General features: G+C 56.0%; 116 protein-coding genes, 1 tRNA gene and 2 pseudogenes (2 of these 119 only partly in view). 79 read left to right on the forward strand and 40 right to left on the reverse strand.

All coding sequences use genetic code 11. From position 1 onward, the window contains the following. Positions 1-493: the start of an ATP-dependent DNA helicase gene (locus KORM41_RS11985; protein ID WP_082719894.1), read on the reverse strand. 2,282 nt of this gene lie to the left of the window's left edge; only the first 493 of its 2,775 coding nucleotides appear in the window; the start codon lies at positions 491-493; the stop codon falls past the left edge of the window. Positions 494-631: 138 nt separating this feature from the next. Between KORM41_RS11985 and KORM41_RS11990 the strand changes: the two genes are divergently transcribed. Further along, on the forward strand, positions 632-2,215 hold the full coding sequence (locus KORM41_RS11990; protein WP_068148124.1) for a lysine--tRNA ligase: 1,584 nt from the start codon (positions 632-634) through the stop codon (positions 2,213-2,215). A 150-nt stretch (positions 2,216-2,365) separates the two neighbouring features. Here KORM41_RS11990 and grpE read toward each other — a convergent pair whose 3' ends face one another. Beyond that, positions 2,366-2,956: a nucleotide exchange factor GrpE gene (gene grpE / locus KORM41_RS11995; protein WP_068148127.1), complete on the reverse strand. Its 591-nt coding sequence runs from the start codon at positions 2,954-2,956 to the stop codon at positions 2,366-2,368. A gap of 49 nt (positions 2,957-3,005) precedes the next feature. Continuing rightward, the gene (gene hrcA / locus KORM41_RS12000) at positions 3,006-4,040 is read right to left on the reverse strand and encodes a heat-inducible transcriptional repressor HrcA (protein WP_068148130.1); all 1,035 of its coding nucleotides are present in this window, start codon (positions 4,038-4,040) and stop codon (positions 3,006-3,008) included. 173 nt (positions 4,041-4,213) lie between these two features. Here hrcA and rph point away from each other — a divergent pair, with 173 nt between their 5' ends. The 3 genes and pseudogenes from rph to hemW all read left to right on the forward strand — a co-directional run bounded on the left by rph (position 4,214) and on the right by hemW (position 6,712). Next, positions 4,214-4,927: a ribonuclease PH gene (gene rph, locus KORM41_RS12005; protein WP_068148132.1), complete on the forward strand. Its 714-nt coding sequence runs from the start codon at positions 4,214-4,216 to the stop codon at positions 4,925-4,927. A 77-nt stretch (positions 4,928-5,004) separates the two neighbouring features. Then, positions 5,005-5,532, forward strand: a pseudogene (rdgB, locus tag KORM41_RS12010) (RdgB/HAM1 family non-canonical purine NTP pyrophosphatase); the annotation flags it as partial. Then, positions 5,510-6,712, forward strand: a complete 1,203-nt coding sequence (hemW, locus tag KORM41_RS12015) for a radical SAM family heme chaperone HemW (protein ID WP_082719895.1) — start codon at positions 5,510-5,512, stop codon at positions 6,710-6,712. The pseudogene rdgB and the gene hemW, both read left to right, overlap by 23 nt. Here the strand turns inward: hemW and KORM41_RS12020 are convergent. Beyond that, positions 6,681-8,054 (reverse strand): penicillin-binding protein activator, encoded by a 1,374-nt coding sequence (locus tag KORM41_RS12020; protein WP_068148141.1) that lies wholly within the window; start codon positions 8,052-8,054, stop codon positions 6,681-6,683. The genes hemW and KORM41_RS12020 overlap by 32 nt on opposite strands. Positions 8,055-8,213: 159 nt before the next feature. On the opposite strand from KORM41_RS12020, the gene rsmI reads away from it, so the two are divergent. The 3 genes from rsmI to gshB are packed head-to-tail and all read left to right on the forward strand — an operon-like array spanning position 8,214 to position 10,450. Continuing rightward, positions 8,214-9,080 carry a 16S rRNA (cytidine(1402)-2'-O)-methyltransferase gene (gene rsmI, locus KORM41_RS12025; protein WP_068148144.1) on the forward strand — a complete coding sequence of 289 codons (867 nt, stop codon included), beginning with the start codon at positions 8,214-8,216 and terminating at the stop codon, positions 9,078-9,080. Position 9,081: 1 nt separating this feature from the next. Next, positions 9,082-9,444 carry a YraN family protein gene (locus KORM41_RS12030; protein WP_068148149.1) on the forward strand — a complete coding sequence of 121 codons (363 nt, stop codon included), beginning with the start codon at positions 9,082-9,084 and terminating at the stop codon, positions 9,442-9,444. A 52-nt stretch (positions 9,445-9,496) separates the two neighbouring features. After that, positions 9,497-10,450 carry a glutathione synthase gene (gshB, locus tag KORM41_RS12035; protein ID WP_156431968.1) on the forward strand — a complete coding sequence of 318 codons (954 nt, stop codon included), beginning with the start codon at positions 9,497-9,499 and terminating at the stop codon, positions 10,448-10,450. Positions 10,451-10,518: 68 nt separating this feature from the next. Here the strand turns inward: gshB and KORM41_RS12040 are convergent, their stop codons facing one another. The 5 genes from KORM41_RS12040 to mnmE all read right to left on the reverse strand — a co-directional run bounded on the left by KORM41_RS12040 (position 10,519) and on the right by mnmE (position 16,409). After that, positions 10,519-11,433 (reverse strand): ParB/RepB/Spo0J family partition protein, encoded by a 915-nt coding sequence (locus KORM41_RS12040; protein WP_068148155.1) that lies wholly within the window; start codon positions 11,431-11,433, stop codon positions 10,519-10,521. 34 nt (positions 11,434-11,467) lie between these two features. Further along, a complete protein-coding gene (locus KORM41_RS12045; RefSeq protein ID WP_068148158.1) occupies positions 11,468-12,277 on the reverse strand; it encodes a ParA family protein in 810 nt (269 codons plus the stop codon). Positions 12,278-12,322: 45 nt separating this feature from the next. Then, positions 12,323-12,943, reverse strand: a complete 621-nt coding sequence (gene rsmG / locus KORM41_RS12050; protein WP_068148161.1) for a 16S rRNA (guanine(527)-N(7))-methyltransferase RsmG — start codon at positions 12,941-12,943, stop codon at positions 12,323-12,325. A gap of 16 nt (positions 12,944-12,959) precedes the next feature. Continuing rightward, positions 12,960-14,831, reverse strand: a complete 1,872-nt coding sequence (gene mnmG, locus KORM41_RS12055) for a tRNA uridine-5-carboxymethylaminomethyl(34) synthesis enzyme MnmG (RefSeq protein WP_068148165.1) — start codon at positions 14,829-14,831, stop codon at positions 12,960-12,962. A 183-nt stretch (positions 14,832-15,014) separates the two neighbouring features. Then, on the reverse strand, positions 15,015-16,409 hold the full coding sequence (gene mnmE, locus KORM41_RS12060; protein ID WP_068148169.1) for a tRNA uridine-5-carboxymethylaminomethyl(34) synthesis GTPase MnmE: 1,395 nt from the start codon (positions 16,407-16,409) through the stop codon (positions 15,015-15,017). A gap of 77 nt (positions 16,410-16,486) precedes the next feature. Between mnmE and KORM41_RS12065 the strand changes: the two genes are divergently transcribed. The 5 genes from KORM41_RS12065 to KORM41_RS12085 are packed head-to-tail and all read left to right on the forward strand — an operon-like array spanning position 16,487 to position 19,960. Further along, the gene (locus KORM41_RS12065; RefSeq protein ID WP_068148172.1) at positions 16,487-16,978 is read left to right on the forward strand and encodes a methylated-DNA--[protein]-cysteine S-methyltransferase; all 492 of its coding nucleotides are present in this window, start codon (positions 16,487-16,489) and stop codon (positions 16,976-16,978) included. A 45-nt stretch (positions 16,979-17,023) separates the two neighbouring features. After that, on the forward strand, positions 17,024-17,731 hold the full coding sequence (locus KORM41_RS12070; protein WP_068148174.1) for a dienelactone hydrolase family protein: 708 nt from the start codon (positions 17,024-17,026) through the stop codon (positions 17,729-17,731). Positions 17,732-17,742: 11 nt separating this feature from the next. Beyond that, a complete protein-coding gene (locus tag KORM41_RS12075; RefSeq protein ID WP_068148178.1) occupies positions 17,743-18,297 on the forward strand; it encodes a DUF416 family protein in 555 nt (184 codons plus the stop codon). Further along, positions 18,294-19,268, forward strand: a complete 975-nt coding sequence (locus KORM41_RS12080) for a quinone oxidoreductase family protein (RefSeq protein WP_068148181.1) — start codon at positions 18,294-18,296, stop codon at positions 19,266-19,268. Before KORM41_RS12075 ends, KORM41_RS12080 begins: the two co-directional genes overlap by 4 nt. Further along, positions 19,265-19,960, forward strand: coding sequence for an alpha/beta fold hydrolase (locus tag KORM41_RS12085; RefSeq protein WP_082719896.1), 696 nt, complete (start codon positions 19,265-19,267; stop codon positions 19,958-19,960). The genes KORM41_RS12080 and KORM41_RS12085 overlap by 4 nt, the downstream gene beginning before the upstream one ends. 19 nt (positions 19,961-19,979) lie before the next feature. Here KORM41_RS12085 and KORM41_RS12090 read toward each other — a convergent pair whose 3' ends face one another. The 5 genes from KORM41_RS12090 to hemE form a co-directional block, all read right to left on the reverse strand. After that, positions 19,980-20,201: a hypothetical protein gene (locus KORM41_RS12090; protein ID WP_068148184.1), complete on the reverse strand. Its 222-nt coding sequence runs from the start codon at positions 20,199-20,201 to the stop codon at positions 19,980-19,982. A gap of 448 nt (positions 20,202-20,649) precedes the next feature. Beyond that, complete coding sequence (locus KORM41_RS12095) at positions 20,650-21,426, reverse strand: isochorismatase family protein (protein ID WP_068148187.1); 777 nt, start codon at positions 21,424-21,426, stop codon at positions 20,650-20,652. A gap of 76 nt (positions 21,427-21,502) precedes the next feature. Next, entirely contained in the window at positions 21,503-22,759 is a 1,257-nt protein-coding gene (gene rho / locus KORM41_RS12100; protein WP_068148190.1) for a transcription termination factor Rho, read from the reverse strand. Positions 22,760-22,976: 217 nt separating this feature from the next. After that, entirely contained in the window at positions 22,977-23,420 is a 444-nt protein-coding gene (locus tag KORM41_RS12105; RefSeq protein WP_197421128.1) for a CopD family protein, read from the reverse strand. 30 nt (positions 23,421-23,450) lie between these two features. Continuing rightward, the gene (gene hemE / locus KORM41_RS12110) at positions 23,451-24,482 is read right to left on the reverse strand and encodes a uroporphyrinogen decarboxylase (RefSeq protein ID WP_068148609.1); all 1,032 of its coding nucleotides are present in this window, start codon (positions 24,480-24,482) and stop codon (positions 23,451-23,453) included. Between the two features lie 420 nt (positions 24,483-24,902). On the opposite strand from hemE, the gene KORM41_RS12115 reads away from it, so the two are divergent. The 7 genes from KORM41_RS12115 to KORM41_RS12145 all read left to right on the forward strand — a co-directional run bounded on the left by KORM41_RS12115 (position 24,903) and on the right by KORM41_RS12145 (position 29,739). Continuing rightward, a complete protein-coding gene (locus KORM41_RS12115; RefSeq protein ID WP_082719897.1) occupies positions 24,903-25,811 on the forward strand; it encodes a pyruvate, water dikinase regulatory protein in 909 nt (302 codons plus the stop codon). A gap of 23 nt (positions 25,812-25,834) precedes the next feature. After that, on the forward strand, positions 25,835-26,428 hold the full coding sequence (locus tag KORM41_RS12120) for a Maf family protein (protein WP_082719898.1): 594 nt from the start codon (positions 25,835-25,837) through the stop codon (positions 26,426-26,428). Continuing rightward, positions 26,425-27,264, forward strand: coding sequence for a shikimate dehydrogenase (locus tag KORM41_RS12125; protein WP_068148193.1), 840 nt, complete (start codon positions 26,425-26,427; stop codon positions 27,262-27,264). The genes KORM41_RS12120 and KORM41_RS12125 overlap by 4 nt, the downstream gene beginning before the upstream one ends. Next, positions 27,261-27,854, forward strand: a complete 594-nt coding sequence (gene coaE, locus KORM41_RS12130; RefSeq protein WP_068148198.1) for a dephospho-CoA kinase — start codon at positions 27,261-27,263, stop codon at positions 27,852-27,854. Before KORM41_RS12125 ends, coaE begins: the two co-directional genes overlap by 4 nt. Continuing rightward, positions 27,851-28,522 (forward strand): DNA polymerase III subunit epsilon, encoded by a 672-nt coding sequence (gene dnaQ / locus KORM41_RS12135; protein WP_068148200.1) that lies wholly within the window; start codon positions 27,851-27,853, stop codon positions 28,520-28,522. Before coaE ends, dnaQ begins: the two co-directional genes overlap by 4 nt. After that, positions 28,522-29,259, forward strand: a complete 738-nt coding sequence (locus KORM41_RS12140) for an SDR family NAD(P)-dependent oxidoreductase (protein ID WP_197421096.1) — start codon at positions 28,522-28,524, stop codon at positions 29,257-29,259. Before dnaQ ends, KORM41_RS12140 begins: the two co-directional genes overlap by 1 nt. A gap of 102 nt (positions 29,260-29,361) precedes the next feature. Next, entirely contained in the window at positions 29,362-29,739 is a 378-nt protein-coding gene (locus KORM41_RS12145) for a VOC family protein (RefSeq protein WP_068148206.1), read from the forward strand. Between the two features lie 51 nt (positions 29,740-29,790). On the opposite strand, the gene lepB is transcribed toward KORM41_RS12145, so the two are convergent. Next, positions 29,791-30,561 carry a signal peptidase I gene (lepB, locus tag KORM41_RS12150; RefSeq protein ID WP_068148208.1) on the reverse strand — a complete coding sequence of 257 codons (771 nt, stop codon included), beginning with the start codon at positions 30,559-30,561 and terminating at the stop codon, positions 29,791-29,793. Between the two features lie 383 nt (positions 30,562-30,944). Here lepB and dnaK point away from each other — a divergent pair, with 383 nt between their 5' ends. Together dnaK and dnaJ are read left to right on the forward strand one after the other, a co-directional pair. Beyond that, complete coding sequence (gene dnaK, locus KORM41_RS12155) at positions 30,945-32,873, forward strand: molecular chaperone DnaK (RefSeq protein ID WP_068148213.1); 1,929 nt, start codon at positions 30,945-30,947, stop codon at positions 32,871-32,873. A gap of 99 nt (positions 32,874-32,972) precedes the next feature. Beyond that, positions 32,973-34,115, forward strand: coding sequence for a molecular chaperone DnaJ (gene dnaJ, locus KORM41_RS12160; RefSeq protein ID WP_068148218.1), 1,143 nt, complete (start codon positions 32,973-32,975; stop codon positions 34,113-34,115). Between the two features lie 59 nt (positions 34,116-34,174). Here the strand turns inward: dnaJ and KORM41_RS12165 are convergent, their stop codons facing one another. Then, positions 34,175-34,786, reverse strand: a complete 612-nt coding sequence (locus KORM41_RS12165) for a TetR/AcrR family transcriptional regulator (RefSeq protein WP_156431969.1) — start codon at positions 34,784-34,786, stop codon at positions 34,175-34,177. 173 nt (positions 34,787-34,959) lie between these two features. On the opposite strand from KORM41_RS12165, the gene KORM41_RS12170 reads away from it, so the two are divergent. The 6 genes from KORM41_RS12170 to KORM41_RS12195 all read left to right on the forward strand — a co-directional run bounded on the left by KORM41_RS12170 (position 34,960) and on the right by KORM41_RS12195 (position 42,479). Next, entirely contained in the window at positions 34,960-36,213 is a 1,254-nt protein-coding gene (locus KORM41_RS12170) for a parallel beta-helix domain-containing protein (protein WP_068148618.1), read from the forward strand. 12 nt (positions 36,214-36,225) lie between these two features. Further along, a complete protein-coding gene (locus KORM41_RS12175; RefSeq protein WP_231727254.1) occupies positions 36,226-37,320 on the forward strand; it encodes an SO2930 family diheme c-type cytochrome in 1,095 nt (364 codons plus the stop codon). Between the two features lie 191 nt (positions 37,321-37,511). Next, complete coding sequence (locus tag KORM41_RS12180) at positions 37,512-40,274, forward strand: TonB-dependent receptor (protein WP_068148226.1); 2,763 nt, start codon at positions 37,512-37,514, stop codon at positions 40,272-40,274. 130 nt (positions 40,275-40,404) lie between these two features. Beyond that, a complete protein-coding gene (gene dapB, locus KORM41_RS12185) occupies positions 40,405-41,199 on the forward strand; it encodes a 4-hydroxy-tetrahydrodipicolinate reductase (RefSeq protein WP_068148229.1) in 795 nt (264 codons plus the stop codon). Positions 41,200-41,224: 25 nt separating this feature from the next. Beyond that, entirely contained in the window at positions 41,225-41,638 is a 414-nt protein-coding gene (locus tag KORM41_RS12190; RefSeq protein WP_068148233.1) for a DUF350 domain-containing protein, read from the forward strand. A gap of 13 nt (positions 41,639-41,651) precedes the next feature. Beyond that, positions 41,652-42,479, forward strand: coding sequence for a S1 family peptidase (locus KORM41_RS12195; protein ID WP_068148236.1), 828 nt, complete (start codon positions 41,652-41,654; stop codon positions 42,477-42,479). Here the strand turns inward: KORM41_RS12195 and KORM41_RS12200 are convergent, their stop codons facing one another. Continuing rightward, entirely contained in the window at positions 42,480-43,010 is a 531-nt protein-coding gene (locus KORM41_RS12200) for a DUF2244 domain-containing protein (RefSeq protein WP_068148239.1), read from the reverse strand. 18 nt (positions 43,011-43,028) lie between these two features. Further along, on the reverse strand, positions 43,029-44,249 hold the full coding sequence (locus KORM41_RS12205) for a UbiH/UbiF/VisC/COQ6 family ubiquinone biosynthesis hydroxylase (RefSeq protein WP_068148621.1): 1,221 nt from the start codon (positions 44,247-44,249) through the stop codon (positions 43,029-43,031). Between the two features lie 328 nt (positions 44,250-44,577). Between KORM41_RS12205 and KORM41_RS12210 the strand changes: the two genes are divergently transcribed. The 6 genes from KORM41_RS12210 to KORM41_RS12235 all read left to right on the forward strand — a co-directional run bounded on the left by KORM41_RS12210 (position 44,578) and on the right by KORM41_RS12235 (position 50,448). Further along, positions 44,578-46,917, forward strand: a complete 2,340-nt coding sequence (locus tag KORM41_RS12210) for an FtsK/SpoIIIE family DNA translocase (RefSeq protein WP_380084284.1) — start codon at positions 44,578-44,580, stop codon at positions 46,915-46,917. Positions 46,918-46,945: 28 nt separating this feature from the next. Next, positions 46,946-47,635: a LolA family protein gene (locus KORM41_RS12215; protein ID WP_068148242.1), complete on the forward strand. Its 690-nt coding sequence runs from the start codon at positions 46,946-46,948 to the stop codon at positions 47,633-47,635. A 229-nt stretch (positions 47,636-47,864) separates the two neighbouring features. After that, positions 47,865-48,449 (forward strand): hypothetical protein, encoded by a 585-nt coding sequence (locus tag KORM41_RS12220; protein ID WP_068148245.1) that lies wholly within the window; start codon positions 47,865-47,867, stop codon positions 48,447-48,449. 28 nt (positions 48,450-48,477) lie between these two features. After that, complete coding sequence (xth, locus tag KORM41_RS12225) at positions 48,478-49,260, forward strand: exodeoxyribonuclease III (protein ID WP_068148248.1); 783 nt, start codon at positions 48,478-48,480, stop codon at positions 49,258-49,260. 13 nt (positions 49,261-49,273) lie between these two features. Further along, on the forward strand, positions 49,274-49,606 hold the full coding sequence (locus KORM41_RS12230) for a hypothetical protein (protein ID WP_068148249.1): 333 nt from the start codon (positions 49,274-49,276) through the stop codon (positions 49,604-49,606). Further along, complete coding sequence (locus KORM41_RS12235) at positions 49,603-50,448, forward strand: GNAT family N-acetyltransferase (protein ID WP_068148252.1); 846 nt, start codon at positions 49,603-49,605, stop codon at positions 50,446-50,448. Before KORM41_RS12230 ends, KORM41_RS12235 begins: the two co-directional genes overlap by 4 nt. A 31-nt stretch (positions 50,449-50,479) precedes the next feature. On the opposite strand, the gene KORM41_RS12240 is transcribed toward KORM41_RS12235, so the two are convergent. After that, entirely contained in the window at positions 50,480-50,944 is a 465-nt protein-coding gene (locus KORM41_RS12240; protein WP_068148255.1) for a hypothetical protein, read from the reverse strand. A gap of 113 nt (positions 50,945-51,057) precedes the next feature. Next, a complete protein-coding gene (locus tag KORM41_RS12245) occupies positions 51,058-51,753 on the reverse strand; it encodes a response regulator transcription factor (RefSeq protein ID WP_068148258.1) in 696 nt (231 codons plus the stop codon). A 165-nt stretch (positions 51,754-51,918) separates the two neighbouring features. On the opposite strand from KORM41_RS12245, the gene ribA reads away from it, so the two are divergent. Further along, entirely contained in the window at positions 51,919-53,013 is a 1,095-nt protein-coding gene (ribA, locus tag KORM41_RS22255) for a GTP cyclohydrolase II (RefSeq protein WP_082719900.1), read from the forward strand. Then, positions 53,013-53,540, forward strand: a complete 528-nt coding sequence (locus tag KORM41_RS12255; protein ID WP_231727256.1) for a L,D-transpeptidase family protein — start codon at positions 53,013-53,015, stop codon at positions 53,538-53,540. The genes ribA and KORM41_RS12255 overlap by 1 nt, the downstream gene beginning before the upstream one ends. On the opposite strand, the gene KORM41_RS12260 is transcribed toward KORM41_RS12255, so the two are convergent. Further along, positions 53,537-54,208, reverse strand: a complete 672-nt coding sequence (locus KORM41_RS12260; RefSeq protein ID WP_068148261.1) for a YggS family pyridoxal phosphate-dependent enzyme — start codon at positions 54,206-54,208, stop codon at positions 53,537-53,539. The genes KORM41_RS12255 and KORM41_RS12260 overlap by 4 nt on opposite strands. A gap of 56 nt (positions 54,209-54,264) precedes the next feature. Here KORM41_RS12260 and KORM41_RS12265 point away from each other — a divergent pair, with 56 nt between their 5' ends. After that, on the forward strand, positions 54,265-54,864 hold the full coding sequence (locus KORM41_RS12265) for a thiamine phosphate synthase (RefSeq protein WP_068148264.1): 600 nt from the start codon (positions 54,265-54,267) through the stop codon (positions 54,862-54,864). Here KORM41_RS12265 and KORM41_RS12270 read toward each other — a convergent pair whose 3' ends face one another. After that, positions 54,865-55,746 (reverse strand): LPS-assembly protein LptD, encoded by an 882-nt coding sequence (locus KORM41_RS12270; protein ID WP_068148266.1) that lies wholly within the window; start codon positions 55,744-55,746, stop codon positions 54,865-54,867. Positions 55,747-55,988: 242 nt separating this feature from the next. Between KORM41_RS12270 and KORM41_RS12280 the strand changes: the two genes are divergently transcribed. The 5 genes from KORM41_RS12280 to KORM41_RS12300 all read left to right on the forward strand — a co-directional run bounded on the left by KORM41_RS12280 (position 55,989) and on the right by KORM41_RS12300 (position 61,197). Next, a complete protein-coding gene (locus KORM41_RS12280) occupies positions 55,989-56,420 on the forward strand; it encodes a DUF3576 domain-containing protein (protein WP_068148273.1) in 432 nt (143 codons plus the stop codon). A 127-nt stretch (positions 56,421-56,547) separates the two neighbouring features. After that, entirely contained in the window at positions 56,548-59,112 is a 2,565-nt protein-coding gene (leuS, locus tag KORM41_RS12285) for a leucine--tRNA ligase (protein ID WP_197421098.1), read from the forward strand. After that, the gene (gene lptE / locus KORM41_RS12290) at positions 59,112-59,609 is read left to right on the forward strand and encodes an LPS assembly lipoprotein LptE (protein WP_068148281.1); all 498 of its coding nucleotides are present in this window, start codon (positions 59,112-59,114) and stop codon (positions 59,607-59,609) included. Before leuS ends, lptE begins: the two co-directional genes overlap by 1 nt. Then, the gene (gene holA / locus KORM41_RS12295) at positions 59,606-60,625 is read left to right on the forward strand and encodes a DNA polymerase III subunit delta (RefSeq protein WP_068148285.1); all 1,020 of its coding nucleotides are present in this window, start codon (positions 59,606-59,608) and stop codon (positions 60,623-60,625) included. The genes lptE and holA overlap by 4 nt, the downstream gene beginning before the upstream one ends. 2 nt (positions 60,626-60,627) lie before the next feature. Beyond that, positions 60,628-61,197: a GDSL-type esterase/lipase family protein gene (locus tag KORM41_RS12300; RefSeq protein WP_068148288.1), complete on the forward strand. Its 570-nt coding sequence runs from the start codon at positions 60,628-60,630 to the stop codon at positions 61,195-61,197. A 3-nt stretch (positions 61,198-61,200) separates the two neighbouring features. Here the strand turns inward: KORM41_RS12300 and KORM41_RS12305 are convergent, their stop codons facing one another. Then, a complete protein-coding gene (locus KORM41_RS12305) occupies positions 61,201-62,175 on the reverse strand; it encodes a GlxA family transcriptional regulator (protein WP_068148292.1) in 975 nt (324 codons plus the stop codon). Between the two features lie 106 nt (positions 62,176-62,281). On the opposite strand from KORM41_RS12305, the gene KORM41_RS12310 reads away from it, so the two are divergent. After that, entirely contained in the window at positions 62,282-62,959 is a 678-nt protein-coding gene (locus tag KORM41_RS12310; protein ID WP_068148294.1) for a DJ-1/PfpI family protein, read from the forward strand. A gap of 83 nt (positions 62,960-63,042) precedes the next feature. Here KORM41_RS12310 and secB read toward each other — a convergent pair whose 3' ends face one another. Beyond that, positions 63,043-63,609, reverse strand: coding sequence for a protein-export chaperone SecB (gene secB, locus KORM41_RS12315; protein ID WP_068148298.1), 567 nt, complete (start codon positions 63,607-63,609; stop codon positions 63,043-63,045). Between the two features lie 128 nt (positions 63,610-63,737). Further along, a complete protein-coding gene (locus KORM41_RS12320; protein WP_231727257.1) occupies positions 63,738-64,196 on the reverse strand; it encodes an FxsA family protein in 459 nt (152 codons plus the stop codon). Positions 64,197-64,322: 126 nt separating this feature from the next. Between KORM41_RS12320 and KORM41_RS12325 the strand changes: the two genes are divergently transcribed. The 4 genes from KORM41_RS12325 to KORM41_RS12340 are packed head-to-tail and all read left to right on the forward strand — an operon-like array spanning position 64,323 to position 67,154. Then, positions 64,323-64,988, forward strand: a complete 666-nt coding sequence (locus tag KORM41_RS12325) for a Tim44/TimA family putative adaptor protein (RefSeq protein ID WP_068148303.1) — start codon at positions 64,323-64,325, stop codon at positions 64,986-64,988. Positions 64,989-64,991: 3 nt separating this feature from the next. Further along, entirely contained in the window at positions 64,992-66,194 is a 1,203-nt protein-coding gene (mltA, locus tag KORM41_RS12330; protein WP_068148307.1) for a murein transglycosylase A, read from the forward strand. A 4-nt stretch (positions 66,195-66,198) separates the two neighbouring features. Further along, entirely contained in the window at positions 66,199-66,792 is a 594-nt protein-coding gene (locus KORM41_RS12335; RefSeq protein ID WP_068148310.1) for a Smr/MutS family protein, read from the forward strand. Further along, a complete protein-coding gene (locus KORM41_RS12340) occupies positions 66,789-67,154 on the forward strand; it encodes a helix-turn-helix domain-containing protein (protein WP_068148313.1) in 366 nt (121 codons plus the stop codon). The genes KORM41_RS12335 and KORM41_RS12340 overlap by 4 nt, the downstream gene beginning before the upstream one ends. A gap of 200 nt (positions 67,155-67,354) precedes the next feature. On the opposite strand, the gene KORM41_RS12345 is transcribed toward KORM41_RS12340, so the two are convergent. The 3 genes from KORM41_RS12345 to KORM41_RS12355 all read right to left on the reverse strand — a co-directional run bounded on the left by KORM41_RS12345 (position 67,355) and on the right by KORM41_RS12355 (position 68,578). Further along, positions 67,355-67,744 carry a hypothetical protein gene (locus KORM41_RS12345; RefSeq protein ID WP_068148316.1) on the reverse strand — a complete coding sequence of 130 codons (390 nt, stop codon included), beginning with the start codon at positions 67,742-67,744 and terminating at the stop codon, positions 67,355-67,357. A 59-nt stretch (positions 67,745-67,803) separates the two neighbouring features. After that, positions 67,804-68,154, reverse strand: coding sequence for a hypothetical protein (locus KORM41_RS12350; RefSeq protein WP_068148319.1), 351 nt, complete (start codon positions 68,152-68,154; stop codon positions 67,804-67,806). A 73-nt stretch (positions 68,155-68,227) separates the two neighbouring features. Next, positions 68,228-68,578, reverse strand: coding sequence for a hypothetical protein (locus tag KORM41_RS12355; RefSeq protein ID WP_068148321.1), 351 nt, complete (start codon positions 68,576-68,578; stop codon positions 68,228-68,230). A gap of 158 nt (positions 68,579-68,736) precedes the next feature. On the opposite strand from KORM41_RS12355, the gene KORM41_RS12360 reads away from it, so the two are divergent. The 4 genes from KORM41_RS12360 to KORM41_RS12375 all read left to right on the forward strand — a co-directional run bounded on the left by KORM41_RS12360 (position 68,737) and on the right by KORM41_RS12375 (position 70,589). Further along, positions 68,737-68,949, forward strand: coding sequence for a hypothetical protein (locus KORM41_RS12360; protein WP_068148324.1), 213 nt, complete (start codon positions 68,737-68,739; stop codon positions 68,947-68,949). Positions 68,950-69,014: 65 nt separating this feature from the next. Beyond that, positions 69,015-69,515, forward strand: coding sequence for a hypothetical protein (locus KORM41_RS12365; protein WP_068148329.1), 501 nt, complete (start codon positions 69,015-69,017; stop codon positions 69,513-69,515). Between the two features lie 385 nt (positions 69,516-69,900). After that, positions 69,901-70,230 (forward strand): VOC family protein, encoded by a 330-nt coding sequence (locus KORM41_RS12370; protein WP_068148332.1) that lies wholly within the window; start codon positions 69,901-69,903, stop codon positions 70,228-70,230. Then, on the forward strand, positions 70,230-70,589 hold the full coding sequence (locus KORM41_RS12375; RefSeq protein ID WP_068148334.1) for a hypothetical protein: 360 nt from the start codon (positions 70,230-70,232) through the stop codon (positions 70,587-70,589). Before KORM41_RS12370 ends, KORM41_RS12375 begins: the two co-directional genes overlap by 1 nt. Here KORM41_RS12375 and KORM41_RS12380 read toward each other — a convergent pair. After that, positions 70,586-71,689, reverse strand: coding sequence for a M23 family metallopeptidase (locus KORM41_RS12380; protein ID WP_068148338.1), 1,104 nt, complete (start codon positions 71,687-71,689; stop codon positions 70,586-70,588). The genes KORM41_RS12375 and KORM41_RS12380 overlap by 4 nt on opposite strands. Before the next feature lie 136 nt (positions 71,690-71,825). Between KORM41_RS12380 and KORM41_RS12385 the strand changes: the two genes are divergently transcribed. Then, positions 71,826-72,587: a sulfite exporter TauE/SafE family protein gene (locus KORM41_RS12385; protein ID WP_068148341.1), complete on the forward strand. Its 762-nt coding sequence runs from the start codon at positions 71,826-71,828 to the stop codon at positions 72,585-72,587. Positions 72,588-72,732: 145 nt separating this feature from the next. Here KORM41_RS12385 and KORM41_RS12390 read toward each other — a convergent pair whose 3' ends face one another. Beyond that, entirely contained in the window at positions 72,733-72,969 is a 237-nt protein-coding gene (locus KORM41_RS12390; protein ID WP_068148346.1) for a helix-turn-helix domain-containing protein, read from the reverse strand. A gap of 107 nt (positions 72,970-73,076) precedes the next feature. On the opposite strand from KORM41_RS12390, the gene KORM41_RS12395 reads away from it, so the two are divergent. From KORM41_RS12395 to KORM41_RS12415, 4 genes and pseudogenes are all read left to right on the forward strand, one after another. Then, positions 73,077-74,129 (forward strand): hypothetical protein, encoded by a 1,053-nt coding sequence (locus KORM41_RS12395; protein WP_068148348.1) that lies wholly within the window; start codon positions 73,077-73,079, stop codon positions 74,127-74,129. 427 nt (positions 74,130-74,556) lie between these two features. Continuing rightward, positions 74,557-75,906 (forward strand): AAA family ATPase, encoded by a 1,350-nt coding sequence (locus KORM41_RS12405; RefSeq protein WP_068148353.1) that lies wholly within the window; start codon positions 74,557-74,559, stop codon positions 75,904-75,906. 390 nt (positions 75,907-76,296) lie between these two features. Continuing rightward, entirely contained in the window at positions 76,297-76,578 is a 282-nt protein-coding gene (locus KORM41_RS12410) for a helix-turn-helix transcriptional regulator (RefSeq protein WP_068148356.1), read from the forward strand. Then, a pseudogene (locus tag KORM41_RS12415) lies at positions 76,565-77,710 on the forward strand (type II toxin-antitoxin system HipA family toxin). Before KORM41_RS12410 ends, KORM41_RS12415 begins: the two are co-directional and overlap by 14 nt. 189 nt (positions 77,711-77,899) lie before the next feature. Here KORM41_RS12415 and KORM41_RS12420 read toward each other — a convergent pair. The 6 genes from KORM41_RS12420 to hisB form a co-directional block, all read right to left on the reverse strand. Then, positions 77,900-79,306: a site-specific integrase gene (locus KORM41_RS12420; protein WP_068148359.1), complete on the reverse strand. Its 1,407-nt coding sequence runs from the start codon at positions 79,304-79,306 to the stop codon at positions 77,900-77,902. Between the two features lie 591 nt (positions 79,307-79,897). After that, positions 79,898-80,224 carry a phosphoribosyl-ATP diphosphatase gene (locus KORM41_RS12425; protein WP_068148362.1) on the reverse strand — a complete coding sequence of 109 codons (327 nt, stop codon included), beginning with the start codon at positions 80,222-80,224 and terminating at the stop codon, positions 79,898-79,900. Continuing rightward, entirely contained in the window at positions 80,221-80,988 is a 768-nt protein-coding gene (gene hisF / locus KORM41_RS12430; protein WP_068148365.1) for an imidazole glycerol phosphate synthase subunit HisF, read from the reverse strand. Before hisF ends, KORM41_RS12425 begins: the two co-directional genes overlap by 4 nt. Continuing rightward, positions 80,988-81,713 (reverse strand): 1-(5-phosphoribosyl)-5-[(5-phosphoribosylamino)methylideneamino]imidazole-4-carboxamide isomerase, encoded by a 726-nt coding sequence (gene hisA, locus KORM41_RS12435; protein ID WP_068148631.1) that lies wholly within the window; start codon positions 81,711-81,713, stop codon positions 80,988-80,990. Before hisA ends, hisF begins: the two co-directional genes overlap by 1 nt. After that, positions 81,713-82,369, reverse strand: coding sequence for an imidazole glycerol phosphate synthase subunit HisH (gene hisH / locus KORM41_RS12440; protein WP_068148368.1), 657 nt, complete (start codon positions 82,367-82,369; stop codon positions 81,713-81,715). Before hisH (KORM41_RS12440) ends, hisA begins: the two co-directional genes overlap by 1 nt. Positions 82,370-82,388: 19 nt before the next feature. Continuing rightward, a complete protein-coding gene (gene hisB / locus KORM41_RS12445; RefSeq protein ID WP_068148371.1) occupies positions 82,389-82,988 on the reverse strand; it encodes an imidazoleglycerol-phosphate dehydratase HisB in 600 nt (199 codons plus the stop codon). Between the two features lie 238 nt (positions 82,989-83,226). On the opposite strand from hisB, the gene hslV reads away from it, so the two are divergent. The 6 genes from hslV to KORM41_RS12475 all read left to right on the forward strand — a co-directional run bounded on the left by hslV (position 83,227) and on the right by KORM41_RS12475 (position 89,362). Next, complete coding sequence (gene hslV, locus KORM41_RS12450; RefSeq protein ID WP_068148634.1) at positions 83,227-83,805, forward strand: ATP-dependent protease subunit HslV; 579 nt, start codon at positions 83,227-83,229, stop codon at positions 83,803-83,805. Between the two features lie 15 nt (positions 83,806-83,820). Continuing rightward, positions 83,821-85,131, forward strand: coding sequence for an ATP-dependent protease ATPase subunit HslU (hslU, locus tag KORM41_RS12455; RefSeq protein WP_068148373.1), 1,311 nt, complete (start codon positions 83,821-83,823; stop codon positions 85,129-85,131). 125 nt (positions 85,132-85,256) lie between these two features. Further along, complete coding sequence (locus KORM41_RS12460; RefSeq protein ID WP_068148376.1) at positions 85,257-85,628, forward strand: histidine triad nucleotide-binding protein; 372 nt, start codon at positions 85,257-85,259, stop codon at positions 85,626-85,628. 3 nt (positions 85,629-85,631) lie between these two features. Next, the gene (locus tag KORM41_RS12465; protein WP_068148378.1) at positions 85,632-87,119 is read left to right on the forward strand and encodes an acyl-CoA synthetase; all 1,488 of its coding nucleotides are present in this window, start codon (positions 85,632-85,634) and stop codon (positions 87,117-87,119) included. Positions 87,120-87,222: 103 nt separating this feature from the next. Next, positions 87,223-88,599, forward strand: coding sequence for an NfeD family protein (locus KORM41_RS12470; protein ID WP_082719912.1), 1,377 nt, complete (start codon positions 87,223-87,225; stop codon positions 88,597-88,599). Beyond that, entirely contained in the window at positions 88,592-89,362 is a 771-nt protein-coding gene (locus KORM41_RS12475) for a slipin family protein (RefSeq protein WP_068148381.1), read from the forward strand. Before KORM41_RS12470 ends, KORM41_RS12475 begins: the two co-directional genes overlap by 8 nt. An 18-nt stretch (positions 89,363-89,380) precedes the next feature. Here the strand turns inward: KORM41_RS12475 and KORM41_RS12480 are convergent, their stop codons facing one another. The 4 genes from KORM41_RS12480 to KORM41_RS12495 form a co-directional block, all read right to left on the reverse strand. Further along, positions 89,381-89,572 (reverse strand): Trm112 family protein, encoded by a 192-nt coding sequence (locus KORM41_RS12480; RefSeq protein WP_068148383.1) that lies wholly within the window; start codon positions 89,570-89,572, stop codon positions 89,381-89,383. A 20-nt stretch (positions 89,573-89,592) separates the two neighbouring features. Then, the gene (locus KORM41_RS12485) at positions 89,593-90,267 is read right to left on the reverse strand and encodes an LON peptidase substrate-binding domain-containing protein (protein WP_068148385.1); all 675 of its coding nucleotides are present in this window, start codon (positions 90,265-90,267) and stop codon (positions 89,593-89,595) included. Between the two features lie 9 nt (positions 90,268-90,276). After that, entirely contained in the window at positions 90,277-91,215 is a 939-nt protein-coding gene (locus KORM41_RS12490) for a tetratricopeptide repeat protein (RefSeq protein WP_082719914.1), read from the reverse strand. A 100-nt stretch (positions 91,216-91,315) separates the two neighbouring features. Beyond that, entirely contained in the window at positions 91,316-91,876 is a 561-nt protein-coding gene (locus tag KORM41_RS12495; protein WP_068148387.1) for a prolyl-tRNA synthetase associated domain-containing protein, read from the reverse strand. Between the two features lie 195 nt (positions 91,877-92,071). Here KORM41_RS12495 and KORM41_RS12500 point away from each other — a divergent pair. The 18 genes from KORM41_RS12500 to KORM41_RS12585 form a co-directional block, all read left to right on the forward strand. Then, a tRNA-Gly gene (locus KORM41_RS12500) sits at positions 92,072-92,146 on the forward strand. 102 nt (positions 92,147-92,248) lie between these two features. Then, positions 92,249-92,539: a DUF2188 domain-containing protein gene (locus KORM41_RS12505; RefSeq protein WP_068148390.1), complete on the forward strand. Its 291-nt coding sequence runs from the start codon at positions 92,249-92,251 to the stop codon at positions 92,537-92,539. Positions 92,540-92,914: 375 nt separating this feature from the next. Beyond that, positions 92,915-93,943: a glycosyltransferase family 4 protein gene (locus tag KORM41_RS12510; protein WP_068148392.1), complete on the forward strand. Its 1,029-nt coding sequence runs from the start codon at positions 92,915-92,917 to the stop codon at positions 93,941-93,943. Between the two features lie 946 nt (positions 93,944-94,889). Then, positions 94,890-95,249 (forward strand): MarR family EPS-associated transcriptional regulator, encoded by a 360-nt coding sequence (locus KORM41_RS12515; protein WP_068148395.1) that lies wholly within the window; start codon positions 94,890-94,892, stop codon positions 95,247-95,249. Positions 95,250-95,383: 134 nt separating this feature from the next. After that, positions 95,384-96,523, forward strand: a complete 1,140-nt coding sequence (wecB, locus tag KORM41_RS12520; RefSeq protein WP_068148398.1) for a non-hydrolyzing UDP-N-acetylglucosamine 2-epimerase — start codon at positions 95,384-95,386, stop codon at positions 96,521-96,523. Next, a complete protein-coding gene (gene wecC, locus KORM41_RS12525) occupies positions 96,523-97,797 on the forward strand; it encodes a UDP-N-acetyl-D-mannosamine dehydrogenase (RefSeq protein WP_068148401.1) in 1,275 nt (424 codons plus the stop codon). Before wecB ends, wecC begins: the two co-directional genes overlap by 1 nt. 17 nt (positions 97,798-97,814) lie before the next feature. After that, the gene (locus KORM41_RS12530) at positions 97,815-99,128 is read left to right on the forward strand and encodes a nucleotide sugar dehydrogenase (RefSeq protein ID WP_068148404.1); all 1,314 of its coding nucleotides are present in this window, start codon (positions 97,815-97,817) and stop codon (positions 99,126-99,128) included. Positions 99,129-99,232: 104 nt separating this feature from the next. Beyond that, positions 99,233-100,936: a carbamoyltransferase C-terminal domain-containing protein gene (locus KORM41_RS12535; RefSeq protein ID WP_068148409.1), complete on the forward strand. Its 1,704-nt coding sequence runs from the start codon at positions 99,233-99,235 to the stop codon at positions 100,934-100,936. A gap of 432 nt (positions 100,937-101,368) precedes the next feature. After that, on the forward strand, positions 101,369-102,685 hold the full coding sequence (locus KORM41_RS22030) for a hypothetical protein (protein WP_197421104.1): 1,317 nt from the start codon (positions 101,369-101,371) through the stop codon (positions 102,683-102,685). Next, a complete protein-coding gene (locus tag KORM41_RS12545) occupies positions 102,678-103,940 on the forward strand; it encodes an oligosaccharide flippase family protein (protein ID WP_068148413.1) in 1,263 nt (420 codons plus the stop codon). Before KORM41_RS22030 ends, KORM41_RS12545 begins: the two co-directional genes overlap by 8 nt. 47 nt (positions 103,941-103,987) lie before the next feature. Further along, complete coding sequence (locus tag KORM41_RS22390) at positions 103,988-104,653, forward strand: CatB-related O-acetyltransferase (RefSeq protein ID WP_156431970.1); 666 nt, start codon at positions 103,988-103,990, stop codon at positions 104,651-104,653. Beyond that, entirely contained in the window at positions 104,650-105,792 is a 1,143-nt protein-coding gene (locus tag KORM41_RS12555; RefSeq protein ID WP_068148421.1) for a glycosyltransferase family 4 protein, read from the forward strand. The genes KORM41_RS22390 and KORM41_RS12555 overlap by 4 nt, the downstream gene beginning before the upstream one ends. 33 nt (positions 105,793-105,825) lie before the next feature. Then, a complete protein-coding gene (locus KORM41_RS12560; protein ID WP_269448978.1) occupies positions 105,826-106,971 on the forward strand; it encodes an N-acetyl sugar amidotransferase in 1,146 nt (381 codons plus the stop codon). Further along, a complete protein-coding gene (hisH, locus tag KORM41_RS12565; RefSeq protein WP_068148424.1) occupies positions 106,971-107,594 on the forward strand; it encodes an imidazole glycerol phosphate synthase subunit HisH in 624 nt (207 codons plus the stop codon). Before KORM41_RS12560 ends, hisH (KORM41_RS12565) begins: the two co-directional genes overlap by 1 nt. Beyond that, positions 107,594-108,337: an AglZ/HisF2 family acetamidino modification protein gene (locus KORM41_RS12570; RefSeq protein ID WP_068148642.1), complete on the forward strand. Its 744-nt coding sequence runs from the start codon at positions 107,594-107,596 to the stop codon at positions 108,335-108,337. The genes hisH (KORM41_RS12565) and KORM41_RS12570 overlap by 1 nt, the downstream gene beginning before the upstream one ends. Positions 108,338-108,576: 239 nt before the next feature. Further along, positions 108,577-110,706, forward strand: coding sequence for a bi-domain-containing oxidoreductase (locus tag KORM41_RS12575; RefSeq protein WP_068148427.1), 2,130 nt, complete (start codon positions 108,577-108,579; stop codon positions 110,704-110,706). Positions 110,707-110,708: 2 nt separating this feature from the next. Further along, positions 110,709-111,416, forward strand: coding sequence for a class I SAM-dependent methyltransferase (locus tag KORM41_RS12580; RefSeq protein WP_197421108.1), 708 nt, complete (start codon positions 110,709-110,711; stop codon positions 111,414-111,416). A 173-nt stretch (positions 111,417-111,589) separates the two neighbouring features. Next, positions 111,590-112,925 carry the 5' portion of a heparinase II/III family protein gene (locus tag KORM41_RS12585; RefSeq protein ID WP_197421109.1) on the forward strand. Its footprint extends 140 nt past the window's final position, so the window shows 1,336 of its 1,476 coding nt (coding positions 1-1,336); it begins with the start codon at positions 111,590-111,592; its stop codon lies off the right edge, out of view.

Consider the following 112,925-nt stretch of genomic DNA (forward strand, 5'->3'; position numbering starts at 1 on the left):
CAGGGTAGGTCTCTATCGCCTTCAGGGCGTAAGGCCCCCATGTCCAGCCTGCGCGCGCCATCATCATGGCCACCTTCGCGCCCCCGGCCCGGTAGGCATAGGTCTGGGCTTCCATGTCGACAAGCAACCGCTCGGCAATCGCCTTGACGGCCAGGCATTTATCCTCGTCCGAGTCGATATCGAGGCTGAGATGCAGGGCTTCCATCAGTCCCTGAATGGTGGGCAGGCAGTAACGCGCAGGCCTGACAAATGCGTATAGCTCCAATGCGTCAAACGCGCGGATCGGCGGCAGCCCAAGCCTGCGGGCCGCCATCACCCGGTTGACCATCAGGTGAGGTTCACGGGAAATTCGCTCTGCCGCATCCTCAAGCGAGAGGCGCTCAAACTCGCCATGACCTGAGAGAAACTGCGCACTTCGGGCCCCCACCACTGCCACAGGCAGCCTAGAGAGGTCCGCGCCTTTCATCTCCGCACTAACAACAAGGTCTTCCATGGCCCCGGAGCATAGCGAGGCAATGATCCAAAAAACAGTGAATAAGTTGCGTGATGGGAAATAAGCTATATCTTGACGGAACGCCGCAGAGAGCCTAGCTTCCGCGGCTGATTTCAACTACCAGAGAAGGTAACGATTATGACCGGTAACATTGACCTCGCCCTCGCGTCCAAAGCCTGGCCTTTCCAGGAAGCCGAGAAGCTGGTCAAACGGTACAAATCGGGCAAACCCGAGAAGGGCTATGTGCTCTTTGAAACGGGATACGGCCCATCCGGCCTGCCGCACATCGGTACCTTCGGTGAAGTTGCGCGTACGACCATGGTGATGCGCGCCTTCCAGGAAATTTCCGATATCCCGACGAAGCTGATCTGCTTTTCGGACGATATGGACGGCCTGCGCAAAGTGCCGACCAACGTGCCGAACCAGGAGCTTCTTCAGGGCGCGCTTGGCAAACCATTGACGCAGGTGCCTGACCCTTTCGGCACGCACCCAAGCTTTGGCGCGCACAATAACGCCCGCCTGCAGGCCTTCCTTGACCAGTTCGGCTTCAAGTATGACTTCTATTCGGCGACCGAATGCTACAAGTCTGGCCAATTTGATGAGACGCTTCTCAAGATCTGTCGCATGTACGACAAGGTCATCAATGTGGTGCTGCCAACCCTTGGTGAAGAGCGCCGCCAAACCTATAGCCCGTTCCTGCCGCTCTGCCCGGATACCGGTGTGGTACTGCAGGTGCCTGTGCGCGTTGAAGACCCGGAAGCAGGCATCATTTCGTTCGAGAATGAAGCCGGCAAACGATTTGAGACCGAAGTCACCGGCGGCAAGGTGAAATGCCAGTGGAAAGTGGACTGGGCCATGCGCTGGGACGCGCTGGATGTCGACTATGAAATGGCGGGCGCAGACCTGATCGAAAGCGTGAAGCTTTCATCCATCATTCGCCGCATCCTGGGTGGCCAACCGCCAGAGGGCTTTAACTATGAGCTGTTCCTGGATCAGGAAGGCAAGAAAATCTCCAAATCCAAGGGCAACGGCCTGACGATTGAAGACTGGCTGGCCTACGCAAGCCCGGAGAGCCTGTCCCTCTATATGTTCCAGGCGCCGAAGAAGGCCAAGCGGCTGTATTTTGACGTGATCCCGAAGGCGGTCGACGAATATTATACCTTTGTAAGCAAGTTCCACGAGCAGGACGAAGGCGCGCGCTACAAGAGCCCGGCATGGCACATCCATGGCGGCAACGTGCCTGAGTATGACCTGCCGGTTAGCTTCGCGCTTCTGCTGAACCTTGTGTCGGCTGCAAACGCGCACAATAAAGACACGCTTTGGGGCTTCGTCAGCCGCTACGCAGAAGGCACCAACGCCGAGAACCACCCGGAACTTGACCGCCTGATGGCCTATGCGATCCGCTACTATGACGACTTCGTCAAACCAACAAAGACCTACCGTCTGGCGGAGCCGCAGGAAAAAGCAGCCTTTGAAAGCCTGAAGCTGCGCCTTGAAGCGCTGGACCCGAACGAGCATGACGCCGAGCTGATCATGACCGAGGTTTACTCAGCGGGCAAAGACGCCCAGTTCGAGAACCTGCGCGACTGGTTTGGGGCATGTTACGAAGTGCTGCTGGGTCAAAGCCAGGGCCCGCGCATGGGCGGCTTCATCGCGCTTTACGGCATCAAAGAAACCCTGGCGCTTGTTGATAAAGCCATCGCTGGCGAGCTGATCGGCTAAAATACTGTCGCCCCGGCGCAGGCCGGGGCCTGTTCACCCAACCGGGTTCCAATTGACAGAGATACCGGCTTACGCCGGTATGACGGCTCAGACAAAAAGAAAGCCCCGCGAGAGTTGCGGGGCTTTTTCGTTCCTGGTTTCAGAGAAGGCTTAGACTTCCTGGTCCACCTTCTGCGGCTCGCCTTTTGCCACGCCCACCATGGCGGGGCGAAGCAGGCGGTCCTTGATCACATAGCCTGCGGCCACAACCTGCATCACGCTGCCGGGCGTATGCTCGCTTGTTGGCACTTCAAACATGGCCTGGTGGAACTGATGGTCGAATTTCTCGCCCACTTCAGGCTCCACCTTGCGGATACCGTGGCGCTCCAGAATGTTCAGAAGCTCGCGCTCTGTCATCTCCACACCGTCCACGAAGCCTTTGAGGTCTTCGGAAACTTCCGCAGGTGCAGCTTCAAGTGCGCGCTTCAGGTTGTCAGACACATTCAATATATCGCGGGCGAAGGCGGTCACGCCGTAGGCGCTGGCGTCCGCCTTGTCCTTCTCGGCCCGGCGGCGGACGTTTTCCGTTTCCGCCAGCGCGCGCACAAGGCGGTCTTTCAGTTCAGCGTTCTCGGACTTCAGCTGGGCGACAACATCTTCTTCTGCGCCCGTCTCTTCCCCGGCCTGCGCTTCGGCTGCAGCTTCAGCGGCTGCGGCTTCTTCCATCTGCTCTTCCGGCTTGTTGGTCTCTTGTTCGCTCATGGACTGCTCTCTTTACTCTTCATTCCGTTAAAATGCGGGGGCTGATGCATCAGAGCATCCGGCCAATCACCCGCGCGGTATAATCCACCATCGGCACAATCCGGGAATAATTCAGCCGCGTTGGGCCGATTACCCCGATCACTCCTACAATATTGTTCGCCCCGTTCATATAGGGAGAGACAACGAGAGATGAACCCGAAAGCGAAAATAAATTATTCTCGGCCCCGATAAACAGGCGCACGCCTCGCCCGTCTTTGGCGAGTTCCATCAAGCGGATCAAGTCTTTTTTGCGCTCAAGCTCGTTAAAGAGCTGGCGGATACGCTCCAGGTCCTCGGCCGCCTGCACGTTATCCAGAAGGTTGGCCTGCCCTGAGATCAGAAGCGACGCCTTGTCGTCGCCCCCGCCCCAAACGGCCAACCCTTCGGATACCACCTTGCCTGTCAGCTCATCCAGTTCCGCCTGCCGGGTCTTCAGTTCTTGCTCCACACCCCCGCGCACCTGGTCGAACGTGCGGCCCACAAGCCGGGTGCTCAGGTAATTGCCCGCCTGAATAAGCGCGGACGGCGGCAAGCCGGGCGGGATTGTGATAATGCGGTTTTCCACACTGCCGTCTTCGGCCACCATGACCACAAGCGCGCGGTCGGGGGCTATGGGTACAAACTCGATATGCTTGACCGTCAGGTCCTGCTTCGGGACCATCACGACAGACGCGCAGCGCGACAGGCCCGACAGCGCCTTGGTGGCATCTGAGAGCACATCTTCAAGCGCGCGACCCGTGGCGGAACACTGGCCTTTGATGGACGCCCGCTCCTCACGGGTCAGGTTGCCCACCTCCATCAGGCCATCGACAAAAAAGCGAAGGCCAAGGTCTGTGGGGATGCGGCCCGCGGACGTATGCGGGGAAACAAGGAGGCCTGCATCTTCCAGGTCCGCCATCACGTTCCGAACGGTGGCGGCAGACACGTCAATCCCGTCCGCCCGGCTGATGGTGCGCGAGCCGACGGGATCGCCCGAGTCCAGATATGTCTCTACAATCTGGCGGAAGATGGATTTCGATCGTTCGTTCAAAACTGCAAGTGACATGCTTTTGCCTTCTGTCCCTGCCTTCTATCCTTGGCTACAATAAAAAAGCCGGTGACACGCTTCAATCGAATAATCGGCCGAAAGGCGGCGCAGAAGCGCTTTCACCTTTGACCTAAATGGGGTGAGTGGGTAGAAGAAGCAACAGAAGAACTGCCAAAAACAAAGGATTTTCCATGCGACCCAGTGGACGCGCGGGTGACGAGCTTCGCACCCTTGAGATGACCCCCGGCTTTTCCAAGCATGCTGAAGGCAGCTGCCTGGTGAAATTTGGCCACACCCATGTGCTGGTAACCGCCACCGTTGAGGACAGCTGCCCACCGTGGCTGAGGAACACCGGCAAGGGCTGGGTGACGGCGGAATATGGCATGCTGCCGCGGTCCACCCATGGCCGGATGCCGCGGGAAGCCGCCAAAGGCAAGCAGTCGGGTCGCACGCAGGAAATCCAGCGCCTGATCGGTCGCGCGCTCAGGGCCGTTGTGGACCTCCGCAAAGTCGGCGAGCGTCAGGTGCGCGTGGACTGCGATGTGATCCAGGCTGACGGCGGCACCCGCACGGCGTCCATTTCCGGCGCCTATGTGGCCCTTCATCTGGCGTTTGAATGGATGATGCGCGAAGGGTTGATCAGTGAGATGCCGTTCACCGACAGCGTTTCCGCCATCAGCTGCGGCATCTACAAGGGCACCCCGGTGCTGGATCTGGATTATGACGAAGACAGCGCGGCGGAAACCGACGCCAATTTCGTCCTAACCGGCAAGGGCGGGATTGTAGAAATCCAGAGCACAGCAGAAGAAGAGCCGTTTTCGGAGGAAGAGTTCCTGCGCATGCTTCGCCTCGCCCGCATCGGCTGTGATCAGATCACGGCCGCACAGAAGAAGGCTCTGGGCTAACCATGGCGCGGCATTTCGAAGGCAACAAGCTGGTAATCGCCAGCCACAACAAGGGCAAGGTGCGCGAGATTGGCGAACTTCTGGCGCCTTTTGGTGTCGAGACAATCTCCGCCGGGGAGCTGGACCTCCCGGAACCCGTTGAAGACGGCCTGAGCTTCATCGCCAATGCCGAAATCAAGGCGCTGGCGGCGGCGAAAGCCTCCGGCCTGCCCGCGCTGTCGGACGACAGCGGCCTTGAAGTTCACGGCCTTGGCGGCGAACCCGGCATCTACAGCGCCCGCTGGGCCGGACCATCCAAGGATTTCAACATTGGCATGAAAGCCGTGATGGATAAGTTGGGCGACAACCCGGACCGCGGCGCCAACTTCACCTGCGCGCTGACGCTGGCGTGGCCCGACGGCCATATGGAAAGCTTTGAAGGCAAGGTCTTTGGCTCGCTCACATGGCCCATGCGCGGCGAAAAGGGCTTTGGCTATGACCCGATTTTCATCCCCGAAGGCCACGACATAACCTTCGCCGAGATGGAACCAGCGGAAAAGCATGCCATGAGCCACCGGGCTGACGCATTCAAGCAGTTGATTGATGCCTGCTTCAAGCCCGCATAAACCGCCAGCCATTGAGGCTTCAGCATACAAAGGGCCAGCCGCCATTTATGTGCACTGGCCCTTTTGCCTGAAAAAATGCCCTTACTGCGACTTCAATAGCCATGTACGCGATGAGGTGTCCCACGACCGTTGGCGCGCGGCCCTTGTGCGCGAGATCGACAGTTTTGCTGAAAAGTTCCCGGGCCTTTCTGCCAGTTCCATCTTTTTCGGGGGCGGCACCCCCAGCCTGATGGAGCCCGAGACTGTCGCCGCAGTCATTGACCGCGTAAGCCATCATTGGGGCAAAAGCGATATTGAGATCACGCTGGAGGCCAACCCATCAAGCGTGGAGGCTGGCCGCTTCCGCGCCTACCGCCAAGCAGGCGTGAACCGTTTGTCCGTGGGTATCCAGTCCCTGCGTGATGACGCGCTCCAGTTCCTCGGGCGGCTGCATAATGCGGGGGAAGCCCTCAAGGCCCTTGAAGTTGCGCGAGCCAACTTTGATCGCGTTAGCTTTGACCTGATTTATGCCCGGCCTGAACAATCACTTGAAGATTGGCGCACAGAGTTAACCGAAGCGCTCGCTTTTTCGCCCACGCACCTGTCGCTCTACCAACTGACGATTGAGGAAGGCACGGCCTTTTACCACCAGTATAAGCGCGGGCGGTTCACCCTGCCGAATGAGGACGAAGCCGCCGCGCTATATGACCTGACGCAGGAAATCACCAAAGCAGCGGGACTGCCCGCTTATGAGACCTCAAATCACGCAGCACCTGGCCAGGAAAGCCGCCATAACCTGAGTTATTGGCAAGGCGACTATTATGTGGGCATCGGCCCCGGCGCGCATGGCCGCGTGCCCGCCACCTTCAGGGGTACAGCCACAGCCCACGCCCAGATCAAACGGCCAGAAGACTGGCTCAGGTCAGTTGAAACCTTTGGGTTGGGGACAGACACGACTGAGCCGGTAAGTGCGGAAGACCGTTTCATTGAAGCCGTCATGATGGGGCTTAGGCTGCGGGCCGGCATCAATATCAAGGCCCTCGAGGCCCGGCTTGGGGTCAGCGCCAAGAGTGTGATCGATTTTGGTGTCGCAGGGGATCTGGTCGCAAGCGGCCACCTTTTCTATGACGGCGAGACATTGCGGCTAAGCGAGCAGGGCCGACCGCTCCTTAATTTCCTTCTCGGGAAACTGATTGCCTGATCGGATAGCCGAAGCTTGGGAAGGCTTTTGGCGCCGGGTCAATCACCTTGAATTCGCGTCGCGACACTTCAAGGATCGCCAGGGCGCGTTCGTTCAAGCCGTCAATATTCAGGCGGAAAAGCCCATCGACACCGACAAAACCGGTCGGACTCGTGAGCCGCGTGCCAGAAAACCGTTCTTCGCCTTCCTCCAGAGTATCACGCGACAACGCGGCCACAAGGCTCATGGCGTCATAGGCAATGGTGGCAATGCGCGGCGGCCGGGTGCCGAACATGTCCTCATAGCGGGTCATGAAAGCTTGTGGCTGCATGGGCTCGGGGGCCGCGAACCAGCCGCCATGAAGGGGAGGTTCGTCCATCAACGTCGGGTCATTCCAAAGGCCGGTGCCCAGAAGCTGCACATCATCAAGGTCAATCTCATAAAACGGCAGAAGAGGCCCAACCGTGCGCAAAAGTGCCCCGCCCTCAGGCACAAGCACCGCATCAAACCCCACGGGTTCAAGCTCTTCAGCTTTCGCCAGCCTGTTGGCGATTTCATCCGTCACATCATCGCCCAAGGCCCTGAGGGCATTGATTTCGTCGCGCAGGTTTTTTTGCCGCTGGTCATAGTTGGCAAGCGCCTTGACGGGCTCAAACACATTGTCCGGGTCGGGCGGATAGCTTTCAAGCGCCACCACCTTGCCACCGTCATAGCTGACAGCATCGCCGAAGGCTGCCCGAACGCGTTCGCCGTACCGGCCTTCCGGGATCAGCGCGCTGAAGTTCACATGCCCCTGGGTCACGGCATAATCCACAACCCGCTGCACTTCCCCTTCCGGCATGAAGCCAAGGATATAGCGCCCGGGTGCCGCCACACGGCTATCATTTGAAAAGCCAAGAACCGGAATGCCCGCTTGGCTGAAAACCTCGCCCGCAATTTGCACATTGCCCGCCAGAAGCGGCCCCAGCACAATGTCTACGCCAGCGTCAAGCACGGCGCGCGCTGCTTCTTCCGCGGCCATGCCTTCCGCCTTCGTGTCAAACGGCAACAGCGTCAGGCGTGGGTCATAGGCATCAAAGAGCGCCATAGTAGACGCGTTCAAAAGCGCCTGCCCCGTTTCCGCGAGAGGTCCCGTCAGCGGCAGGAGGATGGCGATGCGCACAGGGCGATCATCCGGTTCGGTAACGGGCAGTGCCTGTTGGTCTGCCTCGCCTTTTTGTTGGTCGGTGGACGCTTCTGAAGCAATGGGTACCGGTGCGCGTTTCACCGGCGCTTCGCCCGATGGGCCGCAGGCAGCCAGAAGACCGCAGAGCGCGACGGCCGCTGCCACTTTGAAGTCTTTCAGAAACTTACTTGCAACCATGACCAACCTTGGTGTTATCTGGGGCCGAACCTTGCCTTGTTTGCGCTGACCCTACTGATAAACAGGGCGCCTGTAAATCAGTGGCTTAGAAGGATATCAGCGACCCACCGGGAAACCGGCCGTTGGTGATGCCCTCACAACACATACTGGATCATAAAAATGGCTGAAATCGGGTCACAGAAAAAGCTGCCGGCAGGGCTTTATGTTGTCGCGACGCCGATCGGCAACCTTTCAGACATCAGCGAACGAGCGCTTGAGGTACTTTCGGGCGTGGACCATATCGCCTGCGAAGACACGCGTGTGACCGCCAAACTTTTAACCGCCAAGCTGATCAAGAAACCCCTGAGCCCCTATCACGAGCATAACGGCGCGCGCGAACGGCCGAAACTGCTGGCTCGGATCGAAGCCGGGGAGCGCATCGCGCTCGTCTCTGACGCGGGCACGCCCTTGATTTCCGATCCCGGCTACAAGCTGGTGGCCGAAGCTCAGGATGCCGGGCTTTATGTTACATCCATTCCCGGTGCCTGCGCGGCCATCACGGCGCTCACGCTCACAGGCTTGCCAACCGACCGCTTCCTTTTCATGGGGTTTCCGCCAAACAAATCGGGCGCGCGCCAAAGCTGGTTTGAGGCTGAGGCCAAAACCCAAGCCAGCCTGGTGTTCTATGAAAGCACGCGCCGGTTGCCCGATTGCCTGGCAGATGCGGCAGCCGTGCTGAGGGAACGCGAGGTCGCCGTTTGCCGGGAGCTGACCAAGAAATTTGAGGAAGTGAAGCGCGGCACGCTTGCGGATGTCGCCAAATGGTATGCCGATGAAGGTGCGCCCAAGGGGGAATGCGTGGTGGTGATCGGCCCGCCCGCCCATGTAGCGGACGCCGGAAGCGGATCTGACATGGATACCGAACATCTCCTTGAGGCTGCCCTTAAGCATATGAGCGTCAAGTCCGCCGCCGCTTTTGTGGCCGAGATCACGGGCGAAAAGAAAAAAGCCATTTACGCCCGCGCGCTTGAGCTTTCAGGCCGGTAGGATGACCAAGGCGCGGCAACAGGCAGAAGCAAGGGGCCGCAAGGCCGAAGAGTTCGCCGCCTGGTTTCTGCGCCTTAAGGGCTATAGCATTCTTGAGGAACGCTACCGGTCTTCCTATGGTGAAATTGATTTGATCGCCAGGCGAGGAAAACTTATCGCCTTCATTGAGGTAAAAAGCCGAAAAACTGACCGGGATGCCAGGGAATCTGTCACTTTCCGCCAGCGCGGTCGCATCGAGAAAGCGGCCGTTGATTGGCTGGCCCGTCACAAAGAAATGAACGCATCCGTTCGCTTTGATGTGATAGCCATTGTACGCGGCAGTTTACCGTCCCATATCAAGGATGCCTGGCGGCCTGAAGCATAAAGCCCAGCTAAAGTAACACTTTAAGTTTGAGAATTTTCTAGAGGAAATGTTAATGGCAGAGCGCGCTCTTAAAGTAGCGGTTCAAATGGACCCCATCGAAGATATCAATTTTGACGGCGACAGCAGCTTTGTCATGGCGCTTGAAGCGCAGGACCGCGGCTATAGCCTTTGGCACTATCAGCCGGAAGATCTGTTTTTCGATGAAGGCAAGGTTCAGGCGCATGCCCGCCCGATGATGCTGCGGCGCGAGCGCGACAATCACTATAGTCTTGGCGACAGGGAAATCATCGACCTTCGGGACATGGATGTGGTGCTGATGCGCCAGGACCCGCCGTTTGACATGGCCTATATCACCGCGACCCACCTTCTGGACCTGGTGCATCCCGATACGCTGGTGGTCAACAACCCGGCGGAAGTCAGGAACGCGCCCGAAAAGCTGTTTGTCACCGAATTCCCGGACCTGATGCCCCCCACCATGATCACCAGGAATGAGGCAGACGTGAAAGCCTTCCGCAAGCGCCACGGCGATATCATCGTCAAGCCCTTGTACGGCAATGGTGGTGCTGGTGTGTTCCACGTGAAACCCGATGATCCAAATCTTTCAAGTCTGATGGAACTTTTCCTGATTGGCAGCCGGGAACCGGTGATGGTTCAAAAGTTTTTGCCAGAAGTCGTGCGGGGCGACAAACGCATCATCCTGGTAGACGGTGAGCCCGTGGGCGCCATCAACCGGGTACCTGCAGAAGGCGAGATCCGCTCCAACATGGTGGTGGGCGGTCGCGCCGAGAAATCCGACCTGACACCGCGAGAGCAGGAAATCTGCGACCGCATCGGCCCGGCGCTTCGTGAAAAAGGCCTGATTTTTGTGGGTATCGATGTGATTGGGGACTGGCTGACAGAAATCAACGTCACCTCACCCACAGGTCTGCAGGCTGTGAACCGGTTTGACGGTGTCAAGCTTGAAGCCGACATCTGGGACGCGATTGAAAAGCGCCTGAAATCATAAGGCAGGCATAAAAAATCCGGCCCCAACAGTTGGTTAGGGCCGGTTTCTCAATTCATGCAGATGCTGGTCTAAAAGCCGCAAACACCAAGTTTGCTGCAGAGCTCGTCAAGGTCCTCCAGCGTTTCATATGAAATGGTGACCTTGCCGCCCTCGCCTTCATGGTCGATGGCTACTTTCATCCCCACAGCGGCCGTAAGGTCCTTTTCAAGCGCCACGGTATCCGCATCTTTCTTTTTGCCGGAACCTGTGCCGCCCGGACGCGGGCTACGCTTTTGCTTGCCTTTGGCCTCATTGGCCAGCGCCTCCGTCTGGCGTACGCTAAGCCCTTCCGCCACAATGCGTTTCGCCAGCGCCAGCGGATCATCCGCACCAATCAGCGCGCGGGCATGCCCCATGGAAAGCTTTCCTTCGCCCACCATCGTCTGCACTTTTTCAGGCAGAGACAGAAGGCGCAGCAGGTTGGTTACGTGGCTGCGGCTCTTGCCCACCACTTCCGCAACAGCTTCCTGCGTGTGCTTGAAGTCTTCCATCAGGCGCTTATAGGCCATGGCTTCTTCGATCGCCGACAGGTCCTGCCGCTGGATATTCTCGATGATCGCGATCTCAAGCACTTCCGTGTCGTTGAGTTCCTTCACAACCACCGGAACCTCATGAACGCCAGCCTTCTGCGCCGCGCGCCAGCGACGCTCGCCCGCAACGATCTGGTATTTCTCAGGCTGAAGCTCGCGCACCAGGATCGGCTGCAACAGGCCTTTTTCCTTGATTGAGGATGCCAGCTCCGCCAGTGCATCTTCATCAAAATGAACCCGTGGCTGATTTGCATTCCGTTCCAGGAACTCTATCGGCAACCAGCGGCGGCCTGCCTGAGGGCGGCCTACATTCGGGGCCGCAACCACATCGCCCTTGTCGTCAAAAACCGGCCGGTCGTCGCCGAGTAGCGCCGAAAGCCCCTTCCCCAATCCTTTACGTGCAGTCTTTGTCATAAGAAAAACTTCTAACCTATTGTTTTTTATTAATTTATGCCGCCAATTTACGGTCACGACCCAAAAGCTCGCGCGCCAGCTTGATATAGGCCTGGCTGCCGACACAGCGGTGATCATAGAGAAGCGCGGGCTTGCCATGGCTCGGAGCCTCGGAAACCCTTACATTGCGCGGGATAACTGTCTGGTAAACCTTGTCGCCAAGGAAATCGCGCACATCGCCCGCTACCTGTTCGGACAGGTTGTTCCGCTTGTCAAACATGGTCAGCACCACGCCATTTATGGTGAGGTTCGGATTCAGGCTGCCGCGCACTTGTTCGATGGTTTTAAGAAGCAGGCTAAGACCTTCGAGCGCGAAAAATTCGCACTGCAGCGGCACCAATACGCTGTCCGCAGCCACCAGCGCGTTGATCGTCAACAGCGACAGGGATGGTGGGCAGTCAATCAGGATATAGTCATATTCCTCGCGCGCCTGGGCCTTTTCCATGGCATAGCGCAGGCGGAAATTCCGGTGCGGCAGTTCCGCCAGCTCCAGGTCCGCGCCGGAAAGGTCAATGGTGCTTGGGATAATCGACAGGCCAGGCACGCCGCTCTCGATGATCGCATCCCCAAAGGGTGCAGCACCCAGCACCACATCATAGGATGTGATCTCGCGCGCGTGGCGGTCGATACCGAACCCGGTGGACGCATTGCCTTGTGGGTCCAGGTCCAGAATCAGGACCTTCTTCTTCACCGCCGCCATGGCTGTGGCCAGATTGATGGCTGTGGTGGTCTTGCCGACGCCGCCTTTCTGGTTGGCGACAGCGATAATTTTCGCCTTCTTTCCCGTCTGCGCAGCAGAACTCATGCAAACCCCTCCCCGGAACAGGCAAAAGCCTTTAAATTCAAAAACTTACAACCGTTTTATTGATGATAGCCTCAAGATGACCCCTGTGGGGTCGGACAGGCTTTTGAAACGATTGACGTCCATCTTCCAACAAGCTTTTGCTTCGGTCAATTCCTCATCCGCGATCTCACCCTTCAAAAGCCACATCTCTGTATCGTCTGATATGAAAGGTGCTGCCCAATCAAGCAGTTGACTGATGCGGGCGCAGGCGCGGCTGGTAATAATATCTACCGGGAAAATGTCCATTTCCTCAATCCGGCGCGCGTGAATCGTGGCATCAGCGCCTGTTTCACGTGAAACCTGATTCATGAAAGTGCATTTCCGGCCATTCGATTCGACCATATGGGCCGTCGCCACCCCCATAGCTGCGAGCACCAGACCCGGGAAGCCAGCGCCGGACCCGATATCAAGAAGGGTGATTTTTCTGTCGCCGAAGTGCTCCTTCAACAGGGGAGCCAATTGCGCACTGTCGAGAAAATGCCTGCGCCACATGTCATCAAGCGTGGAATTGGCAACCAGATTTTTGGCTTTCTGCCACTTCCGGAGCAGGCCCGCATAGACCTTCAGCTTATCCAGCGTTTCACGTGAAACATCCAGATCACGCGCTAGATCGTCAGCACCATACATAAGCGATTCCAAAAGGTTATGCCGCGCGGCGTTTCTTGATATGGCCCAGAAGAAGCGTCAGGGCCGCTGGTGTGACGCCGGCGATACGCGCCGCAGCGCCCAGAGTTGCCGGGCGTGCTTCCTTGAACTTCTCGCGCATTTCATTCGAGAGGCCAGTGATCATACCGAAGTCCAGGTCTTCCGGAATCTCAAGCGCTTCGTCCTTGCGGAAGGCATCCACATCCTGTTGTTGCCGCTCAAGATACCCACGGTACATCGCATCGATCGACAGTTGCTCGGCAATGGCAGGGTCAATCTGCCCAAGCACATCCGGCCATATCGCCTTGAGAATATCAAAATCAATGGTGCTGAAAGCCAACAGGGTTTCCCCGTCCCGGCGCACACCGTCCTTGTTGATGTTGAGGCCATGCTTCTCTGCCTCATTGGGCGTCAGGGACACAGACTTCAAAATCGCACGCCCTGCCGCCAGAGCCGCTTTCTTGTCCGCGAACGCTTGTTTGCGCGCGTCGCCCACAAGGCCGATAGCCGCGCCCTTCTCGGTCAAACGCTGATCGGCATTATCGGCACGCAGCAACAGGCGGTATTCCGCCCGGCTCGTGAACATTCGGTAAGGCTCGCGCGTGCCCTGGGTGACAAGGTCATCCAGCATCACACCGATATAGCCGTCGGCGCGGTCGAGCACAAAACGCTCGTCCGACCCGCGGGATTTGATCGCCGCATTCGCGCCCGCCATCAGGCCCTGCGCCGCCGCTTCTTCATATCCGGTCGTGCCGTTGATCTGGCCTGCCAGATAGAGGCCGTCTGCGCGGCGAGTCTCAAGTGTTACCTTCAACTCACGCGGATCAACGAAATCATACTCGATCGCATAGCCCGGCTTGATGATCCGGACATTCTCCAGCCCCGAGATTGAACGGATCATCTCATCCTGCACTTCTTCGGGCAGGCTTGTGGAAATCCCGTTCGGATAAACCGTGTCATCATCAAGCCCCTCGGGCTCCAGGAAAACCTGGTGACTGTTTTTGTCTGCAAAGCGGACAACCTTGTCCTCGATCGACGGGCAATAGCGTGGGCCTTTGCTGTCGATCTGGCCAGAATACATCGGTGCCCTGTGAAGATTTTCGCGAATGATCTCGTGCGTGCGTTCCGTGGTGCGCGTCATGTAGCAGCTGATCTGCGGCACGGTGATCTCGTCCGTCAGGAACGAGAAAGCCACAGGCGGACTGTCGCCCGGTTGCTCTTCACACACGGACCAATCGATGGTCTTGCCGTCAAGGCGCGCGGGCGTTCCGGTCTTAAGACGCCCAAGCTCAAACCCCAAAGACATCAGCGTGTCCGAAAGACCGAGCGCTGGTGCTTCGTCCACCCGCCCTGCCGGGATTTTCTTTTCCCCAATATGGATCAGGCCGCGCAGGAAAGTGCCTGTCGTCAGGATCACCGCGCCAGCCGTGACGGTCTTGCCGTCTGCGGTCACAATGCCCGTCACCTTCGGCTTGTCGCCAGACCGGTCAATGATCATGTCTTCGACCGCACCAGCTTCAATCGTCAGGTTCGGGTAATCGCCCAGGATTTCCTGCATTGCCTCGCGGTAAAGCTTCCGGTCTGATTGGCAGCGTGGTCCCTGAACGGCTGGGCCTTTACGGCGATTGAGCAAGCGGAACTGGATGCCGGAGCGGTCAGCCACCAAACCCATGATGCCGTCAAGCGCATCAATTTCACGCACCAGATGGCCCTTGCCCAATCCGCCAATTGCCGGGTTACAGGACATCTCGCCAATGGTTTCAACCTTGTGGGTGATCAGAAGCGTGTTTGCGCCCATGCGCGCAGAAGCCGCCGCGGCCTCACAGCCGGCGTGCCCGCCCCCGATAACAATGACGTCAAAATCAGTCATTCAACAATTCCATTCTGCCTAGTGCCTATATCAAAGACACCAACAAAAAGAGGCCCCTGCATCAGATGCGGGCCCCACTTGGAGCGTTCTATACTAGCGAATGATTTTTAAGTCAAAGTTAAGTGGCGGAGGCAGCGACCACCTTACCCATGTTTCACGTGAAACATGGTCTAAAGCGCGCCCCTACTTGCCGATACAAAAATCGGAGAAGATCACATCAAGGATATCCTCTACGCCGACTCGGCCTGTGATTTTCCCAAGAGAGCGCGCCGCCATACGCACATCCTCCGCGGCCAACACTGCGTCCAGCCCCGCATTCTGATCAAACCGATCAAGATGGTCGACCGCTTCCTCAAGCGCCCGGCGGTGACGCACGCGCGTGAGCGACGGTACTTCGCGGGGCGCCATCGCCTCGCGCACATGCTCTTCCAGATGACTAAACAGGTCGCTCAAGCCCACATCGGTTTTCGCAGAAACATAGGCCACGTCGGCAACCTTCACATCCGGCATGCCCGGCAATTTATCATGTTTCACGTGAAACATGTCTGTGCGATCGGTCTGGGTGATCACCAGCATCGCCTTCTCATCGAGCCAGCGTTCCATCGATTTTGGGATCACCGGCCAATCGTCAGCACGGATCAGCACAAGGCGAAGGTCAGCCTCCTCGGCGCGGGCAAGCGCCCGGCGGATACCTTCCTGCTCGATAGCCCCCTGGCTTTCGCGGACACCCGCAGTATCGATCAGCCGAACGGGATATCCACCCAGGTCGAGCTGGATTTCGATCACATCGCGGGTGGTGCCTTCCTCATCTGAGACAATCGCAACATCGGATTTTGCCAGCGCATTGAGAAGCGTGGACTTGCCAGCATTGGGTTCCCCCATAATGACAATGCGAAATCCTTCCCTGAGGGCCTCACCACGCCGCCCATCCACAAGATGTTGTGTTATTTCGAACTTTAATGACAAGATATTTGGTCTAACAGCCCCAGCTACACCTTCGGGCAGGTCTTCGTCCGGAAAATCGATATCGGCCTCAAGATGCGCCAGGTGAGCGACCAGGCGTCCGCGCCAATCCTCATACAGATCCCTGAGCGCGCCATCCATTTGTCTGAGCGCCTGCTCGCGCTGCGCAGCTGTCTGGGCATGGATCAAATCGTTGAGGCCCTCAGCTTCGGTAAGGTCCAGCTTCTGGTTATCAAACGCCCGGCGGGAAAACTCGCCCGGCTCTGCGGGGCGCAATCCATCGATCCGGTCTAGTGCTTCAAGCACACCTGCGACCACCGCGCGGCCACCATGCAGATGCAGCTCCACCACATCCTCGCCTGTGAAACTCGCGGAGCCTTTGAAGGCAATCACAAGGGCCTGGTCAAGCCGCGCACCATCTTCATTCGTCAGCAGGCGAAGCGCCGCATAGCGGGCTTCCGGTACCGGCTTGCCGGACAGGGCTTCAAGGGCCGCGAATGCGTGTGGGCCAGACAATCGCACCACAGCGACACCAGCGGTGCCAGCACCACTTGAAAGTGCGAAGATTGTGTCTGCAAACGTCTGGGAGCTTTGGGCCACTGATTGGTCTTTCATAACGGTTTGGCGTAATTCGCTTGCGCCCAGGGCGCGCACACAATAGCAATGACCTAATCAATATAGAGAGGCAATCCATGTCGCAACTCTCAATGCACACGCCGGTGATCGATATCACCATTACGGAATTCGACGGCGCTATTGTCTCGCTCGATTGGGGCTGGAGTCCGTTCCAGGAACCGACGCCGCTCCTGATTGAAGCGAAGCGTCAGCTGGACGCCTATTTCGACGGCGACCTCCAGGCATTCGACTTGCCCCTATGCCCCATGGGCACCAAGCACCAGGAAAAGGTTTGGAAGGCCATGCGGGAAATCCCCTATGGCGAAACCCGGACATATGGCGATCTGGCGACCGAGATCGGCTCCGCCGCGCAGGCTGTGGGCACGGCCTGTGGCAGGAATCCGATCCCGATATTGATCCCCTGTCACAGAATTGTCGCATCTGCAGGTAAGCTTGGGGGCTATTCGGGCGATGGTGGGCTTTATACCAAACGCGCCCTCCTCGTGCTCGAGGGCGCATTGAGCGTTGAAGAAGGCAAGGCCCTTGAAGAAGCCGGGGCGCTGGACTAACTCAAGGAAAGAAACAACAGGATACCGGACATGAGGGGACAGACGATGGCAGACATGATCGACATTCAGGCGACAGATGGCAGCGGCACATTTGAGGCCTATGTGGTGCGCCCAGCCAAAACCGGCAACGGCCCGGTGATTGTGGTTCTGCAGGAAATCTTCGGCGTCAATGAAGGCATGCGCCAGATTTGCGACGACTTGGCGCGCGAAGGCTATATCGCCATCTGTCCCGATCTGTTCTGGCGCATGAAGCCGGGCGTGGATATCACGGACAAGACAGAAGAAGAATGGAAAGAGGCTTTCCATTATTTCCAGACATTCGACCACGACAAAGGCATGGAAGACATCGCCGCCACGGTGGCTGTTGCCAAGAAACTTGAAGGCGGCACAGGCAAGGTCGGCGCTGTCGGCTACTGCCTTGGTGGCCTCCTTGCATACAAGACATCCGCCCTGACAGACGTGGACGCAAGTGTCGCCTATTATGGTGTCGGGCTTGATACCCTATTGGACTTGTCGGCCAAGATCACAACACCGCTTCTGATGCATATCGCGGAAGAAGACGGCTTTGTTGACAAGGACGCACAGAAACGCATCAAAGAAGGCCTGAAGGACAATGCAAATGTCACCATCCATAGCTACCCAGGGGTGGACCATGCCTTCGCCCGCCCGGACGGTGTCAACTGGAACACGGCTGCCGCCAACCTCGCGAACGCCCGCACGCGGGACTTTTTCCAGACCAACCTGAAGGGCTGAGGTTGGGGACAATGACTTACCAAGCCTACCTCGACGGAATCTCTGCTGGGGTAATAAAGCTGTCCCATACGCAAAAGCTGCAACTCGCCTGGGAACTTTGCTGCCGCCTCTCTCCTCTCTATCAAACTTTTCAGGACAAAGAGAACTGGGGTAACTCCAGTCTTCTTGCGCATGTACGCAATGCGGCAGAAAATTTTCTTGCAGGACAAACCAATCAGAGTCTCCCTGCAGAAGCTGAAATCGAAAAAATTACTCCAGATACTGAGGACTTTGGCTCAACACTCGGTTCCCACGCATTGGATACAGCGATCAGTCATATTTATCTTTCTCGCTTATGTACTTACGACAGTCCGGAAGCCCTTATCTCCATACTGTCCATATGTTTTGATGTGCTAGATCGATTTGAGCAGCAATTTACCGGAATTTCTGATGCTAAATTCACAAATGCAGAGATGGAGTGGCAGTTCACTGTTCTTTCAAAACGAACGGAAGATAAAGATTTCACATTAAGTTATGTGGTCGAATCTGATGAAATTATTCATGCCGCGCTAAAGGAATATGAATGACTAAAGCGATCCGGATGGAGGCCTTCGGCGGGACGGACGTCCTGAAGTGGCAGGAAATTGACCTTGGCGCCCCAGCTGTGGGCGAGGTACAAATACGCCATACGGCCATTGGGCTGAATTTCATCGATACCTATCACCGCACAGGGCTTTACCCCTTGCCGCTGCCGGCCACCCCGGGGCTTGAAGCCGTCGGTGTTGTGGAAGCCATGGGCGAGGGTGTCGAGAGTTTCAAAGTTGGTGACCGTGTCGGCTACCCCGCTGGCCCCATTGGCGCCTACGTGGAAGCCAGAAATATTCCGGCTGCAAAGCTGGTGAAAATCCCTGACAGTGTCTCTGATGAAGACGCCGCAGCCCTCATGTTGAAAGCCTGTACGGTCGAAGCCTTTGTCGAGCGGCTATATCCGGTGAAGGCTGGTGAAACAGTTCTCCTGCATGCCGCAGCCGGCGGGGTGGGCCTGATCGCCTGCCAGTGGCTTTCGGCCATCGGCGCCACCGTTATCGGCACTGTGGGCAGCCCGGAGAAAGCCGAGCTCGCAAAAGCACACGGCTGCACCCACACTGTCCTCTACCGTGACGAAGACTTCGTTGCCCGTGTGAAGGACATAACGAACGGCGAAGGTGTGCCCGTGGTTTACGACAGCGTCGGCAAAGCCACTTTCATGGGGTCGCTTGAATGCCTGAAGCGCCGCGGTGTGATGGTGACATTTGGCAATGCCACCGGCCCGGTTGACCCTGTGCCGCCCGCGCTGCTGGCACAGAAAGGATCCCTGATGCTCACGCGTCCTGTGTTGATGGACTATGTGGCGACACGACCTGAGCTCGAGCATTCCACAAGCCGCGTGTTTGAGATGATCGCATCGGGCAAGCTGAAGGCGCGGATCAACCAGCGCTTCGCGCTGAAGGACGCCGCAGAAGCCCATAAGGCGCTTGAGGCACGCCAGACCAGCGGGCAGACGATCCTTATTCCATGAGCAATCCGCCCCTTTACCTGATCCCCGGCACCATGTGTGACGCCCGGCTGTGGGGCCGCATGCTTGATCACCTACCCGGAGTGGACGCCCACCACTCAGACTATTCAGATGCTGACACCATGGACGGCATGTGTGATGCGGTACTCGCGCAAGCGCCGGACACGCCCTGCCATCTGGTGGGCTTTTCGCTTGGCGGATATCTGGCGATCATGGCGGCGCTCCGCGAGCCATCAAAGTTCAAGAGCCTGACCATCATCGCGGCTTCCCCCTACGGTCTGACCGACGCGGAAAAATCTTTGCGCAAACGCAACGCCGAAATGCTCACGCGTCTGACATACAAAGGCATGTCGAAAGCCCGCCTCGCGCAGTTTGTGAATGCGGACCATCTGGATGACCCGGCCATCACCGGCACGATCCTTCAAATGGAAAAAGAACTGGGCCAGGACGTGCTGATCCGCCAGTTGATCGCCCCCATCGACCGTTTGAATATCGCGGAAGAATTGCTGTCGCTTGAAATGCCCGTCAGTTTCATCATGGCGGAGGACGACCAGCTGGTGCCCATCGGGGCCATTGAAAAGCTCGCCGCAAAATCAGACACCATCACCCTGCATCGCATGGCTGGCACCGGCCACATGATCCCCCTGGAAGCACCAGAAGAATTAGCGACGACACTTGCTAGTAAGGGGGCTTGAAACCCCCTTACTATAAGTACTAGATATTGAGCTCCAACTGATCTGGGTCGATCGTTTTTGCCGGCTTAACGCTTTTGAAGCGCTTTCCTGTAATCACTTCAGATACTCGCCCTTGGTTTACACCCAATAGAGCTGCGGCCTGATGTTGAAATAATCCCAACTTCATAACCAAAAACTTAGCCAAAGCTGCTTTGGCTGTTGTCATTCGGTTAGAACGACGTCGAAAAAATGGAAAGGTCATTAGCCTTCTCCCTTGATCAAACGACGTTTCCACCTTTACGCATTGCGACAGTTCCTGTATGATTTCTCATACAACCACGGGGAGTGGTAAATTATCGCAGACTAGATTGGCGGAAGCGTCTCCAATTTTTCTAGTCTTCAAAATTGGCTTTCCAGAGTTGCACCTCTGGGAAGCCTTTTTTAACGCTAGGCACTACAAATTGTGTATCGCCATTTGGATACCATACCAGATCTAGGAAACACGGTGGAGTCGATTCTCAAGGATTTTCTTGTATTTTCAGGGAAACTCTGGGGATAAGGCTGTTAACAAGCCAAAAAAAATTCAACCTAAAAAGGAAGAAGTGCCGTTAACTGTTTGGTTCTTAAAGAAAAGAACAAAAAGTGAACTTATCCACATATTTTTGTATGGTGATATAAGCTTAGAGTAATATTATTTCAAATTCTCCTATTCAAAGCGCCATCCGGTAGAAGCGGGTGTCGACGGCCATGCGCGGGAAGCTGTCTGGCAGATCAGCCTCATTCACCAGGTCAAAGCCGTTCTTCTCATAGAAACGGTGCGCCGCCAAGAAGGCTGCCGTTGTCCCCAGATAGATATCCGTCACGCCTGACGCCTTCGCCTCAGCAATCACATGATCCAGGAGCTTTTGCGCCACGCCAAATGCCCGCCCGCGGTAAGGGGCTGCCACAAACATTTTCCGAAGCGCCACCTGGCAATCACCGATATCAATCAACGCGATGGAGCCAATCACGGCATGCCCATCAAGCGCCACCCAGGTCATGCCGCGTGCGTCGGTCACTTCCGTTGCCGCTGTGGCGTCAGACACTACCGTGACATTAAAGCCAAGGCTTGCCGCCATCCGGGCTGTAGTATCCACGCTATGCTGGGTCAGCACACCGGCAATGACCAAGTGATCGATCTTGCGCTCTCGCAGATGCTTTTCAAGGTCAGTGCCGACAAATGCATTGTTGGTATGCTTGCCAATGACCGTCTCTAGCCCCTGAGGGGCTACCTCAGGCTTGAAAGCGTGCCCGGGGGTACCCGGCGTGTACGGCGAGCCTTCACACACGCTGTCGTGCCTTATATGGATGATCTCACCCGCGCGCTTGCGCCAGGCTTCCAGAAGCCGCGCCATATTGGCTTCGGCATGCGGATTACCTCGCACACCCCACTTCGGGTCGTCTATCGCCAGCTGTGTGTCGATAATAATCAGCGCCGTGTTGGTCATAACCTCCCCCTGAAAGCGAAAAGGGCCTGCAAATGCAAGCCCTTAGCGTACCAAACTCTCGAATATCTTCCAGCAGCTAGTTGTTCATGCTGGTGAAGAATTCTTCGTTGTTCTTGCTGTCCTTGAGCTTGCCAAGGAGGAATTCCATCGCATCCACGGTGCCCATTGGCGTGAGGATACGGCGGAGGACCCACATTTTCGAAAGCGTCGCAGGATCGACCAGAAGTTCTTCTTTCCGGGTACCGGACTTGAGGATATCGATCGCCGGGAACACGCGCTTGTCCGCAACCTTGCGGTCGAGAACAATCTCGCTGTTGCCCGTGCCTTTGAATTCCTCGAAGATCACTTCGTCCATACGGCTGCCGGTCTCGATAAGAGCGGTCGCAATGATGGAAAGCGAGCCGCCTTCCTCGATGTTCCGTGCGGCACCGAAGAAGCGTTTCGGGCGCTGCAGGGCGTTTGCGTCCACACCGCCCGTGAGAACCTTACCGGAAGAAGGCACCACGGTGTTGTAGGCGCGCGCCAGACGGGTGATACTATCGAGAAGGATCACAACGTCCTTGCCGTGCTCCACAAGGCGTTTGGCTTTCTCAATCACCATTTCTGCCACCTGAACGTGACGGCTTGCAGGTTCGTCGAAGGTGGAGGATACGACCTCCCCTTTCACGCTGCGCTGCATGTCTGTCACCTCTTCCGGGCGTTCGTCGATCAGAAGAACAATCACGAAACACTCGGGATGGTTGGCGGTGATGGATTTGGCAATATTCTGCAAGAGAACCGTTTTACCGGTACGCGGCGGCGCAACAATAAGCGCGCGCTGGCCTTTACCGATTGGGCTCACCAGGTCGATCACCCGTGGGGACTTGTCCTTCACGGTTGGATCGTCCGGGTCAAGCTTCAGCTTTTCGTCCGGGTAAAGCGGCGTCAGGTTGTCGAAGTGAACCTTGTGTTTGGTTTTCTCAGGCTCATCGAAGTTGATCTTGGAAACCTTGAGAAGGGCAAAATAACGCTCGCCATCCTTGGGCGCGCGAATCTGGCCTTCAACCGTATCGCCTGTCCGAAGCGCAAAGCGCCGGATCTGGCTTGGGCTTACGTAAATATCGTCGGGGCCCGGCAGATAGTTCGCCTCAGGGGAGCGCAGGAAACCGAATCCGTCAGAAAGGATTTCGATAACGCCGCCACCCATGATTTCGATATCGTCGTCTGCAAGATGCTTGAGGATAGCGAACATCATGTCCTGTTTGCGCATGCTGGAGGCGTTTTCAACGCCAACTTCCTCAGCAAGCGACAGAAGGTCTGCTGGGGTTTTGTTTTTGAGATCCTGAAGGTGCATGGGATCGTCCAGATTGTTGTTATTGGAAGAAAGATGTTTGAATTATTGGGGCCAGACGGCCCGGAAAGGATAGATCGATTGCGGCTTCATCATATAATAAAACCAGCAATGATTGGGAAATAAGTTTGACGACGCGCGAGATACTGGCGCGCCGGATCAGGGCCCAAGCTACCACTTTCGCCTTTGGTGTCAAGTCTGTTGCAGCCGCAACTATTTGCTAGAAAGCCTTCGGGACCGCCAGAAGTACGATAGCGATAATGAAGACAGCCGGTATCTCATTGATCTTGCGGTAGAATTTACTGTCCCGCTTGCGTTCCCCGCGGGCAAATTCCTTGCGGTATTTAGAGAGGCTGCCGTGAAAACCGGACAGGATAAATACAAGCAGCAGCTTGATATGCAGCCAAAGCCCCGCATCCAGGCCGATATTGACCACCAGCATCAGGCCCAAAATCCAGGCGATGGCCATGGCCGGGTTAATGATAATGCGGATCAGGCGCTTTTCCCGGTCGATCCATTTGGCGTCCTCGTCTGATCCCACTTCGCATTCGCTGTGGTAGGCGAAATAGCGTGGCAGCATGAACATGCCCGCCATCCAGAAAATCACGAAAATGATGTGCGCAGCCTTCACCCAAAGGTACGCACCGCCAAGCCAGCCAATCATGTCTTCCACAGTATTTCCCCTTTTCCCTGCCTACCGCCGAAAGGCTTTAATGGTCTCACTCAGGAGCGCGACATTCTCCGGTGGCGTTTCAGGCACAAAACCATGGCCCAGGTTGAAGATATGCGCGCCGCCCTTGAGCTGCTCCAGGATGCGGTTGGCCTCAGCCACCATCAGGTCTCCGCCCGATACCACCAGGTGCGGGTCCATATTGCCCTGCACACAGACTTTACTTTGGATTTCCTTCGCCGCCCAATCAAGCGGCACGCCGGTATCCAGGCCCACACAGTCCACGCCCACGGCGTCCACGAACCGTGGCAGCGCCGCCCCCGCCAGCCGCGGGAAACCGATAATCGGCGTTTCTGCATGTTTGGCGCGAATGCGGGAGACGATCTCTTTCGTGGGTTCAATGATCCATTTTTCAAACATGGTCTCGGGGATCGCGGCGGACCAGCTGTCGAAAATCTGCACGGCGTCCGCGCCCGCGTCGATCTGGGCAATCAGATACTCTGATGTCGCGTCTACCAGCATATCCATGATTTTTCCGAACAGCTCCGGATTGCCGTAACCAAGCTGGCGCGCTGCTGCATGATCCTTGCTGCCCTGGCCTGCGATCATGTAGGTGGCCACCGTCCAGGGCGCACCGGCGAACCCAAGCAAGGTCACATCTGAAGGCAATTCGGTCTTAAGCCGGCGCACGGTTTCATAAACATTGCCCACCTTGTCGTGGAAGGCACCCATGGAAAGGCCTTTGAAAGTAGCCTCGTCGTTCACTGGATCAAGCTTTGGGCCAAAGCCTTTCTCGAACCAGACTTTCTGGCCGAGCCCGTCGGGTACCACAAGGATGTCAGCAAACAAAATTGCGCCGTCCATGCCATACCGCCTGATGGGTTGCAGGGTCACTTCAGCCGCCTTGTCGGGGCTGTAGCAGAACTCCATGAATGAATTTGTTGAATTTCTTACTTCACGATATTCGGGCAAATACCGTCCTGCTTGACGCATGAACCAAAAAGGCACCCGCTCACCCGGGTTTCCCTTGAGAGTCTCGAGAAGAAGTTTGGTCATGCTCTGGTCCTTACCGTTTAGGGCGCCGTTCATTCGACGTGACGCCCTCTTACTACTTAATAATAATTATATATAGAATCTTGTAGTTGTTGTTTATGCCTGTGAATCATGTGGAAAAGCATTTATCCACAATCTTGTGCACATACAAGGTGGGCGCGGCAATTCGTCCGTCAAAATGTGCATAAACTTCTGGAATACTGGCATTTTACAGAAAAATGACAGGCAACCCAATGCCCATATGAATTGTGGATAACGGGGATAACCGCAAAATATAGTGCCCTTTCCCAACAGTTTTCCTCTCTTACAATCTCCCGTGGATAGATTTAATAGAAGTTCTAACAAGTGCTTCCCAAATTGGGGGCAAGTGGCCTAGCCTTGTTATCAACCGATCTGCCAACAAGTTATCCACAGGATATTCCCATGAGTCTTCCAGAGGCACCGAAAAGCTCCCCACTGAAAGCAAGCGTCAAGAAAAAAGGGTCCTCGCAGGACTTTCACCTGCATCTGGTTTCAGATTCAACCGGTGAAACGCTGGAGGCTATTGTGCAGGCTGCCCTGGTGCAGTTTGAAGGCGTGGAGGTAAAAAAGCATTATTGGCCCCTGGTGCGCTCCGCCATGCAGATGAACCGGCTGATGGAAGATATCCGCGAAGAGCCGGGGCTTATCATGTATACGCTGGTGAACCCACAAATCCGTGAAGCGCTGGAGACGGAATGCATGAAGGCAAACCTGCCGGTGCTTTCCATCCTTGATCCGGTGATCAACCTTCTGGGCTCCTACTTTGGGGTGCAGGCGTCCCACAAGCCGGGCAAGCAGCACAAACTGGACGCCCACTATTTTGAACGGATCGACGCGCTTCAGTTCACCATGGCGCATGATGACGGGGTTCTGGTGCAGGATATGCCGCAAGCGGATATCGTGCTTGTCGGCGTGTCGCGGTCTTCGAAAACACCAACCAGCATTTATCTGGCCAACAAGGGCTACAAGACCATCAACGTGCCCTTTGTTCCCGGATGTCCGATGCCGCGCGAGCTGGATGAGATCAAGAACAAGTTTGTCGTGGGGCTGACCACCAGTGCCGAACGCCTGGTTGCCATTCGCACCAACCGTCTTAGGTCTATCAACGAAGAAACTGAGGGCGACTATACCGACATGACCCATATCCAGGATGAGATAAAGGAATGCCGGAAATATTGTGCCCAGCGTGGCTGGCCGACAATTGATGTCACGCGCCGCTCGATCGAGGAAACGGCGGCTGCGATCCTGAACCGATACCAACAGTGGGTGGATGCGCAAAACGGCAACCACAGCGACAAGCTGCCCGAATAGGACCCAGGATAGGAAAAAAGATCATGGCTCTTGTATTGGCGTCCGGCAGCCAGACCCGGGCGGATATGCTGAAAAATGCGGGTGTCGCATTTGACGTTGATCCCGCACGTGTTGATGAAGATGCGGTGAAATCGGCACTGATTGCAGATGGCGCCCCGCCCCGTGATATTGCTGACGCGTTGGCGGACCTCAAGGCGATGAATGTGGCCATGCGCCGACCTAACGACATGGTGCTGGGTGCAGACCAGATTTTGGTGTGCGAAGGCACGGTCTTTTCAAAAGCAACCACGCGAGATGACGCGGCTGAGACATTGAAGGCCCTGTCCGGCAAGACGCATCAGCTTCTATCCGCTGCCGTTATCTATGAAGAAGGCCAACCGGTCTGGCGGTATGTTGATACTGTCAAGCTGACGGTCAGGCCGCTGTCGGATGACTTTATCGAAACCTACCTGGATAGTATCGGTGATGCGGCGTTCTGGAGCGTCGGCGCCTACCAGATCGAAGGGCTGGGTGCGCAGCTTTTCACGCGCGTTGAGGGTGACCATTTCACCGTGCTTGGCCTGCCGCTTCTTGCTTTCCTTGATTTCCTGCGCCTGAGGGGCATGATGCCGCTATGACCGATAAACTCCAAAAAGCTGCAGTGATTGGTTGGCCGATTTCGCATTCGCTATCGCCCACCATCCATACTCACTGGATGAAACTGTTTGGGATTGACGGCACTTACGAAAAGGTAGCTGTCGGCCCGGAGGCGATCGCCAACCTCCTTGATCAGTTCAAGACGGAAGGCTATGTGGGCTTCAATGTCACGGTCCCGCACAAGCTGGATATCATGCAGCACCTGGACAAGATCGCCCCACTCGCGCGCCAGATGGGGGCGGTGAATACGGTCAAGATTGCGCCGGACGGCACCATGACCGGCTTCAACACAGACGGCATCGGCCTTGTAACCAACCTGAAGAAAACCGTACCAGGCTGGCCGAAGGATAAACCGGTGCTGATTTTGGGCGCAGGCGGAGCCGCGCGGGCGGCAGCGCTTGGGCTTTTGACGGAAGAAGTGCCGCTGGTGATGATCACCAACAGGACACGGGCCAAAGCCCAGGCTATTGCCGATGAAATTGGCCGCGGCCGCATGACGGTGGTGGACTGGGACGACCGGGCAGATGCCGTGGCGGCTGCCGGGCTGATTGTCAACACAACGGTTCTGGGCATGAAGGGCCAACCTGCGCTTGAGATGGACCTGTCGAAAGCGGCGCCGGACACGGTTGTCTATGACATCGTCTACCAGCCGCTGATGACGCCGCTCCTCAAGGATGCGGAAGCCCGCGGCCTGCGTATTGTCACAGGTCTTGGCATGCTGGTTTACCAGGCTGCAGCCGCGTTCAAGATATGGTTCGGCATCGATGTGGAATATGACGATGCGCTCCGTACCGAGCTGGAGGGCCAATTCCAATGATGATCATCGGGCTTACGGGATCGATCGGTATGGGCAAGTCGGAGACCGCGAAAATGTTCGCCCGCCTTGGCGTGCCGGTGTTTGACGCGGACGCGACAGTGCGGGCACTTCAGGCCCCGGGCGGGCGGGCGCTTGACCCTATTGAAGTTGCTTTTCCCGGTGTGGTGAAAGACGGCGCGCTTGACCGCGACGCGCTTGGCAAGACCGTGTTTGGCAATCCGGATGCCAAGAAGAAGCTGGAAGCCATCATGCACCCCATGGTGGCCGAGGAGCGCATCGATTTTTTCAACCGTGCAGAAGCGGAGGGCGCCAAAATGGTGGTGCTTGATATTCCGCTTCTGTTTGAAACCGGTGGTGACAAGGCGTGTGACAAGGTGGTGGTAGTATCCGCCCCGCCGGAGATCCAGCGCGAACGCGTGCTGGCCCGGCCCGGCATGACGGCGGAAAAATTCGACCAAATTTTGAAGTCGCAAACACCCGATGATGACAAACGGGCCCGCGCGGATTATGTGGTAGAAAGCAATTTCGGCCTCGACCATGCTTTCCGGCAGGTCGAAGCCATCGTCAAGGAGTTGGGTGAAGCTTTATGAGCAAGCGCGAACTGATTTTCGATACAGAGACCACGGGCTTTGACCCGATGACGGGTGACCGCCTGATCGAGATCGGTCTTGTGGAAATGGTCGACAAGGTCCTGACCGGCGAGCATTACCACCAGTATGTGAACCCGGAACGCGACGTGCCCGAAGGGGCGGTGAAAATTCACGGCATCACCACAGAATTCCTGCGCGACAAGCCTGTGTTCAGTGACATCATGGATGACTTCCTTGAGTATGTCGGCGGCGATAGCGTGCTGGTGGCGCACAACGCCGAGTTCGATATGCGCTTCATCAACTGGGAGCTTGAGAACGCTGGCAGGCCGATCATCCACCCCAAGCGCTTTATCGATACACTCGCCATCGCGCGCACGAAATTCCCAGGTGCTGCCAACTCGCTTGATGCGCTTTGCAAACGCTTTGGCGTGTCTAACACGCACCGGACGCTTCACGGCGCCCTTCTTGACGCCGAGATTTTGGCCGATGTTTATATCGAACTGCTCGGCGGCAGGCAGGCAGGCCTTGACCTCGCCGTGGACGCGGGCGGCAAAGTGGTACGCGAAAAGAAGGTGCGCGAAAAACGCTCCTTTCCGGTGTCAGAGGAAGAACTGGCGCGCCACGCAGAATTTATCACCAAACTCAACGACCCTATTTGGAACGCATGATGAAAATCGCCCTTATCACTGGCGCCAGCTCCGGCATTGGCGATGCAACAGCGAAAGCCTTTGCAGACGCAGGCTATAAAGTATTGGCTGTAGGCCGGAACGCAGACCGGCTTGATGCTGTTGCAGCCCACGCGCCGGACCGGATTGTTCCCGTCAAGCGGGACCTCACAGGCCCGGATGTGTGCAAGGAGCTTATCGATTATGCAGTGCGTGAGTACGGGCAGCTGGATGTGCTTGTGAATAACGCGGGCATCATCTCGCGCACCACCGTAGAAGACACAACAGATGAAGATTGGCGGCAGACCATGACGGTCAATCTGGACGTGCCTTTTTACCTGAGCCGCGCCGCCGTGCCACACCTTCGTAAAACCAAAGGGCGCATCATCAATGTGGCGTCCGACTGGGGCTTGCGCGGCGGTGAAAAGGCGGCGGCTTATTGCGCCAGCAAAGGCGGTTTGGTGCTTCTCACGAAAGCCATGGCGCACGATCATGCGGCGGAAGGCATCACCGTAAATGCCGTGTGCCCGGGCGATGTGGTCACCCCGATGCTGGAAAAAGAAGCTGCGGACCAGGGCTTAAGCCACGCTGAAGCGCTTGAGACGTGGAAAGCCGAAGTGCCCACAGGCAGATTGACCGAAGCATCAGAAGTGGCCGCGATGATCCTTTACCTGGCGTCGGATGTGGCGGCGCAGGTCACGGGCACCGCCATGGTGATCGACGGCGGCGGCAGCGCCTGAGCCGGCTATATGGTTTGTCTGTTCAATTTATTTGCCAGCGGCGCATTCGGTCTTACTTCATTTGTCACGAAATAGTTTTCACAAAGGGAAAGGGGTGAACCAATGTTCAGCCATGTAATGGTAGGGGCCAACGATGTGGCCGAAAGCAAGAAGTTCTATGATGCGACCATGGAAGTGCTGGGCTACAAGCCCGGCGTGATGGACCCCAATGGCCGCTGTTTCTATTTCAGCGACACTGGCATTTTTGTGCTGACGAAGCCAATCAACGGAGAGCCTGCAAGCTGCGGCAATGGCTTCACGCTCGGCTTCGCGGCCGACAGCCCGGAGATGGCCGATGCCTGGCATGCTGCGGGTTTGGCTGCGGGCGGCAAGGCCATCGAAGACCCTCCGGGCGTCCGTGAAGGCGGGGGCAAGAAAATGTATCTGGCTTACCTGCGTGATCCGGCAGGCAACAAGATCTGCGCCCTTCACCGGATGTAAGAAAACACATCAAAAGGCCCTCAGATAAATCCGCGGGCCTTGTTCTTTCGGTCAGTCGATCACGTTGAAGAAGCGCCCCAGCGGGATGCCAATGGGGCAGAAGATATCCTTGCCCTGGTCGCAGTCATACAGGCTGAAGGTTGTGATCTGCGCGCGGCCCACCAGATATTTGTGCGCCACAAAACCCATGTCATGCAGGTACCGGCTGTCGGCGCTGCCGTCGCGGTTATCGCCCATCATGAAATAATGGCCTTCAGGCACAACGAACAGCTTGGTGTTGTCGATGATGTCCGGGCCAGCGTCATGGCGCTCATAGATACGGTGTTTCACACCGTTCGGCAGCTCTTCCATATATTCCTTGGCACGGCGATCAGCGCCCTGGTAGTCCGTGTAATTCACGTCGCGGATATAGGTGCGCGGCACGATCTCGCCATTGATGAACAGGCGGCCACGGGTTACTTGCACAGTATCTCCCGGCAGGCCGATCACGCGCTTGATGAAATCGTTGCTGCCTTTGTAGGGAAGCGTGAACACCACCACATCGCCGCGTTCAGGCATGTCATCAAACAGCCGGCCTTCGGGCACAAAATCAGGGTCAAGCGGTACCGAATATCGGTTGTAGCCGTAGCTCAATTTCGAGACGAAAATCCGGTCGCCGACTTCCAAAGTCGGCTCCATGCTGCCCGATGGGATATGGAAGCTCGACCACCCGAAGGTGGTGAAGATAAGAAAGAAAATGATGATGACGACCAGGTCTTTTAGAAGCACTAAGGCTTCATGTTTTTCTGGCTGTTCGCTCGCCGTTTTGGCTTTATCGTTCATGTAGGCCCCGCCCTGATCCGTCGTGAATTCTGTTGTTATTGTCCAAATTTCCGCTCACGCCTGCGGTCTCTGTTCAGGCGCGAGTTTAGCCACCTGCCCCCCTTTTTCAATCTTTGATTATGGGCAGCGCAGAAAACTGTCTGCTCACATAAGGGCAAGTGCATCGTCTTAAAAGGCTTTTGGTCGGGAAAAAACTTACAAATTTTATTCGGCCCGACCCTTGCGGGGGCTAGATGCGCACCTTATATAGCCAATGAAACCTGCTGCTTGCCGGGTGTTTTGGCGAGTTAGCAATTTGATCAAATAAACACGAACCCTAAGAGGCTGTGATAGGGTGCCAGATGGGCCCAGACAGTCGGCTTGCAACGGGAAGAGGTAAAAAAATGGGTAAAGTAATCGGTATCGACCTGGGTACGACCAACTCCTGCGTATCCATCATGGACGGGTCCAAACCAAAAGTAATCGAGAACTCTGAAGGCGCGCGCACGACGCCGTCTATCGTTGGTTTCACCGACGATGGCGAACGTCTTGTTGGTCAGGCTGCAAAACGCCAGGCTGTAACGAACCCGACAGACACGCTGTTTGCTATCAAGCGTCTGATCGGCCGCACGTTCGACGATCCAACCACCAAAAAAGACATCGACATGGTTCCCTACAATATCATCAAAGCGGATAGCGGCGATGCGTGGGTAGAAGCCAAGGGCGAGAAATACTCCCCAAGCCAGGTGTCTGCGATGATCCTTCAGAAGATGAAGGAAACCGCCGAGAGCTATCTTGGTGAAACTGTAGACCAGGCCGTAATCACTGTGCCTGCATACTTTAACGACGCCCAGCGCCAGGCAACGAAAGACGCCGGCAAGATCGCTGGTCTTGAAGTGCTGCGGATCATCAACGAGCCAACGGCTGCGGCCCTTGCGTACGGCCTTGAAAAAGAAGACGGCCACACGATCGCCGTGTTCGACCTTGGTGGCGGTACCTTCGACGTATCGGTTCTGGAAATCGGCGACGGTGTGTTTGAAGTGAAGTCCACGAACGGTGATACGTTCCTGGGTGGTGAAGACTTCGATATGCGTCTGGTTGATTACCTGGCCGACGAGTTCAAGAAGGAAAACACCATCGACCTCCGTCAGGACAAGATGGCGCTGCAGCGTCTGAAGGAAGCGGCAGAGAAAGCGAAGATCGAGCTTTCTTCTTCCACGCAGACAGAAGTGAACCTGCCATTCATCACGGCGGACGCTTCCGGCCCGAAACACCTCCAGATCAAACTGACGCGCGCCAAGCTTGAAAGCCTGGTGGAGGACCTGATCAAGCGCACGCTTGAGCCTTGTAAGAAAGCGCTCAAGGATGCGGGCCTTGCGGCTGGCGAGATCGACGACGTGGTTCTGGTGGGCGGTCAAACCCGCATGCCGAAAATCCAGGAAGTCGTGAAAGAGTTCTTTGGCCGCGAACCACACAAGGGTGTGAACCCTGATGAGGTTGTGGCCATGGGCGCCGCGATCCAGGCAGGTGTTCTGCAGGGTGACGTGAAAGACGTTCTGCTTCTGGACGTAACGCCACTGTCGCTGGGTATTGAAACGCTGGGCGGTGTATTCACCCGCCTGATCGAGCGCAACACCACAATCCCAACGAAGAAGGCGCAAGTATTCTCGACCGCGGAAGACAACCAGGGTGCAGTAACCATCCGCGTCTTCCAGGGTGAGCGCGAAATGGCCGCAGACAACAAACTGCTGGGCCAGTTCGACTTGGTGGGTATCCCGCCAGCCCCACGCGGTGTGCCGCAGATTGAGGTTGCCTTCGATATCGACGCCAACGGCATCGTGAACGTGTCCGCCAAAGACAAGGGCACGGGCAAGGAACAGCAAATCCGCATCCAGGCTTCCGGTGGTCTCTCCGACGAGGACATCGAACAGATGGTCAAGGACGCAGAAGCAAACGCAGACGCGGACAAGAAGCGGAAAGAGCTTGTTGAAGCCAAGAACCAGGGCGAAGCGCTTGTTCACTCGGCTGAGAAGAACCTCGACGAGCACAAGGACAAGGTCTCTGACGAAGACAAGTCTGCTATTGAAGCAGCTGTTGCTGAGCTGAAGACCGCGCTTGAAGGCGAAGACGTCGACGATATCAAGGCGAAGACAGAAGCGCTGGCACAGGCCACCATGAAACTTGGCGAGCAAATCTACAAGGCAAGCCAGGAAGAAGCCGCCCACGCGGGCGACGAATCTGAGGTGGAAGCTGCCGACAAAGCAGCGAAAGACGCCGAAGACGATGTGGTGGATGTGGACTTCGAAGAAGTCGACGAAAACGACAAGAAATAAGGTGGCCGCCTGACGCCATAGCAATGCTCGCGCCGCCTCTGGACTTCTGGAGGCGGCGCCTGAGTTTAAAGGCGCGGCGACAAAAGCGGAGAACCGCCTATGTCTAAAGCAGATTATTACGAACTACTCGGCGTCTCCAAAGACGTCGACGAGAAAGCGCTCAAGAGCGCCTTCCGCAAGGCTGCCATGCAGTATCACCCGGACCGCAACCCGGGCGACGCGGAAGCCGAGAAGAAATTCAAGGAAATTGGCGAAGCTTACGAGGTCCTGAAAGACCCGGAGAAGCGCGCGGCCTATGACCGTTATGGTCATGCGGCCTTCGAAGGCGGCATGGGCGGTGGCCCAGGTGGCGGCCACGGCGGTGCGGGCTTCGATTTCTCTGACGTGTTTGAGGAATTCTTCGGTGATTTCATGGGCGGCGGTGGACGCCGCCGGCAGGGCCGTGGCGGCCCGGGCCGGGGCAGCGACCTCCGCTTCAACATGGAAATCACGCTCGAGGATGCTTTCCGCGGCAAGGAAGACAAAATCCGCGTGCCCACGTCCGTGGCGTGTGAGCCATGCGGCGGATCAGGCGCAGAGCCTGGCTCCAAACCTGAAGTGTGTGATACCTGCGGCGGTGCCGGCAAGGTGCGCGCCAGCCAGGGCTTCTTCATGGTGGAACGCACCTGTCCGAAATGTCAGGGCAATGGCTCCACCATCACCAACCCGTGCAAAAGCTGTTCGGGTGCTGGCCGCGTGAGGAAAGAAAAGACCCTGCAGGTCAAGATTCCGAAAGGGGTTGAGGAAGGCACGCGCATCCGCCTCGCGGGTGAAGGCGAAGCCGGCAGCCGTGGCGGCCCGGCGGGTGATCTTTATATCTTCCTCACGATCAAGCCGCATCCGCTGTTCAAGCGCGACGGCGATATGCTCTATTGCCAGGTGCCGATCCCGATGACCAAAGCCACACTGGGCGGCCAGATTGAAGTGCCGACCATTGAAGGCAAGCGCGCCCGGATCAAGATCCCGGAAGGCACGCAGTCCGGTCGTCAGTTCCGCCTGAAGGGCAAAGGCATGCCGGAGCTTAACGGCGGCTTTGTGGGCGACATGATCGTTGAGATGAATGTGGAAACCCCAACAAACCTCAACAAGAAGCAGCGCGAGCTTCTGGAAGAATTTGCCAAAGAGGGCGGCGACAAAATCTCGCCGCGGTCTGAAGGCTTCTTCTCGAAGGTCAAGGACCTGTGGGATGACCTGACCGAATAGGTTGGCCCCCAAACCAGAACACCAAAAGCCGCCTCATCAATCGGGGCGGCTTTTTTATGTCAGTCGAAATAGGCGGTCAGCAGGTTGGTGATCTCATCGATCAGCGCGTCGGCCTTACGCTCATTATCTTCCTCAAGCGCCTGGTCGATCAGCACCGAAAGCGTGGTGACAGCGGTGCGCATCATTGCGTTTTCCCTGCCTTCGGGAAGCTTAACACCGGCGACAACAAGCGTTTGACGAACAAGCTCCTCAAGGTTGCTCTCCGGGCCTGGGGTTACGTCCCACAGGCTGTTGTGGGCGTTGGCCCAGCGGGTCAGCACGCGGAAGGTCGGGTGACTGCGTGCCGCGCGCCAGAAGGTGCGGATCAGCGCCTCATGGGTGGCGCGGAACCCCTGGCCGGGTTCGATCTTTTCTAACGCCGCCGCCACGGTGCCAACCACATCATCGTAAGCCACTTGATGCAGGAGGGCGATGATATCGTTCCTGTCCTTGAAATAGCGGTAGATGGAGCCAACAGGGATTTCCGCTTCGCGCGCAATCGCGGTTGTGGTTGCGGCATCGACGCCGTCCCGGCTCAGGATATCTTCCGTGCAGGCAATGATCCTGTCACGCCGGGCTTTGGCCCGCGCCTGCATGGGCTTTTTCTTAACATTAACAGTTGTTGACGGCACGCATGGCTCCCCTTTCAAGGCGCATCTAACCCCTGAGGGCGATATTAGTCCAGCCCGATTAAAAATGAAACAGTTTCACTTTTTCTTTGACGAATGACCAAAGCTTCTGCACTCTACCCTTGAGGATTTAATGTATTCCATTGGTTGGGGAGCCGATGGAAAAGGGGGAAGCAATGAAAAGTTTCAAACACGCCCTGATCGGGCTGATGGCTCTTGTGGTGGCACCTGCCGCATTTGCCCAGGACAATGTTGTGCGTATCGAAGCCGGTGCGGATATCCAGGAAGCCTTGCAGGAAGCGCTTATCCTGGCTGAACCCGGCACGGTGATCGAACTGCCGGAAGGCCGTTTCGAACTCTCGGCCGGCCTGTCGCTGGATGTGTCTGATATCACCCTGCGCGGTGCCGGGATGGACAAGACCGTTCTTTCCTTCAAGAACCAGATTGCTGGTTCGGAAGGCCTGCTGATCACATCCGACCGGACGTCGATCGAAAATCTTGCAGTGGAAGACACGCCGGGTGACGGCATCAAGGCCAAGGGCGTAGACACAGTTTCCTTCCGCAGCGTGCGGGTTGAATGGACCCGTGGCCCGAACGCTGAAAATGGCGCTTACGGCCTTTATCCGGTGGAATCGAAAAATGTGCTGATCGAAGGCTCCTTGGTGAAGGGCGCGTCTGACGCGGGCATCTATGTAGGCCAGAGCCAGGATATTATCGTGCGCAACAACCGCGCTGAGCTGAATGTTGCCGGGATCGAGATTGAGAACAGTTACCGCGCAGATGTTTACGGCAACACGGCCACCCACAACACCGGCGGCATTCTGGTGTTCGACCTGCCGAACCTGCCGCAGATGGGCGGCCACAGCGTGCGCGTTTACCAGAACAAGGTGGTGAACAACGACACGCCGAATTTCGCGCCCCCAGGCAATATCGTGGCTACCGTGCCGCGCGGCTCCGGCATCATGATCATGGCGAACCGCGAGGTCGAGGTGTTCGAGAATGAGATCGGCGAAAACGCATCCGCCAACATCCTGCTGGTGGCCTATCCGCGCGAATATAATGACCCGACCTATAACCCGCTGCCGCGCCGCGTTTATGTGCATGACAATAAGCACGGCCGCGCGGGCTGGGACCCGGATGGGGCGGTCAAGGGCATGATTGCGCCTAGGACCGGCACACCTGTGCCGCATATTGTGTGGGACGGTGTGGTGGACGGCTTCTGGGCTGGGTTGTTTGGGCCCGATGAGGAAGAGACCATCATGATCCAGGAGCCTGAAGGCACCACCTTTGCCAACCTGCAATTCGTCAAGGATTACATCCTGCCCTGGGGCGCAGACCCAGACAGGGACATAGAGGCCTATGCCGGTTCATATGAGTTCCGCGGCCCTGTGAAGCTGCCGCAGGATACGGCGATGGCTGCAAATAACTAGGGGATGGGGCAGGTGCGTGTTTTGTTGTTAACTTTCCTGATGCTGGCCGCCTTGATGTTTGGTGCCAGCACCTTGGCTGTGGCGGCCACGCCAATCACAGCTGCTGTCCTGACCACAACTGCTGTCAATGACGCCGCGCTCCTGACCCCGCGCCCCGCGCGCAAGCTTTCAGCCTACAATCTTTTCAAGGACGGCCCGGCCCAGGTGCCGAACGACAGGGTCTACCCGTATGATCTGGCGACACCGCTGTTCACGGACTATGCCCACAAATACCGCTTTGTGTATGTGCCGGGAGGCAAGCCCGCGGCCTACAATGACCGCGAAGCTTTTGAGTTCCCCGTTGGCAGCGTGCTGGTGAAAACCTTTGCCTATCCCGCGGATTTCCGTCAGCCGGATGAGAATATTCGCCTGATTGAAACCCGGCTTCTGATCCATGGCGAAAAGGGCTGGTCCGCCTGGGCCTATGTCTGGAACGAAGACATGACAGACGCCGACCTTAAGGTGGCGGGCAAGGTGCTGCCGGTTTCCTGGGTGGATGAACTGGGCGAAAAACGCGACATCCAATATGTGGTACCCAACCGCAACCAGTGCAAAGGCTGTCATGTGATTGGGCACGAGTTCTCACCCATCGGCCCCAAGGCCCGGAACCTGAATTTTACCTATGACTATGCAGGGGGTAGCGAAAACCAGCTGGCTTTCTGGGCGTCGCACGGGCTTCTTGATGGCGCGCCTGCGCCAGAGGATGCACCAAGCGTACCCCGCTTTGACGATACAAGCGCCCCGCTTGAAGACCGGGCGCGTGCTTATCTGGATGTCAATTGCGCCCACTGTCACCGCGCAGAAGGGCCGGGCTCCACGTCCGGGCTTTTCCTTACATGGTGGGAAACCAACAAGACAGCCTGGGGGTACCTCAAGCGGCCGGTTGCGGCGGGCCGGGGCTCAGGCGGCCTGATGTATGATATCGACCCCGGCAAGCCGGACCAATCGATCCTGATTTACCGCCTTAACTCCACCGACCCGGGCGTGATGATGCCTGAAGTGGGGCGAACAACCATTCACGAAGAAGGCGTGGCCCTTCTGAAGGAATGGATAAAGACGATTGAGTAACAAGGATATGTGTTTTGAGGTAAGGAAGCTTGCTATGCTGGGGGGCATGGCAGGCTATTTGCGTTGTGAATCGGCCTCAGGGAGATGGCAGGTCGTTTCATGAAAGCGAACCGGCGCCCATGCCAGGAACCTTGATAGGAGGTTCGCGGTGCCGGCTCAGGTCAGAAAAAGGAAACAAGGGGGGGAAGCCCATGCCTATGACCAAACTGTCGAACGCCCTGTTGTCGGGCGTGAGTGTTGCTGCGTGTTTATGTCTTGCGCCAGCAGTTGCCGCGCAGGACGATGCTGAAAAGAGCTCCTCGCTTGAGGAAATTACCGTCACTGCGCAAAAGCGGGAGCAGTCAGCCCAGGATGTGCCGATCGCGCTCAATGCCTTTTCCGGCAATTTCCTGGAGACGATCGCCGCTGAAGACTTGCGCGATATCAATGTCTATACGCCGGGCCTTGAGGTTTCTGGCGTGTCGCAGCCGCGCTTCAAGATCCGCGGTATTGAAACCGATGACTTCGGTGTGGGCACAGACCCGGCTGTGGGCGTGTTCGTGGATGGCGTATACGCCTCTCGCTCAGGCGCGGGGATCGTTTTCTTCTCGGATATTGAGCGGGTCGAGGTGCTGAAGGGCCCGCAAGGGACACTCTTTGGCCGCAACACGGCGGCCGGGGCCATTTCCATCATCACAAACAAGCCAGAGCTGGATGAATTTTCAGCCCGGGTGAACCTCAGGTATGGCCGGTTCGACAAGCAGCGGCTTGATGCCATGATCAACGCGCCGCTGACGGACACATTGGCCATGCGCGCCAACTTCCTGGTCAACGATCAGGACGGCTATGCTGAAGATGCGCTCACGGGCGACGATTATGGCCGCGAGCATAATGTGACGGGCCGGCTGCAGTTCCGCTGGGAACCAAGCGAGAAAACAGCGCTCAATCTGGCGTATGAGTTTGATCACACCAAGCAGGATGAAGACCAGCCTGTGGTTGGTGTGTCCGACGGCAGTCTTGATTTCGCGCCGGGCGCGGAAACGCTCAATGACCTGCCAGGTCATGTGGATTTCCTGCATGCGGTTCTTGGGGCATCGTTCGGCGGCCTGAGCCGTGAGCAGTTCGGCGCCTTGCCGATCACGGCGCTCACAGGCGCTGTGCCATTGCAGGCTTTCTACGCCAACTTCACGCCGGCTGGTTATGTGCCGGCATCCACGGGTGACTGGTCTGTCTTCCGTGACGGCAATTCGATCGGCGGGGCGGACCCATACGGGCCGTTCTCAAGTGACGTTCGGAACGGCGAAGAGAACCGCGACCTGGACGGCGTGACACTGACAATCACCCATGATTTTGACTGGGCGACGCTCACATCCATTTCCGCCTTCAAGCGCTTTACGTCCAATAACCTTGAGGAAGAAGACGGCACCGCAGACCCGGCCTTCTATTTCGACAGCAATAACATCGAAAAAAACGAGCATATCTATCAGGAACTGCGCTTGAATGGTGTGTCTGGTGACCTGACATGGACCATCGGCGGCAGCTATTATTGGGAAAATGCCAAGCAGGACACGGTGGTCCGTGCCACCATGGATTCGATCGACACCGCACTTTATAATCTTGGTGCCACGCCGGGCATATTGGTGGCAAACGGCTTCAACCCGCTTGACGGCATCAACGGCTGTGAAAGCCTGTTCCTTGATAGCATGAACAGCTTTATCGGTCTCACCAGCGTGCCGCTTGGTTGCATGGACCCATCGGCTGTGGGCACGCCGCTTGAAGGCCTGTCGCTAGAGGATGTCTCTAACATGGCGCTGCAAAGCTTCGCTGGCCGCATGTGGACCGAACATATGTACGGTGAAGGCACCTTCAAGGCCTTCGCGGCTTTTGCTGATGCAACTTACGCCGTGACCGACCGGTTCAACCTGACAGCCGGTATCCGCTATACGCACGATAAGAAAAGTTGGCTGTGGCGCAGTGACCCACGGGAGATTGAAGGCTCCGATCTTCTGGAAATTCCGGGTGTTGGTAATCTGGCGGACATCCACCAGGCGATCCTGCAGGCCGTTGTCGGCGGGTCTGGCGATATTGTCTATAACCTGCCGGTTTGCGCGGATGCCAGCACCCAGGTGTGTGAAGGCCGTGACTTTGAACGCAGCCAAAGCTGGAACAATGTCAGCCCACGGGTGGCGATTGACTATCGTTTCTCAGACGATGCCATGCTCTATGCTTCCTACGCGCGGGGCTATAAGGCTGGCGGCTACAACAGCCAGGAAGTCAACAGCGAGTTCGATAACGAGACTGTTTGGAACGTGGAAATTGGCCTCAAGTCGCAGTGGTTTGACGACCGGGTGCGGTTCAATGCGTCGGTTTGGAAATATAAATATAACGACAAGCAGGCGATCCGCCTTGTGGCGTTCGACAGCGGTTCGGTGCCGCGCTATGTCACCGAAACATCCGACACCGAAGGCAAGGGTGTGGATGTGGAGCTTCTTTGGGCGCCGGCCCCAGGCCTCCGCCTGTTCGCGAACGGCGGTTATCAGGATGTTACCTGCACCAACAACTGCGGCGCGTCCGCAGTGGGGGAACCCACGGGCGCACCCAAGGCGCGTATCTCCTTTGGTGGCGACTATAGCTTCAGCCTCGGCGGCAATAACGGTTCGATCAACCTGCATGCCGACCATAGCTACACCAGCAAGGAACGCCTGAACGGCCAGTGCCTGTCCGAAGGCACTTGCGGCACCATCGTTTGGGGTAACGGTAGCTGGGAAACAGGGAAAGCCCGCAACTTCACCAATGTGCGCGCGGGATGGACCAATGCGGATGAAGACCTTTCGGTCTCTGTCTTCGTCACCAACCTGTTCGGCAACCGCTATCTGGGCGGGGCCTCAGGCGTGACGGCAACCACTTTCGGCACTCCGATTTCAGAGCGCGAGACCCCAAGCCTGTGGGGCATAGACCTGACCATGCGTTTCTAAACCCTTGACGGGCAGCGCTTTCTTTGGTCATGCGCAAGAAAAAATGAAGAAGGCCGGGTTCTGCCCGGCCTTTCCTTTTTGCCCGCCTGCTGGTAGCAATTAAGGATGTTTCCTATCATGGAGAAACCAGATGGCGGAAAATGTGCAAATCGGGATTTTGGGCTGTATGGGCCGTATGGGCCAGGCGCTCACGGAAGAATTCCTCAAGACCGAAGGCGTCACCATTGTTGCCGGCTCTGAAATTGCGTCCCACCCAGGCATCGGCAAATTGATCCCCGGGCTGGATGTTCATCTTGCGGATACCGCAGAACATGTTTTCCATGAAGCCGATGTGGTGATCGATTTCACCCCACCGGGCCAGACCGCGACCCATGCCGCGCTGGCGCGCGAAACCGGCAAAGCGCTGGTGGTTGGCACCACCGGCATGACGGCGGCGGACCATGCGGCGCTCGACCGCGCGGCGGCAGCAGTGCCGATCATGCAGGCAGGTAATTATTCGCTCGGCGTGAACCTGATGATGGCACTGGTGCGAGACGCGGCGAAGCGCCTGGGAACAGACTGGGATATAGAAGTGGTTGAAATGCACCACCGGCACAAGGTGGATGCCCCATCCGGCACTGCGCTGATGCTCGGCGAAGCGGCGGCTGAGGGCCGTGGCCGGCCACTTGATGACGTGCGCACCAAAGCACGCGAAGGCATTACCGGCGAACGCAAGGAAGGCACCATCGGTTTTTCCGCCGTGCGCGGCGGCGCCGTGATTGGCGAACATGATGTGGTGTTCGCAAGCGATAGCGAGCGGCTTACCATCAGCCACCGCGCTGAAAACCGGGGGCTTTTCGCCGCTGGTGCCGTGAAGGCGGCGCTTTGGCTTGTGGGCAAGGGCGCGGGCCGCTATTCAATGACAGACGTGCTTGACCTGAAATAGGCGCGGCAAAAAAGGGGGAGACATCATGGAAGAAGCGCTTGTGTCGCTATGGAACGGCCTGCCGTTCTTTGTCATTCATTCGGCAACCAGCCTTGTGATGCTGCTTGTGGGCATCTTCATTTACACCCTTATTACCCCGCATGATGAGCTGAAGCTGATCCGCGAAGGCAATGTGGCGGCGGCCACCACGCTGGGCGGTGCCATTGTTGGCCTTTCATTGCCGGTGGCTTTCTCAATGGCGTCATCCATGAATGTCTGGGATATTGTGGTGTGGGGTGTGATCGCGCTTCTGTTCCAACTGGCGGCTTTCCGCCTGGTGGACCTGTTCCTAAAGGGCTTGTCGCAGCGTATTGAAAACGGTGAGATGGGCCCGGCCATCATTCTGGTGTCGTTCAAACTGGCAACAGCAGCGATCAACTCGGCGGCGATTTCAGGCTAAGGGGGCGCGGGGCATGCGCCGTAAGCTTGAGTTTCTTTTCTATACCATCGCGATCCTCTATTTCATCGTTCGCTATGCGGATGTGGACATAGAGCGTGACAGCCCGCGCCGGTCTGTACCCAAGGCCCAGCCCCCGGCGGTTCTGACGCCCGATGATGCGCCCTTGCCGCGCCCGGAGCTCGGTGATGTGGTCGTCGCCCTGGACCCGCAGGCGAAAAACAGTGTCGGCACCGCTTTCGCGGTGGACAGCCGCGGTACGTTCGTCACTGCCCGCCATGTGGTGGACGGCTGCAAGCAGGTGTATCTGGTGGCCGGGCCGCGCCAGTTGGAGCCGGTTTTGTCTGCCGTCAGTGACACGCACCGGGACTTCGCCGTTCTGCGCGCCCGGGCGCTTCGGGCCCAGCCGTTCGCGCTGACGGAAACAAGCCCTGACCGCGGTACAAACGGCTATATGATGGGCTACCCACAGGGCAAGCCGGCGGATGTGCGCGCCACCGTCTTTGGCCGCACCTTCATGCGGTCGGAAGGGCGCTACCAGGCGCGCGAAGCCGTCATCGCCTGGGTGGAGCGTGAGCGCAGGCCGCTGTTTGACGGATCACTTGGCGGTATCTCGGGCGGGCCAGTATTCAACGAACAGGGTTATGTGATCGGCACTGTGGTCGCGGGCGCGCCGCGCCGGGGCCGGGTTTACACTACCCACCCGCAGGTGTTCCGGAACGCCGGGCTAATCAGTGATGAAGGCAAGGCCATTCAGGGCCTGCGCGCGCTTGATTTTGACAAGTCAGGCAACGCCCTCAGGGCCTCCCGCTCCATCGCGCAGGTCTACTGCAAGGTGGATTGATTACCCCTTCAACCTCGCCAGTTCCGGCATCAGGGCGGCCTTGAGCTTGCGGCGGTCGGTGGGGGTCAGGAAATCGCCGAACACCAGCGTTTCACCGTGGGATGTGAGCGACAGCTGGTTGCGGTCTTCATCGATGGTCTTGAGGCTCAGTTTCACCCAGTAAGGGTCAAAGCGCCAGCTTTCCACCCGCCCACCCGGATGCACGCGGGTGACGATCAGGTCTTTTTCAGATAGCTGGAGCGTTTCATAAAGTCGTGCGGAACGATAACTGAAATGGAAGGCTAGCCAGATTGCCAGTATGTCCACGCCCAGGAAAATCACCACCGGCCAGGCACCCACCACGATGAACCGCAGGCTTGCGAACAGGCATACGGCAACCAGGAACCAGAAAAGGCGGCGGAACTGGTGCGGCTTCAATGACCGGTGCGGGTAAAGCGTGGCGTCAAACAAAAGCTTGCTGCCCTTGCCCATGCGAACATGGCTTTCCTGCTCGCTAACCGCTGCTGCAATATCGTTGCTTGGCGTTTTCATGGAGCCACTATAGCAGGCCTAGAGCTGTTCGCCGCGTAACAGTTTCGGGAGGTCGCCTACGGTTCCCCGCGCGTGTTGCATGAAGAAGTTCTTCAGCGGCACCACCTGGTCCACTGCCGCCATGCCCACATCGCGCATCAGCTTGATCGGCGCAATGTCGTTTGAAAACAGGCGGTTGAAGGTGTCGGTGATGGCGTAAACGCTGGCGTTATCGGTGGTGCGCCAGCGGCCATAGTTTTCAAGTACGCTAAGGGCGCCGATATCCAGGCCCACGCGCCGCGCATCCACCAGCACCTCAATCAGCGCTGCCACATCCTTCAGCCCCAGGTTCAGCCCCTGTCCGGATATGGGGTGGATACCGTGTGCGGCATCACCGATCAACGCCAAGCGGTCGGATACATATTCCTGCGCATACTGAAGCGTCAGCGGATAGGCCCAGCGCCCGCCGATGACCTTCACATCCCCCAGGAAATCGCCGATCCGGCGGCACACTTCGCTTTCAAACGCGCGGTCGGACAGCCCCATGATGGTCTCGGTGAGGTGGCTTTTTTCGGTCCACACAAGCGAAGACCGGTTGCCGGTGAGCGGCAGGATCGCGAAAGGCCCACTGGGCAGAAAACGCTCGTGCGCGATACCGCAGTGGCTGAATTCATGCTCAACCGAGCACACAATACCGTGCTGGCTGTAGTCAATCACCGAAACAGGGAAGCCCGCGTGCTGACGCACAAGGCTGCCGCGCCCATCCGCGCCGATGATCAGGCCAGATTTGATCACTGTGCCTGAGGTCAGCGTGGTGGTGACACCGGTCTTGTCGCGGTCGATCTCCGCCACGCGCTCTGGCGCCAGCAGGGTCACGCCCTTGATTTCCTTGAGGCGCTCAAAAAGCGCTATGCGGGTATGGCGGTTTTCCACCATATGGCCAAGGGGCCCGTCGCCCAGGGTTTCATGGTCGAAATGCAGCGACAGCAGGCTTGGCCCGTCAGAAACCCGGATCTCAAGAATCGGCTGGGCATAGGGTTCCATGTGTTTCCAGATGCCAAGCGCCTCAAAAAGCTGGCAGCTTGCGAAGGCGAGCGCGCTGGCGCGGCCGTCATAGCCGACCGCCGTCAGGTCGCCCTGGGGCGCCATGTCGACCACCGCGACCTCGAAGCCGTGTTCGGCCAAGCCGATGGCCGCGGTCAGGCCTGCAAGGCCGCCGCCGATGATGGTGATATCCGTTTCCAGCTTTTTCGCGCTCATGATACCTGCCCACATGTGACATAAACAGTTCCCTTCATGTAGGCCCCAATGCCCCCTTCTGTCCAGTGGCATGGTGCCGCATGTGGGCCAATCGGGCGATAAAGTCGCTGCCCATAAAATGCCGCACTTGTCCTTGAGCATTGTTAAAGAGTAAAGTGACCGCGAACAGGACGAGAACATAGCCGCCACGCGCCAGAGGGAGACAGGCGCGACGGTTGGCCCGGGGAGCAATTGTTACGTGTCGGCACGCAAAAAAACCGCAGCAACGAAACCAGTGAAACAGAAAAACGGCGGCACACCGCTGTTGCCGCCCGCATTCGTGACCTTCATGAAAAGCACGGGCTGGCGTAGCCTTGGCGTTATGCTGATGCTGCTGGCTGTGGGCACCTATGTGGCGCTCTTCTCCTATAACCCGGCGGACCCGACCATCAATAACGAAGCGGCGCGCGCCACGACCAACCTCCTGGGGCCGATCGGTGCCAATGTGGCTGATGTGCTGATGCAGACGCTTGCGGTGGTGGCTTATCTGCTGCCTGTGCCGCTTTTCCTGTGGGGATTGAAGATTGCGCGCCTCAAATGGCTGCCGCATTTCTGGATTAACCTGATCATGGTGCCCGTCAGCCTGATTTTGCTGGCGATTGCCGTCAGTGTGGTTTCGCCTGCGCCGGATTATGTCATCCAGGCAGGCTATGGCGGTGCGCTTGGGCAACAGCTTTACCTGATGGTGATTGAGCTGTTCGCTGGCTTCGTTATTCCGGCCTGGGTTTACGGCACGGTGTTCGCTGTTCTCGGTGTACCTGCCTTTTTCTACAGCTTCGCCCTCAATAAAGACGAGTGGCGCACGGTGCTGCAGACCATCAAATATGTGCTGATGACGATCCTGTCCTGGATCATCTGGGGCATGCGCATGATCGGCCACGGCGTGATGGTGACCTTCCACGCTTTGTTCCGGCGTGAGAAGTCTGACGAAGGTGACCGTGTAGAGCCTGCCATGACGCGGCCAGAGCGCAAGGTGGTGGAAAGGCCGGAGCCCGCAGCCCCTGTGACCGCACCAGCCCCAAAGCGCGTGAAAGCACCAGCCAAGCCAAAGCGCGGCACGCGGGAAGTCAAGGAAGCGCAAGTCACGCTGGATTTCGGTGACGCGAACGGGTTCCTTCTGCCGCCGCTCCAATTGCTGGCACCGCCGCCGCCGCCCGAAAAGGTTGGCCGCATCAGCCCAGGGGCGCTCGAACAGAACGCCCGCATGCTGGAAAGCGTGCTGGACGACTTTGGGGTGCAGGGTGAAATCAAGGACGTGCGCCCCGGCCCTGTTGTAACGCTGTATGAGCTTGAACCCGCCCGCGGCGTGAAATCCGCCCGGGTGATTGGCCTTGCGGACGATATCGCGCGGTCCATGAGCGCCATCTCCGCCCGTGTGGCGGTGGTGCCAGGCCGGAACGCGATTGGTATTGAGCTTCCGAACGCTGACCGCCAAACCGTTCTGCTACGCGAACTGCTCGCCAGCCGTGATTATGAAGCCACTAAAGCGCGCTTGCCCGTGGTGCTGGGTAAGGACATCGGCGGCGCGCCCGTGGTGGCGGACCTTGCGTCCATGCCGCACTTGCTGGTAGCCGGTACCACCGGTTCCGGTAAGTCTGTCGGCATCAACACCATGATCCTGTCGCTTCTTTACCGCCACAGCCCTGAAACACTTCGTTTCATCATGGTTGACCCCAAGATGCTTGAGCTGTCCATCTATGACGGTATCCCGCATCTGCTGACGCCGGTGGTGACCGAACCCAAAAAGGCGGTCGTGGCGCTCAAGTGGGCGGTCAGGGAGATGGAAGAACGCTACCGCAACATGTCAAAGCTGGGCGTGCGGAACCTTGCGGCCTTCAACAAGCGGGTTGAAGAGGCCAAGAAAAACGGCGAACGCCTGACGCGTGAGGTGCAGACCGGGTTTGACAAGGAAACCGGCCAACCAATCATGGAAGAGCAGGAGTTTGACTTCCAGCCGCTGCCGTTCCTGGTGATCGTGATCGACGAGATGGCAGACCTGATGCTGGTGGCCGGCAAGGATGTGGAAGCCACCGTGCAGCGCCTGGCGCAGATGGCTCGGGCCGCGGGCATTCACGTTGTGATGGCCACCCAGCGCCCGTCGGTGGACGTGATCACCGGTACCATCAAGGCGAACTTCCCGACCCGGATCAGCTTCCAGGTAACCAGTAAGATCGACAGTCGTACGATTCTCGGGGAACAGGGCGCCGAGCAGCTTCTGGGCATGGGTGACATGCTCTTCATGGCGGGCGGCGGCCGCATCACCCGTGTGCATGGTGCGTTCGTTTCCGACAGCGAAGTGGAAGATGTGACGACCCACCTGAGGAAGCAGGGCGCGCCGGACTATCTGGCGGAAGTGACCGAAGAACCTGAAGAAGGGTTCGACAGCCCGTTCATCCCAGGTCCATCTGGTTCAGGCGATGATGCCAACAACAGCCTTTATGATCAGGCGGTGGCCATTGTGGTCCGGGACCAGCGCGCGTCCACTAGCTATGTGCAGCGGCGTCTCAAGATCGGCTACAACAAGGCCGCCTCATTGATTGAGGAAATGGAAGAACAGGGCGTGATCAGCGCGCCGAACCACAAGGGCCAGCGCGAAGTGCTGGTGCCTGATCGTGAAGAAGAATTTTAGGCCGCGAAGAAGAATTATAGGAAGCGACATGCGATCCGTAACATTGTTTGGAGTTTATCTGGCCCTTCTGGCCGTCCCGGCCCCCGCGCTTCTCGCGCAGGAGGCCGACTTGCCGCCCCTTGAGGAGCAGTCGGTCGAAGAGGACCAGAGCCTGAAGGCGCTCCGGCAGGTGCAGGCCTATATGGATGGTGTGGAAAGCCTGGAGGCCGAGTTCCGCCAGCACGCGCCGAACGGCAATGTGGCCACAGGCCGCCTGTATCTCGAACGCCCCGGCTATGTGCGGTTCGACTATACGGACGAAACCCCCTTCCTGATTGTGGCCGACGGCACGACGCTGAATTTCATAGACTATGAAATTGGCCAGGTGACCAAATGGCCGCTTAAGAAAACGCCGCTGCGCGCGCTTCTTGGTGGGTCCATCGATCTTGCCAGCCTGCAGGCGAATATATCACGCGGGCGTCCGGGTCTTGAAGACCTGATCCTGCTGTCCGCCCGCGACCCGGAAAACCCGGAGCAGGGTGAGATTACGCTTTATTTCATGCCGGATGAAGCGATGCCTACCGGCCTTCGCCTTCTGGGCTGGAATGTGCTGGACGCAAAGGGCGAAACCACGGAAGTCGCGCTCACGGACCAGCAGGTGAATGTCTCTCTTGATGATGCGCTCTGGACGTTTGAAGACCCACGCGGTCTCACCAAGCGCCGCCGGACCCGCCGCTGATCTCTCTCGTCATTCGTCGGCTCGACCGGCGAATCCATCTATTGGCCCAAGCATACATGCTGCATGTGGACTCGCCGATCTAGTCGGCGAGTGACGATAGCGAAACCCAGGTCCGTTTCCGGCTTGCGAAAATCGAAAACTTGCCTAAATGAGGGAAGCCCTGGCTTAGCGCTTGCGCTGATCACGCGCAGGGGCTAGGGCTTGATCTGATCCGCAACAAGGTGATGTGATGGATACCCAAGACGATATCGACGAGATTTTCGACGACCTGCCAAGCCTCAAGTCTGTGGCGCCCTTTGTGGCGCTGGCTTCGAACGTGCGCTGGTTCCGCACTCTGGGCGAGGACCCCGACCGCCAGACGGTGGAGATCGCGCGCGCCTACGCCGAAGCGCTTGGTTTCCCGGAAGCGGAACCCGGTTTCCTGGCAGACTGGGAAGAAGCCGCCGACGCGGCTGAAAACACCGAAGTCAACAGCCCGGCCTGGGAAGCGGAAGAGCAGCTTCGCGCCGCGCTGACGGACGATGCGCTTGGCGTTCTTGACGAGCAGACGCTTGAAATGGTCATGACGCACGTGACCGGTGCAGTCTCCGAAACCATTGAGGAAAGCGCCACGGAAGCGTCGCGCGATCTTCGGATTCTTGATGAGGAATTTGTGCGGGCGACATCGGGCGCGGCGGTGCAGGCGACCTATCAGGCAGCCTTGGCGGCCATGACTGGCGCAGAGGAAGACCACCCCTTCGCGCTTCGGTTCCAGCTGTTTGAAAAAGGCCGCTGGCCCATCGGTATTATCGGCAACAGTTTTCTGATTTTTTAGAATTATAAGACAGGCGAGGGAGCGGCACATGCGGCTGATTACATGGAACATCAACTCGGTGCGGGCGCGCACCGATATCGTCGAGCAGCTGGTGCGCGACTATCAGCCCGACGTGCTGTGCCTGCAGGAAACCAAGGTGCAGGACCATATGTTCCCGACCGGCTTCTTCGAGGAACTCGGCATGCCGCACGTGGCGATCCACGGCCAGAAAAGCCACCACGGTGTGGCGACGGCCTCGAAGCTGCCGATCGGCGACCATTTCAAGATTGATTGGTGCGAAAAGGGCGATGCCCGCCATATCGCGATCCAGATCGACGGCATGCCCACCATCCATAACTTCTATGTGCCCGCAGGCGGCGATGAGCCTGACCCAGTCATCAACGACAAGTTCGCCCACAAGCTTCAGTTCCTGGATGAAATGACCAAATGGTCCGCAGACCTCGAGGGTGATCATGTCCTGGTGGGGGACCTCAATATCGCGCCCTATGAAGACGATGTGTGGGACCACAAGAAGCTTCTCAAAGTCGTCTCGCACACGCCGGTGGAGGTGGAGGCCATGCTGAAGCTGATCGAAGCCCACAACTGGCAGGACATCATGCGCGATTTCGTGCCCAGGGATCAGAAGCTCTATAGCTGGTGGTCCTACCGCGCGCGCGATTGGTCAGCAGCAGACAAGGGCCGGCGGCTGGATCACGTGTGGACCAGCCCGTCTCTCAAAGGAAAAGCGATCCACATGGAAGTGATCCGCGACGCTAGGGGCTGGGAAAAACCATCCGACCACGCGCCGGTGCTGGTGGACTTCGATTTTTAGGAATTGCTTTGCAATGGTGAAATGGAAAACCAATGCAGGCGTGTTTTTTCAAGTGATCGCTTGTTGTGTTTTAGCCTATGCTGGATATACAGCCTATTTCTTGGACCCGCATGTTTGGGAATGCGGAAAATTGGCTGGATTAGCGGTATTCCTAATCTATCCACTTACGATATTTGCAATTGTTCTTTTTTGGCTTGGAAAGCGCCTAAAAGAAATAAGGGTTTTGATTTCTCCGTTTTGGGTCATCACATCCATAGTATTGGCCACGCCAGTTTTCGTCGACTTATACGGGTATGAAGGCCCTGGATGTGAATTGTCAGATGAAGCAGAGGCAGGTCAGGTATGAACCTAACCTACAAAATCGAGACCATGACGGCTTCGGACGTGCGCACGGCGGTGGAATGGGCGGGGCGCGAGGGCTGGAACCCGGGCCTCAATGACGCCGAAACTTTCTTTGCCGCTGATCCTAACGGCTTTTTCAAAGGCACCTTGGATGGCGAGACCGTCGCCACCGGCAGCGCCGTCATTTATGACGACAGCTATGCCTTCTGCGGGCTTTATATCGTGGCGCCGGAGCATCGCGGCAAGGGCTATGGCCTGGCGCTCACAAAGGCCCGGCTGGCATATTGCGGCGACAGGAATGTGGGCATCGACGGGGTGCTGGAGAATGTTCGCATCTATGAACGCATCGGCTATCAGCCTTTTTACGAGAACTGCCGGTTCGAGGGTGAAGCGAAAGCGGAATTGCACAACGCTGCATCCGTGCACGCCATAACGTCCGATGATTTCGCGGCTATTCGTGCCTATGACCGTCTGTGCTTCCCAGCCCACCGAGACGCTTTCTTGAAGGCATGGCTGGGGCAGGGTGACGGTCGCGCGGTTTGCTATAAAGCGGACGGCGTGGTGAAGGGCTATGCCGTTCGCAGAAAGTGCCTTGAAGGCCACAAGGTGGGGCCGCTGTTTGCGGACGACGCCCATGTGGCCGAAACCCTTTTTGGTGCCCTGCAGGCAGACATTGAAGGCGAAAAGGTCATCCTTGATACGCCTGAGAATAACCCGGAGGCCATCCGGCTTGCAGAAACGCGCGGCATGCAGAAAGTGTTCGCCACCGCGCGCATGTACCAAAAAGGCCTGCCCGACATTCGGACAGGCCAGATCTTCGGCATCACGACTTTCGAGCTGGGTTAGGCGCTAAATTGGCCATGTTTGCATCTATTTTCTAGGCTTTGAGGCGCTTGAGAACGGCTTTACTCACAAAAAGATACCGACTGTTTCCATCCCGTTCTTCTTCCCTTTGAATGAAGGTTTCCAGCCGTCGAACGAATTCTGCGGCGGCGGGATCATTTCTAACGGTGGAGATATAAGCACCCATTGGGCAACCATCGAAGCCGACATGCCAAAGCATCGCGAGGAAATATTTGATGCGTAGCTCTTTTCCCATATGGCGAACTTCATCATTGTAATAGACTTCAAACTTGTTGATTACCAGCGAAGCGCCAAAGGCATCCGTGTGGTCCTTGTGGCTTCTGGATGTGTCTATATCAGTAATAATGTCGCCTACAAGTTCATGCAGGCGACGTTCGTCCTTGCTGTGGGCACGCGCGCCCGGCTCTTCAGCGAAGGTTGAGGGATTAATACAGCTTGAAAATGCCATAAAGGCTACAAGAGCCACGTTGAAGCGCATCAAAAAACCCCTCTTTAAAATCTGGGGTCAAGCCTAGGTTTTCAGCGCTGTGATTGTCAAAATAAAACCCCGCTATCAGCGGGCGGGGTCTCGCCGTTTAAGATTGCCAAGCGTTAGGCTGTGAAGCCCTGCAGGCTGTAGCCGCCGGGTTCCGTCACCAATAGCCGCGCCATGCCGGGTTCATTCTCGATTTTCTGCCGCAGGCGATACACGTGGGTCTCCAGCGTGTGCGTCGTGACACCTGAATTATAGCCCCAAACTTCCGCGAGCAGTTCATCGCGCCCAACGGCGTTGCCGCCCGCGCGGTAGAGATACTTGAGGATGGAGGTTTCCTTTTCGGTCAGGCGCACTTTCTTGCCACTGTCTTTCTCTTCCAGGATTTTGCCTGAAGGGCGGAAATGATAGGGGCCGATGTCGAAGGTGGCGTCTTCGCTTTGCTCATACTGGCGGAAATGGGCGCGGATGCGCGCAAGCAGCACCGTAAAGCTGAAGGGTTTGGTGACATAGTCGTTCGCGCCGGCATCCAGTCCCAGCACCGTATCGGCGTCAGAGACATTACCGGTCAGCATGATGATCGGCACGGAAACGCCGCTCTTGCGGATGCGTTTACAGAGCTCACGGCCATCCATGTCAGGCAGGCCGACATCAAGGATAATCATATCCACTTGGTTGTCCTTGAGGAAATCAAGCGTCTCGCAGGCGGCCCCTTTCTCAACGGTTGTGAACTCGTCACACAAGGCCAGTTGGTCCGCGAGACCTTCCCGCAGATCTACATCATCGTCCACAAGCAGCAGTTTGCGAGTTGGCATTCCAAAAATCCTCCGACGCGTAAAATTATTTGCCATAGTATGCAATAACCAGCCCTATATAAGAAGTGGAAAGCAATCTTGCCATCACGCCCGGTCACAATTGTTTGATTGGCGCGCGAGGCTGTGACAAAAAGCGGCTGCTGACTTTTGGAGAATACCCGCTATATGAAGGGCATGAACACATCTGACCAATCCCTTCTGCGCCTTGAACGCGCGGCAGACGAGCTTCGGCGCGGCCAACCCGTTGTGGTGACAAGCGGCGCGCAGGCGCTTCTCGTGATGCCGCTTGAGCTTGCGAACACGCCCGCGCTTGCGCGCTTTGACCAGATGGTAACTGGCAGCTTTGTCATGCTGACCAATAACCGTGCCCTGTCACTTAAAGTGGCGGGCGAGGACTGGGCCGCCGTGCGGCTTGAGCGCCCAAGCTGGATGAAGGCGGAAGACATGGTCGCGCTTGCGGACCCAACGCTTGATCTGGCGTCGCCGCTGAAGGGCCCCTACCGGCGGGTGAACCATCCATCGACTGAACTGGATGAGGCGGCGATCAAGATGGTCAAGTGGGCGCGGCTGCTGCCTGCTGTGCTGGCCGCGGAAGTATCGGGCGCGGACGCCTTCCCGGACCAGATGGCAGTGAATGCCGACGAGATTCTGAACGCTGATTTCACGCAGGCCGCTGCGCTTCGGCAGGTGGCGTCGGCGCGGGTGCCGCTCGCGGGTGCTGAAAATACCCACCTGGTGTCCTTCCGGCCAATGGCGGGCGGGATTGAGCATATCGCGATCGTGATCGGGGAGCCAAACCGGCATGATCCGGTGCTGATGCGTATCCACAGTGAATGCTTCACCGGTGACTTGCTGGGGTCCCTCAAGTGCGATTGCGGCGAGCAGCTTCGGGGTGCGATCAAGGCGATCGAGGACGCCGGCGGCGGCGTGCTTCTCTATCTGGCGCAGGAAGGCCGGGGCATCGGTTTGATCTCGAAACTCAAGGCCTATGCGCTGCAGGATCAGGGCTATGACACGGTGGATGCCAACACGCGCCTCGGGTTCGATGTGGACGAACGCGTTTTCGCGCCGGCAGCTGAGATGCTCAAGCAGCTTGGGTTCAAGTCGGTCAGGCTGATGACCAACAACCCGGACAAGGTTGCGGGGCTGGAGCGTTTCGGCGTGACGGTCACCGAACGCGTGGCGCACAAGTTCCCAACCAATCCGCACAATGAGCAGTATCTGGCCACCAAGAAGGCCAAGACAGGTCACATCCTTTAATGACTGTCTGGCTAGTGACACCAGACAAGGACAACAGCCGCCGTGGGCGCTTGACCGGCCCTATGTTCGAGGCGCCTTGCGCGCTGGGGAAACACGGTGTGATAGCACAGGACCGGGGGCGTGAGGGCGACGGCAAGACGCCGGCGGGTACTTACCCGTTCAGGAAAGTCTTCTACCGCCCCGACCGCGAAGAACCACCGGTCACGGACTTGGCCGTCGAGGCGCTGACGCCCACCCACGGCTGGTGCGATGACGTGGAAAGCCCCCATTATAACCGGCTGGTGCGCCTGCCGTTCGGCCCATCACACGAGAAGATGTGGCGCGAGGATGCGCTTTATGACCTAGTCGTGGTCTTGGGGCATAATGACGATCCGGTGGTGCCGGGCCTTGGTAGCGCCATTTTCTTGCATGTGGCCAAGGACGGTTTCAAGCCGACGCTCGGTTGCGTCGCTGTGGAAAAGGGTGCCCTCCGCCGCTTCCTCAGGCAGGTGAAGCCGGACGACCGGATCAAGGTTGAGTTGGGTTAGCTATAATCCCGGGCACCGAAGATCGCTGTTCCTACACGAATATCTGACGCACCCATGGCGGCAGCCAAAGCGTAATCGCTGCTCATGCCCATCGACAGACGCTCAAGCCCATGTTTCTTCGCGAATTTCTTGAGAAGGCCGAAGTGCAAAGTTGGGTCATCCCCCACGGGCGGAATACACATAAGGCCCACCACATTGTGCCCTAAAGTGCGACACTCGTTGAGGAGGCTTTCAAGATCTTCGGCCAGCACGCCGCCTTTCTGGTCCTCGCGGCCGGTGTTGACCTGGAGAAAGATGGGCAGCTTGCGGCCCTGCTTGTCCATCTCTGTCGCCAGCGCCTTGGCGAGCTTCGGGCGGTCGACCGACTGGATCACGTCAAACAGCGCCACAGCGTTCGCCGCTTTGTTGGTTTGCAGGCTGCCGATCAAATGCAGTTCTACATCCGGGTAGTCGGGCTTCAGCGTGCCCCAGCGTTCTTCGGCTTCCTGCACGCGGTTTTCGCCAAACACCCGGTGGCCAGCCTCAAGCGCCGCGCGCACGCGCTCAAGGGGCTGAACCTTCGAAACCGCAATCAGCTTTGGCTGGTTCTCGTCTACGCCGACATGCTTGCACATGCGGGTGATCTCTTTTTTCACAGCATCGATATTGGCTTTGATGTCCGGCGTCATGGGCGCATGTCCTTTGGGCTTGTTGGTGCCCTGTTCCTATGGGATAGCTTAACCCCATGGTCAAGAGCGAGATTACATTAAGGGCTGAAGGCGCGGCTGCCAAGATGGTGGCGGCTTTGGGCGGCGCGCTACCAGTCTTTATCACCCATGCTGGCCGCGTGCCGGACCCGCTTGCTGTCGCCTCAGGCCTGCCTGAAGGCGCGATTGTCATTGTGCGGGACTATGACCATGCGGATCGCGCGGCCTTGGCCCGATCCCTCCGAGAAGTCACCAAAGAGCGTAGGCAGATACTGCTGATTGCAGGTGATGCTAGGCTTGCGCGCGCGGTGAATGCAGACGGCCTGCATCTGCCTGAGCATCAGCTCGTGCGTCCTCCGGTCCTGACAGGATTTTCCTTCGTGAGTGCCGCGTGCCACAGCCGGGCAGCGATGAAACGTGCGGCCGCCATCGGGGCCGACCTCGCGCTTGTGTCGCCGGTGTTTGAAACGCGCAGCCACGCCGGGGCACCCTGCCTTGGCCTGCACCGGTTCGCGCGATTGATCAAGGATGCACCGCTGCCTGTCGCGGCGCTAGGCGGCGTCAATACAGGGACGGCCAAAAAACTTAGGCCGCTAGATTTAGCGGCCTTTGCAGCGATTGACGGGTTTCTGGGTTAATTAGAAACGCAGGCGGCCACCCAGGAAGATCATCTGGGATTTTTCGCCCGCTTCCGGGTCCAGCATCAGGCGGCTGCCGTAATCATAATAGCGCACACCACCCGTGAGCCCGAGCGTGTCAGTCAGGCGGTAGCTTGCGCCTAACTCAACAGAAATGATGTTGCGGGCTTCGTTTTCAATGCCGTACAGGTCTGCGCCTTCACGGTATTCGCTCATCGACAGGCGGGCCGACCAGCTGTTGGCCTGATAGGAGAAGCCTACGTCAAAGCCAGACATATCTGGATCGAACAGGCTGGTCTGGCGGACAAGCGACGCGTCCAGGCCGAAACCGGAATAGCCGAGAGAAAAGCCAACATTATACTGGCGCTCTGCCAAGTCGCTGCTGTTGAAGGCGTTTGCCGCTGGCAGGCCCTGCATGGAAAGGCGGTAGGCGCTTTTGAGGGCAATCTCGAAACCACGATCTGTCGGGTCGTTCTTGTCTGCTCCGAAGGTCACACCGACACGACCGCCGGTACCGAAGATATCCTGGCCGTAAGAGCCGCGCACGGTGCCGTCTGGCGCCAGCAGCGAGGAGAAGTCAGGGCGGTCGGACAGGCTGCCAATGGCGGAGCCGGAGGCCGAAGGGCCTGCCTCACGCAGATAGAAGAAGCCATTGTCTTTGGATTCGGATTTGTTCCTGAGGCTCAGCTCAAGGTCCTTGATCGCGTCGCCTTTGTCAGTTTTCTGAACATCACGCAGCTTGGCCATCTGTTCAGCGATAAAGAGATCAAGGCTTTGCAGGAAACCACTCGATTCAAAACGCGTTTTTTCCTCCGCCAGCGTCGCTGTGGAGGAGGCTGAAATCATCAGCGCCGTGACGGCATATTTGATCGCGTTTTTCATAGCCTTCGCCAACTGGTACACATTAGTACGCCATAATGATATTGAATCCTTCGTTAACTTCGCAAGGGTCGAGGGCGAAAATAGGACTCCCTGTGTCCTGCTTGCCACTATTTTGACGCTTTTCGGACTGGTCAGCGCCTCTTCTGACCGCTATAACCCGCTGGAGGCCGAAAAAAGTTCGCCGGTCGCCTGGTGGCGACCAGACGGACAGGCCAGGAAAAAACGAATCCACGGGGTGTAGTATGCAAAATTTTGCCCGTACCATGATGGTACTGATGGTCAGTCTCTCACTGGGCGCTTGTTCGATGTTCGGCGGTGGCGACAAGGGTGAGGAGATGGGCCCGCGGACCACGGCAATCGGTGTGAACGGTTATCTGTGGCAGGCGGCGCTTGATACGTTGTCTTTCATGCCGTTCGACCAGGTAGAGCCATCGGGCGGTGTCATCACCACGCACTGGCATTCCACGGCTGACGCCCCCGACGAGCGGGTCAAGCTGACGGTGCGTTTCATGTCCAAGGAGCTGCGCTCGGACGGCGTGAAAGTATCGGTTGTCCGCCAGGAACGTACAGACGGCAATTGGCTGACCGTACCGGTGCAGGCCGCGACAGCGCTGCAGATTGAGGAATCGATCCTTGAGCGTGCCCGCCAATTGCGCCTTGCGGTGTCAAACTAGGTTGCACCATTTTGCAGGGTGCTCTTGCGGGCGCCCAGATAACCAGTTCGAGCCGGGCGTGAGCCCGGCTGTTTCAGTATAATAGAGGCGGGGCGAAAGCCCGGCCGGCAGTACAGAGATAAAGATCATGTCCCGCTACAACGCAAAAGCCACCGAAGCCAAATGGCAAAAAGTGTGGACCGAGTCCCAGACCTTCAAGACGGACACCGCGTCTGAAAAGCCGAAATATTATGTGCTTGAGATGTTCCCTTATCCGTCGGGCCGGGTGCATGTGGGCCATGTGCGCAACTACACCATGGGTGACGTGGTGGCACGCTACCGCCGGGCACAGGGTTATGAGGTGTTGCACCCCATGGGTTGGGACGCTTTCGGTATGCCTGCGGAAAACGCCGCGATGGAGCGCAAGGTTCACCCTGCGGACTGGACGTACGACAATATTGCCAACATGCGCGAGCAGCTGAAGCATATCGGCCTCGCCATCGATTGGGATCGCGAGATCGCCACTTGCGACCCGTCCTACTATGGCAAAGAGCAGCAGATCTTCATCGATTTCTACAAAGCCGGTCTGGTGTACCGCAAGGAAAGCTGGGTGAACTGGGACCCGGTCGATAACACGGTGCTCGCGAACGAGCAGGTGATCGACGGCAAGGGCTGGCGTTCCGGCGCGCCGGTTGAGCGCCGCAAGCTCAGCCAATGGTTCCTCAAGATCACCGATTTCGCTGACGATCTTCTTGAAGGCCTTAAGGGCCTTGAGTGCTGGCCGGACAAGGTGCGCCTGATGCAGGAAAACTGGATCGGCCGCAGCGAAGGCCTGAAGTTCGATTTTGAAATTGCCCAGACAGGCGAAAAGCTGCCGGTTTATACAACGCGACCGGACACGCTGTTTGGTGCCAGCTTCTGCGCCATCGCGGCGGACCACCCGCTGGCGGCGAAACTGTCGGAAGATAATGCAGACCTGAAAGCCTTCTGTGACGAGTGCCGCAAGACCGGCACCACCGAGGAAGCGATCGAAAAAGCCGAGAAGAAAGGCTTCGACACGGGCCTTACGGTGAAGCATCCATGTGACGACACGTGGGAACTGCCGATCTATGTGGCCAACTTCGTGCTGATGGACTATGGCACCGGCGCCATCTTCGCCTGCCCGTCGGGCGACCAGCGTGACCTTGATTTCGCCCGCAAGTACCACCTGCCTGTGGTGCCTGTGGTTCTGCCGGAAGGCGAGGATGCATCCTCGTTCGAGATCGGCACAGAGGCCTATACGGGTCCGGGCAAGATGATCAACAGCCGCTTCCTTGACGGCATGGAAGCCATGGACGCCAAGGCGCACATGATCGACCTGGCCGAAAAAGAAGGCTGGGGCGAACGCACGGTCAACTTCCGCCTGCGCGACTGGGGTGTTTCCCGCCAGCGCTATTGGGGCACGCCTATCCCGTTCGTGCACTGTGATGACTGCGGCGTGGTGCCAGTGCCAAGCGACCAGCTGCCGGTTGAGCTGCCTGAGGACGTGTCTTTCGACAAGCCGGGCAACCCGCTGGAGCATCACCCCACCTGGAAGCACACCGATTGCCCTTCATGCGGCAAGAAGGCCGTACGTGAGACGGACACGATGGACACGTTTGTCGACTCGTCCTGGTATTTCCTGCGCTTCTGCACACCGGACGCTGACGAGCCGTTCGACACGGATGTGGTCAACGAATGGCTGCCGGTGAACCAATATATTGGTGGTGTGGAGCATGCGATCCTGCACCTTCTTTATGCCCGCTTCTTCACCCGTGCGCTCAAGCATGTTGGCCGCACCAACATTGAAGAACCGTTCGAGGGCCTGTTTACGCAGGGCATGGTGAACCATGTGACCTACAAGGACAGCGATGACGAATGGGTGTTCCCTGAGCTTGTCCGCGCCCGCGAGGACGGGTCCCTGTTCCGCACCGACAACGGCCTTGAGGTGACCGAAGGCCGGGTTGAGAAAATGTCCAAGTCGAAGAAGAATGTGGTCGACCCAGACGACATTATCGACCAGTACGGCGCAGACACAGCGCGTTGGTTCGTGCTTAGTGATAGCCCGCCAGAGCGCGACCTTCTGTGGACTGAAGCAGGCATCGAAGGCGCCTGGCGTTTTGCCCAGCGTGTTTACCGCCTGGTGATGACGCCGCCGTCGGACTTTGCCGCTGTGGGTGCCGCTATCCCTGAAAGCCTGTCCGACACGGCACTGGCGCTTCGGAAAGCCACGCACAAAACCATCGAAGGCGTGACGGCAGACATTGAAAATCTTCACTTCAACAAGGCTGTGGCTCGTTTGTATGAATTCGCCAATGCCGTTGGCGGCAAATGTGTGGGCGACGGCGCGCCGGAAGCGCTTCGCGAAGCGCTGGAGACGCTTGTTCTTCTTGTGGGCCCAATGATGCCGCACCTGGCGGAAGAGCTCTGGCAAGCCCTTGGCCACAAGACGCTGGTGTCCGAAACGCCGTGGCCAAAGGCCATCAAGGCGCTGACCGTTGATGACACGGTCAAGATGGCCGTGCAGGTAAACGGCAAAGTGCGCGACACGATTGAAGTGGCCAAGGATATGGCCAAGGAAGACGTGGAAGCGCTGGCGCTCGGCCTTGAGAATGTCAAGAAATACACCGACGGCAATACCATCCGCAAAGTGATTGTGGTGCCCGGCCGTATCGTCAACATCGTGGCCAACTGATGCGCAGCCTCCTCGTCATAGCGGCAGCGCTTCTGCTGACAGGCTGCGGTTTCCGCCCGCTTTACGAGGCCGGTGGCTCCTCGCGCGCCATGCAGGCGCATCTCGCAGGGGTTGAGGTCGCGCCCATTGCCGACCGCCTTGGGCAGGTGATGCGCAACCGCCTGATGGACCGCCTGAACGCCGGCGGCACGCCCGATTACCGCCTGACTGTGACGCTGGAGCAGAGCACGCAAGGGTACGGCATCCGACCGGACGCCGCCGCCACGCAGGAGCAGCTGACGCTTGTTGCCCACGTGAGCTTCACCAAACTTGATGGTGAAGAGCTTGTGTTTGTGGAAGATATGCGCGCCCGCACGTCCTATGACCTTGTGCTGTCGGATTTTGCCACGGTGACGCAGCGCGAAGACAGCGCACGCCGTCTGGCGCTTGAGCTGGCGGAACGCATCCACCGGCGACTGGCGCTCTATTTCACCGCCAGGGAGACTGAGGGCCAGTGAAGGTAAAACCCCGCGACATACCCGCGATCCTCAAGTCGCTCGACCCGAAAATCCGGGCGGTGCTTGTGTTCGGCCGGGATGACGGGCTGGTGCGGGAACGCGCCGAAAAAATTGGCAAGCAGATTGCCGAAGACCTTTCAGACCCTTTTCAGGTAGCGCGACCCAGCCTTGCGGATATCAAGGAACATCCTTCGCTTCTCTTGGATGAGGTCTCTGCCATCTCGATGATGGGCGGCAGGCGGCTTGTACGCCTTGAAGGTGCGGGCAATGAAAGCACCGAAGCCGTGAAGCTGGTGCTGGGGTCCGATCAGGGTGATGGCCTGCTGACCATCACAGCAGGGGATCTCAAGCCCACTTCAAGCCTGCGGAAAACCATGGAAGCGGCCAAGAACGGCCTTGCCATCGCCTGCTATGAAGACAGCATGCAAGACCTCATGGGGTTGGTGCAGACAGTGCTTGCGGATGCCGGGCTCAGTGCCACACAGGATGCGGTGGCCTATCTGGTGGAAAACCTGGGCGGTGACCGGATGGTCTCGCGCGGCGAACTTGAAAAGCTGGTGCTCTACAAAGGCGCTGAAGGTGGGCAGGTAACGCTTGCGGATGCAAAGGCCTGCGTGGGCGACACGTCGGCCATGGGCCTTGGCCAGATTGCGGAAGCCGTGACGGCGGGCAACCTGACGGGCCTTGACCGCCTGATCGAACGCGCCTGGACGGAAGGCCACAGCGCGATCCCGATCCTCCGGCATCTGCAGATGCGGCTGATGCGCTTTCACCAGGCGCGCGGCATGATGGACCAGGGCATGAATGCTTCGGAAGCTGTGAACAAGCTTCGCCCGCCTGTGTTTTTTGGCGAGCGCGACCGTTTCATGGGCGAGGTCCAGCGCTGGTCCTCGCGCAAGATCGAGATGGCGCTCGATATCCTTCTTGAGGCAGAGATCGATTGCAAGACCACGGGCAACCCGGCCGACGTGATCTGTGCCCGTGCGCTCCTTCGGCTCACCAAGGCGGCGAAATAACCATGAAAATCGGATTTTTCGGCGATAGCTTCGTGGCGGGCGTGGGCGACCTAAGCGGCACGGGCTGGGTCGGTCGCTTGTGTGAGGCTGCGGGTTTAGATTATGAGGTCTTTGGCCTGGAAGGCGATACATCGGAAGGCGTCATGAACCGTTGGCAAGGCGAGGCCGAAGGGTATGGCTTTGACCGGCTGGTCTTCATGGTGGGCTCCAATGACGCGCTCCTGAACGAGCACCGCCGGGTCACCATCAATGAAGTCAACCGGTTGAAGAACGCCAAGGCCATCATGGTTGCGGCACGCGCGATGGCACCCACGCTGTTTGTCAGCGCGCTGCCGGTGGTCTCTGACGCGCCCGCGAGCGGCCGTATCGGCGACATGGCGCGCCAGATGGGCATGATCGCCCGAATTAACCGCGTCTCTTATGTGGATATCTGCGCCGATGTGGCTGCGTCAGATGTGTGGCGCAAGGAAGCCATGGCAAATGACGGCGCCCATCCGCTTGAGGGCGGCTACCAGCTTGTCGCGGACCTGATCGCGAAAAGTCCCGTGTGGCAGGAATTCCTGAAGGGTTAGGCTCTATTTCACCCCATGGAGTTTCCGGTAGGCGGTGGGGGAAAGCCCGAAGGTGCGCTCGAAAGATTGAATGAGCCGCACGGGTGTGCCGAACCCGCTTTCGCCCGCGACAGTCTTGAGCGGCAGGCCGGGGCTTTCAAGCAGCGTGCGGGCGGCTTCAAGCCGCAGCTTTTCCAAGTACCGCGCGGGCGTATCGCCCATTTCCGAGACGAACTTGCGGTGGAAGCTGCGTTCGCTCATGCCCGCCTGTTCGGCTGCGTCCGTCACGGTAATGGTGTCCTTCAGGTGCGCCTGCATCCATTCAAGGGTGCGACCAAAACTGCCTGTGGTCTTGCTCTGGCCTTCGAGCAAACTGCTGAACTGGGTCTGGCTGCCGGGCCTATGGGCATAGACCACCAGCCGCCGCGCGATCCGCATGGCAATATCGCGCCCCAGGTCCCGCTCCACCAGCGCAAGCGCCATATCGATGCCTGCGGTAACGCCCGCAGAGGTCCACAAGGGGCCGTCTTCCACATAGATGGCGTCGGCGTCGACGCGGGTGTCGGGGTAAAGCCGCTTGAGTGCACCGGTGGCTTTCCAGTGGGTGGCAACCCTTTTACCGTCCGCAAGGCCTGCTGCCGCCAGCAGGAAGGTGCCCGTGCATACAGACCCGATGCGTCGGGTCGTGGTTGCGGCTTCCCTGATCCAGTTCAGGGCATTTTCCTTTGTAGCCACACGGCGGACCTGCGCGCCCTCGCCGCCGACAACCAGCAGCGTATCGATGCCTCTTGGGCTGACGCTGACAAGCGGCGTTGCGTCCATCCTCAACCCACAGCTTGACTGCACAGCAGCGCCATCAAGGCTGGCGAGCACCGGTTCATAGGCCGGGGTTGGCAGTTCCTCATTGGCGCTTGCGAACACCTGGAACGGCCCGGTGATATCCAGCACCTGCGCGCCATCATAGGCGATAAAGACGATCTTTTTCCTGGCCGAGGTCATGGCTCGCATTCTCATGGTTGGCAGAAATCAATAATAATTTGTCATATCAGCCACTGGGTTTCAAGGGCAAGATGGCGTCACCCGATCACGACACGGAGAACAAAAAATGTCCCTCACCATTGGATTCCTGATTTACCCCAATCTGACGCAGCTTGATTTCACCGGCCCCTATGAGGTGCTGGCCCGCGTGCCGGGTGCGAGCATGCATGTGGCCGCAAAAACGCTTGACCTAGTGACGTCCGACAGCGGGCTCCAGATCCTGCCTACGGTTACGCTTGCGGATTGCCCGCAACTTGATGTGCTGGTGGTGCCTGGCGGCCCAAGCGTGGACGACTGGTATGAGGACGAAGAGATCATCGGTTTCCTGCGGGCGCAGGGGGCGACCGCAAAGTATGTCACATCCGTATGTACCGGGTCATTGATCCTGGGGGCGGCGGGGCTGCTGGACGGCTATAAGGCCACCACGCACTGGGCGGCGATGGATAACCTCGCGCCCTTCGGCGCAAGCCCCACGGAAGGTCGGGTGGTCAGGGACCGCAACCGCATCACCGGTGGTGGCGTGACCGCAGGCATTGATTTCGCTTTTTCAGTAGTGGCGGAACTGGCGGGGCCTGAGGTCGCGAAGGCGATCCAGCTGGGACTTGAATATAACCCCGAACCACCCTTTAAGGGCGGGCACCCCAGTGTGGCGGAACCGGAATTGGTGGAGGCCGTGACGGCCATGATGGCGGACCGGCTTGATCGCCGGCGACAGGCAGCACAGAGGCATGCCGTAGCGGGCTAGGTCCCCAAAAGGAAACCGGCTGTCCAGGAAACCCAAAGGGAAACCCAGACAGCCGGCCGCATTTCGGAAATTTTCCTAGCCGATTAATTAAGGTTAACCGGCGTCGGTTCTTCGCCGCCGTCAGCCGCCGAAGCAGCCTGGGCTTGTTGCGCTTCCTGTGCCGCTTGGGCACGGAAAAGCGCTTCGAAGTTGATTGGCTCCAGAAGGAGCGGCGGGAACCCGCCATCCCGGCTTGCGTCAGCGATAATGGCGCGCGCAAACGGGAACATCATGGAAGGTGCCTGGATCAGAAGGAACGGCTTCAGCGCTTCTTCAGGCACGTTACGGATGCCGTAGAGGGAGCCGTAAGCAAGCTCAACCACGAAAGCAACCTGTTCGCCACCGCCTTCAGCAGGGGCCGTTGCCTTTGCAGAGATCTTCAGCTCTACCTCATAGACTTCGTCATTCATCTTGCGAACGCCGACGTTTACATTCACGTCGATGGCTGGCTTCTGGCCGGCCAGCGCCTGCAGGCTTGCAGGGGCATTCGGGTTTTCAAAAGAAAGGTCTTTTACATACTGCGCAATAACGCCGGCCTGTGGGCCTTCTGCACCTTCAGGTGCTGGGCCGCCTACTGGCGCCTGGTCATTGCCGAATTCATTTTCTGCCATTTTTTCACTCTTTTCATTGGTGCCAGCCCCCCAAAACCAACAGGGTCGGCAAATCTGGGGCAAACGGCTAGCATGGATTTATCGATTGAACAATATGCAAATGCGCCAAAAATGGCGGATTTCCTAATTTATTGGTTGTCGGGGTGGTCCTTTTCCTTGAGGCGTGCTTTTGCCGCATCCTCTTCAGTCCGTTCTTCCCAATATTCCCCTTCGATGATGATGGTCTCATGGGGCCGTGCCTGTCCGCGCCGGACCACAAATTGCGCCATTCCAAGCTTTCCCAAGGCCAGCCGCACAGGCGGGATCAGCAGAAGCGCCCCGACAAAGTCGGTCATGAAGCCGGGGATGAACAGGAAAACCCCTGCAATTGCCAGAAAGAAGCCATGGACCAGACTGGCGCCCAAAGCCCCGCCATCCCTGGATGCCGCCTGCATTTCCTGGAACACCCTGATCCCCTGCCGCTTGACGATAGACAGGCCGACAGCTGCGGTGAGAATGCAGAGCGCGACTGTGGAAAGCGCGCCAATCTCTTCGCCGATGTCGATCAGAATGGCCAGCTCTGCCACCGGCAGGGCCAAAATTAACAAAAATATGATTAAGGGCATTTCTTGTTCTTTCTAACGATTACCCTTATCTATAAAGGAAGAGATGGTGCCCGGGTCAATAGTCGGGCAGAAATTCAGTGCATAAAAACGCTAATGAGACAGTAAAACATGGAATTAGTTATTCTTGCGGCGGTCGCGGCCTTTATTCTTCTTCGGTTGCGCTCCGAGCTTGGAAATAAAACAGGCAATGAGCCACTGCCACCGGCAGCGGGCAATATGCACGGACGCCACGATCACTCGGATGCCATGGGCGATGACAGTGCAGGCGATCGCCCTGATGTCATCATGGGCGACCAGACGGTTATTGACCTTGAGCAGAACCCGGCGCTGAGGAAGGCCTATCAGGATATCCGTCATGCGGACAGGTCTTTCGACCTGAACACCTTCATGACCGGTGCCAAGGCGGCCTATGAAATGATCTTGGAGGCCTTCTGGAAAGGCGACAAGGAGACGCTCAGGGAGTTTCTTGACGATTCCGTTTACGAGCAGTTCGCTGGCGCCGTTGACAAGCGCGAGGCAGACGGCCTGGTGGTTCATAACAAGATCCTTGATGTGACCGAGATGGATATCATCGGCGCGCAGCTGATTGACCGCACAGCGGAACTGACGGTCCATTTCCGCGCCGAGCTGATCGCTGTCACCAAAGACAAAGACGGCAATGTGGTTGAAGGCAATGTATCCGACGCTGTTGAGGTGAACGACAAATGGACCTTCGCGCGCGATACCAAGTCGCGTACGCCGATGTGGACCCTCGTGGCAACGCGGGCGGGCTAAGCCGTGGGCCGCGCGCTCAGCTATACAGTCGGGCTTTTGCTCCTGATCGCGCTGCCGCTTGCGGCAGCGTTTTTCCTTCTCTCCCATAAACCGAAGGGCCTTTTGTTCAGGCCAGTGCCATTTTCTGAACTGCCAGGCTGGGTTGCTGACGACCTCTCGCGTACGCTGCCGGCGCTATACAAAAGCTGTGACCGTATTCTTGGCTTTCCGGAAAACCGCCGCATTCCCGGTGCCCGCATTGGTGGCCACGCCCGCGACTGGGAGGCCGCGTGCCAGGATGTGTTGCTGGCAACCGATGATGCGTCGCTTAGGCATGTGCTTGAGGCGCATTTCCAGCCGCTTGAGGTGTCTGTGGGTGGCAACCCGGTTGGAGTATTCACCGGATATTATGAAACGCTGCTGCACGGAAGCGAGGTCAAGACCGCGCGCTATAGCGTGCCGCTTCACACCCGCCCGCCAGAGCTCGTGAGCGTTGACCTGGGCACCTTCCGTGCTGATCTGAAGGGGCGCCGCATTGCGGGCGAGGTGAAGGGCAACAAGCTTGTGCCTTATGCCGACCGGGCGGCGATTGCTGATGGCGCGCTTGATGGCCGCGACCTTGAACTTCTGTGGGTCGATGACCCGGTAGATGCCTTCTTCCTGCATATCCAGGGCTCTGGCCGGGTGCAGATGCCGGACGGCAGTTTACGCATGATCGGATACGCCGACCAGAACGGGCATCCTTACTATGCCATCGGTCGGACACTGATCGAAGACGGCGAAGTGGCGCGTGAAAATATGTCCATGCAGGCGATCCGCGCCTGGCTGGCGGACAACCCGGACCGCATGGACGCCCTGATGAACAAGAATGCCTCATATATTTTCTTCCGCGACTTGGGTGAAAGTGATGGGCCTTTCGGGTCTGCCGGTGTGCCGCTGACGGCGCGGCGCTCGCTGGCTGTTGACCGGCGGCACCTGCCGCTTCATGCGCCTGTTTGGCTTTCCACATCGCACCCCAACCCCCGCGGGCCTATGGCAGAGCCTGTTGCTTTCAATCATCTGATGGTGGCCCAGGATACGGGCGGCGCCATCAATGGCGAAATCCGGGGGGACGTTTTCTGGGGCTTTGGCGAAGAGGCCGAGCTGATCGCAGGGCCAATGAACAATGCGGGCCGCTATTGGCTGTTGCTGCCGAAGGCGCTCGCGGATCAGGCTGTCGGGGAATGATGCCGTGGCCAAAAAACCAAAGCTGAGCGAGCGAGACGAGGCCATCTGGCAGAAGGTGGCGGAAAGCGTGACGCCTCTGGGCGATCGGCCCGATGCCCCTCCCATTCCTCCGCGGCGCATGGTGCGCGACCTTCGGGAAGGCCAAGGCCTGCCAAGCGAGTGGCATTCCCGCCCCAGCCCCACACCCGACGCCCGGATTGATAGGAAGACGCGCCGGCAAATCACCACAGGGCGGCAGGAGGTGGACCGCTCGATCGACCTGCACGGCATGACACAGGAACAGGCCTTTCGGGTGCTGAAGTCCACCGTTGAAGGCGCGGTCAGGCGCGGTGACAAGACGCTTCTGGTGGTCACTGGCAAGGGCGGCAAGCGCTTTTCCCAGCTGGACGCAACACCCGCGGCTTATAGGACCCGCGATGAGTTCGAACAGTTTGGCGGTGTGCTTCGGCGCATGGTGCCCCTGTGGCTTAATGGGCCTGAACTGAAGCCCTTCATCCAGTCCTACGGCCCGGCGGCACAGGAGCATGGCGGCGAAGGAGCCATGTATGTGATCCTGAGGCGCCGCTTGCCAGGCAGCCGAAAGGGAGGGGTATCATGACCCCTTTTGGCGAACGCCTGCGCGAGCTTCGGAAGAGACAAGGCATCAACCAGGCCGAACTGGCGGCGGCGCTTGATGTCTCGCCTGCCTATCTGTCGGCGCTTGAGCACGGCAAGCGTGGTGCCCCCAGCTGGGCCTTCATCCAGAAGGTGATCCAGTATTTCGGCCTGATCTGGGATGAGGCAGAGCAGTTGCAGGAGCTGGCGCAGCTGTCGAAACCCAAGGTCACCATTGATACGGCAGGCATGGATGAACGCGCGACGCTTGCGGCCAACCTGCTCGCACGCCGCATCGGCCGCCTTAATGACCGCGAGCTTGACCAGTTGCTGGCTTTCCTGAGCGATCAGCCCAGGGGCGGTTAGTTAGACTCATATTTCGCAATGGATCTTTTGGCACCATATAGCCAGCGAGGTGATCGGGCTCAAATTCAGTTCTGGTGACGCTTGGCTGTTCGCGTTCATTGTAATTCGGGTTATCAAGAGTTTGGAATCCAATGGAGAAGCGCTTTATTCTAATGTACCAGTTCGACAAGTGCTTTCTACGATAAAGGCTAAAAGAAAACCTAGCGACTTTTAGTCGTGCATTCTGACGATAATTTCTCCAGTACGTTCGAGATATTCACGATATCCGGGTGGCTTTCCTTCAGGCCCATGGACATCAGCATGTCTTTCTTCTGGGTCAGGTCCGCGATGCGTGTGGTGCATTCGTCCGGCTCCTCTTTCACCTCAACAACCTGCGGTTTCTGCAGGTCATGCAGAATGATATTCACCTGATTGAGGCGGGTCTGCATCTCGCTTGTCATCAGGCGCAGGCGGCGAACCTCTTCCTTCAGCACAACAACCTGATCTTCCAGAAGCTGGATGCGGGCCCTGTCTGCTTCATCGGTGGCGGCCAGGGCCGGCTGGGTTAAGAAAACAGCGCCGAGCGAAAGCGCAAAAACAAAACGCAACATGAACTATTCCTTCGGTCAGGACCCCTTGGGCGGGACCATATCAACATGGGCCAATTGGCTCAAGCTTCACATTTTCCGCTTAGGGAAGTTTGCTGCTGTCTGGTTTCAATAAGCTGGTTCATCAGCTGGACATAAAGCCGGTTTGGCTTTTCCGAAATCACAGTGCCACTGGCGTCCTTTTCCTGGACCATGGCTGGGATGTTCCTGATTTGCGCTTCAAGTGCCGCATAGGTTTCTCTTAGTACTGCGAGCTGTGCAATGCATCCCGACGGGCTCATCGCAGCATGCTTTTCCGGGCTTGTTCGACTTTGGCTTGATGTCGCCAGATGGTTGGAGAGCTGCACATAGGCCAGTACCGCAAGCGAAAGCGTGATAACCCCCAGGCAGGCTTTTGAAAATGTGTCGGTCATAATGTCCCCTATCCCTTGATAGGAGGCAGATTATAGCGGCGTGCTGCGGCTGGCAATGATTGATTGTGTATTATCAACCCAAAAGGGCGCTTGTGCAGGCGCGTTCGCGGGCCTGCATACCTTCTTCAAGAACCCGCTTTTCAAACCGCATCAATGTATGGGTTCGGTTCAGAAGCGTGATGCTTTCACCATCTGAAAGCTCATAGGTTACCTGTGCTGGGCTGCGCTGAAGGCGTTTGTCAATAAAGGCGATGGCCTGCCTGTAGGCTTTCATGGTGCTGATGCAGCGGGACGCCACGCCGATCATGGACTGGGTCTGTCCGTCACTTGCTTGCGTGGAAGCGGCTGCAGGCAAGGGCGCAGCAACTGCGATTGCCACCAATGTTACGTAACAAAGAGATAACCAGCGGGCTTTCCCGGTCATTGGCATTCTCCTGAGTTCAGACCAACAACTATAGCACAAAAATCGCTTCCCGGCGGAGCACTTTTGCTTGGCCTCGGCCGCGCCAATGGCACAGGTCCGGGCGAAGCATTCACCCAGTATCCCAGAAAACCTTTAACAACTTGAAAAGGAGAGCGTGCATGGCCGCGCAAACGGACCTGCCGTTCGACCAGTTCCGCCTGGTTCACAGGCAGGGGGCGGGCGGCGTCCTTCAAAGCCACATCCATGTGTCGCACCGGCGGCTGGGTGGTAACCGCGGCTTGGTGGAAACCCTGTTCCGGGACGCGGAGGGTGTACGTGCCGTGCCGGGCATTGTGGGCGCGGGTGCAACCACGCTGGCGGCCGCTGAATAAGGCGGAGTGGCGCTTCTGCAATCTTTGGTATAATTTACACCCTCATGCACCAAGGGAGAGCAGCCATGGCAGACCCAGAAACCAACGCAGATGATTTCCTGAAGGACGTGATTGAGCCAGTCCTGAAGGACATGGCGATGGACGGTGCGGCTGCGGAAAAGCTTCTGATGATGACGGCGTGCCACGAAAGCATGGGCTTTCGCTACCGGGTGCAGCAGGGCGGCCCGGCGCTTTCCTACTTCCAGGTTGAGCCCAATACGCTGAACGACCTGTATGAAAACTATCTGGCTTTTCGGCCCGACATGCAGGCGCTGGTGGATGCGTATCTGCCAGAGGAGCTGGACCGGCTGGAAGCGCTGGAGACAGACGACAAATATGCCTGCGCCGTGGCGCGGATGATTTATTGGCGGGTGCCGGAAGCCCTGCCGCATGTGACAGACGACGAAGGCCTGGCGGCCTACGCCAAGAAATACTGGAACACCGAACAGGGCGCGGCGACAGCGCAGAAATATCTGGACGACTATCGCCGCTATGGCCCGAACCCGGAGCCGGTTGGTTGGGCCTAAGGAAATATATCAGCGCTTCTGCTGACAGCCTGCGACTTGAACTTTCATCTTCTCGTTGGCCGGCAGAGGTCTGTTTTACCGTTTTCAAGGACATTTGAGGTATGTCGGATCCACTGATCAGAAGGGTTGGTTCTGGATCATATCACGATGATCAGGCGGGTGCGTGTCTGCTAGGCAGATATACCGCTTACACATATACATACGCCCGATATCGCATGATAAATCACTGCAGCTCAGGAGGACCTACGCCGCGCGTGAGATCAAGTATTTAGATACCAGCAATAAATATGGATTTTCTCATTTTTGGATGGCCATAACAGGCGCCAATTTCATATGGAACTAACCGCCATGCATATGGGGGGCCATGAAAGGTGGAGGGGACGACATGGATCTGGGACTTTGCTCAACAAGCCTTGCGGTCAAGGACCTGAAGGCATCGCGTGCCTTTTATGAAGCCCTTGGCTTTGTGGTCGAATGCGGCGCGGAAGAGGACAAGTGGCTGTTCATGGCAAATGGCAATAGCCGTATTGGCCTGTTTGAGGGCATGTTCGATACCAATATCCTGACCTTCAACCCGGCTGACGCGCGAGCCGTACAGGCGACGCTTCAGGCGGCAGGTATCGCGCTTGATATGGAGGCAAAGGAAGGCGAAGGGCCCTGCACCCTAATGCTCACAGACCCGGACGGCAACAAGATCATGCTGGACCAGCTCTGATGCCGCGTAAGGTTGAGTATGGCCTGGGCGCAGTGCTTATGCTGGTGCTTCTTGGCATCGCCATTTTAGGCCCGAAAGGGTTTTTCCCGGATGCCTATGGCGCCCGTGGTTGCCTGCTTGGCGTGTTCCTGATGATGCACTGGCGGCGTAGTCACTTTGGTGTACTCCTGACAAAGCAGGTTCTGCTATCCGGACTGGCCGGCGCGTTTATTGGGAGTGTCGTGGGCCGTTTTCTAATGCCGACGCCCCCCGGCTGGTCTTTTGAGACGGCTATGGTCATGCCGTCCGCCCTGTTTCATGCAGCGCTTATGGTGGCCAGTTTCCATTACCTTACGCTTGGGCGTGGGCGCATGCCTTAGGGAGTGACCTCGATTTCGATCATCTGGTCATAGTCATCCCAAGGGCCGTGATCCACATGGATGCTGCCCTTCCAGATGCCGGGCTTGAACCCGCCTTCGGGTTTCTCGAGCCCCATGAAACCTACATAGGCTTGGTGGCTCTTTTCCATGTTGATTTTATTGTCCAGCACGACTTTACCGTCCGGATCTGTGATGGTGAAATGCCAGATATCGCTGCGTTGGGGGTGGAAGCCGCGCCCAACCAGTAGCATGGCTTCGCTATCCGACGGTATGGTCTTGGGGCCTGGCTGCCACATGTTTTCGAGATCCCTGGGTTCAGTGCTGAATTGAGCAGGCAGCGGCACGAACGACTGGTACGGCACTTTGTCGGCCCAAAGGCTTTGCCCGTCGGCCTCGCAGCTGGTTTCAAACTTGCCGCCGTCGAATGGGTCTACCAGGCTGCCGCTAAGGCGCGTCGTGAAATGCAGGTGCGGGTATTCGGTCAGGCCGGACATACCGACCTGGCCAAGCACATCACCAGCAGCTACTGTGTCGCCGGGCGTTACGCGCAGGCTGCCCTGCTTCATATGGCAATATTGGGTCTGCCAGCCCTGACCGTGGTCGATCACGATACCGTTGCCGCATTCCTGGCCTTTGGTGTCGTCTGTTCCTGCCTTGCGAACAGAGGCATCCTCAACACCATCCCTTAGGCGAAGGATGGTTCCCGGCGCTGCTGCGAGAACGGAGACGCCCGCTTTCATGCGCGCCAGGTCGCTGATGGCAATATCCGTACCTTTGTGGCCGTTCTGGGTGCTGGAGCCGCAAGTGTGATCCGCTGCCACGTCGCCAGCCTCTCGGTCCACATAGCGGGCAATCCAACAATCTTTCCCAAGTTTGCATGCCATCGGGAATGAAAGAGAAAAGCCGCTTTCGGCGTCCTTCATAGCCTGTGCTTCCGAAAGCGTCTGGCTTTCTTTCTGGTTTCCGGTCTGTGCTTTACCGTCTTCAACGGGCACGATCAGCGTTTCTTCGCGCGTCACTTTCTTGAACACCAGCGTGGCGATGATCAGGGCGAAAATGACAGCGGCGACCAGGCCCGGTTTGTTATACAAATCCCGCATGATGCGCGACGCTCCTTCAGCAGCAATTGAGTTCGGCCATACAAAACATCACTGCGACTGCAATCACAAGGGGAAATCCTGTCCGAACTTTCATTTTCGCTTTCCGAGCGCTCTTTTATTCGGCAGAGTGCGCGCCATGACGATCATGCCAGACACCCTCAGTTTTCTAGACGCTGCGCTCCTTGTGGGCGTGAGCTTCTTTACCTCCTTCCTGTCGGCCTCGATGGGCATTGGCGGCGGTGTAGCGCTTCTGGCGGTGATGGCGCAGGTGATGCCGGCGCTTGCCATCGTGCCTGTGCACGGCGTGGTTCAGCTTGGCTCAAACGCAGGGCGCGCCTATTTGATGCGCGAGGCTATCGTCTGGCGGATTGTGCTGTATTTCCTGATGGGCAGTCTGATTGGGGGTCTTATCGGCGGTCAGATTGTTGTGGCCCTGCCCGCAGCAACGCTTCAGCTGGTGCTCGGGCTTTTCGTTCTCTATTCCTTGTGGGGGCCGATGCCCAAGCCGTCCGCCGACCATAAAAGTATGGCTTTTGTCGGATCTAGCGGCGCGCTTTCAACGCTTTTGACCATGTTTGTTGGGGCTACCGGGCCGTTTGTGGCGGTGGTGGTGAAGATGTTTTCGCTGTCGCGTCTGGCCCATGTAGGTACTTTTTCCGCCTGTATGGTGGGCCAGCATACGGTCAAGATCGTGGTGTTTGGTGTGCTTGGCTTTGCCTTTGGCGCCTATCTGCCGCTGATGGTTGCCATGGTGGCAACCGGCTTTCTGGGCACCTGGGTGGGGCGTCATTTTTTGGTGAAATCAACGGATGAGCGCTTTGGCCGTTGGCTCAATATTATCCTGACGCTTCTGGCGGCCCGCCTTTTGTGGCAGGGCGCTCAGGGCTTCTTTGCCTAATCTTCCGGGTTAGTCTTTTCAGCAAGGTTGCTAAGCCCTTGCGCGTGCAGTTCGGGCTCATTTTGTTAAGTATTATTTTTCGGCCCTTGATGAAGCCACAAATTGGAGAGTCGAAGCTGTGTAAGAAGCTAGCGGATATCCCGTTTTAGCTTTTTTCAAAGATACGCATGGCGTCTTGTGTGCCGATTCCAATCGCCTCCGCAAGGCATATGAACTCAACCACATCGATGCGCCGTTCACCACTCTCGATCTTGCTGATCATCTGCTGATGAACCCCGAGTTTTTCTGCCAGATCACTTTGCAGCAAGCCGTGCTTGATGCGCTCTTCCTTCAGGTAATCTCGTAGCTTCTTATACCTCGGGTCGTTCTTGTCTGCGATCATTGTTGGGGTCCAATTGGTTGGTGACCCTCAAGCTGCTATACCCTAAAACCTTGTACCCCAAATTCATGTACCCTATATTAGGGTTTTAATTCATTGGGGAGAATTCCATGAAATTCCATCTACTACTTGTATTCGGGCTTTCGCTAATGCTGACAGCCTGCGGTTCTGATACACCGACCGTCAGTGACGGTGCAGACTTTGAAACCAGCCTTGCAGCCGTTGTGGCTTCAGAGCTGGATGGCAAGAGACTACCCATTGCCCTGAAGGTAATTGAGCGCCGGGCTGGCACTGATGCGATTGCAGCGTCCGATAACGTCATTGACGCTTTTGATGCCGCTTTGTTTCCTGCAGGGAACGAACGACTGGACGGGTATGCCAAGCAAGTGTTGGGCCCGGACTATATGCTTGAGCTTCACGAGTACAGGCTCCAACAACAGATGCGGGGAAATTTTCTATCCAAGGGGGAAGAGCTTAATTACAGGACAGAACGCCGCAAGAGATACGAAGAGGCGAAGAAGCGCGCTCTTTATGCGGACACGCTTTACAGGAAGTGGCTGAGTGGACTGACGGCAGAAGATATCTTGCCTCTTGGTGCCAGGATGCTTCGAGAGGAGCACGTAGCGGAGCTGGCAGCCTTTGATGAGCGGGTTCAGAAGCTCGACGGTAAGATCAAAGCCCTAAAAGACGAGGCCAAATCCAGCGAGGATTTTCTCAAACAGATTGAGGTTGGCTTCCCTCCAGAGGGTGTCAGCCGCCGCAATGACCCTGTTCCGGTGCGAGTTGTCAATCGCTCCCAGAAGAACCTGGCGACTATTACGCTGCAGGTGATTGCTGTGGGCGCCAATACCAGGACGCCAATGCAGCAACTGCATACCTATCGCATTGATGTGCCGGCTGGTGCCATGAAAGTCTTCCGGACCCATGACTTCATGAAGTGGGCTTTGGATATTCAGGCAGCGGGGAACCTGCCTGGTGCGCCGTTTGACAGCTATGACTTGGCGATTGTTGCGGCGACAACGGATCAAGGTGAAGTGTTTAACATTGATGTGGAGCCAGGCCTTGAGAAGTTGGACTTTGAAATGAGAACCCTTGTTGAGGACAGGCATGCGCTTATGGAGAAGCATCGTCAGGAGCTTGCGAGGCTAGAGGTGGCGTCTTAGCTTCGTAAGGGACATGTATTGAGTTTGTACCCCATTTGTTCTCGATAATGCTTGCAATAAACCCCGAAATAGGGTATGGTGTAACTCCTACATTGGGAAACACACAAGGGAGTTACACCCATGCTCTATAGACCCAAAAGGGGCCAGAAGGGATTGCTGATGGCCCGCCAGCTTAAGAAGCTATCGGTTAAGGCTGGTCTTCACCGCAGCAATCGTGTCCGGCCTGAGGCCTCAAGCCTCCAAATGGCTCGGTCTGTTATTACCTGGCTGATTTCTGGCTCCACCTTTCTCTTTTCCACTTTCCAACCAACTGACCTGAGCTTCTAGGAAACCTCGATGACCTTGTCCTTTGCACATTCGAGCCAGCGAATAGGCATAGCTGCTTTCTCAGCTTCACCACTGACGATCAGCTTCAAGGGCATTTTCCATGGCATACGTACTGGACTGGCGGGTTCTAGAACCTGCGGATTATATCGAATCCAAAGATAAGATCATTCAGCATCTCACTACTGCTTCACAGCATTCTTCCAAGATCAAGCTCACTACCGACAGCAGCTTCTCCGACATTGAGCAGGAGGCGCGGCGTCTTGCGCTCACAGGCCAAATCGACGAGCGGGACGATGATTTCATCCTGATGATGATGCTTGCGGCCGCGGGTGGTGTTGAGGCTGTCGCATACTTTCCGATCCAGGTGCTTGATGAACTTCGTGGGAAATCCTTTTGGCCCGAAAGCTGCGACATCGAGGATTTGATGGGCAGCTGGGACTGTCACTTACGTGGCCGGGCTATGGGAAGCTCTTGTGATCAGGCGCGGCAGCAAAAAACGCTGGGCTCGGGCAATGAAGCAGCACCATTGACAGAGTTGGAGAATGGCGCACCTATCTCTGCCTCGTCAGTTAGCGGCATGGCTCAAATTCTGGTAACACAAGCCAGCGACGTTAAGGTAAAGTTGTCACCAACCTATCAGGCGCTGAAGCACCCGCTTCCATTCGGTGGCGCAAAAAGGCCTTTGGACGTCGGGGAACAATTGCTGGCGGAATTTCCTCAAATGGCTGGCCAGCTTCAACATTTGATTTCTAGCCTGGGTTTGATGGCTGTTTCAGGACAGTCATGCCTGACAATGGATCCAATTCTGGTGACAGGTCGCGCGGGAGTGGGCAAGACATATTTTGCAAAAAGGCTGGCGACGCTTTTGCAGTTGCCGCTCCACCTGCATTCCGTTGGAGGCAATTCAGACAATAGAAGTTTAAAAGGAACCTCAATGGGTTGGTCGACAGCTGAGCCGTGTCTGCCGGTGCGTGTTATTGCACAACAGAAGTGTCCGAACCCTGTCATCATTATCGATGAAGTAGAGAAAGCTAGTCGCGGCAGCATGAATGGGGACGTTCAGGATACCCTTCTTGGGTTTCTGGATACAGAAACCTCCAGAGCCTACTTCGATGAGGCGTTGGGATGTACGGTCAACTTGTCATTTGTGAACTGGATTTTGACATCTAACTCTTCTGATAAGCTGACGCCTCAACTTCGGTCCCGTTGTCAGATCTTAAATTGGCTACCGCCAGGGCCGGAACATGTTGAGAATCTTGTATGGGCTCTTCAGCGAACAATTGCAGCAGACGCAGGTCTACCTTTGGCTCTTATTGAGCAGTTTCCGGCGGATACGCTTTCCATGCTGAGGGTGTTTTATAAGAAAAGCAGCAATATCAGGAGCTTGAGGCATGTGGTAGGAAAGTTGACGCTGAGGGATCTAACTCGTCCGGGGCGGCAGCTGCATTGATTAAGTCTGGGTTGGGGGGTGGCTAAGGTGCGGGGAGCACGAATTCGTAGAATCGGCGCCCGCACTTAGCCTGTACCATTAAGTTGGAATCAAACCCTCTTGGCTTAGCCGGAGGTCTGTTAGGTGCGAAGCATAAGTGTGGATTGGTTCCTTGGATCCAGTGAGGTAAATGAAATTGCTCATTTTTTGAGCTTCTATATGGAATAGCTGGGGCATGTTACGCTTACAAGGAGTAAAGCCGGATGTAAGTACGGCATTTTCAAAGATGGCTTATAAATTGAACATAAAGCTGTTTTATGGTTACTTTATTGACCATATCAGCAAGATTAACAAGAGGTGTGTGAGTGGCGAAGGTTAGCAAGCGGCCCTATAGTAGGTCTGCAAAGGTTAGTGCTGCAAGCGATTAAAGCTGCGCGGCTCAAGCTGAAGATGCCAGCACAGGAATTGGCCGAAAGGCTGGGAGTTGCCAGGGGTACACTGCGCAACATTGAAAATGGGCTGCTCAATGTTGAAATAGTGCATTATCTCGAAGCTGCGGCCCTATTGGGCTTGAATATTTTTTTTCCAACCGGAAAATCTTCTGAAGATTTGCATGGGGACCTAGAAGAAATTCTTGAATTACTCCCGGAGCGCGCACGTAGGCAGAAGATAAAGATCGATGACAATTTCTGATACCTATGAAAAGGCATATGTCTGGATCTGGCTGGACGGAGCCTCTGAGCCTGTCGTTGCAGGGCAAGTTACCCGTGCGGGACGTCAATTGGTCTTCACATATGGTCGTTCCTACCTATCCAACCCTGACGCAATCTCAATTTATGAACCAGAGTTGCCTTTAAAACAGGGTGCAAGGTACCCACAGCCGGGCCTCGAGGTGGCAAATTGTCTCAGGGACGCTGCCCCTGATGCTTGGGGGCGTAGAATTATCATAAACCAGCGCACGGGACTGACGGGTCGCGAGGTTGATACGGGACTATAATTAGATCAGGTGCTAAATCATGGCACTTCCATAGGTGGCGCTCGCCCAAAAGCGTTGATCACTGATGGAACCAAGAAATATGTGGCAAAATTCTCTTCGAGTAATGATCTCTATAGTGTTGTAGGTGCAGAGTTTGTTGCCATGCGCCTGGCGGAACTCGTAGGCATTTCTGTGGCGCCTGTCCAATTGATCGAAGCCGCAGGCCGGCAGGTACTTCTTGTCGAGCGTTTTGATCGTATCGCCCAAAGTGGAGGCTGGACCCGTAAGGGAATGGTGTCAGGCCTCACGATTTTGGGCCTGTCAGAACTGAATGCGAGGTACGCTTCATATGAGGACCTTGCCACAGAGGTTCGGTGGAATTTCACCGCCAGCACAGCAACGTTGGCGGAATTGTTTAAACGACTAGTGTTCAATATCCTAGTTGGAAACACGGATGATCATGCTCGAAATCATGCGGCTTTCTGGGATGGCCAGCGGCTAAGTCTCACTCCTGCATATGATATTTGTCCTCAGGCAAGGACAGGCCGTGAGGCAACACAGGCTATGTTGATACGAGGTAGCGACCGTTCCAGCAGGATTTCCAGTTGTCTTCAAGCCGCCCACCAGTTTCTTTTATCAGAAGAACAAGCGATAAGTATCATCGAGAGCCTTCTGGATGTAATTGGTGAGCACTTCATTGCTGTGGCTGCTGAGGCATGCGTTTCGCCGAAGGACAGAGCAATCTTAGCTGGAAACCAGTTCCTAAATCCTTTATCGACAGAGTGTTTGACTGGTGATGCGGGAAGGCTAAGGCTGAGAGCTGAAGAGGTTAGGCGGGAGATAATGTAGAGGTTGTTGCCCGGCCCCAACCATAGTTTCGGGAAGGGCATTGCTTCGGTATTTGGGTCGGTGGCGCTTTAAGCCTTATCTTTGGTTGCTCCTCCAGAATCCGTAAGGGTTTCTGGAGGAGATATAGGACCAGAGTCCATTCTTTTTGCCGATTTTCTTGGAAGCGGTGTGGGTGCATTTCCGCTCAAGTTACTTCGACATCGAGTTGGAAGCGCATGTGGTACACTCAGAAGTCGGGCTGTCGGCAGATTGACTGCATTGGTTGTTTGCTCCTAACTCCATAGCCCTCAGATGGCAGTTAGTGATGCGAACTTGTGCAATATTCGACTGATCCGGCAAGGGGACATTTGTGCCATCTGCTGTAGGTCCAAAGCTCCCTCCTTTCATTGCCTGGTTTGTGTGTGCATAATGGCAGCCTGCAGTATTGTCGTTGCTGTGGCCCATTAGTGCTCCGAGTGCGTCTCTCCCATCAAGGCCCCAATAGCGTTTCATATTAGCGGCAAACTGATGGCGCGCTGTGTAGAGGGTGATGCGTCTCTTTTTTGCTTTCGGAGACATTTTTTGATGAGCCTGTCGGAAGGCACGCCGAATTCGCTCCATGAAGACGACGAACGTAGTGTCCTCCAGCTCCATCCTGATAACATCGATGGTGGCTCTAATCAGTTGGTATGCCGCGTCGTCAAAATTGAGCAGGTGCAGATAGCGATACTCTCCGCATGCTCTGCCGTTACTATATTTCGCATTCTTCACAATGAGAACACGAGGCTCGTCTTCATCGAGACATGCGGATTGCCATTCGATGGGCCGAAGGCCCAGGAAAATAGTCGATTTGAAAATCATAGCGGCTGTGAGACCGTCACTCCCCAAGGACATCAGCGTGTCTTCAAATAGTGGATATGTTTTTTCTGGCACAGATTTGCGCCTTATGTAGGTTTGCTTTTGGTGTTTTTTGGGGAGTTTTCCAGCGTTGACGCTATTGAGCATGTTGTGAAGATCATAGATCTCCTCGCATGCCCTATCGCATACCATCAACATCTCAAGGAAGAAATTTATAGCTGCCCGAGTCCAGCGAAACGTCGCACGGGTTTGATCGGTCCTCGTGATAACCTGATTTATAAAATCTCTCAGGTTGCTTTTTCTTGCACCCTTTACGACACAGCGGATATATCGCCAGATTGTCTCATTGCTGCACTGTGTAATCTGCACATCCGCGCCTCTCGCACGGGCCCATGCCAAGTTCTCGAAGTTGGCTACCGCCTCCTCGATTTCTTCTTCAGTGGCTCCTTCTCGAACAACTGTGTACGGAAAATGCCCCAACTGGAACCCAGCTTCGCGGACGATGTCGTCAAATTCCGCCTTAAATGGTGAATAGTAGCGAACATAGTTTTGAACTTGGATGTAGGAGGTTCTAAGTGCATTGAGGTCGGCTTTGAGGGTGCTTTCCAAGCCCATCAGCTTCGCCAAATTTTCTTGGGCGGCAGGGCATTTAAATATCTCTATCTGGTTCATGCATATAGTTTGCGCATGACGATTTTTCTTGAGTTGATCTTTAGTAGTTTCAAAACGCTCGGCGATTCGTTGGGTGACGGTTAGCATGTTTCTGACTCCTTGGTCTGTTGGACTGTTGAGCTTCGTGCTCGCTAACGCCAATTCTAGCTTCTGGAAATGTAAGAACCGGTTGGAAAGTGATAGAATCAGCCCTTGGTTAGTCGGACTGGATAAAAAATCCCGCTATCTTATTGATTGTATTAATAAATTTTTTTGAAAAAAATGCGTGTCAAGGTCTCGCGACCAGTTAGTTCGTTATGAAATTGAAAAGTGGCAAATTGAGAACGCATTTGATGACGCGTAAAATGAAGCCTCGCAGCAGCTCCAGCGAGTGTGTTCCGACGCTTGGCTTTCATTGAAAGGCTGGAATGTTCCCTGGCGGCCTAAAAGCCCAAACCCCACCTTGAGAATATTGTCCGCTAAGAGGCACCGGCGATCCGCTATTGATCGTTGCCAACAGGTAATCCGTTCGTAATTTTCCGAAGGCTTGTCAGAGTTGCTGGCAACCGCCTAAAGGCCACTGCCATAGAGGTTGTCTCTTGGAGGGAGCGAACACCAGCTACTTTGGAGCACGTTTTATATAACGTTAGCGCTTCTGGCTGACTGATGTCTTTGGCATGGGCCAGAGGGCTACCTAGTTCAACCTTCCCGGCTTGCTTTTTCCTCAAGCCCCGACAGGCCTTCGCGGCGCGCGAGTTCAAGCGCCACATCCTGAAGTTTGTAGCCGCGGGATTTCAAGAGCACCATCAGGTGGAACATCAGGTCGGCGCTTTCGTTGATGATGCCGATATCATCGTCCATCGCCACAGCCATAGCGGTCTCAACCGCTTCTTCGCCCACCTTCTGTGCGATCTTGCAGGGGCCTTTTTTATAGAGCTTGGCCACATAGCTTGTATCCGGGTCAGCCGATTTGCGCTCTTCAAGCGTTTCTTCAAGCCGAAGCAGCATATCAAGTGCACTGGTCATAAGACTGTCTCCCTTACCGGAATGCCTGCCGCCGCCATATGGGCCTTGGCCTCGGCAATCGTATAGTGGCCAAAGTGGAAAATCGAGGCCGCAAGCACGGCAGAGGCGTGCCCGTCGCGGATGCCTTCCACCATATGATCGAGGTTCCCGACGCCGCCCGAGGCGATCACCGGAATATTCACGGCGTCAGAGATCGCGCGCGTCAGCTCGATGTTGAAGCCCTCGCGCGTGCCGTCCCGGTCCATGCTGGTTAAGAGGATCTCACCCGCCCCGAGCGATGCCACCTGTTTGGCATATTCAACCGCGTCAATGCCGGTTGGCGTGCGGCCGCCGTGGGTGAACACTTCCCAGTTGCCGGGTGCGACTTCCTTGGCGTCCACGGCCACGACAATGCACTGGGAACCGAATTTTTCGGCGAGTTCCTTGACGATCCCGGGGTTGTTCACCGCGGCCGTCATCAGCGACACCTTGTCCGCACCTGCGAGCAACAGTTGCCGGACATCGTCTTCCGTGCGCACGCCGCCGCCGACTGTCAGCGGCATGAAGCAGGCTTCCGCCGTGCGCTTTACGACATCCAGCAGGATGCCGCGGTCCTCGTGGCTGGCGGTGATATCGAGGAACGTGAGCTCGTCGGCGCCCGCGGCGTCATAGACCCGCGCCTGCTCCACCGGGTCGCCGGCGTCAACAAGATCGACGAAATTGACACCCTTGACCACGCGCCCGTCTTTCACGTCCAGGCAGGGAATGATCCGTGCTTTCAGCATCAAGCACCGCCTTTCGCGACTTTGAGCGCTTCCTTAAGGTCCAGTCGGCCGTCATAAATGGCACGGCCGGTCACAACCCCTTCAAGATTGCCCACCTCTGCCACGCGGTGGATGTCGTCAATGTCCTTGACGCCGCCTGAGGCGATCACCGGGATCGAAACGGCCTTCGCGAGGTCTGATGACGCTTCGGCGTTTACGCCGGTCAGCGTGCCGTCGCGGTCGATATCGGTGTGGATGATGGCGGCCACGCCCGCGTCCTCGAACTTAAGCGCGAGTTCCGTGACTTCAAGTTCCGATGCTTCGGCCCAGCCTTCAACGGCAACCATGCCGCCCTTGGCGTCGATGCCCACGGCGATCTTGCTGGGGAACAGCTTGCAAGCTTCCTTGACGAGCGAGGGGTTCTTGACCGCAAGCGTCCCCAGGATCAGGCGCGAGATACCGGCTTCCAGCCAGCGCTCCATGGTTGCGATATCGCGAATGCCGCCGCCCAGTTGCACGGGCACGTCAACAGCCGCCAGAATGGCGTCTACGGCAGCGGCATTCACGGGCTCTCCCGCAAAAGCGCCATTGAGATCCACCAGATGCAGCCAGGGACAGCCCGTGTCTACAAATTCGCGCGCTTGCGCCGCCGGATTGTCTGAAAAGACAGTCGCGGCCTCCATGTCGCCCTTATAAAGGCGCACGCAGTTGCCGTCCTTAAGGTCAATCGCTGGATAAACGGTAATCATGGTCGCCACTCCAAAAAGCTGCTGATCAGTTTCAGCCCCACACGCTGGCTTTTTTCAGGGTGAAACTGGGTGCCGATGATATTGTCGTGCCCCACTATGGCGGTCACGCGGCCACCATGACGCGTGAACCCGAGGAGCGAGTCGTCGCTCTCGAGCACCATATGATAGCTGTGGACGAAATAGGCGTGGTCGCCCGCCTCCAGCGCACCCGCTACCGGGTGCTTTAGGCCAGCGTCTGTCAGTTCCACCACATTCCAGCCCATGTGCGGGATCTTGAGGCTTGGGTCATCCGGCGTCATTTTCTCGACATTGCCGTCGATCCATCCCATGCCCTTGTGGGTGCCGTGCTCGTGGCCTTCTTTCGCAAGCAGGTGCATGCCCACGCAGATACCCATGAAGGGGCGACCCTCATGGTGAACGCGGGTGTTGATTGCCTCGCGCATGCCGTCTATGGCCAGCAGTCCCTTGCGGCAATCGCCGAATGCGCCCACGCCGGGCAGGACGATGTGGTCGGCTTTTGCCACCACATCCGGGTCGCTGGTGACGGTGATGGTGCGCTCAAGGCCGCTATCCTTGGCTGCGCGCGCAAAGGCTTTCTCCGCGGAACGGAGATTGCCCGAGCCATAATCGATGATGGCAACGGTGTCTGGCATCAGATCTGCTCCGGCTGGTTTAAAGGCTGCCGCCCAGCGTACCTTTGGTGGAAGGCACAGCGTCGGCTTTGCGCGGGTCGGTCTCTGTCGCGGCCCTGAGGGCACGGGCAACGGCTTTGAAACAGCTCTCAATAATATGGTGGCTGTTGGTGCCGTAGAGATTTTCCACATGCAGCGTCATGCCTGCCGCGAACGCAAAAGCGCGGAAGAATTCCTCAAAGAGTTCCGTGTCCATCTCGCCGATCTTGTGGCGGGGAAAATCCACCTTCCACACCAGGAACGGGCGGCCGGAAATATCGATCGCGGCGCGCGACAGCGTCTCATCCATTGGGATATAGGCGTTGGCGTAACGGGTGATGCCGGTCATATCGCCAAGCGCCCGCTTGATCGCGGTGCCGATGACGATGCCGCAGTCTTCCGTGGTGTGGTGACCGTCGATATGCAGGTCGCCCTTGGCCCTGAGCGTCAGGTCCATCAGGGAATGTCGGCTCAGCTGCTCCAGCATATGATCGAGGAAACCAATGCCGGTATGGACGTCGTACACACCTGTGCCGTCCAAGTTCAGCTCGACGGAGATTTCCGTCTCTTTGGTTTTCCGTTCATATGTTGCGGTGCGCATGCGTCACTCCTGATTAAGCGCTGTAGGGCGTCAAAAAAGACCCCAAAATCATTGATAGCCCTGCTATTAAGCATATTCTGGCATTATGACGAACAATTTCTTTTGAAACAAAAGACAATATTCCGTCACCTTTAACTATAGCGCGATTGTTTGTGATTTCCCTTACGGGGCTTGAGGCGTGCTGGATTGCTTCCTATATGAGGCTGAACCACAAAAAGAAAAAAGGACACTGTCCCATATGACACAGTTCAATAGTGAACTCCCCACATGGCATGCCACGACCATCTGCTCAGTCCGCAAGGACGGCAAGGTGGTAATCGCGGGCGACGGCCAGGTATCGGTTGGCGACACGGTGATGAAAGCCAATGCGCGCAAGGTGCGGCATCTGGCGGGCGGCAAGGTGATTGCCGGGTTCGCGGGCGCGACCGCAGACGCCTTCACCCTTTTTGAGCGCTTAGAGGCCAAGCTTGAGCGCCACCCCGGTCAACTGGCCCGCGCGTGCGTCGAGCTCGCCAAGGACTGGCGTACGGATAAATACCTCAGGCAGCTGCAGGCCATGATGATTGTGGTGGATGAGGCAACATCGCTGGTAGTGACAGGTAACGGTGACGTACTTGAACCCGAGCACGGCGTGGTCGCCATTGGCTCAGGCGGCAACTATGCTTTAGCTGCTGCCCGCGCGCTTTATGACCAGCCGCTTTCGGCCGAAGAGGTTGCGCGCAAGGCTATGAAGATCGCCGCCGATATCTGCGTCTACACCAACGAAAATGTCGTGGTCGAGACGATGGACGCCGCGCCAAGTGCCGATAAAGAATAGTCAGGAGTACCCCTTATGACCAGTTTTTCCCCGCGCGAGATCGTGTCCGAGCTCGACCGCTTCATCATCGGCCAGAAGGACGCGAAGCGCGCTGTTGCTGTGGCGCTTCGGAACCGCTGGCGCCGCCAGCAGCTTGAAGGCCAGATGCGTGACGAGGTTCTGCCCAAGAACATCCTGATGGTTGGTCCAACCGGTGTAGGCAAGACCGAAATCTCCCGCCGTCTGGCAAAGCTTGCGGAAGCGCCTTTCATCAAGGTCGAGGCCACCAAGTTTACCGAAGTTGGCTATGTGGGCCGCGACGTAGAGCAGATCATCCGCGACCTGATCGAGAATGCGATCCTGATGATGCGCGAGAAAAAGCGCAAGGAAGTGACTGCCAAGGCTGAAGTGCAGGCGGAAGAGCGCGTGCTGGACGGCCTTGTGGGCCCAGGCGCGTCAGAGGCCACGCGTCAGAAGTTCAGGAAGATGCTGCGCGAGGGTGAGCTGGCGGACAAGGAAGTCGAGCTTGAGGTTGAGGACACCTCGAACCCCTTCCCGCAGATGGATATTCCCGGCATGCCCGGCGCTAGCGTTGGCATGCTGAACCTTGGCGACATGTTTGGCAAGGCCATGGGTGGCCGCAAGGTGAAGAAGCGCCTAAAGGTTTCTGAAGCTTATGAAGTGCTGATGACCGAAGAGGCCGACAAGCTGGTGGACGACGAAAGCATCACCCGCGAGGCGATCCATTTGGTGGAGAACCACGGCATTGTCTTCCTGGATGAGGTGGACAAGATCTGTGCCCGCCAGGATGCGCGCGGCGGCGATGTCAGCCGCGAAGGCGTGCAGCGGGACCTGCTGCCGCTGATTGAAGGCACGACTGTGTCCACCAAACATGGCGCGATCAAGACGGATCATATCCTCTTTATCGCATCTGGCGCCTTCCATCTGGCAAAGCCAAGTGACCTGCTGCCTGAGCTGCAGGGCCGCCTGCCGATCAGGGTGGAGCTGAGCGCTCTCACGGAAGAGGACTTCAAACGCATTCTCACCGAGCCTGACTATAGCCTGATCCGCCAATATACCGCGCTGATGGGCACCGAGGAGGTGACGCTGACCTTCATGGAAGACGGCATCAACGAGATCGCGCGTATCTCCGCGCACTTTAACGAGACGGTTGAAAACATTGGCGCCCGCCGCCTGCATACCGTGCTTGAAAAAGTGCTGGAGGAGATCAGCTTCGATGCATCGGACAAGTCCGGCACCAGTATTACGGTGGATGCAGCCTTTGTGCGCGAGCATATGGGCGAACTGCTTGAGACAGACAACGACCTGTCGAAATTCATCCTGTAGCGCTTGCTGGAACAAAGAATGTCAGACCCGGTCGCAGGCAACTGTTGGCCGGGTTTTTCTTTGGCCTTGAAGGGCCTGACGGGCGGGCTATAGTGACGGCGAAGACATGATCGAAGGAGCGTCCCATGGCCTATGACACCAATAATATCTTCGCGAAAATCCTGCGCGGCGAAATCCCCTGCAACAAGGTCTATGAAGACGAATTCGCCCTGGCGTTCCATGACATCAACCCGCAGGCGCCCATCCACGTGCTGGTGATCCCGAAGGGCGAGTATGTCTCCATGGCGGACTTCTCGGCCTCGGCCCCCGCTGATCTGATGGTCGGCTTTTTCCGCGCGGTTGGCAAAGTGGCCGACGAGCTTGGCCTTGTTGAGCCCGGCTACCGTATGCTGGCGAACGCCGGTACCAATGCGCACCAGGAGGTGCCACACCTGCATATCCATCTGTTTGGCGGCAAGTCGCTTGGCCCGATGCTGGACACCAGCTTCGGCGTCTGAGAGATGACAGACCTGCCAATCATCCAACGCGCGAAGGGGTTTGCTGATCGCACCGCCTTTTTCGGGCGTGGTGGCGAAGTGACCTATCAGAACCTTTTGCACCGGTCCGCTGCTGTGGCTTCAGGCCTTCTTGCGGAAAAAGCTGATCTTGAGGAAGAGCGGATCGCCTTCCTGCTGCCCACGGGGGCTGATTATGCCGCCACACAGTGGGGCATCTGGCGCGCGGGCGGCATTGCTGTGCCGATCAACGGCGGCGCCACGGTGCCGGAGATTGAGCACGCTTTGACCTGCGCGGGTGTCCGCCGTGTGGTGGTGGCGGCCAACAGGCTTTCGGTGCTGGGCGACCTGCCAAAGCGCCTGGGGCTTGAGGTTTTGGATTTCGCCGGCCTTGAGGGCAACAGTCCCCTACCCCAAATCGCACCCACACGCCGGGCGATGATCCTGTTCACCAGCGGCACAACCAACAAGCCCAAGGGCGTAGTGTCCACCCACGCGTCGATTGAGGCGCAGGTGACAGCGCTTGTGGAAGCCTGGGCATGGCAGGCGAACGACCGCATTCCGCTCTTTTTGCCCATGCACCATCTGCACGGCATATTGAATATCCTGTGCTGCGGCCTGTGGTCCGGCGCCGCGATCGAGCCGTTCGACAAGTTCGACGCTGATGCCATCTGCGCGCGGGTGGCGGAAGGCGCCTATACGCTCTTCATGGCGGTGCCGACCATCTATGTGAAGCTCCTCAAGTGGCTCGATGCACCAGAAAATGCAGGCAAACGCGACTGTGTCATCAAGGGCTTCGGCGCCATGCGGTTGATGGTGTCCGGCTCCGCTGCGCTGCCGGCTTCGATCCACAAAGAATGGTCCGATCTGACGGGCCAGGTACTGCTGGAGCGCTACGGCATGACCGAAATCGGCATGGCGCTTTCAAACCCGTACGCAGGTGAGCGGCGCGCCGGGATGGTGGGCCTGCCGATGCCGCGCACCGATATCCAGCTGGTGGATGATGCGGGCAAGGTGGTCAGCGGCGAAGGCGCGGTGGGTGAGATCTGGGTCAAGGGCCCTGCCGTGTTCCGCGAATATTGGGACAATCCGAAAGCGACCGCGGAAAGTTTTGCGGGTGACTGGTTCAAGACCGGCGACATCGCGACGCTTGAGGGCGGCTACTACCGCATCATGGGGCGGTCGTCCGTGGATATCATCAAGTCCGGGGGCTATAAGCTTTCCGCACTTGAAATCGAAGCCGCGCTTCTGGAGCACCCCAATATCACCGAATGCGCTGTGGTCGGCCTTGCTGATGACGAATGGGGCGAGATTGTCGCCGCAGCGATCGGCCTCAGGGAAGGCGCGACCCTTACGCTTGAAGAGCTGCAGGCCTGGGCTTCGGCTCGGCTATCGGCCTACAAGCTGCCGCGCGCGCTTTTGCTGGTGGATGCCTTGCCGCGGAACGCCATGGGCAAGGTAACAAAGCCTGCCGTGAAGGCGCTGTTCACCTAGGGGCGACATCAGGCCACACCATCTTGCCGATACCTGCTCTGGGCAAAACCCCGGGAATGTGTTTTACTCGGGATAGAGGTATCCCATGCATGCTGTTGGTCACATGTGTACCAGCGTATTCCTGAAGCTGGCGCTTTGGCGCCGGGCAGTCATCCTTTTTGTCAGTCTACTGATTTTTGCCCTTCCCGCCCGCGCGGACGGGGCGCTTGTCATTGATATTGATGGCCCAATCGGCCCGGCGATGGCGGATCATGTCACGCGCGGCTTCGAGGAAGCGGCCAAACGCAATGCTGACTTGATCATCATCCGGATCGACACGCCCGGCGGGCTTGTGTCCTCAACCCGCGATATCATTAAAACCATCCTGGCGGCCGACAGGCCGGTGGTGGGTTATGTGGCGCCGTCCGGCGCGCGGGCCGCCAGCGCCGGTGCCTATATCCTGCTGGCTTGCCATGTGGCGGTGATGGCGCCGGGCACCAATGTGGGGTCCGCCACGCCGGTGATGATGGGCGGCATGCCCGGCAGCCCGGCACCGGGCGAGGGTGCTGAGAAACAAGCCGACCATCCGGACATGATGGACAAGGTGCTTAACGACGCGCGAGCCTATATGCGCTCGCTCGCGGAAATGCGTGGCCGTCCAGCCGGGCCCGCCGAAAGGTTCGTCAGTGAAGCTGATAATCTGACCGCCAGCGAAGCATTTGAGAGCGGCGTGATCGACCTTGTGGCGCGCGACATGCGCGACATGATGAAAAAGCTGGAAGGCCGGGAGGTGACAGTCGACCAAAGCCCCCAACTACTGGCGACCGACCGCCTGACGGTTGAGACGCTGGACCGCAGTTGGCGCGAAGACTTCTTGGCCTTCATCACCAACCCGAATATCGCTTATCTGCTTTTGATGGTCGGGGTGTATGGCCTGATCATCGAATTCTCCAATCCAGGCCTGGGGGCACCGGGTATTGTGGGCGGTGTGTGCCTGATTATCGGCCTCTATGCCCTGCAGATGCTGCCGGTAAACTATGCTGGGCTTGCACTGATGGCCCTTGGCCTTGGGCTCATGATCGCCGAGGCGTTTGTTCCCGCCTTCGGGGCGCTGGGGATTGGCGGGGTTGCAAGCTTCGTGATCGGCTCAATCATGCTGATCGACAGTGATATCCCCGAATTCAGCCTGTCGCCGCTGCTGATCGGCACTGTGTCGGTTTTGACGGCGGGGCTGTTCCTGTTTGTGCTGACCTTTGCCGTCAGGGCATGGAGGCGACCGGCCGTGAGCGGCAATGACGCGCTTGTGGGAGATTTGGCCGAGGTGCTTTCCTGGACGGACGGCGCCGGCACGGTCCGCGCACACGGCGAGGTCTGGAGCGCCCGCGGTCCAGAGGGCGCAAAGCCCGGCGACCATTTGACCGTTCACGCAATAGACGGACTGACCCTTGATCTGGGCAGCCCTAAGGAATCCAACGCCAAGGAGGCATCCGCCGATGACTGACATACTTTATTCCAGCTATATCGTGGCTATCTTCGGCCTGTTTATTCTTTTGTCTGCCTTTCGCATTTTGCGGGAGTATGAGCGCGGCGTGGTCTTCCTTCTGGGGCGTTTTTGGAAGGTCAAGGGTCCGGGGCTTATCATCATCATTCCTGTGATCCAGAAAATGGTCCGGGTGGACCTGCGCACCATGGTGATGGACGTGCCGGAACAGGATGTGATCTCGAAGGACAATGTCTCCGTGCGGGTGAATGCGGTGGTTTATTACCGCGTTGTCGATGCGAGGCGCGCCATCATCGAGGTCGAGGATTTCGAATTTGCCACCAGCCAGCTGGCGCAGACCACGCTTCGCTCAGTGCTGGGGCAGCACCAGCTTGATGAGATGCTGGCGGAACGCGAACGCCTGAATGATGATATCCGCACGATACTCGACCAACAGACAGACGCCTGGGGCATCAAGGTCGCCAATGTGGAACTGAAGCATGTGGACCTGGACCCATCCATGATCCGCGCGATCGCCAAGGAGGCGGAAGCAGAACGGATCAGGCGGGCCAAGGTGATTTCAGCCCAGGGCGAGGCCCAGGCCGCCGGCAAGATTCTGGAGGCCGCCAAGGTGCTGCATGAAACGCCGGAAGCGATGCAGATTAGGTATCTTTCTGCCCTTCATGACATTTCGTCTGACAAGACCTCCACGATCATCTTCCCCATGCCGATCGACTTGATGAAATCGATCGGGGAAAGCATGAAGGGCAAGAAGGACGGCTGAGGGTAAATCCTTGAGAGCCTAGTCCTCGAGCGGGCGGGCCTCGTCAGACAGGAGGATCGGAATACCGTCGCGGATCGGGAATGCAAGGCCGGCTTTGCGGCTGATCAGTTCCTGCGCCGACTGGTCATACTCCAGCGTTGTGTGGGTCACGGGGCACACAAGAAGTTCCAGAAGTTTCGGGTCAGCAGTGCTGCGGGACGGGTTGCTCATGGCTTGGCCTCAAAACGCGGTTAGTGGGACCGGTGGTCAGGAGAGTGATGGTCTGTGCCACCATGGCTGTCCGCAGACGCCATTTCAAGCAGGTTCTGCAGCAGCAGCGACCTTTCGGGCACCGTGGCGGATTCGAGCAGCGCCTGCTTTTCCTGTACCGCAAGCGGTACGATCATCGACAGGGTGTTTACCAATATATCATCGGGTGCTGAGGCAATGGCGTCAAAATCGGCGTCGAGCCCCTTGGTGTCCAGATAGCCCTTGAGGGCGCTGAGTAACAGGTCCCGGTCCACGCCTTTGCTGCCGGTACCGCCCCATGGGTCGGCCTTATAGGGCTCCCAGTTGGTGCGCACCTGCCTGTAAGGTGTGGTCACGCCCAATTCTTCCGTCACATCAAAGCGGGACAGGCCCTTGAGGCGTATCAGGATGCGTCCGTCATCGGTTTCCTGAACGTCCGAAATGCTGCCCACGCAGCCCGTGCCGTATAGGTCAGGGACAGTCTCATGGCCGTTGCCCTTGGGCTGGATCATGCCGATCAGGTTGTGGCCTTCAATGGCGTCGCGCACCATGCGCAGATAACGGGGCTCGAAAATATTCAGCGGCAGGCTGGTACCTGGCAGCAGGATCGCTCCAGCCAGCGGAAAGACCGGGATCACGGACGGCAAGGCTTCGAATGTTTTGCTCTCAACCGTCACAACAAACCCCTAGCTGAAAAGAACCGACGACAACCGTCTACGGTATTTGAGAGTGAATGGATCGGTTGGGCCCGCAGCGTCAAACAGCTTCAGGAGCTGCAGCCTGGCAGCGTCCTCGTTCCATTCCCGGTCACGCATGATAATGCCTAGAAGCGCATCCGCTGCCGCATCCATTTCGCCGCGTGCCTGGTGTGCCAGCGCCAGATCATAGCGGGCCTGGTAGTCCTGTGGGTTGGCTTCCACCTTGGCTTCTAGCTCAACTACATCGCCGGCGCCTTCCGCCTGGGCCGCAAGCTCAAGCGCGGTTTTCAGGCGGCCAGCGCGTTCGGCCACTTTGGTGTCCTTCATGGCTTCTTCGTCCAGCGCGTCCAGAAGTGCCTGGGCCTGCTCCGTCTGGCCCAACCGGTGCGAGGCATCGGCCATGCCCACAAGCGCACGGGCATTGCCTTCGTCGTGCTGCAGCACCTGTTGATATATTTGTCCGGCCTGCATGGCTTCGCCCGCGTCGAGGGCAGCATCGGCATGATCCAGCGCTTCCGCAAGCGGATCGCCGCCTTGGCCGCTGCCGCCTGCCATATCAACCAGCCGGTCGATAAAGGCCTTCAGCTGCGAAGGCGGCACAGCACCCTGGAAACCGTCCACTGGCTGGCCCTGCCAGAATGCAATCACCGTTGGCAGGCTCTGGACCTGAAGCTGGGCACACAGGGTCTGGTTCTGGTCAGCGTTGACCTTGACCAGCGCCACAGCGCCGCCCGCAGCCTTCACGGCGCTTTCAAGGGCCGGCATCAGCTGTTTGCAGGGCTCGCACCAGTCGGCCCAGAAATCCACAATGACAGGCACCTCGCGGGACGCCATCATCACATCATCGCGAAAGGTCTCGATTGTCGCGTCCTTGATGGACGCCTGTGCGCCTGCCTGTGCAGCGTCGCCTGCCATAAACTGATCCATAATCAACACTCTTGGATTTGCTGTGGTACTTTTTGGTTCCGTCCCGACCATAAGCGCTTCCCTGCGCGTTTGCCAGAGTGGAAATCGGGAATTTCTAAGATCAAGGCTTGGCGTCGGACGCGGGCTTGGATACGGGTTCTGGTGCGTCAAGGTCAACAGTCACGGGTTCATAGCCGCAGGCGCGGATGAAACGCACCAGGTCGTCCGGACTGATTGCCGTGGTGGCGGCATTGTGTAGCGGGTGATAGTAAAGCGGCGACTTTGCCATCATCGCGGCGTCGAGCGCGACCAGCATAGGGGGCTCCTGGCCATCCTCTACCCGCGCGTTGATGAGCGCAAAAGGCGTAACCGAGCCTGGGATCACGCCAAGCATATCCATGAGGCTGTCGGCGCTGCCGAACGACAGCCGCCCCATGGAAAGCGCGCCCGAGAGCGCCTTGAGGTCGACCCGCCTGTTCTCGTCCACCATCACCAGTGCGCGGCGCTTTTTCTTGTCGCGGACAAACAGGCTTTTGCAGTGGCCGCCGCCTGCAGGCATGTGCGCGCGCTCTGCCTGTGCTTCCTCAACAGTGAAGACGGGAGCGTGCCTGTATGTTTCGGTTTCAATGCCGAGCCCGGCCAAAAAGGCGAAAAGATCATCTTCCGATAGGGGCGATTCCATGATTTTTCCCAAATAATGCGGCGAATTCAGCTTGATATATCGCACAAATATCCATGAAAATCATGGGGTTAATGCAATTTTTCAAAAAAATAAAAAAAGGTGTTGCAAAGGGTGCGCTCATAGCTATTATCCCGCCACGCAGACGGCAGCGCCGCCTGTTACCCCGCCGGCCTTCCGGGCCGGATACGCGATTGAGCGGGCGTAGCTCAGGGGTAGAGCACAACCTTGCCAAGGTTGGGGTCGTGAGTTCGAATCTCATCGCCCGCTCCATCTTCTCCCAGCATTATCAACAGCTTAGCAGCTTTCATATGCTGTGGAGTCGAGTCTGTTTTCCGTGTTGTCGCACTCACGTCACAACTGCGGAGACATTTGATGGCAAATATCCGTAAGCGGGGGTCCAAGTGGCAGGTGCAAGTTCGCCGTGCTGGCCAACTGCGTATCACTAAGACATTCAACAAAAAATCCGATGCGCATGTATGGGCGCGCGACATGGACGCCAAAGGCGACCGTGGCGAGATTGGCCGCATTGGCGACAATGACCTTACTTTTGGCTGTCTATTGAAAAAATACAGGGCTGAGGTCGTCGCTAACAAATTGGCTGTTAATCACCGTACGATGGTTGATCAAGCGCTAGCATGCCCTGTGAAGCGCTTGAATATCTAGCGGAATTAAATTTTCCAGAAGAATGGTTTCACCTGCCTCCGTTTCTCCGATGACATAATATATCGGATAGGCGGTCTATCTGCTTGACCCCAAAGAGTTTCCATTGGTTGCGAAAATTGGTGCGGCCTATATATGAGTCCTCGGGGTTTTTTGGGGAAACCTATCCCCGTTATTAACGCGGCAACGGCTAAAGTTCAGAACCATGCAAGCAGATATCTGTGTCAAGCCGTAGGTCCAGTTTATTCATTCTAAGATATAGGGATGGAGCGGCAGAGATTGCCATTAAAGGGTTGGCTCGCTATTATCGAGTTCATAGGGACGGTGGTGATTTTCGCCAGATAAAAACAATCCAAAACTATGTGGGGGTTCAGGAATTTGTACGAAATTACGTTAGGTCTAGGGCTTGTGGCCGCTTTCTTCGCTGGCAAGAAAGCCCTCTTTGTGGGTCTCTCTCTGGGGTTGCTGGATGACCCAAAGGTTGAAGCTCATAAGAAACATCATGGTATGGTACCACAGGTAGGCTCGGTGCTCCTCTTATGTGGCCTCGTTGCTCTGGCTATAGGGGCTGCCCTCTGGGGTAAGGCAACCGTGTTTCTCCCTATTATCATATGCGCTTTTCTGATCGGGGTTTTAGGTATCGTCGATGATCGCCTCAAGCTTTCCTGGCGGACCCGTTTTGTATTTCTTTGGTCAATCGTTGGCCTCCTGCTTTTCTTGTTGCCCGACCTTCTAATTGACAAGCTTGTCTGGTCTTGGGGTCAAACTTCTGACTTGGGCTTCATAGGAGGCATCGGATTCACAGCCCTTTGCCTTGTTGGCTTGGTGATCGCCCTCAACATGATGGACGGCTTCAACGGAGGGATACTCTCGCAAGGCATTGTCTGGCTACTGATGTTTGCCAACCTTGCGTCTGGCGACCTGGCGACGGTTTTTTTGTATCTAGCAATGACTCTGTTGGTAATCCTTGCCTTCAATATGCCGAGCAAACTTTTTATGGGTGATGGTGGCGCTTATGCCCTTGGTCTCGTTCTTGGGGCCTCGGCGATCATGATGTATGGCGCGGAACCTGAAACCCCGGTCTATGCAGACACAATTGTTGTGTGGCTTGCTTTGCCGACATTCGACTGCCTTCGGGTCATCTTTATGCGTGTACTTAAAGGCTTGAGCCCGTTTCATCCTCGACGGGACCATCTGCATCACCTACTGATGAAAACAGTTCACCGGCATGCAGGATTGGCGTTCAGCTTTCTTTATACAGCAACAGCGGTATTGGCCGCCTTGTGGAGACCCGAATACAGCTGGTTGATTGTCTTGGCGCAGTTGTTGGTATTAGGTTTGACGGTTTCTATGACATCTAGAATGGCGAAATTAGGAACGGAAGCCAGTGTAGTAGAAGCGGAATAGCCACGGGAATTAATTCAGATTTATTTTCTTACGACCTAAAACTATTTGCGGGAGGTGTTGGTGGTTTAACCAAGCTGAGTGTTGACATGCTGACAGTTTATATGAGCTTGTCCCCATTTTGGGGCCTCTGAAACAAGAAAATTCAGATTTTATGCCTATGGGTTGGCGTGGCAACCCATAGGCACGAACCAGTTTTATTAGAGTTTTATTGCCGATCGAACTTTGTGGCCTAACTTCGTTATAATCCGAGTGCCGGACTTCACATTTTGACTGTACCTCTTTTAGGTATAAAAATCATAATATATTCAAGCATCCTTACCAAACCCTGCCAATGAATGACATTGTCTGTCGGTTTTCTTGCTCTACTGAAGCAAAGTGTTACATCATTCATATAGGCCCACAGACCTAAGATCTTTGCTAATAAATTCCGGACTGTAGAAAACCCGAAAGGTCTTTGGCTGGCCGTAGGTGTGTTTGACCCTTTTAAGGACCCCAACTACATTGGCTATCCTGATAACGCATGCGTAGGTCAATCGCAGGGCCCTCTTTGCCCAACCTTCAATCGTCCCGGTGTATTGCTTAAGAGTTGCACGCCGCGCCCATCTCTGGGTGCTGCGGCCAGTGGCGGTCATAATCCACCCTTATTCTGACCAGGTAGTTCTGTTATGAGTTCGTAACAAATCGAGGCTATGTGTCATTGCTGACATCGTCGACTGCTGAGTAAGTGAGTCTCCGCAGAGTCTAGAATGCTTCAGTGTAGCCATGCTTCTACGCGTGTCGGTACGAGGTTTCGCAATAAACATCAAATTTCCCGCTTGTTTGCGCGCATGCCATATGATACCGCTCAAAATTGAACGATGAGGAAATTACTCTCGATATCATTTTTGCTCAAAACAAGGCGCCGGTCGCAGGCTGTCCTTGTGCGGTAGCCTGAGAAAATCCCAAAATGACCAGTAAGCGCACCAAGCTTCAAGAAGATACGCATTTTCGCGTCCTTCGGCTCCTTCAGGAAAACCCGGAAATGTCGCAGCGAGAGCTAGCTGAGGTGGTTGGGGTCAGCGTGGGGGGGATGCATTACGTGTTGAATGCCCTGATCGAAAAAGGGCTCGTGAAGTTGGGGAATTTTACAGCTGCAGAAGACAAGCGTAGATATGCCTATGTCTTGACGCCAAAGGGTATTGCAAGGAAGGCAGCGTTAACCCGCGCGTTCCTAGCGCGAAAAATGGAAGAGTATGAAGCGCTTAAAGAAGAGATTGATGCGCTTCAATCTGATTTGGAAGATTCACCGGCTCAGACGTCTTTGTGAGCCATTCGCGGGCCGCATTGAAGCGCTAAGATTATTTCAGGAATACCCAAACAAGTGACGTTCAACAAAGGCAGCATAAAGGTCAAGCATATGATTTGGCTTCTCAGAGCCCATCGTGTTCCAAGGGTAATTCTATGAAAAAGATCTTAATGGTATTTGGCACCAGGCCCGAGGCCATTAAAATGGCACCGGTTTATGAGGAGCTCAAGGGAACGTCTGGCCTTGATGTGCGTATCGCGGTAACAGCACAACACCGGGAGATGCTTGACCAGGTATTGCGGCTGTTTAATATCAAACCAGATTATGACCTTAATGTCATGAGGCCAGGTCAAGGCCTAACGGAAATTACGGTTGCAGTTCTGAAGGGGCTAAAGCTGATTTTTGAAGATTTTGTACCGGACCTGCTGCTCGTCCATGGCGATACGACGACGACTTTGTCAGCGTCGCTAGCAGCCTATTATCAGCAAATTCCTGTTGGGCATGTCGAAGCGGGGTTACGTACAGGAAATATTTATTCTCCTTGGCCTGAAGAGATTAATCGTAAGGTCGCTGGTACGATTGCACAACTGCATTTCGCGCCAACAAAAAAAGCCGCGGCGAACCTGAAAAATGAATCTATATTACCTGCATCGATTTCTGTCACCGGCAATACGGTCATTGATGCTTTGCTTGACGTGGTGGCCAAGCTTGAAATCGATCCAGAGCAAAGAGCTATCTTTGACACGGAATTCGGTATTGATCCCTCAAAGCGTGTGATTTTAGTAACCGGGCATCGACGTGAAAGTTTCGGTGAAGGGTTTCAAAGAATTTGCGATGCTCTAGCAAAGCTAGCTAAGCGCGACGATGTTCAGATTATCTACCCAGTTCATCTGAACCCAAATGTTAAAGGCCCTGTTGAAGGTAGCTTGGCTAAATGTGAGCGCGTTCAACTTATATCGCCTCAGGATTACCTACCTTTTGTCCACCTAATGAGCCGTGCAGATATTATTCTCACCGATTCTGGGGGGGTGCAGGAAGAGGCGCCTTCGTTAGGGAAGCCGGTCTTGGTGATGCGAGAAACTACGGAACGGCCTGAGGCCGTCGATGCCGGAACGGTCAAACTGGTTGGCACGGATGCCGATTTGATTGTGCGTGAAGTAAGTAGACTGTTGGATGATGACAACGCGTTTGAGGCGATGGCTCGTGCACACAACCCATATGGCGATGGGCATGCGTCGGTGCGCATTCGTGATGCCATTCTGGCATTCTTTGACATGGAAAAGGTCGCAAGCTGATGCTCAAAAAGCCCTTCAAACGTATTTCTGTTATTGGGCTAGGTTATATAGGCCTACCGACCGCAGCGATGTTCGCCTCTCGAAAAATAGAGGTTGTCGGGGTCGATGTAAATCAGCAAACGGTTGACACTATTAATCGCGGCGAAGTCCATATTGTCGAACCTGATCTTGATATGGTCGTGCGGGCTGTTGTGAAAGAAGGTTATCTGCGAGCCAGCACAAAACCCGAAGAGGCTGAGGCTTTTCTTATCGCTGTGCCGACCCCGTTTAAGGGGCAAAATCATGAACCTGATCTATCCTATATCAAGGCTGCGTCACGGGCAATCGCGCCCGTTCTGCAATTAGGTAATTTGGTAATTCTTGAGAGTACTTCGCCTGTGGGGGCAACAGAGGCGATGGCAGATTGGCTGGCCGAAGCACGGCCAGACTTAAGCTTTCCTCAGCATGCTGGAGAGGCTTCCGACATCCGCATCGCGCATTGCCCGGAGCGGGTTTTACCAGGCAAAGTAATGCAGGAATTGATCTCCAATGACCGGGTCGTTGGCGGTATCACGCCAGTGTGTTCGAAATGTGCGGTGGAGCTTTATAAAACCTTTGTAACTGGGGACTGCGTGATTGCTTCCGGCCCAAGGGTTGCTGAGATGGCGAAGTTGACCGAGAATGCTTTTCGGGATGTGAACATTGCTTTTGCAAATGAGCTCTCTTTGATCTGCGATGAACTCAACATGGATGTATGGGAATTGATCCGGCTTGCCAACCGGCACCCTCGCGTGAATATCCTGCAGCCAGGCCCGGGAGTGGGTGGACATTGCATTGCAGTCGATCCGTGGTTTATCGTTTCCTCGGCCCCTGAACAGGCGCGTTTGATACGTACAGCGCGGGAAGTTAACGATAGCAAGCCTAATTGGGTGTTAAACAAGATCCGAGCTGCGATTGGTGCTCATTTAATGGAGAACCCGAGCAAGACTGCGGCTGATGTAACGGTGGCGATCTATGGCCTGGCCTTCAAGCCAGATATTGACGACCTCCGTGAAAGTCCCGCGTTGACAATTGCTAAAGAGCTGGCGGCCAAACACAATGGTCCAATTTTTGTCGTGGAACCAAACATCACAGCGTTGCCGGAAATGCTTTGTGCGGAAAACATCCAACTGTGTGATCTTTCCATAGAAGCAACTATTCACCTTCTGCTGGTTGATCACGAAAGCTTTCGTGGTATGGATATTCCGCAAGGTATTATCATTGATACCCGTGGTATATGGACACGCGTTTCCTGAATTAAAGGATTATAAGAGTGCACTTTTCGTGTTCGGAACTTATTGAGAAACTAACTAATCGCGATGCCACGATTGGCATCATTGGCTTGGGTTATGTCGGGCAGCCATTGGCACTACGTTTTTCAGCGCTTGGATATAAAGTGCTAGGTTTTGATATTGATCAGATCAAGGTCAAAGAGTTGAATAGCGGATACTCCAATATTGAGCATATCCATAGTGCAGAGGTTAAAGCTGCAGTGGCTTCAGGTATGGAATGTACCATAGACTTTAGTCGTGCTGTCGAAGCAGATGCCCTTATTCTCTGCGTACCAACACCTCTGAACAAGTATCGCGAACCTGATTTGAGTTTTGTGATCAACACCACTAACTCAATTGTGCCGCACCTACGAAAGGGGCAGGTTGTTTCTCTGGAAAGCACTACCTACCCGGGAACGACGGAGGAAGAGTTGTTACCAAAGGTAACCTCGAGCGGCCTATGTGTAGGCGAAGATATATTTTTAGTCTATTCCCCAGAGCGAGAAGACCCTGGCAATGTAAATTTCACAACAAACTCCATTCCAAAAGTGGTTGGTGGGCACACGCCTAACTGCCTTGAGGTTGGCAAAGCGCTTTATGGTCAAGCTATTGACCATGTTGTTCCTGTTACATCGACCAAGGTGGCAGAGATGACCAAACTGCTGGAAAACATTCACCGGGCAGTCAACATCGGGTTAGTTAACGAGATGAAGGTTGTAGCTGACCGTATGGGCATAGATATATTTGAGGTAATAGACGCCGCTGCCACTAAACCTTTCGGTTTTACCCCTTATTATCCTGGCCCAGGTCTGGGCGGGCACTGTATTCCGGTCGACCCATTTTACCTGACCTGGAAAGCGCGCGAATATGGTCTGCATACGCGCTTCATCGAATTGTCAGGCGAAGTCAACCGTGCGATGCCTGAATATGTAGTTGGCAAACTTGTTAAGGCACTGAACGAACGTCGAAAGTCGCTGATGGGTAGCAAAGTTCTCGTGCTTGGTATCGCCTACAAGAAGAATGTTGACGACATGCGCGAAAGCCCCTCGGTTGAGGTGATGGAGTTGTTGCGCGAAGGGGGGTGTGATGTCTCCTACTCTGATCCGCATGTGCCCGTGTTCCCGAAAATGCGGGAACACAAATTCAATCTGAGTTCAGTTGAGTTGTCATCGGAAGTTATTGCCAACTATGACGCAGTTGTATTGACAACAGACCATGCGCAATTTGACTACGACTTGATAGCTGAGAATGCGCAAGTCATTGTTGACAGCCGAGGAGTCTACCGAACACCAATGGAAAATGTCGTTAAGGCTTAACAAAAATAGTGAACGATTGGCGGCAATCGGATGCAGGCTCATGTCTTGTTTGCCTTGTTGGGGCCCGAACTAGCTAAAATTCGATAGGGAAAGGAAATAAGAGTATGGTTATTTTGGGTATTCATGATGGGCACAACTGCGGGGCAACATTGCTGAAGGATGGGCAAATTGAAGCTTCTGTCTGTGAGGAACGTCTGACTCGTGTCAAAAATGAAGTGGGTTATCCTGAGCTTTCAGTTCGAGAGGTGCTAAGCCTGTCGGGCGTTCAAGAGTCGGAAGTTGAGGACGTCGTTTTTGCGAGCCAATACATGCATACTGCAGACCACCTCTCTGATGTATCTAAATGGTACAAAGTTGGAAAAAAGGAGCAGGCTAATGATGAGAAGCTTACACAAGAGGAGCTTCTGAAGAATGAGCAGCGGCGCAAAGCCGAGAGAATGCAGAAGGTTATAGACCAACTGGGTGTCAAACCTGAGCAAATTTCATTCGTTGACCATCATTTGGCACATGCGGCTGCGGCCTATTTCGGTTCTGGCTTTGATTTTGATAAAGAGACCTTGGTGTTAACCTGTGATGGAGCGGGTGATAACCTTTCAGCTACTGTCTCCATTGGTGTTGGCGACAAGATGACCAGGATCAGTGCGACTGGTCGAAATGATTCCCTAGGCAAAATATATTCTCGAATAACATTCTACTTGGGCCTTAAGCCATGGGAGCATGAGTACAAAGTTATGGGGTTGGCACCGTATGCTGATGCGAAGTATGCCCTTGAAGTCAAAGAGATCCTCGACGGCTATCTGAAAGTGAGTGAGGACGGTCTTGGTTTCGAGGCGGTCGGCGACCTCAAAATGAACTATATTTATGAGCGTTTGCGCAAGGATTTGGAGCTCAAACGTTTTGATGCCATTTCCGGTGGCGTACAAATGTTCACCGAGGAACTTTTGACCACTTGGATTAAGAATGCTGTCAAGCATACAGGGATCAGCCGTGTGGTTTGTGGCGGTGGCGTTTTTATGAACGTTAAGGCAAACAAGCTTGCAAGCGAAATTGATGGAATTGAAGAGATATTCGTTTTTCCGAGTTGTGGGGATGAATCTTTGTCTTTTGGAGCTGTGTGGTTAAAGAGCATCGAGAAGGGTTCATCTGCAGAAAAGCTTACGAAGCTCCATGATATTTACTTGGGTAGATCCTATACAAATGACGAAATTGAATCTGTTTTAAAAACAGAAAGCTCCGAAAACTTTGAATACGAATTTATTGAAGATATTGACAAGAAAGTCGCTACATTAATTGCGGAAAACAATGTTGTTGCAAGATTTGCTGGTCGTATGGAATGGGGTGCCCGTGCTCTTGGAAATCGATCAATCTTGACTAATCCAAAGGAGTGGCCAAATGTCGAGCGTATTAATTCTATGATAAAAATGCGGGATTTCTGGATGCCCTTTGCTCCGTCGATGATAGCTGAATACTCTGATGATTATATCGTGAACCCCAAAGGCATTCATTCACCCTACATGATGTTTGCGTTTGATACCTATCCTGAAAAAAGTAGGGAAATATTGGCTGCGGTCCATCCACGCGACAAGACTGCGCGTGCACAAATGGTGACGCGTGAGGCTAACCCACGGTACTGGAGCGTCATAAAGCACTTTTATGATTTGACAGGCACTTCTGTAGTGTTGAATACGTCGTTCAATCTTCATGGCTATCCGTTAGTTATGTCACCCAAGGACGCGTTGAGCGTATTCCATAATAGTGGCCTAAAGTATCTTGCATTGGAGAACTACCTAATCTCTAAACGGGCGTGACGGAAGTCTGATTTTGTGAAGTAATAGCGGGCCCTGTTGTGCAAATCGAATTTGGAATTCATCTTGTAAATCCCGCGGGACAGTTGATGGGGATTGGCAGACAACTCCGACCTATAAAACCAAGAACTGAGGGGGCTTTTAAAGAAGCGCTGAAGCGCCTTGGTCCGCTGACGATTTGAGATGATATTGTGAGGTTAAGCTGACCAGCGAGCACGGCCGATAGCGGGCATGTAGTGCAGGTCTGTTTACAGAATTTCAGGTTTGTTCGCCGTTCTGAATAGCCTAGCCGCACTCGGCATATCCGTCACCTAAATCGTTGGAAAAAGTCTGTCGGTGGGAACGAGAAACTTGTCCCTTTGGTGATTTGTGCAACAGGGTCATGATAAATTTTGGATAGATTTAGTGGTTATATTCTCAGCAAATAAGATTTCAATGTCGGATCGTTGGCGATACATTGCAGCGGGTGTATTTTTCAAGATTGCTTTGGATATATCTTATGCAACCTATTTGACCGATGCTTTCGCAAATCACTTCTTGACCCCGTTTGTGATCAATTTTTCAATTTTCCAATATCTTGAGTCCTTTATCTGGTTGGCGTTGGTTCTGCTTTTTGTTCCTTTCTCCTCGAGGTCGGCTGGTGGGCTCGCATTCTTTAGCGGAATAGTTTTCCTCTACGCGCCCGTAGCTTCAATTTATGGCATGGACGATGACAGGTCTCGATACACCTTGTTTCTTTCCGCGCTCGCAATCGGCTCAGCCTATTTGGTAAGTGCTACGAGTTCCATGAGAAAAGTCAAAATAGCCTTGCCGAATAATGGCCGCAAATATCTACTTACGCTTAGCATCTTTTTCGCCGTCCTGTTCTTGTTGAATGCAGCGATTTCGGGAGCGTTGTTCGGAATGAACTTCGATATTGGCAGGGTTTATGAATTTCGGAGTGATCTGACGGACACCGTAGACATCGGGTTATTTGCTTACACCAATCTTTGGGCGCAAAAAGTATTTACACCCCTGATTCTTGCGATAGGACTGCAACGGAAGTCAGCTTGGATGATTGGTCTTGCACTTGCCTTGCATGTGATCTATTTCGGTGTTTCACAACAGAGATCTCATCTGTTCACACCCAGCTTGGTCTTGATAGCTTACCTGCTTTATAGAAAAGAATTTTCATATAAAGACGGTTTCGTATTGCTTGGGATTATTTTGCTTGTCTTAAACCTAGTTGTCTTGGCTTTGAATCTCGAAGTTTTCGGTGCACTGGCTATTCGTCGCTCTCTCTTTGTGGGTGCGTCTGCGACATATTCATGGGTTAATTACTTTGCTGAGAACCCAAAAGTATTTTTCGCGGACAATCTCTTGTCGCCAGTTGTGAGCAATGAATACACACGGGTATTCCTGCCTCGCCTTGTGGGTGATTTTTTGCGATCAGACATGGACATAAACTTTAACTCAGGCCTTGTAGGTGCTGGATTTGCCCAACTTGGTGTTGTTGGTGTTGTTGTTTATGGAAGTATTATTGGTGCCTTTATTCGTATCAACCGGCGGCTAATAGAAGCCGGAGTGCATCCCTATATTCCAGCGGCAATCTTGTTTTTGCCCTATCGTGTTGCTTGGGCCGATGCAGATCTTCTTACCGCACTATTATCACACGGAATTATTGTTGGCACCTTTGCGGTTTGGTTGTTCGGTTCCTCAAGGAATTTGGCATCAATGGGAAGCAGCACCATCAAGCAGCCAGCGCGTGTTTGAGTTCACTCCGGTGATCGCTGTGCTGCAAAATCCTATGTTCAAACGGTTTATGGCCCTCGCTAGTGGTAGCGCCGCTGGGCAGGCGATAATGTTTTTCGCATTGCCGGTTGCCACGCAATTGTATGTCCCTGCGGATTTTGGTGTACTTGCGTCTTTTTCTTCTTTGGTTCTCCTACTTTTGCCAGCGGCTTGTTTTCGGTTCGACCTAGCGATCCCGATCCCGCAAGACGATGGAGAAGCTTTGGGTTTAGTTACGCTTGCCTTTGTCAGCGCAACGCTTATCTCCGTTTTTTATGCCGTAGCGCTTTTAGCAACCGTCGAGTTGTGGGAAGATACTATACAAGACGTAATCATATCCTATTGGTGGTTGTTGGTTCTGGCACTCTGGTCGGCTGCGATATTCTCGCTCATCCAATACTGGGCGATTCGCATGAAAAAATTTAGGAGTTTAGCCATTTCTCATGTTGTGCGTGGGTTGATCGGCGCGAGCTCGCAAATCGGCATGGGCTTCCTTAGCATTGGCGCATTCGGACTTCTGGTCGGTCAGTCGATCTATATGGGGATGGGCGCACTGTTTCTGGCCTGGAGCCTTGTGTGGATCAATCTCGATGCTTTAAAAAAAATGACGCGTTTTGATATTTTCGCCGCGCTTCGAAAAAATTGGCGATTTCCCATTTATTCTACGCCCGAAGCACTCTTTAATTCTGCTAGTGCAAACTTGCCGATGATCCTTATTGTCGCGTTGGTAGGATACGAGGCTGGAGGATTGCTTTATGTAGCACAAAGACTGACGAGCATCCCTGTCGGATTAATTGGCGGGAACTTGTCACGTGTGTTTTTGAGCGAGGCACCAGAACTTGACCGTAAAAAAAGACTATTTTTCTTCACCCTCAGGCTATGGTTAACGTTGTTTATGTCGGCTTTTCCATTGGCAATTTTCCTATCTTTGCTGGCTGAGCCACTGACTGTAAGATTGTTCGGCGATGACTGGATAGGTGCTGCACAGTACCTTTCGTGGTTAATTCCCGCTGCATTGTTGCAGTTCTCTGTTGTACCAGTCGCAACTGTACTGCATGTTAAATCGAAACAGCTAGTTGCACTTCTAGTTCAGGTCTCTGGATTTGTCCTTCAGGTCGGCTCAATCTGGCTTTGCTATGCGATGGGTGGTGTTGACCCGGTGCTAGGCTTTGCCATCGGTTCGGCTTTTCATTATGGAATCTATTCCATCGTGATTTTGGTCTCCGCCAGAGACTGAAGATAGAAATAAATTTTTAGCTCACAAAGCGAATTACCACAACGTGAATGATGGATAAGATGCCAAAAGAAAACCGCTTCAATCGAAAGCTGAATCTGTTGAGAGACTTGCGGTACATTCTTTCTAGAATATTAAAACGCTTGCGTCCTGCCGCGGTTAGAAATTCATTTATCCATCGTACGTCGAAAATCGAACCCGGAAGCCAAGTCGTAAGTAGTGAATTCGGGCGGCATTCCTACTGCGGGTATGATTGTATTTTTCTAAACGTGTCCGTTGGTTCTTTTTGTTCCATTTCGGATAATGTTGTTGTGGGTGGTTCAAATCATCCGATGCACTTTGTTTCAACCAGTCCAGTCTTTCTGTCTCACCGAGATAGTGTAAAAGAAAAGTTCTCGAGGTTTGAATATCTTGATCTGCCAAGGACTTGGATCGGCAACGATGTCTGGTTGGGCTATGGTTGCCGTGTACGAGCAGGTGTCAAGATTGGTCATGGTGCTGTCGTAGCGATGGGCAGCGTTGTTACTAAAGATGTTCCTCCGTATTCCGTTGTGGGAGGCAACCCAGCACAAGTGCTCCGAACACGCTTTTCTGAAGAAGTCATTGAAAAGCTTTTGTCGACGGAATGGTGGCACCTTTCAGATGAAGAACTCGGCCGTTGGGCAATTTGGTTTGATGATCCGCAAGAGTTCTTGAATGAATGGGCAAAAAAATGAAGATCCTGCACCTGTGTTTGTCCTGCTTCTACATTGATGATGCAGGATACCAAGAGAACCATTTGGTTCGTCAACACGTTGACGGAGGTCACGATGTTTTGGTCATCGCTTCGACAGAGACCTTCGACGGAAAAGGCGGCTTGCGTTACACTGAACCGAGAACCTACATCGGATCAGATGGTGCAAAGATTATTCGTGTCCCATATGTTAGTTGGTTACCGCAGAAAATAGCGCGAAAGCTTCGAATTCACCCAGGAATTTATAAGTTGATCCAAGATTTTAGACCGGAAGCAATGATGTTCCATGGATGTGCCGGAAACGAGATTGTTACCGTAGCTCGATATGCCGCTAGCCACCCCAATGTTCTGCTGTATGCAGACAGTCATGAGGACTTCAATAACAGCGCGCGTAATTTTGTATCAAAGAACATCTTACACCGATTGTTTTACAGAAATCGAATGCAAACCGCGTTGCCACACATCCGAAAGGTTCTGTGCATCAATTTAGAATCTATGGAATTCATGTCGGAACTTTACGGTGTTTCGCGTGACAGACTTGAATTTTTTCCACTTGGCGGTAACGTTTTAGCACCGTCTGAGATTTCCGATCGCAGGTTGAAAACGCGTGCTCAATACGGTCTTTCGGACGATGCATTTGTTTTCCTTCAGTCCGGAAAAATGAGTAAAAGAAAGAAACTGGCCGACAGTCTTGAAGCATTTGCCCAAATGGAAGGGTCACACCTGAGGTTCTGGATCACTGGCCTTTTGGTCGACGAGATCAAGGAGGACTTGTTGTCAAAGATCGAGACAGACCCAAGGATTAATTTTCTTGGCTGGAAAAGCTCCGAGCAACTCAACGATCTTCTTTGCGCTGCTGACGTTTATCTTCAACCCGGCACGCAATCGGTTACCATGCAAAACGCTTTGTGTTGTGGGTGTCCTGTAATAATAGCTGACGTACCTGGACACCAACCCTACGTTAAAGCTGGCGCAACCCTAGTGAACGACCGAAAAACCCTGCTGAACGCAATGCGCGATGCTTTGACTTGGGACAGCATTGACAAACGCTCGATAGCCTTGCGCTTTGCTAGAAAGACATTGGACTACAAAAATCTGGCAATGCGTCTCCTCAAAGCTTGAGTGTAATATCTTTAACCTTGGAGGTTATCAAAGTTGAAACCCTCGACCCGAACCTATCAGATCTGCACCAACTGCGTTATGGACACGACCGACTCTGCGATTACTTTCGACGAGTACGGAGTGTGCGACCATTGCCGTGATTTCGAAAAAAACGTGAAACCGAACTGGCACCCTGATGAGCAGGGCCGGGCCGCGCTTTCCGCTATAATTAGCGAAGTGCGCAAAGTCGGAAAAGGCCATGATTTCGACTGCATTCTCGGCCTTAGCGGTGGACTTGACAGTTCATATATGTTGCATCTTCTAGTCAAAGAGTTCGATCTGCGCCCTCTCGTGTTCCACGTAGATGGCGGCTGGAACAGTGATCTTGCCGTCAACAACATTCAGATGCTAGTCGACAAACTGGGACTGGACCTGTTCACTGAGGTCATCGATTGGGAGGACATGCGTGATTTCCAGTTGGCATTCTTCAAGTCGGGGATATCGCAAATTGACATCCCGCAGGATCATGCTTTTTTTGCTACTCTATACAAGTTTGCCAACAAATATAACGTAAAGCACATTATGAATGGTGGCAACATTTCGACCGAATGCATCCGCAACCCCCTAGAGTGGTTATACTATGGAACGGATATGTGGTTGATCAATGATATCCGTAAACGGTTCTGCACGCGTCCGCTTAAAAATTATCCATTCAGTTCAATCTTGTCCCACAAGCTCTATTTACGTTATTTACGCCAAGTCAAAGTGGTCCGGCCACTAAACTACATGCCTTACACGAAGGAGGTGGCGATGAAGACGCTGCGCGATGAGTATGGCTGGCGCGCATATCCTCAGAAGCATTTTGAAAGTCGTTTTACCAAATTCTTTGAAGGCTATTGGATGCCGACCCGATTTGGCTTCGACACGCGCAAAGTGCAGTATTCTTCATTGGTTGTGACGCACCAAATGACCCGCGAAGAGGCTTTGGAAAAACTGAAAGTGCCAGCGTATGACCCTGACACCATCGAGGACGAGTTCGCCTATATTGCAAAAAAGTTGGGTATCACCATTGATGAGTTGCGCCATTACCATACGATGCCCTTGAAAAGTTACAAAGATTACAGCAACCAAGAATCTTTTTTCAACCTCGGGGCAAAGGTTCTGCGTGCTGTTGGCGTCGAGCGGTCTATAAAGCGGTGATGGCTAAACTGTGTATCATTGACTACGGTTCCGGTAATATTCGGGCGATCGCCAATATCTGCGAGCGCGAAAGGATTCCCTTTGTCATTTCCGCTGAGCCTGAGGCGTTCAAAACCGCCACCCATTTCCTATTGCCGGGTGTCGGTGCTTTTGATCCAACAATTGCAACGCTGCAGGTTTCAGGGATACTCTCGGCGCTCGAAGTTGAAGTTCTGGTTAAACGCAAGCCGATTATGGGGATTTGCGTCGGAATGCACTTGCTAGCGAATGGAAGCGATGAAGGGGCCCGTAGGGGGTTGGGTTGGATTCCTGGTCATGTGACCCAAATCGAAACAAGCACTCTTGGCCCTTCCCCACACTTGCCGCATATGGGATGGAATAGTATCGCGACTGAGGAATTTGACCCGCTGCTGAGGGGCGTCGATCTGCGGCGCGGCTTTTATTTCCTGCATTCATTTTTTTTCGATGCGCAAAATCCAGAGGATATAGTTGCTACGGTATCCTACGGAAGCGCTCTGCCATGCATCGTACGCAAGGGCCACATCATAGGGGCACAGTTCCACCCGGAAAAAAGTCATTCGAATGGTATCCGCCTGATCAAGAACTTCGTGGAGGTCGAATGATGCTGCAGTCTCGGATCACGCCCTTCCTCTTGTTGCGCGGCAACGGGCTTGTCAAAACTCAAAAATTTGGTGACCCGAAATATGTTGGTGACCCGATCAATGCGGTGAAAATTTTCAACGAGAAGGAAGTCGATGAACTGACTTTGCTTGACATTGACGCAACCACATCGGGCAAGGGGCCTGATCTCGGGCTCCTTAGGGACATCGCTACCGAAAGCAGAATGCCGCTGTGTTACGGAGGCGGTGTTCAGGACGCGGGAACCGCAGCTCAAATCATCGCGCTTGGGTACGAAAAAGTCTCGGTTAGCCATGCGGCGCTGGAGCGCCCCGAGTTGGTGCGCGAGATGGCTGAACGTGTCGGGCGGCAAAGCGTGGTGGTGACTATTGACGTCAAGAAAGAGGGGTTGTTCGGCGCAAGCTACCGGGTCTATTCGCAAAACGCCAAGCAAAAACACAATATCGATCCAGTCACTTTCGCTGTTCAATGCACCGAACTTGGCGCAGGCGAAATCGTGCTGAACTCGATTGACCGAGACGGAATTATGCAGGGCTATGACCTTGATCTGGCCAGAAAGGTCCGTGCGGCTATCACGACACCGATGACTGTCGTCGGCGGCGCCGGATCTGTCGATGACCTACGCGCTTTGACCTCCGAACTGGGCCCGATCGGTGCCGGTGCCGGTAGTCTCTTTGTCTTCAAGGGAAAGTATCGCGCCGTACTGATAAGTTATGCTCGACCATGATAGGTGTATCATCAAGAACAGCTACGTGTTGTCTGATCAATACCAACGACGAGTGTTATGTATGCTTTGAATTTGCCCCGTACGTACGATAAACTTTTGGTTTCGAACAAATTATCGATCATGCTGTGCAATGAAAAAGATTTCGTAAAATTAGCTACCGGTGCCGCAGTACCAAAAATGGGTATTTTCCAACCCTAAATATGCGCGTACAAAATCGTAGGCTATCAAAGGTTGATCAAATGAAACAAGTTCTTCAATCCCTTAAGGACGGCACCACCACACTTGAGAACGTTCCAGTGCCGCGCGCTGGTGCTGGCAGTGTGCTAATTCGCACCGATATTTCTCTCGTTTCCGCCGGCACCGAGCGCATGCTGGTGAAATTCGGCAAATCTGGATGGATATCAAAGGTCCGCCAGCAGCCCGACAAGGTGAGGATGGTGCTGGAAAAGGCCCGCACGGACGGCATCGCCGCCACCTATGACGCAGTAAAGAGCAAGTTCGACCAGCCACTGGCGCTCGGATATTGTAATGTCGGCCAAGTGGTCGACGCTGGAAATGGTGTCGATGGTTTCAAGCCGGGCGACCGCGTGGTCTCGAATGGGAAGCACGCCGAATACGTCACCGTGCCGAAAAACCTCTGTGCGCGTATCCCGAAAAACGTTTCCCTCGAGGAGGCCAGCTTCACTGTGGTCGGCGCCATTGCTTTGCAGGGCATCCGCCTCGCCAACCCGACGCTGGGTGAATGCGTGGTGGTTACTGGCCTTGGCGTGATCGGCTTGATGGCAGTGCAGCTGCTGTGCGCCCACGGGTGTCGCGTACTTGGGATCGATTTTGACGATAGTCGCCTGGCGCTGGCACGGCAGTTCGGCGCGGAGACGGTGAACCCAGGAAAGGGTGAGGATGTGCTCGATGCCGCCGCCGCATTCTCGCGGGGGCAGGGCATCGACGCGGTAATTATCACCGCAGCAACTGACAGTAACGAGCCGGTGCGCCAGGCTGCGCAAATGTGCCGCCAGCGCGGCCGCATTGTGCTGGTGGGCGTGGTCGGTCTGAATCTGTCGCGCGACGATTTTTATGAAAAAGAACTGACCTTTCAGGTCAGCTGCTCGTATGGACCGGGGCGCTATGATTCCAACTACGAGGAAGGCGGGCAGGATTATCCCATTGGTTTCGTGCGCTGGACCGAGCAGCGCAACTTCGAAGCGGTGCTAGATCTCATGGCATCTGGTTCGCTCGATGTAAAGCCCTTGATCACCCACCGTTTCGAAGTGGCACAGGCGGCAGAGGCAATGGATCTGTTGACCTCGAGCGAGCCATCCATGGGTATTCTCATCAACTATCCGGGCGGTATCGATGGCGAAGCGCAGATTCTCGAACGCGTCGTCACACTAGATGACGTGCAGCCGAAGGCTGGTAAAGGTAGAGTCGCCTTCCTTGGCTCGGGAAACTACGCAAGCCGGGTTCTCATCCCGTCCTTCAAGACGGCAGGCGCCGATCTCGGTACAGTGGTCAGTTCTGGTGGGATCAGCGCGGTGCGTTTCGGTAAGAAGTTCGGCTTCCGAGAAGCGGCCACTGATGCCTCGAGGGTGCTGGCTAATCGCGAGATCGACACCATAGTGGTCGCTACCCGTCATGACGCTCACGCGACACAGGTGTTAGACGCACTGCGAGCGGGTAAGCATGTCTTCTGTGAGAAGCCTTTGTGTTTGACGCTGGCCGAACTGGCCGAGATCAAGGCTGAGGCTAACCGACGACCGGAGCAGCAACTTGTGGTTGGCTTTAATCGCAGATTCGCGCCACAGGTAGTGAAAATGAAGACGCTTCTCGCTCCGATTAAAGCGCCAAAAAACCTCATTATCACTGTTAATGCGGGTGAAATCCCACCAGATCATTGGACACAGGATCCTGTCGTGGGCGGCGGGCGCATCATTGGCGAAGCCTGCCATTTCATCGATCTTGCTCGCCATTTGATTGGGCATCCAGTCACGGCACATCATGGGGTGGCGTTGGGGCGGCATCCCTCGACGCCCGTCAATGACGACAAAGTCAGCCTGACGCTTCAATTCGCAGACGGGTCGGTAGCAACGATCCTGTATTTGGCTAATGGCCACAAAGGCTTCCCTAAGGAACGGGTCGAGATCTTTGCTGCGGGTAGGGTTCTTCAACTGGACAACTTCATAAGGCTACGTGGCTGGGGTTGGTCAGGGTTCTCGAAGATGAATCTTTGGAGGCAAAACAAGGGGGTGGACGCCTTGGTCGCGGCGTTCATGGCTTCAGTCAAATGCAGGGCCGTGGCGCCTGTGCCACTTGCGGAAGTATTTGAAACCACTGAGATCACTATCAAACTAGCGGAGGCTGTGCGGCAATGAGCATGATCCAGATCATCGATCGCAGATTCTATCCCGATTATCACAAAAACTGGGATGACCAAATGTTCCGCGAACGGATTCTGCGGGTCATTGATTCTGACACCCGTATTCTGGACCTTGGCGCTGGCGCCGGAATTGTGCAGGAGATGAATTTCCGTGGACTTGCTCAGCAAGTCTGCGGTGTCGACCTTGACCCGAGGGTCTCAGAAAATGGATTTCTGGATGAGGGGCGGGTCTCGGACGCGGGCGAAATCCCATATCCCGATGCCAGTTTCGATATAGTGATTGCCGACAATGTTATGGAGCATCTGGACTTCCCCGAACAGGTAGTCCGCGAGATTGCCCGCGTTCTGCGTCCCGGCGGGAAGCTATTATTCAAGACACCGAACCGCAACCACTACATGCCACTCATTGCCCGCCTGACCTCGCATCGTTTTCACCAATGGATCAACCGCTTGCGGGGGCGGCACGAGACCGACACCTTCCCCACGCACTACCTATGCAATTCACCTACACAGGTTCGCAAGATAGCCGCGGACTCCGGCCTTCAAATCGACAGTTTGGAACTGATTGAAGGGCGTCCAGAATACCTGCGGATCACCACACTCACCTATCTGATGGGGCTGGCCTATGAAAGGCTTGTAAATGCTGTACCTTATTTGGCGCGGTTTCGCATCCTTCTGGTCGCGACGCTGTCTAAACCTACATGACCGTGATGCGCTACGCCTTTCGGTTCTGGCGCACGATCCGGCACCTTCGGCCCGTGCAGCTTTATGGACGGCTATGGTATCTGTTGGCCCGTCCCCGCCCAGATCTGGCATCGGCACCATGCATCTGGTCTGGGTCCGCAATTTGGCAGCCGCCTGCCTACCGTGCGCCCAGCATGACCGGACCAAGGGTGTTTCGGTTTCTCAATGAAAAAGGGTCGCTGGACGCGCATGGCTGGGACAATCCCGCTAAAGCCAAGCTTTGGCGCTACAACCAGCATTACTTCGATGACCTGAACGCCGAAGGAGCGGACTCGCGCGGAGCGTGGCATCAGGCGCTGATAACCGACTGGATTGCAGCCAACCCGCCAGGCCAAGGTTCGGGCTGGGAGCCTTATCCTACTTCGCTGCGCATTGTGAACTGGATCAAATGGGCGCTGGCTGGCAACACCCTAAATGAGGCCGCACAGCACAGTCTTGCTGTCCAAACTCGCTGGTTGATGCGTCGGCTGGAATGGCACCTGCTCGGCAACCATCTTTTTTCCAATGCGAAAGCGCTTATTTTCGCCGGCTTTTACTTCGATGGACCGGAGGCCGCTAATTGGCGCAAGCAGGCTATGGCGATCTTGTTTCGTGAGCTGCCTGAACAGATACTTCCCGATGGCGGCCATTTCGAGCTGTCGCCGATGTACCATGCCCTCGCTGTGGAGGACTTGGCGGATATAGTGAACTTGATGACGGCCTATGGTTCCAGACTTTCTGCCGCCGAACAGGCCTTGGCGCGTGGCTGCGCTGCGCGGTTGCCGGGAATGCTTCGTTGGCTCAACATTATGTCGCACCCGGACGGCAAGATCTCTTTTTTCAACGATGCAGCCTTTGGCGTCGCACCGGAGAATGACTGTCTTCATGCCTATGCCGCGCGGTTGGGAATTTCTGTCGCTCCGTTGGCGCCAGGACTTACGTATCTAGTTGACAGTGGTTTTGCTCGCATGGCGCGGGGATCAATCGTGGTCCTCTGTGATGTAGGCCGTATAGGACCGGATTATCTGCCCGGTCATGCCCATGCCGATACACTGTCCTTCGAGCTTTCGCTCGGCACAGAGCGCGTGATTGTTAATTCCGGCACCTCCGAATATGGTACGTCTGCTGAACGCCTGCGCCAGCGCGGAACATCTGCGCATTCGACTGTCCAAGTCGGCAATGAGGATTCTTCGGAGGTTTGGAGTGGATTTCGCGTGGCGCAGCGCGCTAGAGTCTATGCAGTAGAGGCCAATGAAACCCGCGAGGCGCTAATTCTCGCGGCCCGACATGATGGTTACACCCGCCTGCCCAGAGGCCCGCACCACAGCCGTTCATGGCAGCTCACTGATACAACGCTGCGTGTCGTTGACCGGCTGGAGCCAGCCGCAAAGGGTGTAGCACGGTACTACCTACCGAATGGCGTCATCGCAGAGGCTACGTCTTCAGATGCTGGTACGCTGCGCCTGGCTTCGGGCCGAGTGCTGCGTTGGT

The organism is Kordiimonas lipolytica (assembly GCF_001550065.1).

Bases quoted from the DNA above. Each gene is read 5' to 3' on its own strand.
- KORM41_RS12535 (WP_068148409.1), top strand. From the start codon at position 99,233: ATGGTTATTTTGGGTATTCATGATGGGCACAACTGCGGGGCAACATTG.
- hrcA (WP_068148130.1), bottom strand. From the start codon at position 4,040: ATGTCACTTGCAGTTTTGAACGAACGATCGAAATCCATCTTCCGCCAG.
- KORM41_RS12045 (WP_068148158.1), bottom strand. From the start codon at position 12,277: ATGAGTTCTGCTGCGCAGACGGGAAAGAAGGCGAAAATTATCGCTGTC.
- KORM41_RS12380 (WP_068148338.1), bottom strand. From the start codon at position 71,689: ATGCGGGATTTGTATAACAAACCGGGCCTGGTCGCCGCTGTCATTTTC.
- KORM41_RS12360 (WP_068148324.1), top strand. From the start codon at position 68,737: ATGGCCGCGCAAACGGACCTGCCGTTCGACCAGTTCCGCCTGGTTCAC.
- ribA (WP_082719900.1), top strand. From the start codon at position 51,919: ATGAAGGGCATGAACACATCTGACCAATCCCTTCTGCGCCTTGAACGC.
- lptE (WP_068148281.1), top strand. From the start codon at position 59,112: ATGCGCAGCCTCCTCGTCATAGCGGCAGCGCTTCTGCTGACAGGCTGC.
- leuS (WP_197421098.1), top strand. From the start codon at position 56,548: ATGTCCCGCTACAACGCAAAAGCCACCGAAGCCAAATGGCAAAAAGTG.
- dnaJ (WP_068148218.1), top strand. From the start codon at position 32,973: ATGTCTAAAGCAGATTATTACGAACTACTCGGCGTCTCCAAAGACGTC.
- KORM41_RS12170 (WP_068148618.1), top strand. From the start codon at position 34,960: ATGAAAAGTTTCAAACACGCCCTGATCGGGCTGATGGCTCTTGTGGTG.
- KORM41_RS12230 (WP_068148249.1), top strand. From the start codon at position 49,274: ATGGTGAAATGGAAAACCAATGCAGGCGTGTTTTTTCAAGTGATCGCT.
- hemW (WP_082719895.1), top strand. From the start codon at position 5,510: ATGCCTGCTTCAAGCCCGCATAAACCGCCAGCCATTGAGGCTTCAGCA.
- KORM41_RS12145 (WP_068148206.1), top strand. From the start codon at position 29,362: ATGTTCAGCCATGTAATGGTAGGGGCCAACGATGTGGCCGAAAGCAAG.
- hisF (WP_068148365.1), bottom strand. From the start codon at position 80,988: ATGCTGAAAGCACGGATCATTCCCTGCCTGGACGTGAAAGACGGGCGC.
- gshB (WP_156431968.1), top strand. From the start codon at position 9,497: ATGGCAGAGCGCGCTCTTAAAGTAGCGGTTCAAATGGACCCCATCGAA.
- KORM41_RS12300 (WP_068148288.1), top strand. From the start codon at position 60,628: ATGAAAATCGGATTTTTCGGCGATAGCTTCGTGGCGGGCGTGGGCGAC.
- KORM41_RS12065 (WP_068148172.1), top strand. From the start codon at position 16,487: ATGTCGCAACTCTCAATGCACACGCCGGTGATCGATATCACCATTACG.
- mnmE (WP_068148169.1), bottom strand. From the start codon at position 16,409: ATGAAAGACCAATCAGTGGCCCAAAGCTCCCAGACGTTTGCAGACACA.
- KORM41_RS12470 (WP_082719912.1), top strand. From the start codon at position 87,223: ATGTGTACCAGCGTATTCCTGAAGCTGGCGCTTTGGCGCCGGGCAGTC.
- lepB (WP_068148208.1), bottom strand. From the start codon at position 30,561: ATGAACGATAAAGCCAAAACGGCGAGCGAACAGCCAGAAAAACATGAA.
- KORM41_RS12195 (WP_068148236.1), top strand. From the start codon at position 41,652: ATGCGCCGTAAGCTTGAGTTTCTTTTCTATACCATCGCGATCCTCTAT.
- hisH (WP_068148424.1), top strand. From the start codon at position 106,971: ATGGCTAAACTGTGTATCATTGACTACGGTTCCGGTAATATTCGGGCG.
- KORM41_RS12305 (WP_068148292.1), bottom strand. From the start codon at position 62,175: ATGACCTCGGCCAGGAAAAAGATCGTCTTTATCGCCTATGATGGCGCG.
- KORM41_RS12200 (WP_068148239.1), bottom strand. From the start codon at position 43,010: ATGAAAACGCCAAGCAACGATATTGCAGCAGCGGTTAGCGAGCAGGAA.
- secB (WP_068148298.1), bottom strand. From the start codon at position 63,609: ATGGCAGAAAATGAATTCGGCAATGACCAGGCGCCAGTAGGCGGCCCA.
- KORM41_RS12480 (WP_068148383.1), bottom strand. From the start codon at position 89,572: ATGAGCAACCCGTCCCGCAGCACTGCTGACCCGAAACTTCTGGAACTT.
- KORM41_RS12210 (WP_380084284.1), top strand. From the start codon at position 44,578: ATGAAAAGCACGGGCTGGCGTAGCCTTGGCGTTATGCTGATGCTGCTG.
- xth (WP_068148248.1), top strand. From the start codon at position 48,478: ATGCGGCTGATTACATGGAACATCAACTCGGTGCGGGCGCGCACCGAT.
- KORM41_RS12040 (WP_068148155.1), bottom strand. From the start codon at position 11,433: ATGACAAAGACTGCACGTAAAGGATTGGGGAAGGGGCTTTCGGCGCTA.
- KORM41_RS12495 (WP_068148387.1), bottom strand. From the start codon at position 91,876: ATGGAATCGCCCCTATCGGAAGATGATCTTTTCGCCTTTTTGGCCGGG.
- KORM41_RS12375 (WP_068148334.1), top strand. From the start codon at position 70,230: ATGCCGCGTAAGGTTGAGTATGGCCTGGGCGCAGTGCTTATGCTGGTG.
- wecB (WP_068148398.1), top strand. From the start codon at position 95,384: ATGAAAAAGATCTTAATGGTATTTGGCACCAGGCCCGAGGCCATTAAA.
- KORM41_RS12580 (WP_197421108.1), top strand. From the start codon at position 110,709: ATGATCCAGATCATCGATCGCAGATTCTATCCCGATTATCACAAAAAC.
- hemE (WP_068148609.1), bottom strand. From the start codon at position 24,482: ATGACCAAACTTCTTCTCGAGACTCTCAAGGGAAACCCGGGTGAGCGG.
- hslV (WP_068148634.1), top strand. From the start codon at position 83,227: ATGACACAGTTCAATAGTGAACTCCCCACATGGCATGCCACGACCATC.
- KORM41_RS12105 (WP_197421128.1), bottom strand. From the start codon at position 23,420: ATGATTGGCTGGCTTGGCGGTGCGTACCTTTGGGTGAAGGCTGCGCAC.
- KORM41_RS22030 (WP_197421104.1), top strand. From the start codon at position 101,369: ATGTCGGATCGTTGGCGATACATTGCAGCGGGTGTATTTTTCAAGATT.
- KORM41_RS12310 (WP_068148294.1), top strand. From the start codon at position 62,282: ATGTCCCTCACCATTGGATTCCTGATTTACCCCAATCTGACGCAGCTT.
- KORM41_RS12475 (WP_068148381.1), top strand. From the start codon at position 88,592: ATGACTGACATACTTTATTCCAGCTATATCGTGGCTATCTTCGGCCTG.
- KORM41_RS12245 (WP_068148258.1), bottom strand. From the start codon at position 51,753: ATGCCAACTCGCAAACTGCTGCTTGTGGACGATGATGTAGATCTGCGG.
- KORM41_RS12255 (WP_231727256.1), top strand. From the start codon at position 53,013: ATGACTGTCTGGCTAGTGACACCAGACAAGGACAACAGCCGCCGTGGG.
- KORM41_RS12090 (WP_068148184.1), bottom strand. From the start codon at position 20,201: ATGACCTTTCCATTTTTTCGACGTCGTTCTAACCGAATGACAACAGCC.
- KORM41_RS12260 (WP_068148261.1), bottom strand. From the start codon at position 54,208: ATGACGCCGGACATCAAAGCCAATATCGATGCTGTGAAAAAAGAGATC.
- KORM41_RS12215 (WP_068148242.1), top strand. From the start codon at position 46,946: ATGCGATCCGTAACATTGTTTGGAGTTTATCTGGCCCTTCTGGCCGTC.
- KORM41_RS12095 (WP_068148187.1), bottom strand. From the start codon at position 21,426: ATGACCAACACGGCGCTGATTATTATCGACACACAGCTGGCGATAGAC.
- KORM41_RS12270 (WP_068148266.1), bottom strand. From the start codon at position 55,746: ATGAAAAACGCGATCAAATATGCCGTCACGGCGCTGATGATTTCAGCC.
- KORM41_RS12570 (WP_068148642.1), top strand. From the start codon at position 107,594: ATGCTGCAGTCTCGGATCACGCCCTTCCTCTTGTTGCGCGGCAACGGG.
- KORM41_RS12405 (WP_068148353.1), top strand. From the start codon at position 74,557: ATGGCATACGTACTGGACTGGCGGGTTCTAGAACCTGCGGATTATATC.
- KORM41_RS12355 (WP_068148321.1), bottom strand. From the start codon at position 68,578: ATGACCGGGAAAGCCCGCTGGTTATCTCTTTGTTACGTAACATTGGTG.
- KORM41_RS12085 (WP_082719896.1), top strand. From the start codon at position 19,265: ATGAGCAATCCGCCCCTTTACCTGATCCCCGGCACCATGTGTGACGCC.
- KORM41_RS12240 (WP_068148255.1), bottom strand. From the start codon at position 50,944: ATGCGCTTCAACGTGGCTCTTGTAGCCTTTATGGCATTTTCAAGCTGT.
- KORM41_RS12465 (WP_068148378.1), top strand. From the start codon at position 85,632: ATGACAGACCTGCCAATCATCCAACGCGCGAAGGGGTTTGCTGATCGC.
- KORM41_RS12075 (WP_068148178.1), top strand. From the start codon at position 17,743: ATGACTTACCAAGCCTACCTCGACGGAATCTCTGCTGGGGTAATAAAG.
- KORM41_RS12140 (WP_197421096.1), top strand. From the start codon at position 28,522: ATGAAAATCGCCCTTATCACTGGCGCCAGCTCCGGCATTGGCGATGCA.
- hisH (WP_068148368.1), bottom strand. From the start codon at position 82,369: ATGCCAGACACCGTTGCCATCATCGATTATGGCTCGGGCAATCTCCGT.
- KORM41_RS12115 (WP_082719897.1), top strand. From the start codon at position 24,903: ATGAGTCTTCCAGAGGCACCGAAAAGCTCCCCACTGAAAGCAAGCGTC.
- KORM41_RS12385 (WP_068148341.1), top strand. From the start codon at position 71,826: ATGACGATCATGCCAGACACCCTCAGTTTTCTAGACGCTGCGCTCCTT.
- rsmG (WP_068148161.1), bottom strand. From the start codon at position 12,943: ATGTATGGTGCTGACGATCTAGCGCGTGATCTGGATGTTTCACGTGAA.
- KORM41_RS12425 (WP_068148362.1), bottom strand. From the start codon at position 80,224: ATGACCAGTGCACTTGATATGCTGCTTCGGCTTGAAGAAACGCTTGAA.
- KORM41_RS12515 (WP_068148395.1), top strand. From the start codon at position 94,890: ATGACCAGTAAGCGCACCAAGCTTCAAGAAGATACGCATTTTCGCGTC.
- KORM41_RS12030 (WP_068148149.1), top strand. From the start codon at position 9,082: ATGACCAAGGCGCGGCAACAGGCAGAAGCAAGGGGCCGCAAGGCCGAA.
- rsmI (WP_068148144.1), top strand. From the start codon at position 8,214: ATGGCTGAAATCGGGTCACAGAAAAAGCTGCCGGCAGGGCTTTATGTT.
- KORM41_RS12020 (WP_068148141.1), bottom strand. From the start codon at position 8,054: ATGGTTGCAAGTAAGTTTCTGAAAGACTTCAAAGTGGCAGCGGCCGTC.
- rph (WP_068148132.1), top strand. From the start codon at position 4,214: ATGCGACCCAGTGGACGCGCGGGTGACGAGCTTCGCACCCTTGAGATG.
- KORM41_RS12365 (WP_068148329.1), top strand. From the start codon at position 69,015: ATGGCAGACCCAGAAACCAACGCAGATGATTTCCTGAAGGACGTGATT.
- KORM41_RS12180 (WP_068148226.1), top strand. From the start codon at position 37,512: ATGCCTATGACCAAACTGTCGAACGCCCTGTTGTCGGGCGTGAGTGTT.
- KORM41_RS12080 (WP_068148181.1), top strand. From the start codon at position 18,294: ATGACTAAAGCGATCCGGATGGAGGCCTTCGGCGGGACGGACGTCCTG.
- KORM41_RS12390 (WP_068148346.1), bottom strand. From the start codon at position 72,969: ATGATCGCAGACAAGAACGACCCGAGGTATAAGAAGCTACGAGATTAC.
- KORM41_RS12350 (WP_068148319.1), bottom strand. From the start codon at position 68,154: ATGACCGACACATTTTCAAAAGCCTGCCTGGGGGTTATCACGCTTTCG.
- KORM41_RS12325 (WP_068148303.1), top strand. From the start codon at position 64,323: ATGGAATTAGTTATTCTTGCGGCGGTCGCGGCCTTTATTCTTCTTCGG.
- KORM41_RS12490 (WP_082719914.1), bottom strand. From the start codon at position 91,215: ATGGATCAGTTTATGGCAGGCGACGCTGCACAGGCAGGCGCACAGGCG.
- KORM41_RS12575 (WP_068148427.1), top strand. From the start codon at position 108,577: ATGAAACAAGTTCTTCAATCCCTTAAGGACGGCACCACCACACTTGAG.
- hslU (WP_068148373.1), top strand. From the start codon at position 83,821: ATGACCAGTTTTTCCCCGCGCGAGATCGTGTCCGAGCTCGACCGCTTC.
- KORM41_RS12220 (WP_068148245.1), top strand. From the start codon at position 47,865: ATGGATACCCAAGACGATATCGACGAGATTTTCGACGACCTGCCAAGC.
- KORM41_RS12265 (WP_068148264.1), top strand. From the start codon at position 54,265: ATGGTCAAGAGCGAGATTACATTAAGGGCTGAAGGCGCGGCTGCCAAG.
- dnaK (WP_068148213.1), top strand. From the start codon at position 30,945: ATGGGTAAAGTAATCGGTATCGACCTGGGTACGACCAACTCCTGCGTA.
- KORM41_RS12280 (WP_068148273.1), top strand. From the start codon at position 55,989: ATGCAAAATTTTGCCCGTACCATGATGGTACTGATGGTCAGTCTCTCA.
- dnaQ (WP_068148200.1), top strand. From the start codon at position 27,851: ATGAGCAAGCGCGAACTGATTTTCGATACAGAGACCACGGGCTTTGAC.
- KORM41_RS12345 (WP_068148316.1), bottom strand. From the start codon at position 67,744: ATGTTGCGTTTTGTTTTTGCGCTTTCGCTCGGCGCTGTTTTCTTAACC.
- KORM41_RS12120 (WP_082719898.1), top strand. From the start codon at position 25,835: ATGGCTCTTGTATTGGCGTCCGGCAGCCAGACCCGGGCGGATATGCTG.
- KORM41_RS12205 (WP_068148621.1), bottom strand. From the start codon at position 44,249: ATGAGCGCGAAAAAGCTGGAAACGGATATCACCATCATCGGCGGCGGC.
- KORM41_RS12340 (WP_068148313.1), top strand. From the start codon at position 66,789: ATGACCCCTTTTGGCGAACGCCTGCGCGAGCTTCGGAAGAGACAAGGC.
- KORM41_RS12505 (WP_068148390.1), top strand. From the start codon at position 92,249: ATGGCAAATATCCGTAAGCGGGGGTCCAAGTGGCAGGTGCAAGTTCGC.
- KORM41_RS12070 (WP_068148174.1), top strand. From the start codon at position 17,024: ATGGCAGACATGATCGACATTCAGGCGACAGATGGCAGCGGCACATTT.
- KORM41_RS12555 (WP_068148421.1), top strand. From the start codon at position 104,650: ATGAAGATCCTGCACCTGTGTTTGTCCTGCTTCTACATTGATGATGCA.
- KORM41_RS22390 (WP_156431970.1), top strand. From the start codon at position 103,988: ATGATGGATAAGATGCCAAAAGAAAACCGCTTCAATCGAAAGCTGAAT.
- grpE (WP_068148127.1), bottom strand. From the start codon at position 2,956: ATGAGCGAACAAGAGACCAACAAGCCGGAAGAGCAGATGGAAGAAGCC.
- KORM41_RS12370 (WP_068148332.1), top strand. From the start codon at position 69,901: ATGGATCTGGGACTTTGCTCAACAAGCCTTGCGGTCAAGGACCTGAAG.
- KORM41_RS12395 (WP_068148348.1), top strand. From the start codon at position 73,077: ATGAAATTCCATCTACTACTTGTATTCGGGCTTTCGCTAATGCTGACA.
- hisB (WP_068148371.1), bottom strand. From the start codon at position 82,988: ATGCGCACCGCAACATATGAACGGAAAACCAAAGAGACGGAAATCTCC.
- KORM41_RS12235 (WP_068148252.1), top strand. From the start codon at position 49,603: ATGAACCTAACCTACAAAATCGAGACCATGACGGCTTCGGACGTGCGC.
- KORM41_RS12125 (WP_068148193.1), top strand. From the start codon at position 26,425: ATGACCGATAAACTCCAAAAAGCTGCAGTGATTGGTTGGCCGATTTCG.
- dapB (WP_068148229.1), top strand. From the start codon at position 40,405: ATGGCGGAAAATGTGCAAATCGGGATTTTGGGCTGTATGGGCCGTATG.
- rho (WP_068148190.1), bottom strand. From the start codon at position 22,759: ATGCACCTTCAGGATCTCAAAAACAAAACCCCAGCAGACCTTCTGTCG.
- KORM41_RS12460 (WP_068148376.1), top strand. From the start codon at position 85,257: ATGGCCTATGACACCAATAATATCTTCGCGAAAATCCTGCGCGGCGAA.
- KORM41_RS12190 (WP_068148233.1), top strand. From the start codon at position 41,225: ATGGAAGAAGCGCTTGTGTCGCTATGGAACGGCCTGCCGTTCTTTGTC.
- mnmG (WP_068148165.1), bottom strand. From the start codon at position 14,831: ATGACTGATTTTGACGTCATTGTTATCGGGGGCGGGCACGCCGGCTGT.
- wecC (WP_068148401.1), top strand. From the start codon at position 96,523: ATGCTCAAAAAGCCCTTCAAACGTATTTCTGTTATTGGGCTAGGTTAT.
- KORM41_RS11990 (WP_068148124.1), top strand. From the start codon at position 632: ATGACCGGTAACATTGACCTCGCCCTCGCGTCCAAAGCCTGGCCTTTC.
- KORM41_RS12420 (WP_068148359.1), bottom strand. From the start codon at position 79,306: ATGCTAACCGTCACCCAACGAATCGCCGAGCGTTTTGAAACTACTAAA.
- coaE (WP_068148198.1), top strand. From the start codon at position 27,261: ATGATGATCATCGGGCTTACGGGATCGATCGGTATGGGCAAGTCGGAG.